85 protein-coding genes, 3 pseudogenes and 2 riboswitches are annotated in these 88,293 nt (G+C 66.3%); of the genes and pseudogenes, 48 read left to right on the plus strand and 40 right to left on the minus strand.

Features of this window, described 5'->3' with window-relative positions:
• Nucleotides 1-189: 189 nt before the first annotated feature.
• The 4 genes from AWC07_RS05920 (at nucleotide 190) to AWC07_RS05935 (ending at nucleotide 3,775) form a co-directional block, all read left to right on the plus strand.
• Nucleotides 190-858, plus strand: coding sequence for an Rv1815 family serine proteinase (locus AWC07_RS05920; RefSeq protein ID WP_036410104.1), 669 nt, complete (start codon nucleotides 190-192; stop codon nucleotides 856-858).
• A 137-nt stretch (nucleotides 859-995) separates the two neighbouring features.
• Complete coding sequence (locus tag AWC07_RS05925; RefSeq protein ID WP_208622365.1) at nucleotides 996-1,682, plus strand: TetR/AcrR family transcriptional regulator; 687 nt, start codon at nucleotides 996-998, stop codon at nucleotides 1,680-1,682.
• Between the two features lie 120 nt (nucleotides 1,683-1,802).
• A complete protein-coding gene (locus AWC07_RS05930) occupies nucleotides 1,803-2,303 on the plus strand; it encodes a VOC family protein (RefSeq protein WP_036418294.1) in 501 nt (166 codons plus the stop codon).
• Nucleotides 2,300-3,775 carry an FAD-binding protein gene (locus AWC07_RS05935; protein ID WP_036418291.1) on the plus strand — a complete coding sequence of 492 codons (1,476 nt, stop codon included), beginning with the start codon at nucleotides 2,300-2,302 and terminating at the stop codon, nucleotides 3,773-3,775. The genes AWC07_RS05930 and AWC07_RS05935 overlap by 4 nt, the downstream gene beginning before the upstream one ends.
• On the opposite strand, the gene bacA is transcribed toward AWC07_RS05935, so the two are convergent.
• Entirely contained in the window at nucleotides 3,772-5,691 is a 1,920-nt protein-coding gene (bacA, locus tag AWC07_RS05940) for a vitamin B12 ABC transporter pemease/ATP-binding protein BacA (RefSeq protein WP_036418290.1), read from the minus strand. The two genes, AWC07_RS05935 and bacA, sit on opposite strands and share 4 nt — an antisense overlap.
• 103 nt (nucleotides 5,692-5,794) lie before the next feature.
• On the opposite strand from bacA, the gene AWC07_RS05945 reads away from it, so the two are divergent.
• The 12 genes from AWC07_RS05945 (at nucleotide 5,795) to gcvP (ending at nucleotide 19,568) form a co-directional block, all read left to right on the plus strand.
• On the plus strand, nucleotides 5,795-7,435 hold the full coding sequence (locus AWC07_RS05945) for an acetolactate synthase (RefSeq protein WP_085104994.1): 1,641 nt from the start codon (nucleotides 5,795-5,797) through the stop codon (nucleotides 7,433-7,435).
• Nucleotides 7,436-7,523: 88 nt separating this feature from the next.
• Nucleotides 7,524-9,860, plus strand: coding sequence for an accessory Sec system translocase SecA2 (gene secA2, locus AWC07_RS05950; protein ID WP_036412727.1), 2,337 nt, complete (start codon nucleotides 7,524-7,526; stop codon nucleotides 9,858-9,860).
• Between the two features lie 135 nt (nucleotides 9,861-9,995).
• On the plus strand, nucleotides 9,996-10,631 hold the full coding sequence (locus tag AWC07_RS05955; RefSeq protein WP_036412725.1) for a CDP-alcohol phosphatidyltransferase family protein: 636 nt from the start codon (nucleotides 9,996-9,998) through the stop codon (nucleotides 10,629-10,631).
• Nucleotides 10,618-11,544, plus strand: coding sequence for a DUF881 domain-containing protein (locus AWC07_RS05960; RefSeq protein WP_036412724.1), 927 nt, complete (start codon nucleotides 10,618-10,620; stop codon nucleotides 11,542-11,544). The genes AWC07_RS05955 and AWC07_RS05960 overlap by 14 nt, the downstream gene beginning before the upstream one ends.
• A 61-nt stretch (nucleotides 11,545-11,605) precedes the next feature.
• The gene (locus tag AWC07_RS05965) at nucleotides 11,606-11,938 is read left to right on the plus strand and encodes a small basic family protein (RefSeq protein ID WP_023364046.1); all 333 of its coding nucleotides are present in this window, start codon (nucleotides 11,606-11,608) and stop codon (nucleotides 11,936-11,938) included.
• 133 nt (nucleotides 11,939-12,071) lie between these two features.
• On the plus strand, nucleotides 12,072-12,836 hold the full coding sequence (locus AWC07_RS05970; RefSeq protein WP_425271220.1) for a DUF881 domain-containing protein: 765 nt from the start codon (nucleotides 12,072-12,074) through the stop codon (nucleotides 12,834-12,836).
• Between the two features lie 23 nt (nucleotides 12,837-12,859).
• The gene (gcvH, locus tag AWC07_RS05975; protein WP_036412721.1) at nucleotides 12,860-13,258 is read left to right on the plus strand and encodes a glycine cleavage system protein GcvH; all 399 of its coding nucleotides are present in this window, start codon (nucleotides 12,860-12,862) and stop codon (nucleotides 13,256-13,258) included.
• Between the two features lie 337 nt (nucleotides 13,259-13,595).
• Nucleotides 13,596-14,075, plus strand: a complete 480-nt coding sequence (garA, locus tag AWC07_RS05980; RefSeq protein WP_425271221.1) for a glycogen accumulation regulator GarA — start codon at nucleotides 13,596-13,598, stop codon at nucleotides 14,073-14,075.
• Nucleotides 14,072-14,815 carry a transcriptional regulator FtsR gene (gene ftsR, locus AWC07_RS05985; RefSeq protein WP_036411402.1) on the plus strand — a complete coding sequence of 248 codons (744 nt, stop codon included), beginning with the start codon at nucleotides 14,072-14,074 and terminating at the stop codon, nucleotides 14,813-14,815. Before garA ends, ftsR begins: the two co-directional genes overlap by 4 nt.
• 106 nt (nucleotides 14,816-14,921) lie before the next feature.
• Nucleotides 14,922-15,416, plus strand: coding sequence for a bifunctional nuclease family protein (locus tag AWC07_RS05990; RefSeq protein WP_036411403.1), 495 nt, complete (start codon nucleotides 14,922-14,924; stop codon nucleotides 15,414-15,416).
• A gap of 374 nt (nucleotides 15,417-15,790) precedes the next feature.
• A complete protein-coding gene (locus AWC07_RS06000) occupies nucleotides 15,791-16,417 on the plus strand; it encodes a MerR family transcriptional regulator (RefSeq protein ID WP_036411406.1) in 627 nt (208 codons plus the stop codon).
• 62 nt (nucleotides 16,418-16,479) lie between these two features.
• Nucleotides 16,480-16,577: riboswitch (glycine riboswitch) on the plus strand.
• Nucleotides 16,578-16,699, plus strand: a riboswitch (glycine riboswitch).
• A 31-nt stretch (nucleotides 16,700-16,730) separates the two neighbouring features.
• Nucleotides 16,731-19,568: an aminomethyl-transferring glycine dehydrogenase gene (gene gcvP, locus AWC07_RS06005; protein WP_036411408.1), complete on the plus strand. Its 2,838-nt coding sequence runs from the start codon at nucleotides 16,731-16,733 to the stop codon at nucleotides 19,566-19,568.
• Nucleotides 19,569-19,579: 11 nt separating this feature from the next.
• On the opposite strand, the gene AWC07_RS06010 is transcribed toward gcvP, so the two are convergent.
• The gene (locus AWC07_RS06010) at nucleotides 19,580-20,440 is read right to left on the minus strand and encodes a haloalkane dehalogenase (protein ID WP_036411410.1); all 861 of its coding nucleotides are present in this window, start codon (nucleotides 20,438-20,440) and stop codon (nucleotides 19,580-19,582) included.
• Between the two features lie 38 nt (nucleotides 20,441-20,478).
• Between AWC07_RS06010 and AWC07_RS06015 the strand changes: the two are divergent.
• Nucleotides 20,479-21,018, plus strand: a pseudogene (locus tag AWC07_RS06015) (alpha/beta fold hydrolase); the annotation flags it as partial.
• Between the two features lie 39 nt (nucleotides 21,019-21,057).
• Here AWC07_RS06015 and AWC07_RS06020 read toward each other — a convergent pair.
• The 8 genes from AWC07_RS06020 to AWC07_RS06055 form a co-directional block, all read right to left on the minus strand.
• The gene (locus AWC07_RS06020) at nucleotides 21,058-23,178 is read right to left on the minus strand and encodes a substrate-binding domain-containing protein (RefSeq protein WP_036411414.1); all 2,121 of its coding nucleotides are present in this window, start codon (nucleotides 23,176-23,178) and stop codon (nucleotides 21,058-21,060) included.
• Between the two features lie 83 nt (nucleotides 23,179-23,261).
• Nucleotides 23,262-25,454 (minus strand): malate synthase G, encoded by a 2,193-nt coding sequence (locus AWC07_RS06025; protein ID WP_036411416.1) that lies wholly within the window; start codon nucleotides 25,452-25,454, stop codon nucleotides 23,262-23,264.
• Nucleotides 25,455-25,758: 304 nt separating this feature from the next.
• On the minus strand, nucleotides 25,759-26,808 hold the full coding sequence (locus AWC07_RS06030) for a hemolysin family protein (protein ID WP_036411418.1): 1,050 nt from the start codon (nucleotides 26,806-26,808) through the stop codon (nucleotides 25,759-25,761).
• Nucleotides 26,805-28,187, minus strand: a complete 1,383-nt coding sequence (locus AWC07_RS06035; RefSeq protein WP_036411420.1) for a hemolysin family protein — start codon at nucleotides 28,185-28,187, stop codon at nucleotides 26,805-26,807. The genes AWC07_RS06030 and AWC07_RS06035 overlap by 4 nt, the downstream gene beginning before the upstream one ends.
• Nucleotides 28,188-28,386: 199 nt before the next feature.
• Nucleotides 28,387-29,823: a GuaB1 family IMP dehydrogenase-related protein gene (locus AWC07_RS06040; protein ID WP_036411422.1), complete on the minus strand. Its 1,437-nt coding sequence runs from the start codon at nucleotides 29,821-29,823 to the stop codon at nucleotides 28,387-28,389.
• 33 nt (nucleotides 29,824-29,856) lie between these two features.
• A complete protein-coding gene (gndA, locus tag AWC07_RS06045) occupies nucleotides 29,857-31,308 on the minus strand; it encodes an NADP-dependent phosphogluconate dehydrogenase (RefSeq protein WP_036411424.1) in 1,452 nt (483 codons plus the stop codon).
• A 119-nt stretch (nucleotides 31,309-31,427) separates the two neighbouring features.
• Nucleotides 31,428-32,378, minus strand: coding sequence for a M56 family metallopeptidase (locus AWC07_RS06050; protein WP_036411426.1), 951 nt, complete (start codon nucleotides 32,376-32,378; stop codon nucleotides 31,428-31,430).
• 14 nt (nucleotides 32,379-32,392) lie between these two features.
• A complete protein-coding gene (locus AWC07_RS06055) occupies nucleotides 32,393-32,809 on the minus strand; it encodes a BlaI/MecI/CopY family transcriptional regulator (RefSeq protein WP_036411427.1) in 417 nt (138 codons plus the stop codon).
• Between the two features lie 360 nt (nucleotides 32,810-33,169).
• On the opposite strand from AWC07_RS06055, the gene AWC07_RS06060 reads away from it, so the two are divergent.
• A complete protein-coding gene (locus AWC07_RS06060; protein WP_036411428.1) occupies nucleotides 33,170-33,610 on the plus strand; it encodes a PaaI family thioesterase in 441 nt (146 codons plus the stop codon).
• 17 nt (nucleotides 33,611-33,627) lie between these two features.
• Here the strand turns inward: AWC07_RS06060 and AWC07_RS06065 are convergent.
• Nucleotides 33,628-33,882 (minus strand): annotated as a pseudogene (locus AWC07_RS06065) (PPE family protein); the annotation flags it as partial.
• A gap of 192 nt (nucleotides 33,883-34,074) precedes the next feature.
• On the opposite strand from AWC07_RS06065, the gene AWC07_RS06070 reads away from it, so the two are divergent.
• Genes AWC07_RS06070 through AWC07_RS06095 form a run of 6 tightly spaced genes read left to right on the plus strand, consistent with a single transcriptional unit; the run spans nucleotide 34,075 to nucleotide 38,479 of the window.
• On the plus strand, nucleotides 34,075-34,377 hold the full coding sequence (locus AWC07_RS06070; protein WP_036411432.1) for an urease subunit gamma: 303 nt from the start codon (nucleotides 34,075-34,077) through the stop codon (nucleotides 34,375-34,377).
• Nucleotides 34,374-34,685 carry an urease subunit beta gene (locus AWC07_RS06075; RefSeq protein WP_036411433.1) on the plus strand — a complete coding sequence of 104 codons (312 nt, stop codon included), beginning with the start codon at nucleotides 34,374-34,376 and terminating at the stop codon, nucleotides 34,683-34,685. The genes AWC07_RS06070 and AWC07_RS06075 overlap by 4 nt, the downstream gene beginning before the upstream one ends.
• On the plus strand, nucleotides 34,685-36,406 hold the full coding sequence (locus tag AWC07_RS06080) for an urease subunit alpha (protein WP_036411434.1): 1,722 nt from the start codon (nucleotides 34,685-34,687) through the stop codon (nucleotides 36,404-36,406). Before AWC07_RS06075 ends, AWC07_RS06080 begins: the two co-directional genes overlap by 1 nt.
• A 31-nt stretch (nucleotides 36,407-36,437) precedes the next feature.
• Nucleotides 36,438-37,073 carry an urease accessory protein UreF gene (locus tag AWC07_RS06085; protein WP_036411435.1) on the plus strand — a complete coding sequence of 212 codons (636 nt, stop codon included), beginning with the start codon at nucleotides 36,438-36,440 and terminating at the stop codon, nucleotides 37,071-37,073.
• A 10-nt stretch (nucleotides 37,074-37,083) separates the two neighbouring features.
• Complete coding sequence (gene ureG / locus AWC07_RS06090) at nucleotides 37,084-37,755, plus strand: urease accessory protein UreG (protein WP_036411436.1); 672 nt, start codon at nucleotides 37,084-37,086, stop codon at nucleotides 37,753-37,755.
• Nucleotides 37,745-38,479, plus strand: coding sequence for an urease accessory protein UreD (locus AWC07_RS06095; RefSeq protein WP_084293430.1), 735 nt, complete (start codon nucleotides 37,745-37,747; stop codon nucleotides 38,477-38,479). The genes ureG and AWC07_RS06095 overlap by 11 nt, the downstream gene beginning before the upstream one ends.
• Here AWC07_RS06095 and AWC07_RS06100 read toward each other — a convergent pair.
• The 3 genes from AWC07_RS06100 to AWC07_RS06110 form a co-directional block, all read right to left on the minus strand.
• Nucleotides 38,385-39,770 carry an NAD(P)/FAD-dependent oxidoreductase gene (locus AWC07_RS06100; RefSeq protein ID WP_036411438.1) on the minus strand — a complete coding sequence of 462 codons (1,386 nt, stop codon included), beginning with the start codon at nucleotides 39,768-39,770 and terminating at the stop codon, nucleotides 38,385-38,387. The genes AWC07_RS06095 and AWC07_RS06100 overlap by 95 nt on opposite strands.
• A gap of 123 nt (nucleotides 39,771-39,893) precedes the next feature.
• On the minus strand, nucleotides 39,894-40,817 hold the full coding sequence (locus AWC07_RS06105) for an LLM class F420-dependent oxidoreductase (protein ID WP_085104996.1): 924 nt from the start codon (nucleotides 40,815-40,817) through the stop codon (nucleotides 39,894-39,896).
• A gap of 40 nt (nucleotides 40,818-40,857) precedes the next feature.
• Nucleotides 40,858-41,535 carry an SDR family oxidoreductase gene (locus tag AWC07_RS06110; RefSeq protein ID WP_036417102.1) on the minus strand — a complete coding sequence of 226 codons (678 nt, stop codon included), beginning with the start codon at nucleotides 41,533-41,535 and terminating at the stop codon, nucleotides 40,858-40,860.
• A gap of 235 nt (nucleotides 41,536-41,770) precedes the next feature.
• Between AWC07_RS06110 and modA the strand changes: the two genes are divergently transcribed.
• The 6 genes from modA to AWC07_RS06140 all read left to right on the plus strand — a co-directional run bounded on the left by modA (nucleotide 41,771) and on the right by AWC07_RS06140 (nucleotide 47,427).
• Entirely contained in the window at nucleotides 41,771-42,550 is a 780-nt protein-coding gene (modA, locus tag AWC07_RS06115) for a molybdate ABC transporter substrate-binding protein (RefSeq protein WP_036417100.1), read from the plus strand.
• Between the two features lie 9 nt (nucleotides 42,551-42,559).
• Nucleotides 42,560-43,354 (plus strand): ABC transporter permease, encoded by a 795-nt coding sequence (locus AWC07_RS06120; protein ID WP_036417098.1) that lies wholly within the window; start codon nucleotides 42,560-42,562, stop codon nucleotides 43,352-43,354.
• A gap of 340 nt (nucleotides 43,355-43,694) precedes the next feature.
• Nucleotides 43,695-44,792, plus strand: a complete 1,098-nt coding sequence (locus AWC07_RS06125) for a sulfate/molybdate ABC transporter ATP-binding protein (RefSeq protein WP_036417096.1) — start codon at nucleotides 43,695-43,697, stop codon at nucleotides 44,790-44,792.
• A gap of 77 nt (nucleotides 44,793-44,869) precedes the next feature.
• Nucleotides 44,870-45,895 (plus strand): alanine and proline-rich secreted protein Apa, encoded by a 1,026-nt coding sequence (locus tag AWC07_RS06130; RefSeq protein WP_036417094.1) that lies wholly within the window; start codon nucleotides 44,870-44,872, stop codon nucleotides 45,893-45,895.
• Between the two features lie 154 nt (nucleotides 45,896-46,049).
• On the plus strand, nucleotides 46,050-46,349 hold the full coding sequence (locus AWC07_RS06135) for a GlsB/YeaQ/YmgE family stress response membrane protein (protein WP_036417091.1): 300 nt from the start codon (nucleotides 46,050-46,052) through the stop codon (nucleotides 46,347-46,349).
• A gap of 46 nt (nucleotides 46,350-46,395) precedes the next feature.
• Complete coding sequence (locus AWC07_RS06140; RefSeq protein WP_139829571.1) at nucleotides 46,396-47,427, plus strand: zinc-binding alcohol dehydrogenase family protein; 1,032 nt, start codon at nucleotides 46,396-46,398, stop codon at nucleotides 47,425-47,427.
• 6 nt (nucleotides 47,428-47,433) lie between these two features.
• On the opposite strand, the gene AWC07_RS06145 is transcribed toward AWC07_RS06140, so the two are convergent.
• The 4 genes from AWC07_RS06145 to AWC07_RS06160 all read right to left on the minus strand — a co-directional run bounded on the left by AWC07_RS06145 (nucleotide 47,434) and on the right by AWC07_RS06160 (nucleotide 52,538).
• Nucleotides 47,434-48,147, minus strand: coding sequence for a CPBP family intramembrane glutamic endopeptidase (locus tag AWC07_RS06145; RefSeq protein WP_036417089.1), 714 nt, complete (start codon nucleotides 48,145-48,147; stop codon nucleotides 47,434-47,436).
• A 168-nt stretch (nucleotides 48,148-48,315) separates the two neighbouring features.
• Entirely contained in the window at nucleotides 48,316-48,990 is a 675-nt protein-coding gene (locus AWC07_RS06150; protein WP_036417108.1) for an MOSC domain-containing protein, read from the minus strand.
• Nucleotides 48,991-49,241: 251 nt separating this feature from the next.
• Nucleotides 49,242-51,644 carry a phosphoketolase family protein gene (locus AWC07_RS06155; RefSeq protein WP_425271219.1) on the minus strand — a complete coding sequence of 801 codons (2,403 nt, stop codon included), beginning with the start codon at nucleotides 51,642-51,644 and terminating at the stop codon, nucleotides 49,242-49,244.
• A 45-nt stretch (nucleotides 51,645-51,689) separates the two neighbouring features.
• Nucleotides 51,690-52,538, minus strand: coding sequence for an SDR family oxidoreductase (locus tag AWC07_RS06160; protein ID WP_036417087.1), 849 nt, complete (start codon nucleotides 52,536-52,538; stop codon nucleotides 51,690-51,692).
• 98 nt (nucleotides 52,539-52,636) lie between these two features.
• Here AWC07_RS06160 and AWC07_RS06165 point away from each other — a divergent pair, with 98 nt between their 5' ends.
• The 4 genes from AWC07_RS06165 to AWC07_RS06180 all read left to right on the plus strand — a co-directional run bounded on the left by AWC07_RS06165 (nucleotide 52,637) and on the right by AWC07_RS06180 (nucleotide 59,384).
• Nucleotides 52,637-53,146 (plus strand): GNAT family N-acetyltransferase, encoded by a 510-nt coding sequence (locus tag AWC07_RS06165; RefSeq protein WP_036417085.1) that lies wholly within the window; start codon nucleotides 52,637-52,639, stop codon nucleotides 53,144-53,146.
• Between the two features lie 78 nt (nucleotides 53,147-53,224).
• Nucleotides 53,225-55,618 (plus strand): CoA transferase, encoded by a 2,394-nt coding sequence (locus tag AWC07_RS06170; protein WP_139829570.1) that lies wholly within the window; start codon nucleotides 53,225-53,227, stop codon nucleotides 55,616-55,618.
• 59 nt (nucleotides 55,619-55,677) lie between these two features.
• Nucleotides 55,678-57,171, plus strand: a complete 1,494-nt coding sequence (locus tag AWC07_RS06175; RefSeq protein WP_036417082.1) for an acetyl-CoA acetyltransferase — start codon at nucleotides 55,678-55,680, stop codon at nucleotides 57,169-57,171.
• 113 nt (nucleotides 57,172-57,284) lie between these two features.
• Entirely contained in the window at nucleotides 57,285-59,384 is a 2,100-nt protein-coding gene (locus AWC07_RS06180; RefSeq protein WP_036417080.1) for a Rossmann-fold NAD(P)-binding domain-containing protein, read from the plus strand.
• A 5-nt stretch (nucleotides 59,385-59,389) separates the two neighbouring features.
• Here AWC07_RS06180 and AWC07_RS06185 read toward each other — a convergent pair whose 3' ends face one another.
• From AWC07_RS06185 to AWC07_RS06210, 6 genes are all read right to left on the minus strand, one after another.
• A complete protein-coding gene (locus AWC07_RS06185; protein WP_085104997.1) occupies nucleotides 59,390-60,628 on the minus strand; it encodes an NAD(P)/FAD-dependent oxidoreductase in 1,239 nt (412 codons plus the stop codon).
• Nucleotides 60,629-60,642: 14 nt separating this feature from the next.
• Complete coding sequence (locus tag AWC07_RS06190) at nucleotides 60,643-61,368, minus strand: DUF72 domain-containing protein (protein ID WP_036418817.1); 726 nt, start codon at nucleotides 61,366-61,368, stop codon at nucleotides 60,643-60,645.
• Between the two features lie 7 nt (nucleotides 61,369-61,375).
• Nucleotides 61,376-62,011, minus strand: a complete 636-nt coding sequence (locus AWC07_RS06195) for a hypothetical protein (RefSeq protein WP_036418832.1) — start codon at nucleotides 62,009-62,011, stop codon at nucleotides 61,376-61,378.
• A gap of 41 nt (nucleotides 62,012-62,052) precedes the next feature.
• A complete protein-coding gene (locus AWC07_RS06200; RefSeq protein WP_036418814.1) occupies nucleotides 62,053-62,385 on the minus strand; it encodes a TfoX/Sxy family protein in 333 nt (110 codons plus the stop codon).
• A gap of 6 nt (nucleotides 62,386-62,391) precedes the next feature.
• Entirely contained in the window at nucleotides 62,392-62,781 is a 390-nt protein-coding gene (locus tag AWC07_RS06205; RefSeq protein ID WP_036418812.1) for a nitroreductase family deazaflavin-dependent oxidoreductase, read from the minus strand.
• A 101-nt stretch (nucleotides 62,782-62,882) separates the two neighbouring features.
• Entirely contained in the window at nucleotides 62,883-64,124 is a 1,242-nt protein-coding gene (locus AWC07_RS06210) for an alpha-hydroxy acid oxidase (RefSeq protein WP_036418809.1), read from the minus strand.
• Between the two features lie 57 nt (nucleotides 64,125-64,181).
• Between AWC07_RS06210 and AWC07_RS06215 the strand changes: the two genes are divergently transcribed.
• Entirely contained in the window at nucleotides 64,182-64,619 is a 438-nt protein-coding gene (locus tag AWC07_RS06215) for a DUF1810 domain-containing protein (protein ID WP_036418806.1), read from the plus strand.
• A gap of 9 nt (nucleotides 64,620-64,628) precedes the next feature.
• On the opposite strand, the gene ahpD is transcribed toward AWC07_RS06215, so the two are convergent.
• Both ahpD and AWC07_RS06225 read right to left on the minus strand, forming a co-directional pair.
• Nucleotides 64,629-65,165 (minus strand): alkylhydroperoxidase, AhpD family, encoded by a 537-nt coding sequence (gene ahpD / locus AWC07_RS06220; protein ID WP_036418830.1) that lies wholly within the window; start codon nucleotides 65,163-65,165, stop codon nucleotides 64,629-64,631.
• Nucleotides 65,166-65,182: 17 nt separating this feature from the next.
• The gene (locus AWC07_RS06225) at nucleotides 65,183-65,770 is read right to left on the minus strand and encodes a peroxiredoxin (RefSeq protein WP_036418803.1); all 588 of its coding nucleotides are present in this window, start codon (nucleotides 65,768-65,770) and stop codon (nucleotides 65,183-65,185) included.
• Nucleotides 65,771-65,875: 105 nt separating this feature from the next.
• On the opposite strand from AWC07_RS06225, the gene AWC07_RS06230 reads away from it, so the two are divergent.
• The 4 genes from AWC07_RS06230 to AWC07_RS06245 are packed head-to-tail and all read left to right on the plus strand — an operon-like array spanning nucleotide 65,876 to nucleotide 68,781.
• Complete coding sequence (locus AWC07_RS06230) at nucleotides 65,876-66,832, plus strand: hydrogen peroxide-inducible genes activator (protein WP_036418801.1); 957 nt, start codon at nucleotides 65,876-65,878, stop codon at nucleotides 66,830-66,832.
• A 29-nt stretch (nucleotides 66,833-66,861) separates the two neighbouring features.
• On the plus strand, nucleotides 66,862-67,563 hold the full coding sequence (locus AWC07_RS06235) for an EthD domain-containing protein (RefSeq protein ID WP_036418797.1): 702 nt from the start codon (nucleotides 66,862-66,864) through the stop codon (nucleotides 67,561-67,563).
• Nucleotides 67,564-67,572: 9 nt separating this feature from the next.
• The gene (locus AWC07_RS06240; protein ID WP_036418794.1) at nucleotides 67,573-68,016 is read left to right on the plus strand and encodes a TIGR03618 family F420-dependent PPOX class oxidoreductase; all 444 of its coding nucleotides are present in this window, start codon (nucleotides 67,573-67,575) and stop codon (nucleotides 68,014-68,016) included.
• Between the two features lie 9 nt (nucleotides 68,017-68,025).
• Nucleotides 68,026-68,781, plus strand: coding sequence for an enoyl-CoA hydratase/isomerase family protein (locus tag AWC07_RS06245; RefSeq protein WP_036418791.1), 756 nt, complete (start codon nucleotides 68,026-68,028; stop codon nucleotides 68,779-68,781).
• Between the two features lie 37 nt (nucleotides 68,782-68,818).
• Here the strand turns inward: AWC07_RS06245 and AWC07_RS06250 are convergent, their stop codons facing one another.
• Nucleotides 68,819-68,995, minus strand: a complete 177-nt coding sequence (locus AWC07_RS06250) for a (2Fe-2S)-binding protein (RefSeq protein WP_082277212.1) — start codon at nucleotides 68,993-68,995, stop codon at nucleotides 68,819-68,821.
• 330 nt (nucleotides 68,996-69,325) lie between these two features.
• On the opposite strand from AWC07_RS06250, the gene bfr reads away from it, so the two are divergent.
• The 3 genes from bfr to AWC07_RS06265 all read left to right on the plus strand — a co-directional run bounded on the left by bfr (nucleotide 69,326) and on the right by AWC07_RS06265 (nucleotide 72,714).
• Entirely contained in the window at nucleotides 69,326-69,805 is a 480-nt protein-coding gene (bfr, locus tag AWC07_RS06255) for a bacterioferritin (RefSeq protein ID WP_036403411.1), read from the plus strand.
• Between the two features lie 72 nt (nucleotides 69,806-69,877).
• Nucleotides 69,878-71,950, plus strand: coding sequence for an MDR family MFS transporter (locus AWC07_RS06260; protein WP_036418788.1), 2,073 nt, complete (start codon nucleotides 69,878-69,880; stop codon nucleotides 71,948-71,950).
• Between the two features lie 269 nt (nucleotides 71,951-72,219).
• Complete coding sequence (locus AWC07_RS06265; protein WP_036418828.1) at nucleotides 72,220-72,714, plus strand: carboxymuconolactone decarboxylase family protein; 495 nt, start codon at nucleotides 72,220-72,222, stop codon at nucleotides 72,712-72,714.
• Nucleotides 72,715-72,793: 79 nt separating this feature from the next.
• Here the strand turns inward: AWC07_RS06265 and AWC07_RS06270 are convergent, their stop codons facing one another.
• The 6 genes from AWC07_RS06270 to AWC07_RS06295 all read right to left on the minus strand — a co-directional run bounded on the left by AWC07_RS06270 (nucleotide 72,794) and on the right by AWC07_RS06295 (nucleotide 76,977).
• Nucleotides 72,794-73,252, minus strand: a complete 459-nt coding sequence (locus tag AWC07_RS06270; RefSeq protein ID WP_036418786.1) for a nuclear transport factor 2 family protein — start codon at nucleotides 73,250-73,252, stop codon at nucleotides 72,794-72,796.
• Nucleotides 73,253-73,313: 61 nt separating this feature from the next.
• A complete protein-coding gene (locus AWC07_RS06275) occupies nucleotides 73,314-74,630 on the minus strand; it encodes a cytochrome P450 (protein WP_036418784.1) in 1,317 nt (438 codons plus the stop codon).
• 77 nt (nucleotides 74,631-74,707) lie between these two features.
• Nucleotides 74,708-75,130, minus strand: coding sequence for a lipoprotein LpqH (locus tag AWC07_RS06280; protein WP_036418781.1), 423 nt, complete (start codon nucleotides 75,128-75,130; stop codon nucleotides 74,708-74,710).
• A 59-nt stretch (nucleotides 75,131-75,189) separates the two neighbouring features.
• Nucleotides 75,190-76,020 (minus strand): SDR family oxidoreductase, encoded by an 831-nt coding sequence (locus tag AWC07_RS06285; RefSeq protein WP_036418779.1) that lies wholly within the window; start codon nucleotides 76,018-76,020, stop codon nucleotides 75,190-75,192.
• A gap of 31 nt (nucleotides 76,021-76,051) precedes the next feature.
• Nucleotides 76,052-76,510, minus strand: coding sequence for an SRPBCC family protein (locus AWC07_RS06290; protein ID WP_036418778.1), 459 nt, complete (start codon nucleotides 76,508-76,510; stop codon nucleotides 76,052-76,054).
• 50 nt (nucleotides 76,511-76,560) lie between these two features.
• Nucleotides 76,561-76,977 carry a transglycosylase family protein gene (locus tag AWC07_RS06295; protein WP_036418826.1) on the minus strand — a complete coding sequence of 139 codons (417 nt, stop codon included), beginning with the start codon at nucleotides 76,975-76,977 and terminating at the stop codon, nucleotides 76,561-76,563.
• A 602-nt stretch (nucleotides 76,978-77,579) separates the two neighbouring features.
• Here AWC07_RS06295 and AWC07_RS06300 point away from each other — a divergent pair.
• Nucleotides 77,580-78,164 carry a hypothetical protein gene (locus AWC07_RS06300; RefSeq protein ID WP_208622367.1) on the plus strand — a complete coding sequence of 195 codons (585 nt, stop codon included), beginning with the start codon at nucleotides 77,580-77,582 and terminating at the stop codon, nucleotides 78,162-78,164.
• Between the two features lie 84 nt (nucleotides 78,165-78,248).
• Here AWC07_RS06300 and ag85B read toward each other — a convergent pair whose 3' ends face one another.
• The gene (gene ag85B, locus AWC07_RS06305) at nucleotides 78,249-79,226 is read right to left on the minus strand and encodes a diacylglycerol acyltransferase/mycolyltransferase Ag85B (protein WP_036418777.1); all 978 of its coding nucleotides are present in this window, start codon (nucleotides 79,224-79,226) and stop codon (nucleotides 78,249-78,251) included.
• Between the two features lie 652 nt (nucleotides 79,227-79,878).
• On the opposite strand from ag85B, the gene AWC07_RS06310 reads away from it, so the two are divergent.
• A complete protein-coding gene (locus tag AWC07_RS06310; RefSeq protein ID WP_036418776.1) occupies nucleotides 79,879-81,009 on the plus strand; it encodes a DUF7159 family protein in 1,131 nt (376 codons plus the stop codon).
• Nucleotides 81,010-81,029: 20 nt separating this feature from the next.
• Here the strand turns inward: AWC07_RS06310 and AWC07_RS06315 are convergent, their stop codons facing one another.
• From AWC07_RS06315 to AWC07_RS06325, 3 genes are read right to left on the minus strand one after another with little or no spacing between them, the layout of a single operon-like run.
• Nucleotides 81,030-81,581 carry a YceI family protein gene (locus tag AWC07_RS06315; RefSeq protein ID WP_036418775.1) on the minus strand — a complete coding sequence of 184 codons (552 nt, stop codon included), beginning with the start codon at nucleotides 81,579-81,581 and terminating at the stop codon, nucleotides 81,030-81,032.
• A gap of 29 nt (nucleotides 81,582-81,610) precedes the next feature.
• Nucleotides 81,611-82,624 (minus strand): alcohol dehydrogenase catalytic domain-containing protein, encoded by a 1,014-nt coding sequence (locus AWC07_RS06320; protein WP_036418774.1) that lies wholly within the window; start codon nucleotides 82,622-82,624, stop codon nucleotides 81,611-81,613.
• A 23-nt stretch (nucleotides 82,625-82,647) separates the two neighbouring features.
• Nucleotides 82,648-83,946 carry a cytochrome P450 gene (locus AWC07_RS06325; protein ID WP_036418773.1) on the minus strand — a complete coding sequence of 433 codons (1,299 nt, stop codon included), beginning with the start codon at nucleotides 83,944-83,946 and terminating at the stop codon, nucleotides 82,648-82,650.
• Nucleotides 83,947-84,361: 415 nt separating this feature from the next.
• Here AWC07_RS06325 and AWC07_RS06330 point away from each other — a divergent pair, with 415 nt between their 5' ends.
• The 3 genes from AWC07_RS06330 (at nucleotide 84,362) to AWC07_RS06340 (ending at nucleotide 85,370) form a co-directional block, all read left to right on the plus strand.
• Nucleotides 84,362-84,769: a hypothetical protein gene (locus tag AWC07_RS06330; protein ID WP_036411966.1), complete on the plus strand. Its 408-nt coding sequence runs from the start codon at nucleotides 84,362-84,364 to the stop codon at nucleotides 84,767-84,769.
• 17 nt (nucleotides 84,770-84,786) lie between these two features.
• Nucleotides 84,787-85,080: a hypothetical protein gene (locus tag AWC07_RS06335; RefSeq protein ID WP_036411955.1), complete on the plus strand. Its 294-nt coding sequence runs from the start codon at nucleotides 84,787-84,789 to the stop codon at nucleotides 85,078-85,080.
• Between the two features lie 71 nt (nucleotides 85,081-85,151).
• Nucleotides 85,152-85,370, plus strand: a complete 219-nt coding sequence (locus AWC07_RS06340; protein ID WP_023364230.1) for an Rv1893 family protein — start codon at nucleotides 85,152-85,154, stop codon at nucleotides 85,368-85,370.
• A gap of 17 nt (nucleotides 85,371-85,387) precedes the next feature.
• Here the strand turns inward: AWC07_RS06340 and AWC07_RS06345 are convergent, their stop codons facing one another.
• Nucleotides 85,388-86,518, minus strand: coding sequence for a nitronate monooxygenase (locus tag AWC07_RS06345; protein ID WP_036411956.1), 1,131 nt, complete (start codon nucleotides 86,516-86,518; stop codon nucleotides 85,388-85,390).
• Between the two features lie 100 nt (nucleotides 86,519-86,618).
• A complete protein-coding gene (locus tag AWC07_RS06350; protein WP_036411967.1) occupies nucleotides 86,619-87,083 on the minus strand; it encodes a hypothetical protein in 465 nt (154 codons plus the stop codon).
• Between the two features lie 127 nt (nucleotides 87,084-87,210).
• Between AWC07_RS06350 and AWC07_RS06355 the strand changes: the two genes are divergently transcribed.
• Nucleotides 87,211-87,948 (plus strand): glucose 1-dehydrogenase, encoded by a 738-nt coding sequence (locus tag AWC07_RS06355; RefSeq protein WP_036411958.1) that lies wholly within the window; start codon nucleotides 87,211-87,213, stop codon nucleotides 87,946-87,948.
• A 7-nt stretch (nucleotides 87,949-87,955) separates the two neighbouring features.
• Here AWC07_RS06355 and AWC07_RS06360 read toward each other — a convergent pair.
• Nucleotides 87,956-88,293, minus strand: a pseudogene (locus AWC07_RS06360) (B12-binding domain-containing radical SAM protein); the annotation flags it as partial.

Raw genomic sequence — 88,293 nt, forward strand, 5'->3', positions numbered from 1 at the left:
ACATCATCACACGCCACACCGCGCACAGCCGTCAGACACGACCAACAATGGACAGGTTATTCAGCGCGTTCCTAGCCCACGCCTAGCCCGGCACGGTAACGCAGGCGGCGGCGATGACGAAAAACAATCCGTCGGGTACGCCGTAATTTCAGATTCCGTCGGCATGCCGGCCCTGAAAGGATGGAGTCCATGGTGCGCCGCCTGGCACTGCGCGCATTCGCGGTATCGGTTACTGTCGCGGCGCTGGCGTGTGAGCTGGGCCCGACCGCCAACGCGGAGCCGCCGCTGGTGTTCCCGGGCATGGAAATCCACCAGGATATTCACGTCTGCACTCTGGCGTATGTGGACACCAAGCTGCGCATGGCTTTCAGCGCAGGTCACTGCCGGGGTGAGGGAGCAGTCAGCGACCGCGACAACAACGTCATCGGTCACCTGCGGGCGTTCCGTGACAACACCCCAAGCGGTTCCACTGTGGCTACCGACCAGTCGATCGACGACTACGAGGCGATTACGCTGGTCGACGGGGTCAGGGTGAGCGACGTGCTGCCGGGCGGACGGCAGTTAACATGGCGACCCGGCGTCGTCGCCCAACCGGGCCAAGCGGTTTGCCATTTCGGCATCAGCACTGGCGAAACCTGCGGAACCGTCGACAGCGTCAACAACGGGTGGTTCACCATGACCGGCGGCGTCGCCAGCCAGAAGGGCGATTCTGGTGGACCGGTGTATTTGATCGGCAACGGGCCCGGACAGCTGATCGGAATCTTCAACAGCATTTGGGGGCAATATCCCGCCGCCGTCTCCTGGCAAGTGGCCTCTGATCAGCTCCGTCAGGACCTCGGCGTCCCAGCTGCCAGCTAACAATCGGCCTTGCCCAGTGCGAACACCGGGATCGACGGTGCCGCGGCGCCTGAGAGCACTGCTCTCGACCTGGTTACGCTGCCACAACCCTGAAGCAAAAGCAAGAGCGGTGATCTCGGATATGTCAGAATTGCGGCGTGGGCAAACGCCAGGAGGCTCGGGAGCAGATCGACGCCAAGATCGTCGAGCTCGGCCGCCGCCACCTGGTGGATCACGGCGCAGCGGGGCTATCGCTACGCGCGATTGCCCGCGACCTGGGCATGGTTTCCTCGGCTGTCTATCGGTACGTATCCGGCCGCGACGAGCTCCTGACGGTGCTTCTGGTCGACGCATACTCCGATCTGGCCGACACCGTGGACCGCGCTCGCGCCGAGGCCGGCCTCGACTCATGGAGCGACGACGTCATCGCCATCGCCCATGCCGTCCGCTGTTGGGCCGTCGCGCACCCGGCACAGTGGGCGCTGCTGTACGGCAGCCCCGTCCCCGGGTATCAGGCGCCACCAGAACGCACCGTCGGTGTCGGTACCCGCGTGGTCCGAGCGTTCTTCGACGCAATCGCAGCAGCGATTGCCACCGGCGACATCGTTTTGACGAATAACGTCGCCTCCCAGCCGATGTCGTCGGATTTCGAACGGCTTCGACGGGAGTTCGACTTTCCCGGCGATGACCGTGTGGTCGCCAAGTGCTTCTTGCTGTGGGCCGCTGTGGTGGGTGCGATCAGCCTGGAGGTGTTCGGACAGTACGGCGCCGACACGCTGACCGAGCCCCGCCAGGTCTTCGACAGTCAGATCCGGCTACTGGTCGACGTCTTGGCTCAGCATTGAGGTAGTCACCGAGAATTAGAACGTGTTCATCCGCTTCATTCGGGCCAGCTGCCGGCGATGACGGCAAAGTTCCTGCGGGCTCTTTCTGGTGCCCGCCAAGCTGAGTTATTCTGCGAGACGATGAACTTTCCCGTTCCGTCGCCGATGCAGATCGCATGGGTGACCACGGACCTGGATGCCACGGAAACGGCGCTTACCGGCCTGTTGGGTGCCCGGAAGTGGATACGGATACCCGACGTGCACTTTGCTCCCGATACTTGCAGCTACTACGGCAAACCCGCCGACTTCGTCGCGAGCATCTCACTGAGCTACCTGGGTGACATGCAGTTAGAGCTCATCTCCCCGGTCCGCGGGGAGAATATCTATAGTGACTTTCTGCGGGACTCTGGTCCCGGTCTGCACCACATCTGCATGGAAGCCGAGAGCCCGGAACGGCTGGAGGCGGCCCTGGTTGAGGCGGCCGAGAACGGCGCCACTGTGGTCCAGCGGGGCGTGATGCCCGGCGGGATTCAGTTTGCCTACGTGGCGGCACCGCGGGCCGGGGTGCCGTTTGTGGAGATCGCGTATTTCTCGCCGGAGATCAGGGCGTTCTACGACTACATCAAACGGGAGCAACGGTGAGCACCGACCTACCAGCGACTGTCAGTGCGGACTCGGTGGCGGCATGGTCGGACGACGCCGATGTGGTGGTGATCGGCTTCGGCATCGCCGGCGGCTGTGCGGCGGTGACGGCGGCTGCCGCGGGCGCGCGGGTGCTGGTTCTCGAGCGGGCCGCCGCGGCGGGAGGCACCACATCGCTTGCCGGCGGGCATTTCTACCTGGGCGGCGGGACCGCGGTCCAGCAGGCGACCGGTAATCCTGATTCGCCGGACGAGATGTATAAGTATCTGGTCGCGGTGTCGCGGCAGCCCGATCACGCCAAGATCCGGGCTTACTGCGACGGCAGTGTGGAGCATTTCAACTGGCTGGAAGACCTGGGCTTTCAGTTCGAGCGCAGCTACTTTCCGGGCAAGGCGGTGATCCAGCCCAACACCGAAGGGCTGATGTTCACTGGCAACGAGAAGGTCTGGCCCTTCTTCGCGAAGGCGGTGCCGGCGCCGCGTGGTCATAAGGTGCCGGTACCCGGCGACACCGGCGGCGCCAGCATGGTGATCGATCTACTACTCAAACGGGCGGCGAGTTTGAGCGTGCAAATCCGCTACGAGACCGGAGCCACCGCGCTCATTGTGGATGGCTCGGGGGCAGTGACCGGAGTGATGTGGAAGCGATTCTCCGAAACGGGGGCGATCAAAGCCAAATCGGTGATCATCGCCGCCGGGGGATTCGTGATGAACCCGGACATGGTGGCCAAGTACACCCCGAAACTGGCCGAGAAACCGTTCGTGCTGGGCAACACCTATGACGACGGCCTGGGCATCCGGATGGGCGTTTCGGCCGGCGGTGCCACCGAGCACATGGATCAGATTTTCATCACGGCTCCGCCGTACCCGCCGTCCATCCTGCTGACCGGAGTGATCGTCAACAAGCTCGGGCGGCGGTTCGTCGCCGAGGATTCCTACCACTCGCGGACTGCGGGGTTCATCATGGACCAGCCGGACAGCGCGGCGTATCTGATCGTCGACGAGGCGCACCTGAAACGTCCCACGATGCCGCTGGTCCCATTGATCGACGGCTGGGAATCGGTCGTCGAGATGGAAGCTGCGCTGGGCATTCCGCGAGGCAACCTGACGGCGACCCTGGACCGCTACAACACCCATGCCGCGCGCGGCGAAGATCCCGACTTTCACAAGCAGCCGGAATTCCTTGCGCCACAAGACAAAGGGCCGTGGGGAGCGTTCGACATGTCACTGGGTAAGGCGATGTATGCCGGCTTCACCCTTGGTGGGCTGGCCACGTCGGTGGACGGCGAGGTGCTGCGCGAAGACGGCTCGGTGATACCCGGGTTGTACGCGGCCGGAGCTTGCGCGTCCAACATCGCCCAGGATGGCAAGGGCTATGCCAGTGGCACGCAGCTGGGCGAGGGCTCGTTCTTCGGACGCCGCGCCGGAGCGCACGCGGCCCGGCGGGCCGGGGCCGTGCGCTCCGGCGCCTAGACCCGCAACGGCTCCTTCGTCACCGGGCTCAGCCGCCATGGCCCGCCGCCCAGCAATTCGAGCTGTTGGTCATGCAGACGCTCGAGCGCGGGGCGGTGGCTGACGCTGACGATGATGCAATCCGGCAGCTCGCGCCGGAGCAATTCGTAGAGCGCGAATTCCAGACCCGTGTCGAGCGCCGATGTGCTCTCGTCAAGGAACACGGCTTTGGGTTTGGTGAGCAGGATGCGGGCGAAGGCAACGCGCTGTTGCTCGCCGGGGGAGAGCACCTTGGCCCAGTCTCGTTCTTCGTCCAGTCGATCGCATAGCGGCGCGAGGGCCACCTTGGTGAGCGTGTCGCGCACGATGTCGTCGGGGATGACGAATCGGGGATTCGGGTAGCACACCACATCCCGCAGAGTGCCCAGCGGCACATACGGCAACTGCGACAAGAACATCGTTTCGTTGTCGCCGTCCGGACGGCGCAGTGTCCCCGAGGCGTACGGCCACAGTTCGGCCAGGCTGCGCAGCAACGAGGTCTTGCCGGACCCGGAACGGCCGGTGATCACCAGCGAATCGCCACGGTCCAGGCGCACATCGAGCGGATCGATCAGCCGATCTCCGGCGGGCGTGCGAACTTCGATCTCGTTGAGCTCAACGGACTCGTCGTCACTTGGCCGGGTCAGCACCGCAGGCAGCGCGCGGCCCTTCTCGTTGGCGTCAACCAGGCCGTACAACCGGATGATCGCCGCGCGGAAGGAGGCGAACGCGTCGTAGTTGTTGCGGAAGAACGACAACGAGTCGTGAATATTGCCGAACGCGGTGGCCGTCTGACTCACGTCGCCGAATTCGATTTGCCCAGCGAACAATCGCGGTGCCTGGATCACCCACGGCAACGGAACGATCGTCTGACTCACCGACAGGTTCCATCCGTTGAAAGCGATGCTGCGGCGAACGTATCGACGGTAGTTGTCGATCACCGGCCTGAACCGCTGCTGCAATTGCGCGCCCTCGACCCGCTCACCGCGGTAGAAGCCCACGGCTTCGGCGGCGTCTCGCAGGCGCACCAGCGCGTACCGGAAAGCGGCGTTGAGCTTTTCGTTGCGGAAGCTGAGCCAGATCAGTGGACGCCCGATGACAAAGGAAATGATCGTGGCAACGAGCACATAACCCAGAACGGTCCAAAACATTGCCCGGTGGAAGGAGACACCCCACAGATTCAGAGTTCCGGAGAGGTTCCACAGGATCGCGGTGAAGGAAATCACCGAGATAATCGATTGCACAGCCCCGAAAAGCAGTGTGCTACCCGTCCCGTTGGACGGCGCGTTGGGCGTGCCACCCACTCCGGCGGTGAAGATGTCGATGTCCTGCTGGATACGCTGGTCCGGGTTGTCGATTGTCTCGTCGATGAACAGGTCCCGGTAGTACGCCCTGCCGTCAAGCCAGTCCCTGGTCAGATGATCGGTCAGCCACACCCTCCAGGCGATGATGAAGCGCTGCGTCAGATAGATGTCGGCCATCACCCGGACCACGTGTATCACGGCCATGACGCTGAAAACCCCGATTGACATCCAAAACCCGTGCACGCCTGAGCGTTTCACCGCCTCATCGCCGGCGGCGGCACCTTGGAACGCTTTCTGCAAGGCGGTGTACATGTCGTTGCCCTGGTAGCTGAACAGCACATTCAGGCGCACGGCCAATACCACCGACAGCAACAGCACACCCAGCATCAGCCAGACCCAAATGCTCCTGGGTCCGACAAAGTACTCACGGGTGATCCGCCAGTACTGTCGCCCCCAGGGCGTCAGGAACCTGAGCAGAACCAGCACGACCAGGACACAGACGGCACTGATCGCCCAGGCTTTGCCGATCCAGTACAGCGAATCCACAAAAGCCCCCGACCAGTCGATCGAGGGAGTAAACGGCTTCGGGCCCAAGGTCGATGCTCCTCACGGACGAGGTGTTCAGGCGGCTGCTGAACAGAAATCCTTCGGCGAAGGTACCGGAAGGATGCAGATAGGCTTTCGAAATATGACGGATATGAGCACCGACGCCGCTCCCCAGACCATGCATGCCGGACGGCTGATAGCGCGTCGGCTCAAAGCCAGCGGTATCGACACGGTTTTCACGCTGTCGGGCGGACACCTGTTTTCGGTCTACGACGGCTGCCGCGAGGAAGGCATCCGGCTGATCGACACCCGCCATGAGCAAAGTGCCGCCTTCGCCGCCGAGGGCTGGTCCAAGGTGACCAGGGTGCCAGGGGTGGCCGCACTCACCGCGGGTCCGGGCGTCACCAACGGGATGAGCGCGATGGCTGCCGCCCAGCAGAACCAGTCGCCTCTGGTGGTTCTCGGTGGTCGGGCGCCGGCATTGCGATGGGGGATGGGCTCTTTGCAGGAGATCGACCACGTACCTTTTGTCGCGCCGCTGGCCCGCTTCGCCGCCACCGCACAGTCAGCCGAAGACGCTGGCCGGCTGGTCGACAACGCACTGCAGGCCTCGGTTGGAGCCCCGTCGGGGGTGGCTTTCGTGGATTTTCCGATGGACCACGTGTTCTCCATGTCCGACGACGACGGTCGTCCCGGAGCACTGACGGGCTTGCCTACGGACCCAAGCCCTGACGGTGACGCCCTGGACCGGGCAGCCGGCCTGCTCTCGGCGGCCCGACGTCCGGTCATCATGGCGGGCACCAACGTCTGGTGGGGACACGCGGAGGCGGCGCTGCTACGTCTTGCCGAGGAGCGCCGGATTCCGGTGCTGATGAATGGGATGGCCCGTGGCGCTGTGCCCGCCGACCACCCGCTGGCTTTTTCCCGGGTACGTTCGACAGCGTTGGGGCAGGCCGACGTTGCGCTGATTGTCGGTGTGCCCATGGATTTCCGCCTGGGATTCGGCGGGGTGTTCGGGTCGCAGACCCAGCTCGTCGTCGCCGACCGCGCCGAACCGGAAAGCGGTCATCCGCGCGCGGTTGCGGCCGGCCTCTACGGGGATCTGAGCGCGACCCTGTCGGCGCTGACCGGACCCGGCGGCGCCGACCACCGGGACTGGATCGACGAGCTTCGGGCCGCCGAGACCGCGGCCCGCGACGCGGAAAAAGTCGAGCTCGCCGAGGAACGGATCCCACTGCATCCGATGCGGGTGTACGCCGAGTTGGCCCCGCTATTGGACCGCGACGCCATCGTGGTCATAGACGCCGGCGATTTCGGGTCCTACGCCGGGCGGGTGATCGACAGCTATCAGCCGGGTTGCTGGCTGGACAGCGGTCCCTTCGGCTGTCTGGGTTCGGGGCCCGGTTACGCCTTGGCCGCAAAACTGGCCCGACCGCAGCGTCAAGTGGTGTTGCTGCAAGGTGACGGCGCGTTCGGGTTCAGCGGCATGGAGTGGGACACCCTGGTTCGGCACGATGTGCCGGTCGTGTCGATAGTCGGCAATAACGGCATCTGGGGTTTGGAGAAGCACCCGATGGAGGCGCTGTACGGCTACTCGGTGGTGGCCGAGCTGCGCCCGGGAACTCGGTACGACGAGGTGGCGCGCGCCCTGGGTGCGCACGGTGAACTGGTGTCGTCGCCCGCCGAGCTGCGCCCGGCGCTGCAGCGGGCCTTCGCCAGTGGTCTGCCGTCGGTCGTCAACGTGCTGACCGACCCGACTGTCGCGTACCCGCGGCGGTCGAACTTGGCCTGATGCGCAAAGATCCGGTCTGCCGAGGCTGCGCGCGTCGCCGGTGACCACGTGCGCTCGCATCGGCCGGAGGGTCACGTACCGTTGACGTGTGCCCAAGACCACACGCGCTGAGCCAGGCCGCCTGAGCAGCCGATTTTGGCGACTTCTCGGCGCCAGTACGGAAAAGAATCGAAACCGGTCCCTGTCCCAGGTGACCGCTTCGGCAGAGTACGACGAAGAAGCTGCCGACCTCACCGACGAAAAGCTGCGCCGCGCGGCCGGGCTGCTCAACCTCGACGATCTCGCGGACTCCGCCGACATCCCTCAGTTTCTGGCCATCGCCCGGGAAGCAGCCGAGCGGGCGACCGGCCTGCGCCCGTTCGACGTGCAATTGCTGGGTGCACTGCGCATGCTCGCCGGTGACGTGATCGAAATGGCGACCGGTGAGGGCAAGACGCTTGCCGGCGCAATCGCGGCCGCCGGCTATGCACTCGCCGGCCGGCATGTCCACGTCGTGACCATTAACGATTACTTGGCCCGCCGCGACGCGGAATGGATGGGCCCGTTATTGGAGGCGTTGGGCCTGACCGTCGGATGGATCACCGCGGACTCGACCAGCCAGGACCGCAAGGCGGCATACGGGTGTGACGTCACCTATGCCTCGGTCAACGAGATCGGTTTCGATGTGCTGCGCGACCAGCTGGTCACCGACGTGGAAGACCTGGTGTCGCCCAATCCGGACGTGGCCCTCATCGACGAGGCCGACTCGGTGCTCGTCGATGAAGCGCTGGTGCCCTTGGTTCTGGCCGGGACCACCCACCGCGAAACGCCGCGGCTGGAAATCATCCGCCTGATTGCCGAGTTGGTCCCCGGCACCGACTATGAGACCGACTCCGACAGCCGCAACGTGCACCTGACCGACACCGGCGCTCGCAAAGTCGAGAAGGCACTCGGTGGCATCGACCTGTACTCCGAGGAACATGTGGGCACCACGCTGACCGAGGTCAACGTCGCCCTGCACGCGCATGTGCTGTTGCAGCGCGATGTCCACTACATCGTCCGGGATGATGCAGTACATCTGATTAATTCCTCGCGCGGGCGCATCGCACAACTGCAGCGCTGGCCGGACGGGCTGCAGGCCGCCGTCGAAGCCAAGGAGGGCATCGAGACCACCGAAACCGGCGAGGTGCTCGACACCATCACGGTCCAGGCGCTGATCAACCGCTACGCCACGGTATGCGGTATGACCGGTACCGCGTTGGCCGCCGGTGAACAGCTGCGCCAGTTCTACAAGCTCGGTGTGTCGCCGATACCACCGAACACCCCGAACATCCGAGAAGACGAGGACGACCGGGTTTACATCACCGCGGCGGCCAAGAACGACGCGATCGTCGCGCATATCGCCGAAGTACACGACTCCGGGCAACCGGTGCTGGTCGGCACGCATGACGTTGCCGAATCCGAGGAGCTGCACGAAAGGCTGCTGCGGCGCGGCGTTCCCGCGGTGGTGCTCAACGCGAAAAACGACGCCGAGGAGGCGCAGGTCATCGCTGAGGCCGGCAAATTCGGTGCGGTCACCGTGTCCACACAGATGGCCGGACGCGGCACCGACATTCGGCTTGGCGGATCCGACGAAGCCGACCATGACCGGGTCGCCGAACTGGGTGGCCTGCATGTTGTCGGCACCGGCCGCCATCACACCCAGCGGTTGGATAACCAGTTGCGCGGGCGGGCCGGACGCCAGGGTGACCCGGGGTCGTCGGTGTTCTTCTCGAGCTGGGAAGACGACGTCGTCGCCGCCAACCTCGACACCAACAAATTGCCGATGGAAACCGACGAGGACGGCCGAATCGTCAGTCCCAAGACCGGTAGCTTGCTCGACCATGCCCAGCGCGTCGCCGAGGGCCGGTTGCTGGACGTGCATGCGAACACCTGGCGCTACAACCAGTTGATCGCCCAACAACGCGCCATCATCGTCGAACGACGAAACACCTTGCTGCGCACCGCGACCGCGCGCGAGGAACTGGCCGAACTGGCGCCCGAGAGGTACCAGGAGCTGGCTCAGCCGATGTCCGAGCACGAGTCCGAAGAGCGCCTCGAGAAGATCTGCCGGCTGATCATGCTGTACCACCTGGACCGCGGCTGGGCCGATCACCTGGCTTATCTGGCCGACATTCGGGAGAGCATCCACCTGCGAGCGCTGGGTCGCCAGAACCCGCTCGACGAGTTCCACCGGTTGGCGGTGGATGCGTTCGCGTCGCTGGCCGCCGATGCGATCGAGGCGGCGCAGCAGACCTTCGAAACGGCCAATGTTCTCGAAGAAGAACCCGGCCTGGATCTGTCCAAGCTGGCGCGGCCGACGTCGACATGGACGTACATGGTCAACGACAACCCACTGTCCGACGACACGTTGTCCACGCTGAGCCTGCCGGGCGTGTTCCGCTGAGCCTGTCAGGCTTGAGCCGACGACTGTAACGCCAATGTGAAAAGCGGTGCCGGAAATCGCCACAGCGTTACGCTCGCGGCTATGCCACCGGTCCGCCGTGCGGACCGGATCGTCGCCGGGCTAAGGTCACGGCTCATGGAGCCGGTACTCACCCACAATCGGGTGCTGACGGTACCTAACGTGCTGAGCGCCATCCGCCTGGCGCTGATTCCGGTGTTCGTCTACGTCATGCTGATTGCCCACATCCATGGCTGGGCAGTGGCGATTCTGGTGTTCAGCGGCGCCTCCGATTGGGCAGACGGCAAGATCGCCCGGCTGCTCAACCAGTCGTCGCGGCTGGGCGTACTGCTGGACCCGGCCGTCGACCGGCTTTACATGGTGACCGTACCCATCGTGTTGGCGCTGAGCGGGACCGTGCCGTGGTGGTTTGTGCTCACGCTGCTGGCGCGTGACGCCGCGCTGGCTGCGACGCTGCCGCTGCTGTGGAGCCGCGGACTGTCGGCCCTGCCGGTCACCTACATCGGCAAGGCAGCGACTTTCGCCCTGATGGCCGGCTTTCCGATACTGCTCTTGGGGCAGTGGAACGCGTTATGGAGCCGCGTCCTCGGCGCCTGCGGCTGGGCGTTTCTGATCTGGGGTATGTATGCGTACCTGTGGGCGTTCGTGTTGTACGTAGTACAGATGACGATGGTGGTTCGGCGGATGCCCAAGCTCAAGCACCGGGCATATCAGCCGGTCGCGCGAAAAGCGGGCGACTATGGCCGAAGCTGACCGACTGCTGGGCGGTTATGACCCCAATGCCGGCTACAGCGCGCATGCGGCGGGGCGGCCCAAGCACAACCCGGTACCGTCGCTGCTTCGCGCGCTGCTGTCCGAACATCTCGACCCCGGCTACGCTGCGGCAGCCGCCAAACGGGACGGCTCCGCGGCGGCGCCCAAAGATGGTCGTGCCCGCGCTTTCGGCTGGCTATGGCAGGCTTTGGCCGCGACACTGGTCGCAGCGGTATTCGCGGCCGCGGTGGCGCAGGCGCGCTCCGTTGCGCCTGGGGTGCGCGCGGCCCAGCAGCTGCTTGTCGCAAGTGTGCGGTCAACCCAGGCCGCTGCTTCCAGGTTGGCCCAACAGCGCAGCGTGCTCTCGGCGAAGGTCGACGACGTGCAACGGCTGGCGCTGGCCGACGACGCCGAGGGGCAGCGACTGCTCACCCGTCTGGATGCCCTCAGCCTGGCGGCGGCCAGCACACCGGTCATCGGTCCGGGGCTGACGGTGACCGTGACCGATCCGGGAGTGGGGCCGAATCTCTCGGATGCCTCCAAACAGCGGGTGAACGGCAGCCAGCAAATCATCCTGGACCGCGACCTGCAGCTGGTGGTCAACTCCTTGTGGGCCAGTGACGCGGAGGCAATCTCGGTCGACGGCGCCCGGATCGGGCCGAATGTGACCATTCGCCAGGCCGGGGGAGCGATCCTCGTCGACAACAATCCCACCACCAGCCCCTACACCATCCTCGCGGTTGGACCACCGCACGCGATGCAAGATGCCTTCGACCGCAGTCCCGGCCTGCACCGCCTTCGGCTACTGGAGGTCTCCTACGGCGTCGGCGTCAGCGTCAACGCCGCCGACGGTCTGGCGCTGCCGGCCGGCGCTATCCGGGACGTCAAGTTCGCCAAACAGATTGGGCCCTAGTGAGAAGAACTTCGGTGAAAGTGGTTGCCCCGGGAGCGACATGGACGGGGCTGCGGCGGGCATGATCGGTATCGCGGCCCTTGCCCTTGGCATCGTGCTGGGATTGGTTTTCCACCCGAGCGTGCCCGAGGTGATCCAGCCGTACCTGCCGATCGCGGTGGTCGCCGCGCTCGACGCCGTGTTCGGCGGCTTGCGCGCCTACCTCGAGCGGATCTTCGATCCGAAGGTCTTCGTGGTGTCGTTCGTGTTCAACGTCCTGGTGGCCGCATTGATCGTCTATGTGGGTGATCAATTGGGCGTTGGTACGCAATTGTCCACGGCGATAATCGTGGTACTGGGAATCCGCATCTTCGGCAATACCGCCGCGCTGCGGCGCCGGCTCTTCGGAGCCTGACGGAGATGAGGTCAGCGTGAGCCAGGGCCCTCCTGACAGCACCGGCGGCGAAAGCCGCTGCGCACCAACCAGCCACGGCCATTCCAAGACCGAGCGCAACGCCCACGAAGCGGCGCGGCGCGGTCGTCACGAACTGCCCGCCGACCGTCCTCGCCCCGAGATCGGGCCGGTGCGCCGGACGGGACTGTCCGCGATGTTGCGAGGCAGCCGTTCCCGAACGCTGTTCGGGGCGTTGGCGATTTTGCTGTGTCTGGTGCTCGGGGTCGCCATCGTCACTCAGGTCCGCCAGACCGAATCCGGTGATTCGCTCGACACCGCTCGCCCCGCGGACCTGTTGGTGCTGCTCGATTCGTTGCGGCAGCGTGAGGCCACCCTCAACACCGAGGTGGCCGACCTGCAGAACACCCTCAACGCGTTGCAGGCCTCCGGCAACAACGACCAGGCCGCCATCGAAAGCGCGCAAGCCAGATTGGCGGCGCTGTCGATCCTGGTGGGCGCGGTGGGCGCCACCGGACCCGGCGTCACGGTGCGCATCGAAGATCCCGGTCCCGGAGTGGCCCCGGACGCAATGCTCGACGTGATCAACGAGTTGCGTGCTGCCGGAGCGGAGGCGATCCAGATCAGCGACGCACACGAGTCGGTGCGGGTCGGAGTCGACACCTGGGTGGTCGGTTCCCCGGGCGCGCTGACCATCGACACCAAAGCGCTGTCTCCGCCCTATTCGGTTCTGGCGATTGGCGATCCACCGACCTTGGCCGCGGCGATGAACATTCCCGGTGGTGCGGTGGACAGCATCAAACGCGTCGGCGGGCGGATGTCGGTGCAACAGTCCGACCGGGTGGATGTGACCGCCTTGCGACAACCGAAACCGCACCAATACGCTCAGCCCGTCAAATAAGCCCCGACCAGAACAGGATTACCGTGAGCGATATCCCGCCCGATCTGCACTACACCGCCGAACACGAGTGGGTGCGCCGCACCGCGGACGCCACCGTGCGGGTCGGGATCACCGATTTCGCGCAGTCCGCGCTGGGCGACGTTGTCTTCGTTCAATTGCCGGCCGTGGGCGATGAGGTGACCGCGGGGGAATCCTTCGGCGAGGTGGAATCGACGAAATCAGTGTCGGATCTGTACGCGCCGGTATCCGGCAAGGTCGCTGTGGTCAACAGCGATCTGGAAGGCACACCGCAATTGGTGAACTCAGACCCGTACGGCGACGGCTGGCTGCTGGACCTTGAGGTCGAAAGCCCAGCTGCCGCGGAAGCAGCCGTGGCGGCCCTGCTCGACGCCGAGGCCTACCGCGGCACCATAACCGAATGACTTGCTAAGGTCCGTGCCGGCGGGTGCGGCCACAATGCGGACCGGGCTATGGGCCTCAGCGAAGGCTTCAGCGAAGGCCTCCGAGAAGGCTAGGAGAAGGCGCGGTGTGGGGCTTACGATCCTGCAGTGGTGAGCACGTCGCCGCCCCGAGGTCGACACATGCGGGGTACGGTCGAGACATCAGCGTCAGACGCCGTTGGCAGGCACGTGAAGCAGTACCAGAAGCAGTACCGGAAGCAGTAAAGGTAATACAGGCGGTAAATCCGAGGGAGGCACCGGCCGATCGGCCCGGTCGAACAACGCCACAGCGGCCAGTGAGGAGCAGCGGGTGACGGACATGGACGCAGAACGAGAGCAGGACCAGACATCGGACGAAGTCACCGTGGAGACCACCTCAGTCTTCCGCGCCGACTTCCTCAGCGAACTGGAAGCTCCCGCACAGGCGGGAACCGAGAGCGCGGTATCCGGGGTGGAAGGCCTTCCGGCGGGCTCGGCGTTGCTGGTCGTCAAACGGGGACCCAATGCAGGGTCGCGCTTTCTGCTCGATCAGCCCGTCACATCCGCCGGCCGGCATCCCGACAGCGACATCTTTCTCGATGATGTCACGGTGAGTCGTCGCCACGCCGAATTCCGGTTGGAAGGCAACGAGTTCAGCGTCGTCGACGTCGGAAGCCTGAACGGCACGTACGTCAACCGTGAGCCGGTGGACTCGGCTGTGCTGGCAAACGGCGACGAGGTTCAGATCGGAAAATTCCGCTTGGTTTTCTTGACCGGACCCAAGCAAGGTGACGACGACGGGGGCGCCGGAACCCGGTGAGCGCACCGGATAGCCCCGCCCTGGCCGGGATGTCGATTGGCGCAGTCCTGGAGCTGCTGCGACCGGATTTTCCCGATGTCACGATCTCCAAGATTCGGTTTCTGGAGGCCGAGGGGCTGGTGACGCCGCAGCGCGCCGCATCGGGTTACCGGAGGTTCACCGCGTACGACTGTGCGCGGCTGCGATTCATCCTCACCGCTCAGCGGGATCATTACCTGCCGCTCAAGGTGATCAGGGCGCAGTTAGACGCTCAGCCCGACGGTGAGCTGCCACCGTTCGGATCCCCTTATGGCATACCGCGATTGATCCCGGTAAGCGACGACGGAGACGCCAGCACGGGGTCGGGCGCGGCGGCGGTGTCGCCGACCCGCATTCGACTCAGCCGGGAAGACCTCCTGCACCGCTCCGGAGTCGACGACGACTTGCTGACTGCTCTCCTGAAAGCAGGAGTGATCAAGACCGGCCCGGGCGGCTTCTTCGACGAGCACGCGGTCGTCATCCTGCAATGTGCGCGCGCACTCGCCGACTACGGTGTGGAGCCGAGGCACCTGCGCGCGTTTCGCTCCGCGGCCGATCGTCAGTCCGACCTGATCGCCCAGATCGCCGGCCCGTTGGTCAAGGCGGACAAGGCCGGAGCCCGGGACCGCGCTGACGACTTGGCCCGAGAGGTCGCGGCGCTTGCGATTACTTTGCACACCTCGTTGATCAACTCCGCGGTACGCGACGTTCTGCATCGCTGAGGATTAGACTTTCCTCGACAGCGTGTATTCGACGACGCGGCAAGGAGCGTACTCACCGCGTCGCCGCGCTGAACGGAAACGGCGGCATGGCGGAGGGCAGACACAGATGGGTGAAGTTCGCGTTGTCGGCATTCGCGTCGAGCAACCGCAAAACCAGCCGGTGCTGTTACTGCGCGAGGCCAACGGTGACCGCTATCTGCCGATCTGGATCGGCCAATCGGAGGCGGCCGCCATTGCGCTCGAGCAGCAAGGCGTCGAGCCTCCCCGACCGCTGACGCATGACTTGATCCGGGATGTCATTGCTGCACTTGGGCATTCGCTCAAGGAAGTGCGCATCGTCGATCTGCACGAAGGCACGTTTTACGCCGATCTGATCTTCGACCGCGATATCAAGGTGTCGGCTCGTCCTTCCGACTCGGTGGCGATCGCGCTGCGCGTCGGAGTTCCGATTTACGTCGAGGAGGCCGTGCTGGCCCAGGCCGGGCTGCTGATCCCCGACGAGAGCGACGAAGAAGCCGGTAGTGCGGTCCGCGAGGACGAGGTGGAGAAGTTCAAAGAGTTTCTCGACAGCGTGTCACCCGACGATTTCAAGGCCACCTAGCTTGTCGGCAATGCGCGCACCCGTGGGTGTGGCCGGCCACTCTCCGGCGGGCAGGCGACGCCTCACCCGTGGCGGAGACCGTCGGGCAATGCGATCTGACGCGGCGGCAATGCACAGCAGCGACCACCTCGCGGTTGAGTCGGCTACATCACGGATGCGTCTCATCTCACGCGATGCGGGCTCGACACGCCTGGCGGATGGCGCCCTGCGGGTCAGGCAACAGCGATACTTTGATGACGACTTGATGATCAACTGGCGCACCGAAACAGTCCAACAGCGTATGCTCACAAGCACTCGGACCTGAGCAAACATGGTTGCCGGGGCAGCCAATGACGCAGCTAGTGACAAGAGCGCGATCGGCGAGAGGAAGCACCGTGAGCGAACGGCCACGTCAAGAACAGCTCGATCTTGCAGACCACGCGACTACTGCGGCCCATGGTGCTCTCGGCGGCGCGACCGAACCCGCCCAGCCGGGGCTGTTCCCCGACGATTCGGTGCCCGATGAGCTGGTCGGCTACCGCGGACCGAGTGCCTGTCAAATCGCCGGCATCACCTACCGTCAACTCGACTATTGGGCGCGCACGTCGCTGGTTGTCCCCTCGATCCGCAGCGCGGCAGGATCGGGAAGCCAGCGGCTCTATTCGTTCAAGGACATTCTCGTTCTCAAGATCGTCAAGCGGTTGCTCGACACCGGCATCTCGCTGCACAACATCCGGGTTGCCGTCGACCACCTGCGCCAGCGCGGCGTCCAGGACCTGGCCAACATCACCTTGTTCTCCGACGGCACGACGGTGTACGAATGCACCTCCGCCGAGGAAGTCGTCGACCTTCTCCAGGGCGGCCAGGGTGTGTTCGGCATCGCCGTCTCGGGCGCGATGCGGGAGCTGACCGGCGTCATCGCCGAATTTCACGGTGAGCGCGCCGACGGCGGTGAATCCATTGCCGCCCCGGAAGACGAGCTGGCTTCGCGCCGCAAGCAGCGCGATCGCAAGATCGGCTAACCGCGGCCGGGTATGCGCTGTCGCGGCAGTGATCGGCTAGCCGAGTAAACTGGATTCCGCATCGCTCTTGCGCGGGAGAGTTCCGTGGCCGCCAGCTACGGACGCCGAAGGAGCAACACCTCTCCGTCAACCTCTCAGGCACCCGGACCGCGCCGGACAACGATGCCTCTGGAAAGCGGTGACGACCCACGGGTCCTTGCCCGCCGATGGGGAAAGGTGCCTGCAACGATGGCGCCGAATCTCTCAGGCGCCTGGTGCACGGGTGAAGACAGAGGGAGAGGGCCGCTAGTCCCTTGCCCTTCAGGAGTGCACCGTGTCCGACCATTCAACGTTCGCAGACCGCCACATCGGACTGGACCGCGACGCCGTCGCGACGATGTTGTCGATCATCGGTGTCGACACGCTCGACGAGTTGGCGGCCAAGGCGGTTCCCGCCGGCATCCTCGACGCCCTCACCGAAGTCGGCACCGCACCGGGCCTGGACCGGCTGCCGCCGGCCGCTAGCGAGGCCGAGGCGCTGGCCGAGTTGCGGGCACTGGCCGACGCCAACACCGTCGCGGTGTCGATGATCGGGCAGGGCTACTACGACACGTTCACCCCGCCCGTGCTGCTGCGCAACATCATGGAGAACCCGGCCTGGTATACGGCTTACACGCCCTACCAACCCGAGATCAGTCAGGGGCGCCTGGAAGCGCTGCTCAATTTCCAGACGATGATTACCGACCTCACCGGCCTCGAGATCGCCAACGCGTCGATGCTCGACGAGGGCACCGCCGCCGCCGAAGCCATGGCGCTGATGCACCGCGCCACCCGCAGCCGGTCGAACCGGCTGGCGGTCGACATTGACGTGTTTACTCAAACCGCCGCGGTTTTGGCCACCCGCGCCAAGCCGTTGGGCATCGAGATCGTCACCGCCGATCTGCGCGACGGTCTTCCAGAGGGGGAGTTGTTCGGCGTTATCGCCCAGCTACCCGGGGCCAGCGGCCGAATCACCGACTGGACCGCTCTGGTGGAGCAGGCCCACGACCGTGGCGCGCTAGTGGCTATCGGCGCCGACCTGTTGGCGCTGACGCTGATCACCCCACCTGGTGAGATCGGCGCCGACGTCGCGTTCGGGACCACCCAACGTTTCGGGGTGCCAATGGGATTCGGCGGTCCGCATGCGGGATATCTATCCGTGCACGCCACGCATGCCCGGCAGTTGCCCGGACGGCTGGTCGGGGTGTCCGTCGACGGTGACGGTAACCCGGCCTATCGGCTGGCGCTGCAAACCCGCGAGCAGCACATCCGCCGCGACAAGGCGACCAGCAATATCTGCACCGCGCAAGTGCTGCTGGCGGTGATGGCCGCGATGTACGCCAGCTACCACGGCGCCGCGGGGCTGACCGCCATCGCGCGGCGGGTGCATGCCCATGCCGAAACCATCGCTGCTGCGCTCGGCGATGCGCTGGTGCACGACCGGTTTTTCGACACCGTGCTGGCGCGAGTGCCCGGACGTGCCGACCAAGTGCTGGCCGCGGCCAAGGCCAACGGCATCAACGTGTGGCGCGTCGACGCCGATCACGTGTCGGTGGCCTGCGACGAAACCACCACCAACGAGCAGGTGGCCGCGGTGCTGCAGGCCTTCGGGGTGGAGCCTGCCGAGTCGGTGTGCGCGGAGATCGCCAACCGCACCTCGGAGTTCCTGACCCACTCGGCGTTCACGCAATACCACACCGAAACCGCGATGATGCGCTACCTGCGCACGCTGGCGGACAAAGATATCGCCTTGGACCGCAGCATGATTCCGCTCGGCTCATGCACGATGAAGCTCAATGCCGCCGCGGAGATGGAGTCGATCACCTGGCCGGAGTTCGGCCGCCAGCATCCCTTTGCGCCGGCATCGGACACACCCGGGTTACGTCGGCTCATCGCCGACCTGGAGAGCTGGCTGGTGGCGATCACCGGCTACGACTCGGTCTCCCTGCAGCCCAACGCGGGTTCGCAGGGGGAGTACGCCGGTCTGCTGGCGATCCACGACTACCATGCCAGCCGCGGCGAGTCGCACCGCGACATCTGCCTGATTCCGTCCAGCGCGCACGGCACCAACGCCGCCTCGGCCGCGCTGGCCGGAATGAAGGTCGTCGTTGTCCGATGCCACGACGAGGCTAGTCGGGCCGGCGACGTCGACCTCGACGATCTGCGCGCCAAGGTGAGCGAGCATGCGGACCGGTTGTCGGCCCTGATGATCACCTACCCGTCCACGCACGGCGTCTATGAGCACGACATCGCCGACATCTGTGCGGCGGTGCACGACGCCGGCGGCCAGGTGTATGTCGATGGGGCGAATCTCAATGCGCTGGTCGGCCTGGCCCGGCCGGGTAAGTTCGGCGGTGACGTCAGCCATCTGAACCTGCACAAGACGTTCTGCATCCCGCACGGCGGCGGCGGGCCGGGGGTCGGGCCGGTCGCGGTGCGCTCACATCTGGCGCCGTTCCTACCTGGTCACCCGCTGGCGCCCGACCTGCCACCCGGGCACCCGGTATCCTCGGCCCCGTACGGCTCCGCGTCGATTCTGCCGATCACCTGGGCATACATCCGGATGATGGGTGCCGACGGCCTACGGGCGGCATCGCTGAACGCGATCGCGTCGGCCAACTACATCGCTCGGCGCCTCGACGAGTATTTCCCGGTGCTCTACACCGGGGAGAACGGCATGGTCGCCCACGAGTGCATCCTGGACCTGCGCGGCATCACCAAGACAACCGGAGTCACCGTCGATGACGTCGCAAAACGGTTGGCGGACTATGGTTTCCACGCACCGACGATGAGCTTCCCGGTGGCCGGAACGCTGATGGTGGAGCCGACCGAGAGCGAGAGCCTGGCCGAGGTCGACGCATTCTGCGAAGCCATGGTCAGCATCCGCGCCGAGATCGACCGAGTCGGGGCCGGCCAGTGGCCGGTGGACGATAATCCGTTGCGGGGCGCGCCGCATACCGCCGAGTGCCTGCTGGTGGCCGACTGGGACCACCCGTACACCCGGGAAGAGGCCGCCTATCCGCTGGGCGCCGGGTTCCGGCCCAAGGTCTGGCCGCCGGTACGCCGGATCGACGGTGCCTACGGCGACCGCAATCTGGTCTGCTCATGTCCTCCGGTGGCGGCGTTTGCCTAACCGGGCCCTGCTCACCCGAAACGCTCGATGATCGCTGCGGCGATCTCCTGCGGCGCGTCTTCTTGAATGAAGTGCTTGGCGTTGGGCAACTCGACGACGACATGATCGGGGAATGTTGCGCGCATCCGCGGCAGGCACGGGCCGGGCCGGAACGCGAGATCTTTCATACCCCAGACGAACAGCGCGGGTTTGGCGCCGAGTTTGGCGGGTACGTCGCGGGCCAGCCGCGCCAATAACGGCCGCGCGGCCAGGATTTCCTTGGGCATCCTCGCCACCCCAGTGCGGTCCGCGGGGCTGGCCTGCACGGCCCGGTAGTGCTGCATCACCGCAGGGCCGGGGCGGTGCTCGGTCCCGGCCGGAATCAACCGCTCCACAAAGAAATTGCGCTGCACGATCGCGTACTGCAGCGGCGGACTGGACATCACCCTGCTGAACATCTTCATCGTCAGGGTGTCTGCCGGCCAGAACCAGGTGTTGCCCAACACGACTCCACGCACTCGGCCCGCTCGCTCGACCGATACCGCCATACCGATCGGACCACCCCAGTCCTGACCCATTGTGAGGTAACCGTCGAGACCGAGGTGATCGACGAATTCGCCGACCACCCGCGCGTGGTCAGTGATGCGGTACCCAAATGCCGCGGGGCGCTCCGACAGGCCAAAGCCGAGATAATCCGGTGCGATACAACGGAACCGGTCCCGCAGGGCCACGATGATGTTGCGGTACAGGAAGCTCCAGGTGGGGTTGCCGTGGCACAGCAGGATCGGTGGACCGTCTCCCTCGTCGACGTAGTGCATACGCCCGTGCGTGCTGTCGAACCAGCGCGACCGGAACGGATATAGCTGCGAATCGGGGGTGAAAATCGGGCTCATTACGCTCCTTTCGTCGCTCACGATGGTAGGTCGCAGGGGTGACATCACCGAGTGTTCGAGCCTGGCGCGGCGGCGGTCGCTGGCTGCACACCGCCGCCGGCAAGATGTTCGTCCGATCAGGGCCGGGCAACACGCCGACCATCCTGCTGCTGCACGGCTATCCGTCCAGTTCATTCGACTTTCGGGAGGTCATTCCGTACCTGGCTGGTCATGCCTGGGTGACGAAGGATTTTCTCGGTTTCGGCCTTGTCCGACAAGCCTCGCCCGCACCGCTACAGCCTGCTGGAGCAGGCCGATCTGGTGCAGGGGGCGGTTGCCCGAAGCACCACCGGCCCGGTGGTGGTGCTGGCGCACGACATGGGCACGTCGGTGACCACCGAACTGCTCGCCCGGGACCTTGACTCGTTCGATCTTCGGCGCGCGGTGCTGAGCAACGGCAGCGTGATCCTGGAACGGGCCAGTCTGCGGCCAATCCAGAAGTGCTGCGTGGCCCGCTGGGGCCGATCGCGGCCCGATTGGTCACTCGCGGCGGCTTCCGGCGCAGTTTGGCACGTTGTTTTCCGCCGGTCACCCATCCGCGGGCGTATGCCGGGGCAGCTTTGTCATTGCTGGTGGACTCAGCCTAGAAAGATGCTGAGTGCGGTCGCGAGGTCCGGGCCGGCCGACGTCGCCAGGTTCTGGTAACTGCCACCGCTGAGCTGTGCGACGGCCTCCCAGGTTGACCGGTCCGGGTCGGCGCCGAAATCGATGATGTTGACGGCGATGGGTTTGGCCGGGTCGGCGCTGGTGCGGATGAAATCCTGCAGCCCCGGCCCGTCGAGGGTTTGGTCGGTGTGCGGCCCCCCGGTGATCACCAGGATCGAATTGGCTTGACCGGCACGAAAGTTGGCCTGCACCTGCTGGTAGATCATGCGCAGCGTGGTGAACGACACCGCACCGCCGCCCGACGAGTACTGCTTGTCGAGGGCGGCCATCAGCGCCGTCGAGCGGGGCTGGCCGTTGACGGGGTCGGCCAGCGGTCCCGTCGGCACCTCGCTGCGACCCTCGTGGCCGTCGAATGTCCACAGGCCGATCACCGCGCTGGGTGGTAGGGCCTTTAGCCGATTTTCGAGCGCCGCAACAACGTTGGCCAGACGCGTCTTGCCGCCGTCGTCGATGGGCATCGACTGGTCGAGCATGATGGTCGCGGCAACGCCGATCGACGGTGTGGCCATGTTGTCGGCCAGGGTGGCGCGCATTCCGTCGTCACCGATGGACAGCGGGGCGGGCAGCGCCGCGAAACTCGCGACCGGGCTGCTCGGTGGCTTGACGCCGTTGACCCGGAAGCCGGCTTTGGCCAGCTTTGCCAGTTGGTCGGGCTTTTGCAGGTAGCGGGCGAAGGCGCTGGCCGCCGTGGTCTGCTCCTGCGACAGCCACGTGCCGTTGAGCAGCACCGCCGGGTAGTCGGCCATCGCAACCGGCCCGGGCGGCAGCCAGGAGCTCAACGTCTTCTTGGCATCCGGCAGCGACTGGGCTCGCTGGAACAACTGCTGCTCGGTGGTGACCACTGCGTGCACCGGCGCCGCCGCGGCGTCGCCGGATTTGACCAGTGTGTTCATCGCCTCGGTCAGCGAGTCGTCGGCCAGCTTGGGCTGGGCCGCCATCAGTGTGCGAACTGCGCCGCTTCCCGCGGTCAGTGGTGCTCCCGGCGACGCTGATGCGGCCGCAATCGCCTCGCCGGCCAAGAAAGTGGCATCCCCGTTACCGGCGACGGGCATCGCCAGACGCAGCGAACCCCAGGACGGCAGGTTCAACGCGGCCATCGAGTTCGGGTTGGCCTGTAGCTGCGGTAGCGCTGCCCAGGTCTGGTTCGACAGCGGCTGCTGCAGCTCCGGGCGGATTGCGAGCAGCACCGGTGAGGTCGCCAGTGAACGGCTGTCGCTGATGGTCTGCTTGCCGGTGGCCGCGGACAGGCGCGCTGCAGAGACAGAGCTGCCGGGGATCCACAATCCGGGCTGGCCACCCAGTTCGGATGGCCACTTGCCGATGAAACCAGCGATAACTGCGTCCGAATCGGCGGCCTTGACGGCCACCGTCACGCACTTGTCCCCGATCGGGCCGGCCGCCGCGTTGTAGCTGTCGGCGAACTCCTTGACCCGCTCGGCGATCGTCGGGTCGGCGATGACCGCGACGGTGTCCTTGCCGCCCACACAGCGTGCTGCGGCAGTGCGGGAACGGTGCGACAGTGCGTCACCGAAGAACCGCCAGACGATCACCCCTGCTACCACCACCACGACCGCGACGAGGGCCACGATCACGCCGATGCTGACTCCGCGCCATCCGTCGGCGCTGCGGTGGCCGCCCTGCCAGTTGCCCAGGCCTCGATGGCCGGCAGCACGGCCTCGCGGCGGTGGGGGAGCTGCCGACGATGCGAAACTCGGCGGCTCCTCACCTGCCGGACCCGACCCGAAGTCGGGGTATTCGTCTGCGTCGCGGGCCGAATAATCGGCGGCATGGTCATCCACACCGGCGTGTGGAGCCTGTTCGGATAGGCCACGTTCGCCCCAGTATGCGTAGCCGTAGCCGCTCGGGGCTTGGTCGGCCGACGGTCCAGCCGACCCGGGATACCCGATGTCTGAATGCCTGCCACCACCGGAGTGGTTGGCTATCTGGTCGCCCCAGGCTTGCTGCTCCGCGGCGTATTCGTCAGGCGGTTCGTCAGCGGAATCCTCAGGGTCGGGCAAACTGTGCCTACCCATTTGGTGTCAGCGTCCTTTCCGTCGAAAATTGCCCCGCGTCGACCAGGAATGAGCCAGCGACTGTTTCCAGTGGGTCCTGATGGTCACCCGCGCCGCGCCTTGAGTTCCCGACGACGGCGATGCAGGATCGGCTCGGTGTATCCGTTGGGCTGTTGCGCCCCGGACAGGATCAGGTCCTGAGCGGCCAAGAACGCGATGCTGTCATCGAAATTCGGGGCCATCGGGCGGTACCCGGGGTCACCGGCGTTCTGCTTGTCCACCAACGGCGCCATCCGTTCCAGGCTGGCCCGCACGTCTTCGCTGGTGATCACGCCGTGTCGCAGCCAGTTGGCCAGCAGCTGACTCGAGATCCGCAGGGTGGCGCGGTCCTCCATGAGCGCCACGTTGTGGATGTCGGGCACCTTCGAACAGCCCACGCCCTGGTCGATCCAGCGCACCACGTAGCCGAGGATGGACTGGCAGTTGTTGTCGAGTTCCTCGCGGATCTCCTCGGGCGCCCAGGCCAGCTCCTTGGCCAGCGGAATGGTCAACAACTGATCGATGGTGGTCCGGGTCTTGCCCTGCAGTTCTTTCTGCACGGCGAAGACGTCCACTTGGTGGTAGTGCATGGCGTGCAGCGTGGCCGCCGTCGGGGAGGGCACCCACGCGGTGGTGGCGCCGGCCTTGGGCTGGCCGATCTTCTGCTCGACCATATCGGCCATCAGCTCGGTCATCGCCCACATGCCCTTGCCGATCTGAGCCTTGCCGGTAAAGCCGGCGGCGAGCCCGATGTCGACGTTGGCGTCCTCGTAGGCCTTAATCCAGGTGGTGTTCTTCATCGCACCTTTGCGGATCATCGGACCGGCTTCCATCGACGTGTGAATCTCGTCGCCGGTGCGGTCCAGGAACCCGGTGTTGATGAAGACGACTCGGTCGGCTGCGGCCTTGATACACGCCTTGAGGTTCACGGTGGTGCGGCGTTCTTCGTCCATGATGCCGACCTTCATGGTGCCCTGCGGCAACCCCAGCACGTCTTCCACCCGGCTGAACAGCTCGCAGGTGAAGGCCACCTCCGCCGGCCCGTGCATCTTGGGCTTGACGATGTAGATGGAGCCGGTTCGGCTATTGGTCAACGGTCCGTTAACTTCCCCGGTGCGCAGTCCGTGGATCGCGATCAGGCCGGTGAGTAGGGCATCCATGATGCCCTCGAACACCTCTTTCTCGCCACCACTGCCGTCACTGACGACGATCGCGTCGTTGGTCATCAGGTGACCGACATTCCGGACGAATAGCAGGCTGCGGCCGGGCAGAGTCAGCTCGCCGCCGTCGGGTGTGGTGTAGGTGCGGTCCTGGTTGAGGATCCGGGTGAAGGTCTTGCCGTCCTTGGTGACCTCCTCGGCCAGGTCACCCTTGTTCAGCCCGAGCCAGTTGCGGTACCCGAGCACTTTGTCGTCCGCATCGACGGCGGCCACCGAATCCTCGAAGTCCATGATCGTGGTCACCGCCGACTCCAGGACCACGTCTTTGACCCCCGCGCGGTCGGTGGAGCCAATCGGCGACTCCGGGTCGATCAGGATCTCGATATGCAACCCGTGGTTGACCAGCAGCACCGAAGTCGGGGCCGCGGCCGCGCCGGTATACCCGGCGAACTGGCCCGGGTCGGCCAGTCCTGACGACGAATCCCCTAGGGAAACCACCAGTTGGCCGTCTTCCACCATGAAGCCGGTGGCATCGGCGTAAGAGCCCGCGGACAGCGGCACGCTGTCGTCGAGGAACTTGCGTGCGTAGGCGATCACCTTGTCGCCGCGAACATGGTTGTAGCTGGTGCCCTTTTCGGCCCCGTCGCTTTCCGGGATGACGTCGGTGCCGTACAACGCGTCGTACAGCGAGCCCCAACGGGCGTTGGCCGCATTCAGCGCGAAGCGCGCGTTGAGTATGGGCACCACCAGTTGCGGGCCGGCGGTCGTAGTGATCTCGTCGTCAACCCCCGAGGTGGTGATGGTGAAATCCTCGGGTTCGGGGAGCAAATACCCGATGTCGGTGAGGAACTGCCGGTAAGCCTCGGGGTCCAGTGGCTCGATGACCCGATGCCGATGCCATTTGTCGATCTGTGCCTGCAGCTCATCCCTGACCTTGAGTAATTCCTGGTTCTGCGGGGTGAGGTCGGTGACCACTTTGTCGACGCCGGCCCAGAAGCTGTCCGGGTCCAGATCGGTGCCGGGCAGGGCCTCGTTGTTCACGAAGTCGTAGAGCACTCGAGCGACGCGCAGGTTCCCCGCCGGCACGCGGTCTGTCATGATTCTCCTCCAAAATTGGCCGGTACTCGGCGGTACTTGCCGATACTTGGGCCCCACTGGCTTCTCACTGGCTTCTCGCTGGCTACGACCTCAGCCTACCGATCGGTAGCCTGACGAGCCTATCCGGCCAACCGCAAGGGCAGGTCACGGAGCGCCCAAAGCCCCGCCGTCGGTAGGCAGCCGGCCCTGCCGGCTGGGCTCTGGCAACGCATTTTGACGGCATTTTCACGCTGGCTGGGCACGGCGGGCGCTTCGGCCGCCGATCATCCCGGGCCCATGTCGCGGTACCGGTCAGCCTGGCTGGTCAGTCGCGGTTTCGCTGGTCGCGCATGGTGCCGACCAAGTCTTCCACCAGGTCCTCAAGCGCCACCATCCCGACCACGGTGCCGTCGTCGGAAGTTACCAAAGCCAGGTGACTGTTGCTGCGGCGCATCCGCGACAAGGCATCGGCCAGTGGCAGTGCCTTGGGAACCTGCGGCAGCGGGCGCACCATGTCGACCTTGATCACGGTGTCGGCGCCTTCGCCCAGCGCCAACACGTCCTTGATGTGCACGTACCCGATGAATGTGCCGCGATCCACAACCGGGAACCGCGAGAAGCCGGTCTGCGCCAACGCCTGTTCGACCGCCCCAACCGTCGGGCCCGATCCCACCGCCGCCACCGGCACGGAACGAATGTCGGGCATCGGAACCGCGACATCGGCGACGACCCGGGTGCGGATCCGCAGCGCGCGGGTCAGCCTGGTGTGCTCCTCGGGGTCCAGCAAACCTTCGGAGACCGATTCGGCGATCATCTCCGAGAGCTCCACCGTGGAAACCGTGACGTCGAGTTCATCCTTGGGCTCCACCCCGAGCGCACGCAGTATCGCGTTGGCGGTCTTGTTGTACAGGACGATGACCGGACGCGCGGCGCGCACGTACGGCAGGTAGATCGGGACCAGCAACATCGCCGTCCGTTCCGGGCCAGCTAGCGCGATGTTCTTCGGCACCATCTCGCCGAGCAGCACGTGCAGCGTCACCACAATGGCCAGCGCCACCACGAACGACAACGTGTGCAGCAACCGCGGATGCATCCCGGCCAGCCCGAACGACTTCTGCAGCAACTCGGCCACCGCCGGCTCGCCGATGCGCCCGAGCAGCAGCGAGGACACCGTGACGCCCAGCTGGGCACCGGCCAGCATCGAGGGGAGCCGTTCGCCGGCCCGGATGACGATGACCGCACTCGTCCGGCCCTGCTCGGCCAACGCTTCCAAGCGGTCACGACGGGCCGAGATCAGCGCGAACTCCGCGCCGACGAAAAACGCGTTGGCACCGATCAGCAGGATCGCCAACGCCACGGCCAGCATGGGGTTCATCGGCCACCACGCCGTGCGCCGTGTTCCTGGTGCCCGTCCGGATGGCCGCGCAGTTCGGTCAGTTCGAGCAGGTCGATCCGGCGGCCGTCCATCTGCACCACCCTGGCCCGCCAGCACACCGACTCATCCGGCAGACGATCGACGTCCAACGCGGGAAGGTCGACCGACTCGCCAGCCACCGGGATATGTCCGAGCTCGCGCAGCACCAAGCCCCCGATCGTCTCGTAGGGCCCCTCCGGCGCGCGGTAGCCGGTGGCGGTCGCCACCTCGTCGATGCGAAGCAGACCCGATACCCGCCATCCGGCACCGGCCGCGACCACATCGGGTGTGGCATCGTCGTGTTCGTCGCGGACGTCGCCGACGATTTCCTCGATCAGGTCCTCCAGGGTGACCATGCCCGCGGTGCCGCCGTACTCGTCGACCACCATCACGGTCTGCAACGGATTGGCACGAATCTGGCCCATCACCGCATCGCCGTCCAGTGTCGACGGCACCACCGCAACCGGCTGGGCCACGGCGGTCAGCCGGGTGTGCGCGCGATCGGCAGACTCCACGTCGAACGCCTGCTTGACATGCACGATGCCGACCGTCTCGTCCAGGTCGCCGCGGACAACCGGGAACCGCGAGAAACCGGATGCCGCGACGGCCGCGACCATGTCGGCGATGGTGTCGTCGGTCTGCAGCGCCACGATCTTCGATCGCGGCGTCATCAGCTCCTCTGCCGTCAGGGCACCGAACTGCAGGGATCTGCGCATCAGCGATGCGGTCGCGTCGTCCAGCGAGCCGCGGCGAGCCGAGGCACGCACCAGCGACACCAGCTCCTGCGGGGTGCGCGCTGAGCGCAGTTCCTCGGCCGGCTCGATCCCGAGTTGACGCATGATCCAGTTCGCCGCTCCGTTGGTCAACCGGATCGCCGGCGTGAGCAGCGCCGAGAACAACCATTGGGGAAGCACGACGGCGCGTGCGGTCCGCAGCGGGCGTGCCACTGCCAGGTATTTGGGGACCAATTCGCCGAACACCATCGACAGCGACGTCACCAGCACCAGCGCCAGAAACGTCGTGATTGCATCAGACATCCGATCCGAGATTCCGATGGCGGTGAGTGCCGGGTACGGGAGCTCGCCCACCAAGGGTTCCGTCAGGTAACCGGTCGTCAGAGTGGTGATGGAGATACCCAACTGTGCGCCGGACAGCTGGAACGACAGCCGGCGATGTGCGCGCTGGATGAACCGGTCGCGGGTGCTGCCAGCGCGGGCGTTCGCATCGACGGTGCTGCGGTCCAGCGCGGTCAGCGAAAATTCCGCCGCGACGAATACCGCGGTGCCGAAGGCGAGTGCCAAGATGGCGGCGATGCTGGCGATGGGGCCGGCGAACATCATGGGCGGCCCGGTGGTCGTGATGTCGCCGCATCCCGCTGCGACGCCGGGCAGGGCCCGCCCCCGAAGCCAACGGCTCCGACGGGTGCCTGCGGCACGTCATCCCTTTCGCTCGATCCCGCGGCGCGGCGCAGCGGGACTGAAGTCCATATCGTAGCGAAACCGTTCGGCGCGAATCAGTCCCCGCCGCCGGTGATCGCACTCACCAGCCGATGGGCAGCGGATGGCCTTCGGCGAAGCCCGCCACCGACTGAACACCGATCACCGCGCGCTCGTGCAACTCCGCCAGGTTGGCGGCACCCACATACGTGCAGGTGCTCCGCACGCCGGAGGTGATGTGGTCGATCAGGTCCTCCACACCGCCGCGATCAGGGTCGAGCCCCATCCGCGACGTCGAGATACCTTCATCGAACAGCGCCTTTCGGGCGCGGTCGAAGGCGCTGTCGGTGGTGGTGCGGGCAACCACCGCCCGTTTAGACGCCATGCCGTAGCTCTCCTTGTACGGCTGGTCCTCGCGGTCTCGCATCAGGTCACCCGGAGACTCGTAGGTGCCGGCGAACCACGATCCGATCATCACGTTCGACGCACCGGCCGCCAGCGCCAGCGCGACGTCGCGCGGATGGCGGATTCCGCCGTCGGCCCACACGTGCCCACCGAGTTGCGTTGCCGCGGCCGCGCATTCGACCACGGCGGAGAACTGCGGGCGGCCGACGGCGGTCATCATCCGAGTCGTACACATGGCGCCGGGGCCGACGCCAACCTTGACGATGCGCGCTCCGGCGCCCAGCAGCTCGCGGGTTCCCTCGGCCGAAACCACGTTGCCCGCCGCCAGCGGCACACCCAGGTCCAGCGACGTTACGGCTCTGACCGCATCCAGCGCCTTTTGCTGGTGCCCGTGCGCGGTGTCGATCACGAGCACGTCGACACCTGCTTCGGCGAGGGCGCGGGCCTTGGCGGCCACGTCGCCGGTGATGCCGAGGGCCGCGCCGATCCTTAGTCGGCGTTCGCCGTCGGTGGCGGGCGTGTAGATGCCGGCGCGGATGGCGCCGGTGCGAGTCAGCACTCCCGCCAATGTCCCGTCGGCGCTGGTGAGCACCGCAACGTCAATGGGGGCGTGCTCCAACAAATCGAAGATCTTGCGCGGCTCGGTGCCCGCCGGAGCGGTCACGAAGTCGGTTGCGGCGATGTCGCGCACCCGGGTGAAGCGGTCCACCCCCAGGCAGGACGATTCGCTGACCAAACCGATGGGGCGGCCGTCGAAGGCGACCACGGCGACCCCGTGCGCGCGCTTGTGGATCAGCGCCATCGCGTCGGATACCGAGTCGTCGGGCGCCAGCGTCACCGGCGTGTCGAGCACCAGGTCACGGCTCTTGACGAAGTGCACGGTCTGTTGCACCGCCGAGACGGGCAGGTCCTGCGGCAGGATCACGATGCCACCGCGGCGAGCCACGGTCTCGGCCATCCGCCGCCCGGCAACCGCCGTCATGTTGGCGACCACCACGGGAATCGTGGTTCCCGAACCGTCGGCGGTGGATAGATCCACGTCGAACCGCGACGCCACCTCCGATCGGTTCGGCATGATGAACACGTCGTTGTAGGTCAGGTCGTATCCGGGTCTGTGCCCGTCCAGAAACCTCATGGCTGGCCCTTCGGTTGAGTCCCTTTCGCCCGGCTATGCGGGCACTTCGCGGCGGTCTGCGCCCCATAGGGTGTGGAACTTGCCCGGTCCGTCGATCCGCCCGTACGTGTGTGCGCCGAAGAAGTCGCGTTGGGCCTGGGTGAGTGCGGCAGGCAGCCGCTCGGTGCGCAGCGCGTCGTAGTACGACAGGGCCGACGAGAACCCGGGCGTTGGGATACCCAACTGCACCGCGGTGGACACCACACGCCGCCAACTGTCGATAGCCGACTCAACCGCGCTGCGGAAATAGGGCGCGATGAGCAAGCTGGCCAGGTCGGGTTCGGCGTCGAACGCCTCCTTGATGCGGTTGAGGAATTTCGCCCGGATGATGCAGCCGCCGCGCCAGATGGTGGCCAGGTCGCCGGGTGAGATGTTCCAGCCGTATTCGGCGCTGCCGGCCTGGATCTGGTTGAAGCCCTGCGCGTAGGCCACGATCTTGGAGGCGTACAACGCCCGGCGGACGTTCTCGGTGAACGTGTCGGGGTCGGCGGGCTGGTCGCCGAGCCGTCCGGAAGCCAGCCCGCGGGCCGCCGCACGCTGCTCCACCGATCCCGATAGCGCACGGGCGAACACCGCCTCGGCGATGCCGGTCACCGGCACTCCCAGATCCAGGGCGGATTTGACCGTCCAGCGCCCGGTGCCTTTCTGCTCCGCCTGGTCGAGGATCACATCGACGAGCGGTCTACCGGTCTTGGCGTCGTTTTGCCGCAATACCTCGGCGGTGATCTCGACCAGATAGCTGTCCAGGTCGCCCTTGTTCCACTCGGTGAACACCTCGGCGATCTGCGGTGCGCGCAGCCCCAGCCCGTCGCGGAGCAGCTGGTAGGCCTCGCCGATCAGTTGCATGTCGGAGTACTCGATCCCGTTGTGCACCATCTTGACGAAGTGCCCGGAGCCGTCGGGGCCGATATGGGTACAGCACGGCACGCCGTCGACGTGTGCCGAGATCTCCTCAAGCAGCGGGCCCAGCGACTTGTACGACTCGGCGGGCCCGCCGGGCATGATCGACGGCCCGTGCAGCGCGCCCTCTTCGCCGCCGGAGATGCCGGCGCCGACGAAGTGCAGTCCGCGTTCCCGCATCGCCTTCTCGCGACGAATGGTGTCGGTGTAGAGGGCATTGCCGCCGTCGATGATGATGTCGGCGGGTTCCATGGCGTCGGCGAGCTGGTTGATCACAGCGTCGGTCGGGTCACCGGCTTTGACCATGATCAGCACCCGGCGCGGGGTTTGCAGCGCGGCCAGAAACTCCGGAATCGTTTCGCTACGCACGAACTTTCCTTCGGACCCGTGCTCTTTCAGCAGCGCATCGGTCTTGGCGATGGACCGGTTGTGCAGCGCCACCGTGTAGCCGTGCCGGGCGAAATTGCGGGCGATGTTCGAACCCATCACCGCCAGGCCGGTGACGCCGATCTGCGCGGTGGCGGTGCTCGATTCCGAGGAACTCATGTGCTGCCTTTCGGTCAGGCCTGTCAGGTTGGCGAACTCTTGCCGAAGCTGTCCGGCAAGGCTGGTCCGACACACTGTGGCACAGTGGCGTCGCGGTCTTCCAAGGTGTTTGGTCCTTGTCAGACGCCGAACAGCCGCTGCAGCTCGGTGAGCCACGGGACGGCCAGCGCGACGGTGGGTACGACCAGCACCGCGGCCGCGGCCAGATACGCGGTCACGGATAGCGCCCGGCTGTTGCCGCGCCCGGCCAGCCGGCGCACCCGCACCACGGTGCAGGGGCCTCCCGCGGCCAGGGCACCCGACGGCGCTCCGGAGGAGGCACAGGCGACCAGGGCCCGGGCCAGCGCCGCGCGACCGGCCGCGCGCACCGCGGCGTCGTCGGCGAGCAGTTCGACCAGGAGCTGCACCGCACGCAGCGCGTTGGCGCTGCGGACGAGCCGCGGAAACGCCGCGTGCAGGGCGGTGAACGCTTCCAGGACCAGGTCGTGGCGGGCCCGCAGATGCGCCCGCTCGTGGGTGAGGATTGCGGCGACTTCCTTGTGGGTCAGCGCGGTCAAGGTTCCCTCGCTGACCACCACCCGGCTGCGGACCCCGGGCAGGCAATAGGCAAGCGGTTGCGCCACGTTGAGCACGCGCAGATCCCGGGTTCGCGCGCAAGGCTCGGCCAGCGCGGCGCCGTGCCCTACTCCAACCAGATCGACCACCATGCGGTGATGGGCCCGACGGCGGCGAGTGGCGATGGCCACCCGAACTATGGCAACCATCAGCCGGGTCCCGACCAGCACAGTCAGCGTGAAGACGGTGATATATGCCGCCCACAAAGGCCAGCCGAGCCGGATTCGGGCGTCGAGGACACCGGCAGTAGGCCGCCCGTCAGCGCCGGGCATAAGCAGCCGGCTGGCGATGGCGATGCCCGCGCTGAACGCCGAAAGCGCCGCGGCCAGGGCTATCGCTTGCCAGAGCACCATCGCGGCCCGCGGGGCGCGCAGCGGCCAGGTCGCTCGTGCCAACAAGGCTGGTGTCGGGCCAGCCAGCAGCACCGCGAGGATGGTGAAGGCCAGCGCGGACACGCTGCTAGTCTCTCTCAGTCCTCCGCCGGAGCGCCAGCAGATGGGGGAATGCGGTGAGCCGCTTCCAATTCGGCAAGAGCGCGGCGAAGTGCGTCGGCCTCGTCCGCACCGACGCGCTCGACGAAGTGCACCAGCGCGGCCTGTCTGCTGCCGGAGTCCTCGGCCTGGGCCAGCGCATCGACCATCAGACCGGCGACCAACTCGTCGCGACCGTGCACGGGTGCGTAGCGGTGGGCCCGATCGTCGCGGATCTGCGAGACGAGGTTCTTTTTCGCCAACCGTTGCAGCACGGTCATAACGGTGGTGTAGGCAAGGTCACGTCGCGCCGATAACGCTACGTGGACCTGGCGGACGGTCTGGGGTTCCGGCGTGGACCACAGGTGGTCCATCACGGCACGTTCCAGATCCCCCAGCCGCGTCAGCTTGGCCATAGTTCGTTCTCTCCCTGAGCGTTGCACCCAGCGTACTCCGGTTTACTACCGACTGTCGTATCCAGCTGGTCCCGAAGCCCCGCCATTAAGGGCGGCTACCGCGGCACTGGCAATTCGGAGTTGGACCCCCTTAGGCAACTCTGTCCATTCGGTGCTTGCAGAATTAGGGCAGCCTTGCCTATCCTTAGTGTGGTCGAGCAATACATGACCGTGCCGGAGTCCTGAGGGCTGCAGTGACCCCCGGTCTACTCGATCGGCGAGCCCCGTGCTGCTGCACGGGGCTCGCCCGCTGTTCGCCCTGGGGCGATCCTTGGCGCCCGCAGACCTGGGGGAACCGACCGATACCGATGGTGTAGACACATGAACGTGCCAACGGACCCGGACCCGGACACAGGTGTCAGCCCACCGACGTTCACCGCGCCGTTCGACAATCAGCTGGGTCTGCAGTTCACCGAGCTCAGCCCCGACGGCGCACGCGCGCAGCTGAAGGTCAAACCCGAGCTGTTGCAGCCGATGGGCATCGTGCACGGTGGTGTGTACTGCTCGATGATCGAGAGCATGGCCAGCGTGGCGGCGTTCACCTGGCTCAGTACCCGTGGCGGCGGGGGCGTGGTCGGCGTCAACAACAACACCGATTTTCTGCATGCCATCAGGTCGGGGATGGTGTACGGCGCCGCCGAACCATTGCATCGGGGCCGGCGTCAACAGCTGTGGTTGGTCGTCATCACCGACGAGACCGATCGGGTGGTGGCCCGGGGTCAGGTGCGGCTGCAGAATCTGGAGCCGTCGCCAGACTCCTGACCTCAACGTCGCCGGGTCTGCTGCGCCAGGGCGGCCGTAACGCTCGTCCACGACACAAACGGCGCCACGGCGGCAACCATGGATCTCGACGACGGCCCCACCCACGGCCCATCCATCAACTTCGACACCACTGCCCGATACGACGCCGCCGTCGAATGCAGCTCCGCCACCAACCTGTCCCAGGCCACGGCGGCTGTCACCAACGGCCCCGATCCCGGGCCCGCGTACATCCGACCGGAGTTGACCTCCGGCGGCAACACCGAGAAATCCAACGCCAGAGCCCCCTCACACCTGACCCGGCACCAGACCAAACATTCTCGGCCGCAACACTGTTCGGATGTCAACTTGGTGCTCGGTTTCGAGCGCCGTTGTTGGCGCACGAATGGCGGCCCCCACGACGGCCGACTCGCCGAGCCGGGGCTCCCCGGGACAACACCGCTGGACCCATGGCAGGATCGGAGGCCATGCGTCTGACGCCGCATGAGCAAGAGCGACTTCTGTTGTCCTACGCCGCCGAGCTGGCCCGCCGCCGTCGGTCACGCGGTTTGCGCCTCAATCACCCCGAAGCCGTCGCAGTGATCACCGACCACATCCTGGAAGGCGCGCGGGACGGCCGCACCGTCGCCGAGCTGATGGCGAGCGGATGCGATGTGCTGACCCGCGACGACGTGATGGAGGGAGTACCGGAGATGATCAAGGACGTGCAAGTGGAAGCGACATTCCCGGACGGCACCAAGTTGGTCACCGTCCATCACCCGATCGCATGATTCCCGGCGAAATCCTTTACGGCAGCGGCGACATCGACGTCAACGCGGGCGCGCAGCGGCTGGAGATGCAGGTTGTCAACACTGGTGACCGCCCGGTCCAGGTCGGCAGTCACGTCCATCTTCCGCAGGCCAATGCGGCGCTGTCGTTCGATCGCGCGGCGGCCCATGGTTACCGGTTGGACATTCCGGCGGCCACCGCGGTCCGCTTCGAGCCCGGCGTTTCCCGAACCGTCCGGTTGGTTCCGCTGCGCGGGCGACGAGAGGTCCACGGGTTGACACTGGATCCGCCGGGAAGGCTCGACGCTTAATGGTGCGGTTGACCCGGGAGCGCTACGCGCAACTGTACGGTCCTACCACCGGTGACCGGATCAGACTGGCCGACACCGATCTACTGGTCGAAATCGGCGAAGACCGCTGCGGTGGGCCGGGACTGGCCGGCGACGAAGCAGTGTTCGGTGGCGGCAAGGTGTTGCGCGAGTCGATGGGTCAGGGCCGCGCGACCCGGGCCGACGGCGCGCCAGACACCGTCATTACCGGTGCGGTGATTATCGACTATTGGGGAATCGTCAAGGCCGACATAGGAATTCGCGACGGCCGCATCGTCGCGATCGGCAAGGCGGGCAATCCCGACACCATGTCGGGTGTCCATCCGGACCTGGTCGTCGGACCCTGCACCGAGGTCATCGGCGGCAACGGGCGCATTCTCACCGCCGGCGCCATCGACTGTCACGTGCACTTGATCTGCCCGCAGCTGATACCCGTAGCGCTCGGCGCCGGTACCACCACCATCATCGGCGGCGGCACCGGGCCCGCCGAAGGCACCAAGGCCACGACCGTCACCCCCGGGGCATGGCATTTGGCCCGGATGCTGGAATCACTGGACTCGTGGCCGGTGAACTTTGCCCTGCTCGGCAAGGGAAACACCGTCAGCCACGAGGGGTTGTGGGAGCAATTGCGCGGGGGTGCATCGGGTTTCAAATTGCACGAGGACTGGGGATCCACCCCAGCGGCCATCGAGGCCTGCCTGACCGTTGCCGATGCCGCCGGGGTTCAGGTGGCGCTGCACACCGACACCCTCAACGAGATGGGATTCGTCGAAAACACCATTGCCGCCATTGCCGGCCGTTCGATCCACACCTACCACACCGAGGGCGCCGGCGGCGGCCACGCACCCGACATCATGAGAGTGGCCGGGCAGCCGAATGTGCTGCCCAGCTCCACCAATCCGACTCGTCCGCACACGGTGAACACCCTCGACGAGCATCTGGACATGCTGATGGTCTGCCATCACCTCAATCCCTCGGTGCCCGAAGATCTGGCCTTTGCCGAAAGCCGGATCCGCCCGTCCACTATGGCCGCCGAAGATCTGCTGCACGACATGGGGGCAATCTCGATGATCGGCAGCGACTCCCAGGCCATGGGCCGCATCGGCGAGGTAGTGCTGCGCACCTGGCAGACCGCCCACGTGATGAAGCGCCGTCGCGGCACGCTGCCCGGTGATGGCCGGGCCGACAACAACCGGGCACGTCGCTACGTCGCCAAATACACCATCTGCCCGGCCGTCGCGCACGGCATCGACCACGAGGTCGGCTCGATCGAGGTGGGCAAGCTCGCCGATCTGGTGCTGTGGGAGCCGGCATTTTTCGGGGTGCGCCCGCACCTGGTGCTCAAGGGCGGTGCGATCGCCTGGGCGGCGATGGGCGACGCCAACGCGTCGATACCGACGCCGCAACCGGTACTGCCGCGACCGATGTTCGGCGCCGCCCCGGCCACTGCGGCGGCCACGTCCGTGCACTTCGTGGCGCCGGCAGCGATCGATGCGGGATTGGCCGATCGGCTCGCCATCAACCGCCGGCTGGTTCCGGTGGCCGATGTGCGCGCCGTGGGCAAGGCCGACTTGCCGCTCAACGACGCACTGCCCACCATCGAGGTCGATCCCGACACCTTCACCGTGCGTATCGACGGTGAAGTATGGCAGCAGCGACCCGCCACCGAACTTCCCATGGCGCAACGGTATTTCCTATTCTAGTAGCCTCTAGTGACCCTCCAGTGACCCTCCGGTGACCTCGCTTGCGGTGCTCCTCGCTCTGGCCGACTCGCGGCTGCCCACCGGAGCGCACGTGCACTCCGGTGGCATCGAAGAGGCCGTCACCAGCGGCCTGGTGACCGATCTGACCACCCTGGAAGCGTTTCTGAGACGACGGATCCGCAGTCACGGACTGGTCACGGCGTCGATCGCGGCGGCAGTGCACCGGGGCGAGCTGACGCCGGCGGACGCCGATCACGAAACCGACGCCCGCACACCGGCTCCCGCAGCCAGAGAGGCTTCACGCAGCCAGGGTCGCGGGCTGGCTCGGTTGGCCAGGACGGTGTGGCCCGAAGCCGGCTGGGACGATCTCGGCCTGCGGCCGCATCTGGCAGTGGCCGCGGGACGCGTCGGCGCGGTCAGCGGGCTCACCCCGGAACACAACTCACTGCACATCGTCTACATCACCATGACAGGTTCGGCCACCGCCGCCCAGCGACTGCTGGCACTAGATCCCGCCGACGTCGCAGTCCTGACCTTCCGGCTGTCGCAATTGTGCGAACACACCGCCGCCGAAGCCGCCGCCGGACTGGCCGACTTGTCCGATCCGCTGCTCGACATGCTGGCGCAACGTCATGCCGAACGCGAGCGACCTTTGTTCGCCTCCTGAAAGGTAAGCAGTGTCAACACATTCGCACTCACACGCCCACAACCAACGTCCACGACGGGTCCGTCAACCGGGGGAGCCGTTACGCATCGGCATCGGCGGCCCGGTGGGCTCCGGCAAGACCGCGCTTGTGGCGGCGTTGTGCCGGCAGTTGCGCGACGAGCTGTCCCTGGCCGTGCTGACCAACGACATCTACACCACCGAGGACGCCGACTTCCTGCGCAAGCACGCGGTGCTGCCCGACGACCGGATTGCGGCCGTGCAGACCGGCGGGTGCCCGCACACCGCGATCCGGGACGACATCACCGCGAACCTGGATGCGATCGACGACTTGATCGCCGCTCACGATCCGCTTGATCTGATCCTGGTCGAGTCCGGGGGCGACAACCTCACGGCCACCTTTTCTTCTGGCCTGGTGGATGTGCAGATCTTCGTCGTCGACGTGGCCGGCGGCGACAAGGTGCCGCGCAAGGGCGGACCGGGGGTCACCTACTCGGATCTGTTGGTAGTCAATAAGACTGACTTGGCTCCGCTGGTGGGTGCCGACCTGCAGGTCATGTCCCGCGACGCCGACGCGGTGCGCGACGGGCGGCCGACGGTGCTGCAGTCGTTGACCGAGGACCCGGCCGCCACCGCGGTGCTGGCCTGGGTTCGTACCCAACTGGCAGCGGCTGATGCACTCTGAGGTCCTGCTGGTCGCATCCCGGAACCGGTTGCCGCGCATCCAATCCCGCGGTGGTATCACGGCTCGTTGCACCGCGCCCGACACCGTGTACCTGGTGTCGGCGGCGGCAAACCCGCTCGGCGGCGACATCGTCGACATCCGGGTGGTCGTCGAACAGGGCGCCCGGTTGCGGCTGCGCAGCGCAGCCGGCACGGTGGTGTTGCCCGGCGCCGAAACACCGACATCCCAAGCCCATTGGGATATCGAGGTGACCGGCGACCTGGATGTGGATCTGGAGCCGACGGTCGTCGCCGCCGCGGCCCGGCACCTGTCGATCGTTGTCCTGCGGCTGCACGACGGTGGCCGGGTCCGCTTCCGCGAACGCGTTCAGATCGGTAGATACGGTGAAAGCCAAGGGTTTTGGACAGGCTCGCTGCGCGCCGACCGGGATGGCCTCCCGATGCTGCGACACCGGGTGGAATTGGGCGCCGGATCGCTGGCCGATGACGTCATCTCGGCGCCACGGGCGACCATCAACGAGCTGCGTTATCCGGCAACGCCATTGGCTGCCGACATCCCCGGTGCGTCGATCATCTTGACGTTGGCCGGCGGCGGGACGCTGAGCACCTGGCAGGGTGACCGGTTACCGGTCAGCTTGCCCGCCGGGCCGCCGGGCGATGCGCCTCGGCCGCCAGAACCGCCAGCTGCTCGAGCCGGGTGCGGGCGAAGGCCTGCTGTTCGGTGATGGTCAGCTGGCCCCGCCGAGTGCTAAGGAAGGTCACAGTCCAGGACAGCAGCGTACTGACCTTGGTCTTGAACCCGACCAGGTAGACCAAGTGCAACACCAGCCAGGCGAACCAGGCGATGAGGCCGCTGAATTCCACCGGACCGACCTTGGCCACCGCGGAAAACCGCGACACCGTTGCCATGGATCCCTTGTCGAAGTACTGGAAGGGTTCACGCTGTGTCGGGTCGGCCCCGGCGAGTTCGGCTTTGATAGTGCCGGCGGCGTACTTGGCGCCCTGGATGGCGCCCTGCGCCACCCCGGGCACGCCCTCCACGGCCGCCATGTCGCCGATGACGAACACGTTGGGGTGTCCGGGGATCGTCAGATCCGGCAGCACCTTGACCCGGCCGGCCCGGTCGAGTTCTGCCGACGACTGCTCCGCGAGATCGTGGCCCAGCGCGCTGGCCGAGACCCCGGCGGACCACACCTTGCACTGCGACTCGATGCGCCGGATGGTGCCGTCGGAGTCTTTGACGGTGATGCCGTTGCGGTCAACGTCGGTGACCATGGCACCCAGCTGGATCTCAACGCCCATCTTTTCCAGCCGGGCGGCCGCGCGCTGACCGAGCTTTTCGCCGAATGGCGGCAGCACGGCCGGGGCGGCGTCGAGCAGGATCACCCGGGCCCTGGTCGAGTCGATGTGCCGGAATGAGCCCTTCAACGTGTGGCTGGCCAATTCAGCGATCTGCCCCGCCATTTCGACACCGGTGGGGCCGGCGCCGATGACGGTGAACGTCAGCAGCTTGGCCCGTCGTTCCGGATCGCGGGACCGTTCGGCCTGTTCGAACGCGCTTAAGATCCGTCCCCGCACCTCGAGTGCGTCATCGATGGATTTCATGCCCGGCGCGAACTCGGCGAAGTGGTCGTTGCCGAAGTAGGACTGGCCGGCCCCGGCGGCGACGATCAGGCTGTCGTACGGGGTTTCGTAGGTGTGGCCGAGCAGGTCGGACACGACGAACTGACCGGCCAGATCGATATGCGTGACGTCACCCAGCAGCACCTGTACGTTGCGCTGCCGGCGCAGCACGACCCGAGTGGGCGGCGCGATGTCGCCTTCGGACACGATGCCCGTCGCGACCTGGTAGAGCAGCGGCTGGAACAGGTGGTGAGTGGTGCGGGCGATCAACTTGATGTCGACGTCGGCACGCTTGAGCTTCTTTGCCGCGTTGAGGCCGCCGAAGCCAGATCCGATGATGACGACTCGATGCCGACGACGTGTTTCAGCTGTGGGATCTGGCTGAGGGCTCATGCTCCGCTACTCCTGAGGGCTCTCCTTGACCGGCGAACGGCAGTTAGCTACTACGGTAGCCAAGCCGGGCGCTGAATACCCGGGTGCGAGCGTGTGTAATCAACCACACCGCCACCTGCCAGGCTATACACCGAGCAGCGGGCGCAGGGTTTCGGCGGCTGCGGTGATCAGGCCGGGGCTGTGTCCGTGCGCGGACAGGTTGATGATCAGACCGTCGACACCGGCGTCGAGCACCTTGGCTTGCACTTGGTCGGCGATCTGCGCCGGGCTCCCGATCACCATGCGTCGGCTGGTCTCCGCCGGCAGTTGATCCGGCTTGGCCTTCTCGTCGATCACCACGGTCAACATCAGACTGGTCTCCAAGGTCGAGGGGTCTCGGACGGCTTCCTCGCAGCGCGCTGCGACGGCGTCCATCTTGCGGGGCAATTCGTCGAGCGCCGCAACGATGTTGAGATGGTCGGCGTACCGGGCCGCGATTGCGAAGGTCTTCTTTTCGCCACCACCGCCGATCAGGATCGGGACGCGGTCACGGTAACGCGGCTCGGCCATAGCCGATTCGGTGGTGTACCACTTTCCCGAGAAGGTCGGCCGCTCGCCTTTGATCATCGGGTCGAGAATCTGCAGCGCCTCCTCGAGCCGCTGGAATCGATCGGTGAAGGTGCCGAACTCGAATCCGAGCTGGCGGTGCTCGAGTTCAAACCAGCCGGCGCCGATGCCGAGAATCGCCCGGCCGGCACTGACCACGTCCAGTGTGGCGATGATCTTGGCCAGCAAGGCCGGGTTGCGGTAGGTATTGCCGGTCACCAAGGTGCCAAGTTGCAGCCGCTCGGTCGCGGTGGCCAGCGCGCCCAGGGCGGTGTACGCCTCCAACATGGGCTGGTCGGGCGTCCCGAGCATGGGCAGCTGATAAAAGTGGTCCATCAGGAACAACGAGTCGTAGCCGGCAGCTTCGGCCTCGCGCGCTTGGGCGATGACTGACGGAAACAGCTTTTCGACGCCGGTGCCGTAGGAGAAGTTAGGGATCTGAAAGCCGAGCCTGATAGCCACGGCATCTACCGTAGCGATCGGCGTGGGTAACCCAACAGAGTCAGGCGAAGTGCGCCAGCGCGCCGTGGCTCACGTGCAGTGTCTGGCCGGTGATGTGGCGTGCCGCGGGGGTGGTCAGAAACAGCGCCAACCGGGCGATCTCGGCCGCAACAGGAGCCGGTGTGCGGGAAAGGCCTTCATATCCGGGCTGGATACTGCGGCCGCACGCTACGGCGTTGACGGTGATGCCGCGGGTGCCGTAAACCTCGGCCTGCCCCGCGACCCAATTCGAGAGGGCGGCTTTGACCGCTGCGTCGGCGCTGCCTGCGGGCGGGTTTTCCGCCACGACGCCGATGATGGAACCACCGGAGCGCAGATGGTCGCCCACACATTGCACGGTCAATACCGCCGAGAGCACCGTCGCATCGAGCGCGTTGCGCCACGCGGCGGCGGTGTCGGACAGCGAGTAGGTCCGTGGATCACCGGCCTCCCAGGACTGCGCCGGCACGTTGACGATGGTGTCCAGGTGATGGGGGAACAAGCTGCGGACCTCGGTCAGGCTCGCCGGGTTGGTGGTGTCGCAGGCGATGGCGTCCACATCGAGTTCCTTGGCGACAACCTCCAGGTCGTCTCGTCGGGCACCGACCAGCGTCACTTTGTGACCGTCGTCGCGAAAGCCCGCGGCAACCGTACGCCCCAGATCCGTGTCGCCGCCGGTGACCAGCACCTCCACTGCCATGACCTCCTCGTGTTCACCATTGAACCCAGACCTTGGAAGTTCACCCGCCACAGGATCCTTGCCTGGGATCTCGGCATGTTGTGGCCTCAATCGCGGTACATGTTACTGGACAGTAGCTATTCGGCGAAACTCCGCGCCGCTACGACGCGCAGACGAGTTTCATAACTGTTGAGGCCTGTTCGGGAGCGCTTTTGGCCGGCGGTGGTTGATGGGCTCCGGCTGCTACGTTTGACCAATGCGCCGGATCGGGGCCCTGGGCGGTCGGGTATCGAGGCTGCTGATCTGGGGGCTGGTCGCGAGCGTGGTGGCGTGTAGTTCGCACGCACAACTGGCCCCGGGCCCGCGATCGATAGTGGTGTTCGCCGCGGCATCGCTGAAGTCCGCGTTCACGCGGATCGGTGAGCAGTTCAGGAAAGACTACCCCGGCGTTGGAGTCGACTTCGACTTCGCCGGTTCCTCTGAGTTGGCGACACAACTGACCCAGGGTGCGACGGCCGACGTCTTCGCCTCAGCAGACACCGCCCAGATGGACACCGTCGTCAAGGCCGGCTTGGTGGCCGCAGATCCGGCCAACTTTGCATCCAACACGCTGGTCATCGTCACCGCGCCGGGAAATCCGAAGCGGATCGGATCATTCGCTGACCTGGCCGGGCCGGGACTCAGCGTGGTGATCTGCCACCAGCCGGTGCCTTGTGGATCGGCCACCCGGCGCATCGAGAACGCCACCGGTATCCAGCTGCGGCCGGTCAGCGAAGAACTCAGCGTGACCGACGTTCTCAACAAGGTCGCGACCGGACAGGCCGATGCCGGGCTGGTCTATGTCACCGACGCAATGAGTTCCGGCGATAAGGTGGCGACGGTCAAGTTTCCCGAGGCCAGTGGCGCGGTGAACGTGTATCCCATCGCGGTGTTGAGAAAGGCGCCCCAGCCTGAGCTGGCCCGGAGGTTCGTGGCCCTGGTGACGGCCGAGACAGGGCGACAGATCCTGGATCGGTCGGGATTCGCCGGGCCCTGACGAGCTGCTGTGCGCCGGCCTGCCGATCTGCCCCGCTGGGTTTACGTCCCCGCCGCCGCGGGGACGCTCTTCGTGGTACTACCACTGATTGCGATTGCCCTCAAAGTCGATTGGCCCAACTTCTGGTCGCTGATCGCCAGCACCTCCTCAAAGACAGCACTGGTCCTGAGCCTGAAGACCGCCACGGCCAGCACGATGGTGTGCGTTCTGCTGGGAGTGCCGATGGCGCTGGTGCTGGCCCGCAGCCGGGCGCGGCTGGTGCGGTTGCTGCGGCCGCTGATCCTGCTGCCCCTCGTGCTGCCGCCAGTGGTGGGGGGTATCGCGCTGCTGTACGCGTTCGGCCGGCTCGGCTTGATCGGGCACTACCTGGAGGCGGCCGGCATCAAGATCGCGTTCAGCACGACGGCGGTGGTGCTGGCGCAGACCTTCGTCTCGCTGCCGTTCCTGGTGATATCCCTGGAGGGGGCGGCCCAAACCGCGGGAGCCGATTACGAGGTTGTCGCTGCCACACTCGGAGCCCGGCCGAGCACGATCTGGTGGCGGGTCACCCTGCCGCTGTTGCTGCCCGGCGTGGCGTCCGGAGCCGTGCTGGCATTCGCCCGGTCGCTGGGCGAATTCGGCGCAACCTTGACGTTCGCCGGTTCCCGGCAAGGAGTCACCCGCACCCTTCCGCTGGAGATCTACCTGCAGCGGGTCAACGATCCGGACGCTGCGGTGGCATTGTCGCTGCTTCTGGTAGCGGTGGCGGCGCTGGTCGTGCTCGGTCTGGGCGCCCGACGGCTGACCGGGACGGACACCAGGTGACGGCCGGGCGAACCGACCCCGAGCTTGCCGTGGGAACCGTTACAGCCGCCTAGCGTTGGGCGCGAAATGCGGCAATTGCGCTGCCGAAGTTCGATCATCGACCCTAAATACGACTGTTAAAACAAAGGCTAGGGCTGTGATCAGCCAACCAACCGCAGCTGCTACGGCACGCCAGGGAAACTGCCCACTGAACAGTGGGTGCTGCTTCGCGTGCTATCCGGGAATTGAAATCGTCGCCTAAGGTGTGAGCCATGCCTGGCAGCGGGGTGGGTTGACGGTGCTCGCAGTGTCAGTTCTGGGAGTCGGCGGGTAGCACGCACCTAACGCAAGGTAGCCGGACATGAGCGGGTTGCAGCTTCACGCCGTCGTGACGGACCGCGGTCTAGACGTGGAATTCGTCGTCTCGGCGGGCGAGGTGCTGGCCATACTCGGCCCCAATGGTGCCGGCAAATCCACCGCACTTCATGTCATTGCCGGGCTGGTTCGCCCCGACCCGGGACTGGTGCGCGTCGGAGACCGGGTGTTGACCGACACCGCGGCCGGGGTCGAGGTGGCGACACACGACCGCCGGGTGGGGCTGCTCCTCCAGGAACCGCTGCTGTTTCCGCACCTGAGCGTGGCCGCCAACGTGGTATTCGGACCGCTCAGCCGTCGCGGGATGTTCCGGTTCGCCCGCTCCAGGCGCAGGGAGTCGGCGCTGCGCTGGTTGAGTGAGGTGGACGCCGTGCAATTCGCTGACAGCAAGCCGCGGCAGCTATCCGGGGGTCAGGCCCAGCGGGTGGCCATTGCGCGCGCACTGGCGGCTGAACCTGATGTGCTGCTGCTCGACGAGCCGCTGACCGGGCTGGATGTGACTGCGGCCGCGGCGATCCGGGCGGTGCTGCGGGGCGTGGTTGCCGACACCGGCTGCGCCGTGGTGCTGATAACCCACAACCTGCTGGATGTATTTGCGCTGGCGGATCGGGTGATGGTGGTCGAGTCCGGGAAGATCTCCGAGATCGGTCCGGTGGCCGAGGTGCTTGCCGCGCCCCGAAGCCATTTCGGGGCCCGCATCGCGGGCATCAACCTGGTCAGCGGGACCATTGGCGGCGACGGCGCCCTGCACAGCCCGAGCGGCGCTGCTTGGCATGGGATCGCGGCCCAGGATCTCACCAGCGGCCAGGACGCCGTCGCGGTGTTCGCGCCGACAGCGGTAGCCGTGCACCTGGAACGGCCGCATGGCAGCCCCCGCAACACCGTCGAAGTGATGGTGACGGAGTTGCAGACTCGCGGTTCCGGGGTCTTGGTGCGTGGTCCGGATCAGCCAAACGGCGCCCCGGGGCTGGCCGCCAGCATCACCGCCGATGCCGCGGCGGAGTTGCGGCTGACGCCCGGGACGCCCGTGTGGTACAGCATCAAGGCGCATGAAGTTGCGCTGCACCCGGCGGCTCGCCGATAGGAGCTGCCGATGACGAACAGCGTCGACACCGGCAGGCCATCCTTGCTTCACAGCGACAACACGGTAGGTTCGTCGCCATGCATCAGGTGGACTCCAACATTAGACGTCGCAACCGACTGTGGGCAACGCTGGCGATCGCCACCGTAAGCAGCGCCGGCGCGCTCGCCATCGCGCTGCCGGCGACCTCCAGCGCCGACCCGGAGCCGGCACCCGCGCCGGCCACCACGACGGCGGTCGCGCCGCCGTCGACGACCGCGGCGTCACCTGCACCCGCACCGGCGACCACTCCGGCGACACCGCCACCGGGAGCCACCAGCACGCCTGCGGCACAGCCGGCCGATCCGAACGCGGCGCCGCCGCCGGCCGACCCCAACGCACCGCCCCCACCGGTTGCCGACCCTAATGCGCCCGAACCCGCCCGGATCACCAACGCGGTCGGCGGATTCAGCTTCATCCTGCCGCCAGGCTGGGTGGAGTCAGACGCTTCGCATCTCGACTACGGGTCGGCGCTGCTCAGCAAGGCAACCGGGGAGCCACAGATGCCCGGGCAGGCTCCGCCGGTCGCCAACGACACTCGTATCGTGCTGGGCCGGCTGGACCAACGGCTTTACGCCAGCGCCGAAACCACCAATCCCAAGGCCGCGGTCCGGTTGGGCTCGGACATGGGTGAGTTCTTCATGCCGTACCCGGGCACCCGAATCAACCAGGAAGCGGTTCCGCTCAACGCCAACGGGGTGTCCGGAAGCGCGTCGTACTACGAAGTCAAATTCAGCGATCCGGCCAAGCCGAACGGACAGATCTGGACCGGCGTGATCGGTACGCCCGCGGGGAGTACGCCCAATGCCGGGCCTCCGCAGCGCTGGTTCGTGGTGTGGCTGGGGACCTCGAACAACCCGGTGGACAAGGGCGCGGCAAAGGCTCTCGCCGAGTCGATCCGTCCCTGGACGCCCCCGCCGGCGCCCGCGCCGGCACCGGCTCCGGGCGAGCTGGGGACGGAACCTGGTGCGCCCGCGCCGGCGCCCGCTCCCGCACCGGTCCAGGCTCCGGCCGCGGGTGTGACCCCGACCCTCACCCCGACACCGCAGCGGACCCAACCGGCGTAACCGGCAGTCGCAAACCGGCATATCCGCCCCGGTTGGCCGGGCGTCGCGAAGTCGACCATTCCCATCGCCGCGCGAACCGGGTATACCGAGATCACGGTCCAGCAGTCGAGTTGGGCTTTACCGGTGATGAGCCGGTGATGACGAGGAGATCGCGATGGGTGTCATGGCAGCAGCCGAGTTTCTGGCCCGCTCGACTACGCTGACCAGCGTCGGCTGGATCGGTTACATCATCATCGGTGCCATCGCGGGCTGGATAGCGGGCAAGATTGTCAAAGGCTCGGGATCCGGGATCTTGATAAACATCGTCATCGGCGTCGTGGGTGCACTGATCGGCGGCTTCCTGCTGAGCTTCTTCGTCAACACCGCGGCCGGAGGTTGGTGGTTCACGCTGTTCACCGCAATTCTCGGCTCGGTGATCCTGCTCTGGCTAGTCGGCATGGTGCAGAAGCGCTAAACCGCCGCTAACCCGTTGCCGCGGTGGCGGATTGCGGCATGATGAGGTGGTGTCCGCAGCGGTGACCGCCCCGACAATGACCGCCTGGCAGGTACGCCGGCCCGGCCCGATGGACACCCGTCCGCTTGAGCGGGTCAGCACCGAGGTGCCGCGGCCTGGGCCGGCTGAATTGCTCGTTGCGGTGCACGCGTGCGGGGTCTGCCGTACCGATCTGCACGTCACCGAGGGCGACCTTCCCGTGCACCGCGAACGAGTGACCCCCGGACACGAGGTGGTCGGGGAAGTTATCGAGGTGAGTGCCGATGCCGGCGACGAGTTTCAGGTGGGGGATCGGGTCGGTATCGCTTGGCTACGCCACACCTGCGGGCTGTGCAAGTACTGCCTTAGGGGCGACGAAAATCTGTGTCCGAATTCGCGCTACACCGGCTGGGACGCCGACGGCGGATACGCCGAATTCACCACGGTCCCAGCGGCTTTCGCGCACCACCTGCCCAGCGGCTACAGCGACTGCGAACTTGCGCCGCTATTGTGTGCCGGCATCATCGGCTACCGCTCGCTGATGCGGGCCGAACTGCCGCCCGGCGGTCGGCTGGGTCTTTACGGCTTCGGCGGCAGCGCCCACATTACCGCGCAGGTCGCGCTGGCCCAGGGTGCGGAGGTGCACGTGATGACCCGCGGAGCCCAAGCGCGCCGGCTGGCGCTCGACCTCGGCGCCGCCTCAGCCCAAGGCGCCACCGACCCGCCACCGGTGCCGCTGGACGCTGCCATTCTGTTCGCTCCGGTCGGCGACCTGGTGCTGCCCGCATGCGAGGCGCTGGACCGGGGCGGCACTCTGGCCATCGCTGGCATTCATCTGAGCGATATTCCGCCGCTGAACTATCAACGACACCTCTTCCAGGAACGGCAGATCCGGTCGGTCACATCGAACACCCGGGCCGACGCGCGCGCGTTCCTCGACTTCGCGGCGCACCACCATATCCAGGTCACCACTCCGGAATACCCGCTGGGACAAGCCGATCGTGCGCTGAGCGACCTCAGCTCCGGCCGTATCGCCGGTGCAGCCGTGCTGCTGGTCTAACCGGGTTCAGGTCGTCAGGTGCCAGACCACGGCGGCCGCCAGCGCACCCAACCCGTTCAGCGACCAGTGCAGGGCGATCGGCGCGATCAGGCTGCCGCTGCGCCGGCGCAGCCAGCTGAACACGAAGCCGGCCGCGCCGGTGGCCAACACCGCCAACGTCACCCCGGCCAGCATCCCGACGATCCCGCCGCCGAACAATCGAGTGAAGCCGACATTGGTGCTCGTCAGACCCAATGACGTCGCGACATGCCAAAGACCGAAGAGCAGCGAGCCCACCATCGCGACGCCGCGAAATCCCCAGGCACGACTGAGGGCGCCGTGCAGGACACCGCGGAACGCCAGCTCCTCGGGAATGACGGTTTGCAGCGGTATGACGAGCATCGAGGCGATCAGCGCGCCCGAGACCGTCGCGTAGCGGTTGTTCAGGAACATCGGCCGCGTCACCGGCACCAGCACGCCGACCGCGATCACCGACACCACCACGGCCACCGCAGCCAGCGCATACCCCAGGCCGGATCTCCAGTGCTGCCGACCCAGACCCAGTTCGGTCCAGCCCAGCCCACGCCACCGGACGAGGATCAGTAGACCGGCAGCGGCGGCCGGGACGGTCGCGATGCTGGCCCACGGCGTGGTGAAGTGTGCCACCAGGTTGGTCAGCACCAGGACCACGACGACGACGGCGACATCGACGTGGATCCGCAACCGCTCAGGTTTCGGCATCGGCAATGCCGGCGCGTCTGGCTGAGCGCTGACGGCGGCTTGGTCCGGAGCTGGGTTAGGCATTGTGGCGAGTCTACCTGCGCGCAGCCGAATGCCCGCTTGCTTCGGGCGGCGCAGACCGGACCACGTGTCGACACGATCATCGAACCAGCTCGGAGCCGCAGCGATTCAACCCTCGTTCGGCGTCAGCCTGCGGCGCGCGTAGGCCAGAAGTTCGGCCGAGAGCGCGTCGGCCACCAATAGCCGGGGCAGCAGCTCGGGTTCCGACATCCGGGCGCGGAAGACGAGACCGATGGTCACGTCATGATCGGGACGGTGGTCGATCGTGATCGCGTCACCGGCCCGAACTGTGCCCGGCGAGATCACCCGCAAGTAGGCCCCGGGTTTCCCTGCTTGGGTGAAGGTGTTGACCCAATGGCTCAATTCCAGGAACGCCGAAAACGTCCGGCACGGCGTCCGGGGCGCGGATACTTCCAGCACCAAGCCGTCGGTGCCGACGCGCCATCGTTCACCGATCCGTGCGCCGGTCACATCGATGCCCACGGTGGTCAGATTCTCGCCGAACATTCCGCTGCTGAGGGTGCGCCGGAGTCGAGATTCCCACCCGTCCATGTCTTCTCGTGCATACGCGTAAACGGCCTGGTCGTCGCCGCCATGGAATTTCTGATTGCCGATGGTGTCGCCGACCAGCCCACTGCCCAGACCACCGTGCATCGGGCCCGGCGCTCTCACCATGACCGGCTCGGTTACCGCCACCTTGGCTATGCCCGTCACCTTGGACAATGCGCGTGGATCAGGGTTTGCTCGGGCACGGGCCAGGTTCACCGACAAGACATGCGCCACCCGCACAGGCTAGCGCTGCAGCGCTGGTGGCCGGCAGACACTGCACCCGGTCGTCTGGTTCCGGGTCAGTCGGCTTCCTGGGTAACCGGTTTCGGGCCGCGATGGCCAGTCGAGAGAAAAGCGGTGGACCGAGCAGTCGGGCGCGGTCGCTCGGCGGCGAGCAAGGGCTCCACTTCGGCCAGCGCGGCCAGTGGCAGGGCCATGGATTACGAACGTCGCCGGATCGGCCTAATTGGTCGTCTCGCTCGGCGTCACTGCCTGCGTTCGGTCCGCTCGCCCGACTCCCAGGCCCATCCCGCGATCTCGGGGTCATCGGCGCCGTGCTCACGGGTGTACAAACGTGCCGCGAGCCGGGCGTCGGCCATCTGCTGGCGTAGCACGGCGGCTCGGCCGGCCAGCCCGTCAACCCGGTCGATGACGTCCATGACCAGGTGAAAGCGATCCAGATCGTTGAGCATCACCATGTCGAACGGTGTCGTCGTGGTCCCGCGCTCCTTGAACCCGCGCACATGAATACGGGGGTGGTTGGCGCGGCGATACGCGAGCCGGTGGATCAACCACGGATACCCGTGGTAGGCGAAGATGACCGGCTTGTCGCGAGTGAACAATGCATCGAATTCCTTGTCGGCCAATCCATGTGGGTGTTCGGACTCCGGCTGCAGCCGCATGATGTCGACGACGTTGATCACCCGCACGCCTAACCCGGGCAGTTCCCGCCGCAGAATGTCGGCGGCTGCCAGCGTCTCCAGCGTCGGCACGTCTCCCGCGCAGGCCAGCACCACGTCGGGATCACCGGTCGCCGTGCTTGCCCACTGCCAGATGCCGAGCCCGCGAGTGCAGTGCGCGACGGCCTCGTCCATCCCGAGATAGGAGAGCGCTGGTTGCTTGCCGGCGACGATGACGTTGACATAGTCACGGCTGCGCAGGCAGTGGTCGGCCACCGACAACAATGTGTTGCCATCGGGCGGCAGGTAGACGCGTACCACCTCGGGCCGCTTGTTGGCGACCAGGTCGATGAATCCGGGATCTTGGTGCGAAGCGCCGTTGTGGTCCTGGCGCCACACATGGGAGCTCAGCAGGTAGTTCAGCGACGCGATCGGCCGCCGCCATGGCAGTTCCCGGCTGGTCGACAGCCATTTGGTGTGCTGGTTGAACATCGAGTCGACGATATGCACGAAGGCCTCGTAGCAGTCGAACATGCCGTGGCGGCCGGTCAGCAGATAGCCCTCCAGCCAGCCTTGACACAGATGCTCCGACAGCACCTCCATCACCCGGCCTGTCGCAGACAGGTGATCGTCGTCGTCGGTGGTCTCCGACAGCCAGGTTCGCCCGGTCGCTTCGAATACGGCGCTGAGCCGGTTCGACGCGGTTTCGTCCGGGCCCATCAGCCGGAACCGATCCGGGTTGCGCCGGATCACGTCTCGCAGATACGTACCGAGCACCCGGGTGGCCTCGTGCGTTTCGCAGGCCGGACGTGCCACCGGCACCGCGTAGTCGCGGAAGTCGGGAAGATCGAGGTCGCGCAGCAGCAGCCCGCCGTTGGCGTGCGGGTTGGCGCTCATCCGCCGATCACCGGTTGGTGCCAGCGCCCGCAGCTCGGCCCGCAACGTGCCGTTGTCGTCGAACAGCTCATCGGGCCGGTAGCTGCGCAGCCACTCTTCAAGCTGCCGGCGACGCTCGGCGCTGTCGTGGGTGTCGGCGAGCGGGACCTGATGCGAGCGCCAGGTGCCCTCGACCTTCTTGCCGTCGACCACCTTCGGCCCGGTCCAACCCTTGGGGGTGTGCAGCACGATCATCGGCCACACCGGCCTTGCGACATTCTCGCCCGCCCGGGCGGCGTGCTGAATGGCCGCAATGTCGTCGAACGCGTCATCGAGCGCAGCGGCGAGTCGCTGGTGCACACCGGCCGGGTCTTCGCCGGACACTGTGATCGGCCGGTAGCCGTAGCCCCGCAACAGCGATTCCAGCTCGTCGTGCGGAATGCGGGCCAGCACCGTCGGATTGGCGATCTTGTATCCGTTGAGGTGCAGGATCGGCAGCACCGCCCCATCGATCGCGGGGTTGAGGAATTTGTTGGAATGCCAGCTGGCCGCCAGTGGACCGGTTTCGGCCTCGCCGTCACCGATCACGCAGGCGACCACCAGATCGGGATTGTCGAACGCCGCACCGAAGGCATGCACCAGCGCGTATCCGAGCTCACCGCCTTCGTGGATAGACCCCGGAGTCTGGGCAGCCACATGGCTGGGGATGCCGCCGGGGAAGGAGAACTGCCGGAACAGCCGGCGCAATCCTTCGGCGTCTTCCCCGATGCCGGTGTACACCTCGCTGTAGGTGCCTTCGAGGTAGGCGTTGGCGACCAGGCCGGGACCGCCGTGCCCGGGGCCGGTGACGTAGATGACGTTGGCGTCACGGTTGCGGATAACTCGGTTGAGGTGGGCGTAGACGAGGTTGAGTCCCGGCGTGGTGCCCCAGTGTCCCAGCAGCCGGGGTTTGACGTGCTCGGCTGACAGCGGTTCGGCCAGCAGTGGATTGTCCAGCAGGTAGATCTGGCCGACCGACAGGTAGTTGGCGGCACGCCAGTAGGCGTCGATGCGGGCCAGTTCGTCGTCGGAAAGGGTCACGGCTGTTGGGGTTTCAGGGTTCACCGGGCTCACCGGGCCGATTGTGCGCGCCCTCGGTGAACTGCCAGCTGAGGCCGGTCAGTCCTGTCCACGAGCGCGGGCCTCGTAGGCTTTGCGCTTGGCGACGTCGACGTCGTCGGTGAAGACGCGTTCACCGCCCAGGATGCGGTTCAGCCCCTCGGCCAGCGGGCGCGGCATGAACTTCTGCGAGACGACCATCGCTCCGGCCGCCCGGGTGACCCGCACCCGCGGCTTCGGGTGGGCCACCAGCCGCACGATCGCGTCGGCGATCTGCTCCGGCTCTGCGTTCTTGAATCCCTTGACCCCGGCGGTCCCGGCGGTCAGTTCGGTATTCACGAACGTCGGCAACACCATGGAGAACTTCACGCCCGCCGAGCGGTATTCGAGCCGCGCCGAGTCGGTGAACGCCACGACCGCGTGCTTGCTGGCGCAGTAGGTGGCCAACCCCACCGCATAGAGCTCGCCGGCAAGCGAGGCGACGTTGATGACCTGCCCACGCCCGTGCGGGACCATCCGCTCAACGGCCAGCTTGCTGCCCAGGACGACCCCGAAGACATTGACGTCCAAAATGCGGCGGGTCACCGAATCCGGCTCGTCGATAATCCGCCCCACTGGCATGATGCCGGCGTTGTTGACCAGCACGTCGATCGGGCCGAGCTGGCGCTCGACCCGGTCGAGAAAATCCGAAAACGAACCCCGGTCGGTGACATCGAGTTTGCCGTAGACGTCGAGACCCAGGTCGGCACCCGATTCCTTCACTTTGGCCTCGTCGATGTCGCCGATCGCAACCCGGGCGCCCAACTTGTGCAGGGCGGTCGCCGTCGCCAATCCGATGCCTCGTGCACCGCCGGTGATGACGATGACCTTGCCGCGCACCTTGACACCGAGGGATGCCGTGTCTGCCATGTTCGTCCTCTCCGGGGCTTGACGGGTGTCAACCGGGCGATGCGGTAAGCACACCACCCGGCCGCACGCTGCGCAACAACCGCGCCGATACTGCAACGGTGACGCAGGTGCGCGCGGCCGTCCCGGAGGACGCCGAAGCGGTGGCTCGTGTGCACGTCCGGTCGTGGCAGTGCGCCTATCCGGGACTCATCGACCAGGAATACCTCGACGGTCTGCGGCCCGAGGTGTGGGCACGCCGGTATACGTTCGGCCGCATGGGACTTCGGCTGCCGACCACCGTGGTGGCCGTCGACGGTTCTGCCATCTGCGGCTTGGCCACCACGGGCCTGTGCCGGGACCACGACTTGCCGAATTCCGGTGAGCTTACGGCGATCTACGTCGATCCGGCCTGGCTGGGTAGCGGAGTCGGCCGTTTGTTGATGGCCGCTGCCCGAGATCGGCTGCGTCGGGTCGGGGTCAGCCACGCTTCGTTGTGGGTGCTGGACGGAAATGTCCGCGCCCGGCGGTTCTACGAGCGCGACGGGTGGAGGTTCGACGGGACGCGGCGCACCGAGGTCTTCGGCGCCACGGCGGTAGAACAACTGCGCTACCAGCGCACGCCGGTCTGATCCCGGGCGGCACGGCTTTCCAGTTCCCGCGCCGGGATGAGGCGCGCGGAGGTGGGCGGGCGCCGGTACGGTGTGCGGATGGCCGACGGGTTGCTGGATTCGGTACGCGTCCTGGACCTATCCCGAGGTAGCGCCGACATGGTCACCCGGTTGCTGGCCGATCTGGGTGCCGACGTCCTCAAGGTGGAAGCTCCCGGCGGCAGCCCGGGACGCGGCGTCCCGCCGACGTTGGCCGGCACCAGCATCCCGTTCGCCGTGCACAACGCCAACAAGCGCAGCGCGGTGCTGGACCCGCTCGACGAGCAGGACCGCCGGCGTTTCGACGAACTCACCGCCAACGCCGACATCGTGGTCGACAGCGGCCTTCCCGGAGCGGCGTCCGCTTACGGGACAACGTGTGCCGAACTGGCCGATCGCCACCCACACCTGGTTGTGTTGTCGTTCACCGACTTCGGTACCTGCGGGCCACGATCCGCCTGGCGTGCCACCGATCCGGTGTTGTATGCGATGTCGGGCTCGCTGTCGCGGTCCGGTCCCACCACAGGCACCCCGGTGTTACCGCCGGACGGCATCGCTTCGGCGACCGCCGCCGTCCAAGCCGCCTGGGCGCTGCTGGTCGCCTATTACAACAGATTGCGTTGTGGCACAGGTGATTACATCGACTTCTCGCGGTTCGACGCGGTTGTCATGGCCCTTGACCCGGCCTTCGGGGCGCACGGGCAGGTCGCGGCCGGCATCCGCAGCAGCGCACGGTGGCGCGGACGCCCCAGAAACCAGGACGCGTACCCGATCTATCCGTGCCAGGACGGCTACGTGCGGTTGTGCGTGATGGCGCCGCGCCAATGGCGCGGCCTGCGCCGCTGGTTGGGGGAGCCGCAAGACTTTCAGGATCCCAGCTACGACGTGATCGGCGCCCGTTTTGCCGCGTGGCCCCAGATCAGTCTGTTGGTGGCGGCGCTGTTCGCCGGACAGACCATGAAAGAGTTGGTGGCCGCCGGACAGGCTCACGGGGTGCCGATCGCGGCGGTGCTGACGCCGTCGCGGATCCTGGCCTCCGAACATTTCCAGGCGGTGGGCGCGATCACCGATGCCGAGCTCGTTCCCGGCGTGCACGCCCAGGTGCCGACCGGATATTTCACCGTCAACGAGCAGCGCGCCGGCTTTCGCACCCCCGCTCCCGCCCCCGGACGGCACAAACCGCGCTGGCTCGCCGACCCGGCACCGGTACCCCCGCCCGCGGGCGAGGTGGGCGGCTACCCCTTCGAGGGACTGCGCATTCTCGACCTCGGCATCATCGTCGCCGGCGGTGAGCTCAGCCGCCTGTTCGGCGACTTAGGCGCCGAGGTCATCAAGGTCGAGAGCGCCGACTATCCCGACGGGCTGCGACAGGCCCGCGTCGGCGACGCGATGAGCGAGTCATTCGCCTGGACCCACCGCAATCACCGCGCATTCGGGATGGACCTGCGCAGCACCGAGGGCAAGGAGATCTTCGGCCGCCTGCTGGCCGAGGCCGACGCCGTCTTCGCCAACTTCAAGCCGGGAACGCTGACCTCACTGGGGTTCAACTACGACAAGCTGCGTGGCCTCAACCCTCGGATCGTGCTCGCCGGCAGCAGCGCGTTCGGCAACCGCGGCCCGTGGAGCCGCCGGCTGGGATATGGGCCGTTGGTGCGCGCGACCACCGGTGTCACCAGCGTGTGGACGTCCGAAGAAGCACCTGCCGACGGCGCGCGGCATTCCTTCTACGACGCGACGACGATCTTCCCCGATCACGTGGTGGGACGCGTCGTCGCGATCCTGGCCCTGGCCGCGCTGATCCACCGCGATCGCACCGGAGCCGGTGCCCACGTCCACGTCTCTCAGGCCGAAGTCGTCGTCAATCAACTCGACACGCTGTTCGTGACGGAAGCCGCCCGCGCCGCCGGCGCCGCCGAAATCCGCGACGACATCAGCGTGCACGCCGTCTGCCCGTGCGCCGGTGACGACGAATGGTGCGTCATCTCCATCTGCACAGATGACGAATGGCGTTGTGCTGCATCGGTTTTCGGTAAGCCGGAATTGGTCGACGACCCGCGCTTCGCGACGGCCGAGGCTCGCAGGGCCAACCGCGCCGACTTGTCGGCGGAGATGTCGGCGTGGACCGGCACCCACGCCCCGTTGCAGGCGGCCCAACTGCTGCAGTCGGGCGGAGTCGCTGCCGGACCGATGAACCGCCCGCCTGACCTGCTCGAGGATCCTCAGCTGGCCGAGCGCCAGCTGCTCGCGACCATGGTGCATCCGCTCATCGCACGTCCGCTGCCGGCGGAGACGGGTCCGGCGCCATTTCGCCACATCCCGCATTCACCGCACCGACCGGCGCCCCAGGCGGGTCAGGACACCCGCGCCATCTGCCACGAGCTGCTGGGGATGGGCCCGGACGAGGTCGAGCGGCTGATCGCCGAGGGCGTGTTGTTCGCGCCGGATGGCGGATAAGGATCCGCGAACGCCACGCTGGTGTGCGTCCGAACCAAGCTCGGCGCTAGGTTCGAAGCATGCCCGTTGATCCCAGGACTCCGGTGCTGATCGGCTACGGTCAGGTCAACCATCGCGACGAGATCGACCCGGCCGGGCCGTCGGTCGAACCGGTCGACCTGATGGTCGCAGCGGCCCGGCAAGCCGCCGATTCTCGGGTGTTGGCGGCCGTCGACTCGATCCGCGTGGTGCACATGCTTTCGGCGCACTACCGAAACCCGGGGCAGTTGCTCGGTGAGCGCCTCGACGCGGGCTGCTTCACCACGAGCTACGGCAGTGTCGGCGGCAACACGCCGCAGTCGCTGGTCAGCCAGGCCTGCCTGGACATCCAGCAGGGTCGCGCCGACGTGGTGCTGATCGGCGGCGCCGAAACCTGGCGTACCAGGACCGGGCTGAAGTCCCAGGGCAGCCGGCTGGTCTGGACTCGACAGGACGAATCCGTTCCGCTGCCTGAAATCGCCGGTGACGACGTCCCGATGGCGGGGGAGGCCGAGCTCAGGATCAAGCTGGACCGGCCCGCCTACGTCTACCCGCTGTTCGAGCAGGCGCTGCGCATCGCCAACGGCGAGTCGACGCAGGATCACCGGCGCCGGGTCGGTCAGCTGTGGGCTCGCTTCAATGCCGTCGCGGTCGACAATCCCAACGCCTGGATCCGCACCCCGATGACCGCCGACGAGATTTGGCGGCCCGGCCCGCAGAACCGGATGATCAGTTGGCCCTACACCAAGTTGATGAACTCCAACAACATGGTCGACCAGGGCGCGGCGCTGATCCTGACGTCGGTCGAGCATGCCACCCGCCTGCAGGTCCCCCGCGAGCGCTGGGTTTACCCGCACGCGGGTACCGACGCGCACGACACACCCGCAATCGCCGAGCGGGCTGAGCTGTACCGGTCTCCGGCCATCCGGATCGGCGGCGCGCGTGTGTTGGAGCTGGCCGGCCTGGCCACCGACGATATCGACTACGTCGACCTGTACTCGTGCTTTCCCTCTGCCGTGCAGATTGCCGCGGCTGAACTCGGCCTGGCAACCGATGATCCCGCCCGAGCGCTGACGGTCACCGGCGGCCTGACCTTCGCCGGCGGCCCGTGGAGCAATTACGTCACCCACTCCATCGCCACCATGGCCGAACTGCTGGTGGCCAACCCCGGCAGCCGCGGGCTGATCACCGCAAACGGCGGTTACCTGACCAAACACAGCTTCGGCGTGTACAGCACCGAGCCGCCCGCGGAATTTCGATGGGAAGATGTGCAGCCGGTCGTGGACCGCGAGCCCACGACGGCGGGTTTGGTCGAGTGGGAGGGAATCGGAACGGTCGAGGCGTGGACCACGCCGTTCACCCGGGAGGGCCGGCCCGAGAAGACCTTTGTGGCCGTGCGCACGCCCGACGGGGCACGAAGTTTGGGGGTGATCACCGATCCCGATACGACCGAAGCAACAGTGCACCAAGACACCGGAGACATTGCCGGGGCCAAGGTTGCCATCGCCGCCGACGGCAGCGCGACACTGCGGTAACCGGCCGCGACGATTTCGAACGCCCTTCCGGGTCACGGTCCGGACTCAATTGGTCGCGCAAGTAGGGCCGGCGTGCTTATTGTCATGACAAGACGTTGGGGAAGGTGGGCAGGGTGCACGTCCTGGTTACCGATGCTGCCGGCACTCTCGGGCGGCTGGTAGCACGCCAGCTGATCGCGGCCGGGCACACGGTCAGCGGGATCGCCCCGCATCGACACCCATCCCTGGATGCCGGTGTCGATTTTGTTTGCGCGTCGCTGCGCGACCCGGTGTTGCTGGAGTTAGCCGCCGACGCGGACGCGGTGATCCATCTGGCCCCGGTGGACACCAGCGCACCGGGCGCGGCCGGCCTCAACGGCCTGGCGCATGTGAGCAACGCGGCCTCCCGTGCGGGTGCCCGGCTGCTGTTCGTGTCCCAGGCCGCGGGGTCACCCGATCTCTATCAGCAGGCCGAGGCCTTGGTGGCCAGCTGTTGGGCGCCGAACTTGGCGATTCGCATCGCGCCGCCGGTCGGTCGGCACCTCGACTGGATGGTTTGCCGGACGGTGTCCACTCTGCTGCGCAGCAGGGTCTCGGCGCAGCCGATGCGGGTGCTGCACCTCGACGACCTGGTTCGCTTCCTGGTCTTGGCGCTCAACACCGACCGCAACGGTGTCGTCGACCTGGCGACGCCGGACGCCGCGAACCTGGTCACCGCGTGGCGGCTGCTGCAATCGGCCGACCCGCGCCTGCGAACGCACCGGATTCGCCGCTGGGCTGACCTGATACCGCAGATGGACACCGCTGCGGCCCGAGAAGATTGGAATTTCCAGTACGGGTGGCAGGCGACCGAGGCGATCGTGGACACCGGGCGCGGATTGGTGGGCCGGCGGCTGGATCGTGATGGCGCGACCATCGGGTCAGGCCAACTGGCACTTCCGGTCGAGCCGGTCCCGCGGTCGATACCCCATTACGGCGCCACCGTGACCTCGGTGGGGCCCGACGGGCTCGAGGGCGAGTTCGACGACCGGATCGATCCGCGGTTTCCGGTATTCAGCGCAACCGGTCTCGCCGAAGCGCTGCCCGGACCGCTGACCCCGATGACGCTGGACATCCAGATGGGCGGACTGCGCGCCGCGGGTCGGGCCATGGGCCGAATCCTGGCACTTGGCGACGTGGTTGCCCAGGAGTGGGAGAGCAGGGCCATCGCGGTATTCGGTCATCGCCCCTACGTCGGCGTGTCGGCCAATATCGTCGTCGCCAGCCAGCTGCCGGGCTGGGACGAGCAGGCCATCACCCGCCGTGCGTTGGGGGACCATCAACCGCCCACGGGTCTGCTGCCGTTTGGGCGACCCCAGTTGGCCGGCGGAGCACTTGGGTCGGTCGCCAAGGTGGTCGTGACAGCTCGGTCGCTGTCGCTGTTGCGTCATCTGCGGGCTGACACGCAGGCCTATGTTGCCGCAGCGTCGGCAGAGCACTTCGATGCCGGGCAGCTGAGCGACCTGCCGGACGCCAGTCTGGAAGTACGGGTTCGTTTGTTGCGGGACCGGATTCACCAAGGCTGGATCCTCACGGCGCTATGGGTCATCGACACCGGCATCACCGCGGCGACGCTGGAGCACACACACGCGAAATCCAGCGTGTCCGGTATCGGGGTGATCATGGATAGCGGTCGGGTCGCGGCGGTGAGCACTGAGCTGACGAATATCCTGCGCGCCGATGCACCGCTGTGCGCCCTGGCCCTCGAGGGCAACGTCGACAGTATCCGGGCGTTGTCGCCGTCGGCCGCGGCGGCCCTCGACGCCGCCGTTGCCCAGCTGGGACACCGTGGCCCGGGGGAAGCGGAGCTGGCCAACCCGGCGTTCGGCGACGACCCGTCGCCACTTTTGACCTTCGCTGCGCAAGCCGCTACGGCGCCCGCCGAGCCGGCGCCACCGGCGACGTTTGCCCAGCGGTTGGCCACCAGTGCCCGCAGTTCGCGAGAGTTGGCTCACGACACCACCATCCGGTTCACCCACGAACTTCGGATGACGCTGCGCGAGTTGGGATCTCGGCGGGTTGCGGCGGACCTGATCGACACTGTCGATGACGTGTACTACCTGACGTCCGACGAGCTGGTCACTATGCCCGCGGACGCCCGGTTGCGGGTCAAACGCCGACGCACCGAGCGGGAGCGGCTGCAAGCTCAGCCGCCGCCCGACGTCATCGACCACACTTGGAAGCCCCCCGACTAAGAGCGCTAAGAGTCGCGCCGCAATTCGGCCAACGGCGATGCGGGATCAGCCAGCCTGCCGGCGTCGACCGGGGCTTTGGATCGGATCAGGGCTTTGACGTCGTCGAGCACGTCCCAGATATTGACGTTCATACCGGCCAGCACCCGGTTGTCGCCGTCGAGCCAGAACGCGACGAACTCGCGGCCGGCCACGTCGCCGCGGAACACCACCCGCTCGACGCCGGACGCGTGGCCGGCGTACTCCATCCCGAGGTCGTACTGATCGGTGAAGAAGTAGGGCAGCTCCGCGTATTCGCCTGGGGCGCCGAGCATTCCGGCGACCGCCACCGCGGGTTGTTTGAGCGCGTTGGCCCAGTGTTCGGTGCGGATCCGGGTGCCCAGCAGCGGGTGCTCGGCGGCGGCGATGTCACCGACGGCATAGATGTCGGGATCGCTGGTGCGCAGCGACGCATCGACCAGGACACCGCCGTCAGCCATCGCCAAGCCGGCCTGTTGGGCGAGTTCGATGTTGGGCTTCGCGCCGACAGCCACCAGCACGGCATCGGCGGCGATGACGGACCCGTCGCCCAGCTTGAGCCCACTGGCCCGGCCGCCCTCCGTCGTGATCGCGGCCACCTGCGCATCCAGCCGCAAGTCCACACCATGATCACGATGCAGGTCGGCAAACACCGTGCCGACGGTGTCGCCCAACGCGGCCGACAGCGGCTGCCTGGCCGCCTCCACCACGGTGACATCGACGTTGCGCTGCCGAGCGCTGGCGGCCACCTCCAGACCGATCCAGCCCGCGCCCACGACCGCAAGCGAAGAGCCCTCGGCCAGCACGGAATTCAGCGCCGACGCATCCTCGAACGTGCGCAGGTAATGCACGCCGGCGGCGTCGGCGCCGGGAATCGGCAGGCGCCGCGACGCCGATCCGGTCGCCAGCAGCAGCTTGTCGTAGTGCACGCTGGTGTCGTCGGGAAGCCCGACGGCGTGCGCCGCGGGATCCAACGACGACACTCGGGTGCCCAGCCGCAGGTCGACATCGTGGTCGCGATACCAATCCGAGTTCTGCACGGTGAACTCGTCGAGCGACTTCTTGCCCGCCAGGAATTCCTTGGACAGCGGGGGACGCTCGTAGGGCAGCTGCTCCTCATCGGCGAAGAGCATGATGGTGCCGTTGAAACCGTTGTCGCGCAACGCTTCTGCCGCTTTGGCGCCGGCAAGCCCGCCGCCGACGATGACGAATGTTGTCGAACTGGCCATGCCCCCCAGCCTACTTAGCTCAGCAGCTCCCGCAATGACAGCGCGTTACGGACGGCGTGGCCGCCCAGGTCGTTGTTGAAGTACAGCCACACGTCGCGGCCCGCAACGTCCCAGTCGGTGATGCGGTCGGCCCAGCGTCGCAGGTCGCCGGGCGAGTACGAACCCGTGTACATCGCGTCCCGATCGGGACCGTGCATCCGGACGTACACCAGGTCGGTGGTGGCCCGTGGGATACACGCGAGACCGCCGCCGCTTATCACCACGTACGCGGCGCGGTGGCGTTTCAGCACCGCATACACCGCCGGGTCGTTCCAGGACGGGTGCCGCAGCTCGACGGCGACCCGGATGGTCGTCGGCACGCTGCCCAGGAAGGAAGCCAGCCGCGCATCATCGCGGCGCTGCTCGGGATGCAGCTGAACCAGCAGCACGCCGTGACGATCACCCAGCAGCTGCCAACAGCGTTCGAACCGCTCGATCCAGGGTTCGGGCCCCACCAGCCGGCGGTAGTGGGTCAGCCCGCGGTGCGCCTTGACCGACATGGTGAACCCGTCCGGCAACTCGGCTCGCCACGCCGCGAACGTCGAATCCCTGGGCCAGCGGTAGAAGCTGGCGTTCAGTTCGACGGTGTCGAAGACTTCGGCGTAGCGGGTCAGGCGGCGCGCGGCGGGCAGACCGCGCGGGTACAACACGTCGGTCCAGTGCTGATAGGACCACCCCGAGGTGCCGATGCGCACGGTCACCGCCGGTTCAATCGGTCACCTGGCGGCGCACCTCGTCGTCCAGAGACGCGCGGACCAGCGCCGCCGCCAGCCGGGCGTTGGCCCCGGCGGCCAGCGCCGAAAGCTTTGCCGGATCGGTGGGCAGGCCGAGCTCCTGGGCCGCAGCGGTGGCACGGTCGTCGAAATACGGCCGCGCCCAGGTCCACACATCCTGCACTTCACGCAGGAAGATGTCGGCACCTGTATCACCAATCACTTTGAACTGCTTGAGGATTCGCTTGACTTTCGGCAGGTCGTGGTCGCTGCGCCGCGCGATTTCGCGCAGGTCACCGCGGAATTCGTCGCGGACCCGCTCGGCCATTTCGGTAAGCCGGGTCGCCGAACTTTCGTCGTAGCGCACGTAGTGGGCGCGGCCGAACGCATCGATCATGGTCTGTCGCCGGGATTCCAGCACCGCTTTGGGGGTGCGCAGGCCCGCCTTGAACAGCTCCCGCGCGGCGCGCATGGCGATGGTGGCGTCGATCGGCTTGCTGGCCAGCATGCACAGCACCAGCAGTTGAAACAGCGGCATCGGCTTGTCGTCGATGCGAATGCCGGCCTCGGCAGCGTAGCTGGTACCGGCGACCTCGAGCAGTCGTTTCACGCGTCGCTCGGGCTTGTCCATGCGGGCGGCGTACCCGCATTTGCCGGCCGCAAACCGGGTGGTCATTTCGGCGGCAGGCTGTGCACCCAGGTCACGCTTCGCGTGACCCAACTATGAAGCTGCCGTTTGGTTTTCACCCCTTCCGCGGCCACGCGCAGCCACCCGCGGGTTTGCCGGCCGGCCATCACCATGGGGCTGACGTGGGCGCTACCGAGCAGCTTGTCGGTGTCCGCCGGCGGCACCCGGACCAAGAGTCCGCCCTGACCGCTGACGGCCATGGCCAGGTGCCCATCGATCAGGAAGGCAAGCCCGCCGAACATCCGCTTCTCGTCCACGCCGGACTGCGACGCCAGCAACTCGCGGATTCGTTCCGCGAGGTCGAGGTCGTAAGCCATCCGCGGTCAGTCCAGGTCGACCCGGATGGTCAGCAGGTCGCTGCCGATGGCGCGCACGGCCGCGCTGTTGACCCGGGGCAGGTCTCGCAGCCGCTGCCGCGGGTCATCTTCCGGCAGCAGATGGGCTGTTCCGGTACGCCACTGACCGCCGATGCGCACCCGGACGGCCGGGTTCGCCTTGATGTTGTAGACGTAATCCGAATGTTCGCCGTGCTCGGACACCATCCAGAACTGGTTGCCGATGACCTTTCCGCCGACGGCGGTGCGGCGCGGTTGTCCTGTCTTGCGGCCGATAGTTTCGAGCATCGTCAGCGGCAACTGCCGACCCAGGGGGTTGGCTACCAGCCGTTGAAAACCGTGGACCACCTGACGTTTGACGTCTCTCAATTGAGCCATGGGTGTGATTGTGCAGGATCGTCGGCCGCCAAGACAGCCCGGCGCGGCGGCCGCCTGTCTGGCCGCAGCTCCCGGCGCAATCTCGGCGCCTCGCGCGAGCGTCACGCAGTGGGACGAGGCCCCAACCGCCGCAATTGCGTCACATGCCTGGGCGAAAGCTCAGCCAAGGAGGTCACGCCCAGCAGCCGCATGGTCCGGAGCACACCACTTCCCAGGATCTCGATGGCGCGTGCGACGCCCGCCTCGCCACCGGCCATCAGCCCGTAGAGATAGGCCCGGCCGACCAAGGTGCACCGCGCTCCCAGCGCGATCGCCGCGACGATATCGGCGCCGGACATGATGCCGGTATCCATCAGGATCTCGGTGTGCTTGCCGAGTTCGCGGGCCACCGATGGCAGCAGGTGAAACGGAACCGGCGCCCGATCCAGTTGGCGGCCACCGTGATTGGACAAGACGATGCCGTCGACCCCGCATTCCACCACGGCACGCGCGTCATCAAGCGTCTGAATCCCCTTGACGACGAGTTTGCCCGGCCATTGGGCCTTGATCCAGGCCAGATCCTCGAACGTGACGCTGGGGTCGAACATGGTGTTCAGGTACTCACCGACGGTGCCCGACCAGCGATCCAGCGACGCGAACGAAAGCGGTTCGGTGGTCAACAGGTCGAACCACCAGCGCGGGTGCCCCAGTGCATCGAGGACGGTGCGCACCGTGAGCGCCGGGGGGATAGTCATGCCGTTGCGGACATCGCGCAGCCGGGCACCGGCCACCGGAACGTCGACGGTGACCAACATGGTGTCGAATCCCGCGTCCGCCGCGCGCTTGACCAACGCCATCGACCGGTCCCGGTCACGCCACATGTACAGCTGAAACCACTTGCGGCCCTGGGGAACTGCGGCCACCAGATCCTCGATCGCGCAGGTGGCCAAGGTGGACATCGCGAACGGAATCCCCGCCGCGGCTGCCGCCCGCGCCCCGGCGATCTCCCCTTCGGTGTGCATCAACCGGGTGAACCCGGTCGGCGCGATCCCGAACGGCAACGCCACCGGCCGGCCGAGGACATCCCAACCGGTGGATACCGTGGTGACGTCACGCAGGATGGTCGGGTGAAACTCGATGTCGCGGAACGCCTGTCGGGCCCGCCAGATCGACAGCTCGTCCTCGGCGGCGCCATCGGTGTAGTCGAACGCCGCCCTGGGGGTACGCCGCTTGGCGATGCGCCGCAGGTCCTCGATGGTCAGCGCGGCATCCAGGCGCCGCTTGGTGTGGCCGAATCGGGGCCTTCTCAGCTGAATCAGCGGTGCCAGGTCACCGACCTTGGGTACCCGTCGCCGGACCGCCATTACCCGCAGGAACCGATGCTCAGCCGTGTCACCCAACCAGTGTGCAACCGTGGTCGTATGACAAGACCATCCGACCCCTTCGACTTGAAGCGTTTCGTCGACGCGCAGGCTCCGGTCTACCGCGACGTGGTTGCGGAGCTGCGGTCGGGACGCAAGCGAACTCACTGGATGTGGTTCGTCTTCCCGCAATTGCGAGGACTGGGCCACAGCCCGATGGCGGATTACTACGGCATCTCGTCGATAGCGGAAGCACGCGCGTATCTGGACCATGACCTGCTCGGGCCGCGTCTGCATGAGTGCACGCAGCTGGTCAACCAGGTGCAGGGCCGCTCCATCGAAGAGATCTTCGGTTGGCCCGACGATCTCAAGCTGCGCTCGTCGATGACGCTGTTCGCCTGCGCCACCGCTGACAACGAGGACTTCGTCGCGCTGATCGCCCGGTATTACGGCGGGCAGCAGGATCCGGGGACGCTGGCGCGCCTGCAGGGTTCCTAGATCGGGTGGTCAGCCAACGGCAGCCAATGTCTGGGCGGCGGTGATCGCTTGTGCCACACCGGCAACGATGGCCGCGGCCTTCAATGCCTCCAGCACCGCCTCGCGGCTCACACCCGCTTCCCGCAGCGCGTGCTCGTGAGCAACCACGCAGCGTGAGCAGCCGTTGATCGAGGAGACCGCGAAGCACCACAGCTCGAAGTGGGCCTTGTCCACGCCCGGATTGCCGATGACGTTCATCCGCAACCCGGGGCGCAGGTCGTCGTACTGGCCGTCGAGGAAGCCGCGGCCGCGGTAGAACACGTTGTTCATGCCCATGACCGATGCCGCTGCCAGCGCCGCCTGGTATGCCGGTTCCGACAGGTTGTCGGCCGCTTCGGCCCCGATATCGGCCAGCACCTGGGTGTTACGCGTGGCCGCCGCGCTGGCCAGCAGGGTTCCCCACAGCTGCTCCTGGTTCAGCACGGTGCTGCGCGTGATCGAGCCGAGGTTCAGCTTGAGGTCCCTGGCGAACTCGGGTAGCGCGGCCTTCAGCTTCTCGACGCTCATCTGTTCTCCTCCGGCCGTCACGCCGAAGCTTTGAGCAGCTCGCCGGCGTCGATCGTCGGGTCGCCCTTGCGCCAGTTGCAGGCACACAGCTCGTCGGATTGGAGGGCGTCCAGTACGCGCAGCACCTCGTCGACGTTGCGCCCGACGGAACCGGCTGTGGCCGAGACGAATTGGATTTCGTTGTTCGGGTCGACGATGAAGGTCACCCGGTCGGCGACACCCTCCTCGTTCAGCACGCCGGTGGCCAGGCAGAGCTCGCGCTTGATGTCGGAAAGCATCGGGAAGGGCAACTTCTTCAGGTCCTCATGCTGGGCGCGCCACTGGAAGTGGACGAACTCGCTGTCGATCGAGACTCCGAGGATCTGCGTGTCGCGGTCCTCGAACTCGTCGTTGAGCTTGCCGAACGCCGCGATCTCGGTCGGGCACACGAAGGTGAAGTCCTTGGGCCAGAAGAACACCACGCGCCACTTGCCGGGGTGGTCCTCGTTGGTGATGGTGGTGAAGTAGTCGCCGGGCTGCTTGGCGTCGACCTTCGACAGATCGCCGCCGATCAACGCGGTGAGCTGGTAGGCGGGGAACTGGTCGCCGATCGTCAGCAAGGACATATCCGCTCCTTATCTGGATTTAGTCAAGATTAGCTGTCTCGACACTCATGATGCCGCGAAACCGGCCCGAAAGTAAAGGTGATATATCACACTATACTTATCGGCATGGCCGATAAGAGCTATCAGCCGACGCTTGCTGGGCTGCGGGCCTTCGTCGCCGTCGCACAGAAGCAGCATTTCAGCAGTGCCGCAACCACTTTAGGCGTAAGCCAGTCGACATTATCGCAGGCGTTGGCCGCGCTGGAGGCCGGCCTCGACACCCGCCTTGTCGAGCGTTCGACGCGACGGGTCTTCTTGACGGCCGAGGGCATGCAACTGCTACCGCTCGCGCAGGCTGTGGTCGAGGCGGCGGAGGCCTTCAGCACCGCCGCCGGGGGAGTGGCCGACCCGCTGCACGGCAGCATTCGGCTGGGAATGATTCCCACGGTGGCGCCCTACGTGCTGCCGACGGTGCTGGCGGGACTCACCCGCCTACTCCCGGCGCTGACCGCGCAAGTGATCGAAGATCAGACCCAACGCCTGCTGACGGGTTTGCGTGACGGCGCGCTGGATGCGGCCATGATCGCGGTACCCGTCGATTCCGGCGGCGTTACGCAGATCCCCATATATGAGGAGGACTTCGTATTGGCGCTACCTCCTGGGCACCCGCTCGCCGGCAAGCGTCGGGTACCGGCCGCGGCGCTGGCGACGTTGCCGCTGCTGTTGCTGGACGAGGGCCATTGCCTGCGCGATCAGACCCTGGACCTCTGCCACAAAGCCGGGGTCCGAGCCGAGCTCGCTGATACCCGGGCAGCGTCGTTGGCCACCGCCGCCCAATGTGTGGCAGCCGGATTGGGGGTCACGCTGATACCGCAGAGCGCCGTGACCGTCGAGGCCGCTCGCAGCCGTGTCGGGCTCGCGCACTTTGACGCGCCCCGCCCGGGTCGACGAATCGGCCTGGCATACCGCTCGTCCAGTGGTCGCGATGAGTCGTATCGGCGGCTTGCCCGGATCATCGGCGAAGTGGTCGCCGCGGAACAACCGGTGCGCCTGCTCACGCACAGCGCCGGCGGTCCGCTCTGAGCCGGTGGCGGCGAAGGTAAGTTCGGCCTATGGAGAAGGTGATCGCCGTCCTGATGCGCGACGAGCCCGACGACGACTGGTGCGCTCGCCAACGGGGGCCGGTCGCCGACGCGTTGCTGGAGCTGGGCCTTCCCGGGCTCTCGGTCAATGTCCGCGACGGCGCAGTACGCGAATCCCTGATGACCCTGACCACCCTGCAGCCACCGGTGGCCGCGGTGGTGAGCATGTGGACCCAGCAGTGCTATGGCGACCAGCTGGCGGCGGCCGTGCAGCTGCTCGGCCGGGAGTGTGCGCAACTCGGCGCATACCTGGTGACCGAATCGGTTCCGATGGCCGCGCCGGCCACCGAACCAGGTTGTCGCACATCGGGTTTGGCAAATATCGCGCTGCTGCGGCGGCCTCCCGGGCTGGACGAGGCGACCTGGCTCACCCGCTGGCAACGCGACCACACGTCAGTGGCGATCGAAACGCAGGCCACGTTCGGCTACACCCAGAACTGGGTGGTGCGCACTCTCACTTCCGGGGCGCCGGCAATCTCCGGCATCGTCGAGGAGCTGTTCCCGGGCGAGGCCATCTCCGACCTCAAGGCGTTCTTCGGGGCCGACGACGACGCCGACCTGCAGCACCGGATAAGCCGGATGGTTGCCAGCACAACAGCATTCGGCGCCAACCAGAACATCGACACCGTGCCCACCAGCCGCTACGTGTTCACCACACCGTTCGAAATGTGAGGACTGATCATGACGACACTCAACGATGCCGTGGCCCTGGCCGCCGCCGACAAGGGCTTGGCGGTGGTCTCCACCGTTCGGGCAGACGGCACCGTGCAGGCATCGTTGGTCAATGTCGGTCTGCTGAGACATCCCGCCGGTGGCGAATCCGCCCTGGGCTTCACCACGTACGGCAAGGTGAAGCTCACCAATCTGCGGGCACGGCCGCAACTGGCCGTCACCTTTCGCAGCGGCTGGCGGTGGGCAACCGTCGAGGGCCGCGCCCAGCTCGTCGGACCCGAGGACTCCCAGCCGTGGCTGAGCGACGCCGAACAGCTGCGGCTGCTGCTTCGCGACGTGTTCATCGCGGCGGGCGGCACCCACGACGACTGGGACGAATACGACCGGGTGATGGCCGCGGAGCGCCGTGCCGTGGTGTTGATCGAGCCGACCCGCGTGTACGGCAACGGCTAGGCTGCCGCTGTGACGCTGCTGATCGATGACCAGAACCGGGTACGCACGCTCACCCTGAACCGGCCCGAGGCACTCAACGCCTTCAACGAAGCCCTCTACGACGCCACCGCGCAGGCCCTGTTGGACGCCGCCCAGGAGCCAGGGGTTTCCGTGGTTTTGCTGACCGGCTCGGGTCGCGGCTTCAGCGCCGGTACCGATCTCGCCGAGATGCAGGCGCGCATCACCGACCCCGACTTCGAAGAGGGCCGATACGGGTTCCGGGGACTCATCGAGTCGCTCGGCAGTTTCCCCAAACCGCTGATCTGCGTGGTCAACGGCGTCGGCGTAGGGATAGGCGCCACCATTCTCGGCTACGCCGACCTGGCGTTCATGGCGTCGACGGCGCGCCTGAAATGCCCGTTCACCAGCCTTGGGGTGGCACCGGAAGCGGCGTCGTCATATCTGCTGCCGCAGCTGGTGGGCCGGCAGAACGCGGCCTGGCTGCTGATGTCTTCGGAATGGGTGGACGCCGACGAGGCCTTGCGGATGGGGCTGGTCTGGCGCGTCTGCGAGCCGGAGGCGCTGCTTCCCGAGGCCCGCCGGCATGCCGAAATCCTTGCGGCCCGGCCGCTTTCGAGCCTGATGGCGGTCAAGCACACCATGGTCGAACCGATCCGTCCCGAGATAGCTGCCGCCAGCGCCCGGGAGAATGCCCATTTCGCCGAGTTGATGGGCGCGCAGGCCAATGCCGCGGCGTTGGCCGATTTCACCAAACGGCAGACATAGACAAGCCGACAAGGCACAGCCCGACCGGGGCGCGGCCTCAGACCGCGGCCGGTTGGGCGGCCGCGGCAATGATCGCGCGCAACGTGCGGCGGCAACGTCCACAATCGCTGCCCGCGCCGCAGGCCGCGGCGACTTCCTTGGAAGTCGCCGCACCACGGGCGACGGCCTCACACACGGTCTGGTTGGTAGCTCCAACACACAGACACACGTACATCAGCAAACTCCCACCCGATGCTCGCTCATGACATCCTCCGTAATCGGAGTGGCCAGGGGAGCCACCGAACGAACGGTCCGCATATTAGTAGAGTCTAACCTAAGTAGGTTAGTGCAGTCTAACCTAAGCCCATCGCGGCCCATCCCGGCCCATCCCGTCTGGGCTGTGCATGACGCGCCGACGTCGCAACAATGACTGCGCCCGAGCCCACCTGCTGCACTAGATTGAAACGCGGCACCCGAAGGTGCTGCTAGAACCCGCCATGATGGTGCTCCAGCCCAGCCCATCTGCTGCGGTAAAGATGCCAGCCTTCACACCGTAGGAGTGATCATGCAAGGTGATCCGGATGTCTTGCGTCTGCTCAACGAACAATTGACCAGCGAGCTGACCGCTATCAATCAATACTTTCTGCACTCCAAGATGCAGGAGAACTGGGGCTTTACCGAACTGGCGGCCAAAACCCGCGCCGAGTCGTTCGACGAAATGCGGCATGCCGAGGCGATTACCGATCGGATCCTGCTGCTCGACGGGCTGCCGAACTACCAGCGCATCGGCTCGCTGCGGGTGGGCCAGACGCTGCGGGAACAATTCGAAAGCGATATCGCGATCGAAATCGAAGTACTGAATCGGCTCAAGCCCGGAATCATCATGTGCCGCGAAAAGCAGGACACCACCAGTGCGCAGCTGCTAGAACAAATTGTGGCCGATGAGGAACTGCATCTCGACTACCTGCAGACGCAGCTGGAACTGATGGAGAAACTCGGAGAGGCGTTGTACTCGGCGCAGTGCGTCTCCCGGCCGCCGACCTGACATCCGATCGAGATTCCGCGGGCAGCACTCCTGGGTATCGCGCACGGGCTCGAACTCCGACGGGAGGCAGATATGACGAGCCCGACGGCATCCCGGACTGCGGCGGATACTCGATCTCCCTGCCTATCGATCAGCCCGGCACGACGCAATGTCATCTTCATGGCGCTGATGCTCGGGGTGCTGGTCGCGGCGATGGACCAGACCATCGTCGTGCCCGCATTGCCGACGATCGTCGACGAGCTGGGGGCCTCTGTTCACCAATCGTGGGCGATCACCAGCTACCTGCTGGGCGGCACCATCGTTGTCGTGGTGGCCGGCAAGCTGGGCGACCTGCTCGGTCGCAAGCGGGTGCTGCAGGGGTCGGTCCTGGTCTTCCTGCTCGGCTCCGTGCTGTGCGGGATGGCGCAAACGATGACCATGCTGGCGATTGCGCGGGCCGTGCAGGGCGTGGGCGCCGGGGCGATTTCGGTGACGGCGGCCGCGTTGGTCGGCGAGGCCTTCCCGCTGCGGGACCGCGGCCGCTACCAGGGCATTTTGGGCGCCGTGTTCGGGGTGACCACGGTCGCGGGCCCGCTGCTGGGCGGCTTTTGCACCGACTATCTGCACTGGCGATGGGCATTTTGGATCAATCTGCCGATCTCGATCGTGGTCATCGCCGTGGCCGCAACGGCCATTCCCGCATTGCCCCGCCGCCCCAAACCGGCTATCGACTACCTCGGGATCATGGTCATTGCCCTGGCCACGACGGCCTTGATCACGGCCACCAGCCTGGGTGGAAGCACCTACTCGTGGGGCTCGACGCCGATCATGGGGCTGTTTGTCGGGGCCACGGTGGCGTTGGGTGTCTTCGTGTGGGTCGAGGGCCGAGCCGCTGCGGGTATTCTCCCGCCCCGCCTGTTTCGCAACCAGGTGTTCGCCGTGTGCTCCGTGCTGTCGTTGATGGTCGGGTTTGCGATGCTGGGCGCGCTGACCTTCGTGCCGATGTATCTGCGCTACGTCGAGGGCGCCTCGGCGACCATCTCGGGGCTGCGTACGTTGCCGATGGTGGTCGGCCTGCTGACCACCTCGGTGGGCGCGGGCGTCATGGTCGGCCGGACGGGCCGGTACAAGATTTTCCCGGTCGCGGGGACGGCGCTGATGTCGATCGCTTTCCTGCTGCTGTCACGGATGGACGAGTCGACGCCGTGGCTGGTGCAGTCGCTGTACCTGGTGCTCCTAGGCGCCGGGATCGGCCTGTCCATGCAGGTGCTCATTCTCATCGTGCAGAACACGTCCCGCTTCGAGGACCTCGGCGTCGCCACCTCGGGCGTGACCTTCTTCCGTGTGGTCGGCGCGTCGTTTGGTGCCGCGATATTCGGCGCGCTGTTCGCAACCTTCCTGGGGCGGCGGATAGGTCCCGCGCTGGCCGCCAGCGGCGCGCCCGTCGAGGCCGCGCATTCTCCGGCCGTCTTACACCGCCTGCCGCACTACGTTGCCTCACCGATCGTGCGAGCCTATGCCGAGTCGCTCAACCAGGTATTTCTGTGGGCGGCCGCGGTCGCCCTGGCCGGATTCATCCTCGCGTTGTTCCTGCGCGAGGTTCCGCTCGCCGATATCCACGACAGCCCGGCCTGCCTCGGAGACGGGTTCGCCGTGCCGAGAACGAAAACTCCGGAGGACGTGCTGGAAATCGCGGTCACCCATCTGCTGCACGAAGCTCCCGAGGTGCGGCTGCCAAATCTTGCTGCGGCGTACCAGGATTCGGAGCTCGACGTCGCCGCGCTGTGGGGTGTACTGCGGATCTATCAGTACGAACGGTTCTTCGAGACCGCGAAGCTCACCGACATCGCCAAACACCTGCACCTGCCCCACCAGGTGCTGGAACCTGTCTTCGACCGGCTGGTTCAGACCGGCTATGCGTCACGCGACGGCGATATCCTGTCGCTGACCGCCGCCGGGCTCGGCCAGGTCGAAGTCCTCTCCGGCTTGCTCCGGAAGTGGCTCGTCGACCACCTGGCCGTAGCGCCTGGCGTGCAGCAGCAGCCCGACCACCAGGAATTCGAAGCCGCTCTGCAACGGCTCACCGACGGGGTGCTGGTTCAGCGCGATTGGTACGAAGACTTGGACGAGCTGGCCCCGGCAGGCACCCTGGCTGCTGCCAGGTGAGACCCGCGCGGTCGCCCGCGGAGTCTTGACGCATTGCCGGCCACTGCCGGCCCGGGAGTTCGGACTCCACCACGATTGACCGGATCGCCGCGAAGTGGAAACGGCTCTGCGGCATATCGCGTATCATGTTCTGGCGCAGCGTGATTGGAGTCATGACTGGGCGGGCGACGCGCCGACTGTGACTACCCCTGAAGTAGCCTCCATTCCCACCGGTGCAACACCGCACCCGCATGGACCGACAGCGCGCCACCCCGGCGTACCATCGCGCCATGAGCCGAATCGGAACTTTCGCCGACGACGACGTGGCCGGCTGGATCGCGAAATCCCCTGAGCTCGGCGGCGCGCTGGCCGCCTTCAGCCGGGCGGTCTACACCAGCAACCGGTTGCCGATGCGCACCCGCGAGCTTGCGCGCGCGGTGATTGCCGACAACAACGAGTGCATTGTCTGCGCCAACACCCGCGATGCCGACGGGCCCGCCGCCGGGGTCGACGAGGACCTCTACGCCCACGCGGCAGAATGGCACACCTGGCCGGGCTACAGCGAACAGGAGCGGCTGGCAGCCGAGTTCGCGTACCGGTTCGCCACCGAGCACACCGTGCTGCGTGACGACGAAGATTTCTGGAGCCGCTGCGGCGAACACTTCTCTGATGAATTGCTCGCCGACTTGGCCTTGTCCTGCGCGCTGTGGGTCGGAATGGGGCGGGTATTGCGGACCCTGGACATCGGTCAGGCTTGCCGGGTGACCTTACCCAGCAGAGCCTGAACAGCCTCGACGTGATCACCGGTTTTGGCCGGTGCCGTCTTGGGCAACGTTGTGCCACAACAGAATTCGTATGCAAGAGTCAGACCAGGCCGGTCGCGTCGAAGATCCAGCCGGCGTCGGCATTTGCGAGCGTCTCGAAGTGGTTCGGCGGCGCGAAACCGACCAGGCTGTTGAAGTCCCAATAGTCCTTCCACACGGCGAGCTTCCCGTCGACCACCTTGTGGACGCTGACGAACCGCAGCAGCCCCTGTTCGCCGGTGCTGAACGTCCAGGTCTCGGAATGCTCGTACATGACGTCGGATCCGTTGGACAGCAGCAGGCCGTCGTGGTTTTGGTAATCGGCGAGCGGCTCCAGCCCGAGCTTCAGCCGCGTCACGATGTCGTCGGGTCCACGCGCAGCGAGCGCCGGCACCGGCATGTCGACGTAGAGGCAGTCCACGGCGAGAAACGTCTTGACGGCATCCCAATCGCGCTGGGCGAGGGCCCGCCACAGCCCGAGCACCACATCCCTGACTTCGATCGGAGAAGTGTCTGTCATAACGGCCCATGACACTCGCTACCGGTGCCGGTGTCAACCGTCGAGAGCCGCCCGCTCATCCCTACTGGGCGGCCAGCGTGCGGGCCGGCCCCAGGGTGACCGGCAACGTCGACCAGCCCCGTAACACTCGGGTGTCGCGCCTGCTTCCGGCGCCGGCGGCCCGCACCTCGGGGAAGCGCTCGAAGAACGTGCGCAACCCGACTTCGCCCTCGGCGCGGGCAAGGGCGGCCCCGAGGCAGAAGTGGCGGCCGGTGGAGAACGCGAGATGTCTTCCGGCATTGGGGCGTTCGATGTCGAAGCGGTGCGGATCGGGGAACACCGCCGGATCGCGGTTGGCCCCGGCCAGACAAATCACCACCATCTCGCCACGGTTGATCGGCTCGCCGGCCAGCTCGACGTCGGTGCGGGCCACCCGCGCGGTGAGCTGGACCGGCGAATCCAACCGCAAGATCTCTTCGATCGCGTTGGGCCACAGGTCAGAACGTTGGCGCAGGGTGTCCAGATGCTCGGGCATGTCCAGCAACATCCGAATTCCGTTGCCCAACAGGTTGACTGTGGTTTCAAAGCCGGCGACCAACACCAGCCCGGCAACCGCGTGCAGCTCGTCGTCGTCGAGATACGTTTCCGGGTCCCCACTTTCGGCCGTGCGGATCAGCTGGCTCATCAGGTCGTCGCCGGGGGCTCGGCGCAGCTGTTCGAGATGTGACACCAGCCAGGCGTTGAACCCCGTCACACCGCGCTGCACGCGCTGGTACTGCCGGTAGGGCACGCCGATATCCAAGCTGGGCGCTGCCAGTTCACCGAATTCCAGGACCCGACGGCGGTCATGGGCTGGCACTCCCAAGATTTCGCTGATAACCGCGATCGGCAGCTGGGAACAATACCGGCCGACGACGTCGACCACACCGGGTTGGGTGGCGAGCTGATCCAACAGACTGATGGCGGTCTGCTCGACCCGATCACGCAGCGCGGCAACGGCCCGCGCGGTGAACACCGCTGACACCGTCTTGCGATAGCGGGTGTGATCGGGCGGCTCGACCGCCAGCAGCGACGGCGGCCGCAGCGGGTGCAGCTGATGATCGCGGGTGCGGCGCTCCAGCCATTGCAGCGGTGCCGGCAGGTTCTCGCCCAGCGAGATGACCTGGAAGTCGTCGGAGCGCAAGATGTCGTGGCCGAGCTGATGGTCGACGGTCAGGCAGTTGACTCGGGTCCGCACCAAGCGTCCATGGCGGCGCAGCTCGTCGTAGAAGGGCACCGGGTTGGCGGCGACGGCCGGATCGGCGATCAGCCGGGCCTGCAGTTCACCTCGTCGAACGCCGACATTGGCCATCCCGCGGATCACCCCGTGCAACGCCAGCCAGTGCAGTCGGTCCTTCACTGCTCCTCCATCCCGTTGCGGGCCAGGGCGCTTTGCGACCCAGCCTAAGCCCGTCGGGTCGGGACGCGCGTGACGTTTCAGCAGTCGGCGACGATCTTGAAGTCCGTGGTCACGACTTTGTTGGGGTTGCTGTTGCCGATACCGTAGGCGCTGCCGGTGATGGTGTAGGTGCCGCGGGACAGGTCGGCGTGGGCCTGGCCCACCCCGCCTTCCCAGAAGCTGCCGTTGAACCCGTCGACGTTGCGGATCTTGACCCATTGCGGGATCACCCGCTCACCGCTGACCAGTACCACGGCCTGGACGTGTCCGTCGCGGTCACGGATGTCGATGGTCCGGTAGGACTGCTCCTGGCTGCATGCGGCCGGACGCGTGGTGCGTGTGTAGCCGTCGATCGTCAGATGTGCGGCCTTGCGCGGCACTGTCTGCCCTTCCGCGCACCCGGAAAGACCTGCGACCACGACCACTGCAATGCCTGCCACCCTGACCAACCGGCTTCGCACCAGCCACCTCCCTTGTGGGCCTTGTGGGCATCGTGGGCCCGAGCTTTGTGCACGAAACTCTACTGCTGCCCCGGCTGCAGCCTGGGCAGGGCTTTGATGATGCGGCGCCGGACGAACTCCGGACTCGCCCCCTTGAGCCGGTCGATCCACCGGATGCTTTGGGGCACATACCAATGCAATCTGGTGGGATGCTGGTAGGCCCGCCAGGCCGCCTCGGCGACACTGGTCGCCGGCATCAGCCGAAACATGCCCCTCTTGGGCGCGGCGGCACGGATCTGCTGCGCCGAAAGCGTGGGCGCGCCCTCCTGGGAATGCTGGCGCGTCGAGGTGAGAATCGCGGTGTCGATCAGACCGGGTAACACGTCGGCCACCCGCACACCGTGCCGCTGCCACTCCACACTGAGCGCCTCGGTCAGCCCTTTGACCGCGTGCTTGGTGGCCGAGTAGACAGCAAGGCCGGGCATGCCATACGTGGCCGACGACGAGGACGTCGAGAACATCAGGCTGCCCGGGGCCTTCTTCAGGTAAGGCAGCGCGCCGTAAGCCCCGGCCAGCACCGCCTTGAAGTTGACATCGACGACGCGCATCGCGACGTCATACGGCACGTCTTCGAACCATCCGCCTTCGCCGATGCCGGCGTTGTTCCACATCATGTCGAGCCCGCCGCCCGCATTGTCGGCGCAAAAGTCGGCGAGCGCCGAGTCCTGCGCGGCCTTGTCAGTCACGTCGACCACCCGTGTCCACAACCCGGCGCCGAGCTCACCGCTCAGGGTTGCCAGACCGGCGTCGTCACGGTCTACCGCACCGACACGCCAGCCCTTGGCATGGAAGAGCCTTGCCCCCTCGCGGCCCATTCCACTGCCGGCGCCGGTGATGAATATCGACTTCATACGATCTGGTGACGCCCGCCCTCAATCGGCTTCACTCGGCTTCGACGACATCTTTGATGCGGTGCAGCGTCTTGGTCATGTCCCGGATGTTGCGGCGTTTGCGCAACCAGCCACCGAACGCCCAGTAATACACGGTCGTGAACACCGAAGGGGTGAGCCGAAACGACTCGGTGACATCGGTGCCATCACCCGCCGGTGCGAGCCGGTAGTGCCAATTGTTCACCGATCTACCGCCGGCCATCACAGCAAACCCGAACTCGCGGGGGCGCTCACACGCCGTCACCTTGCACACCGTCCAGTAGACGGGCCCGATCTCATTTCGGCGGACGTGGCCGCGGAATCTTGCGCCGAGCGCCGGGCCGGTCGCACCGTCGAGCCACTCGGCCTCGAACGTTTCCGGTGAAAACCGTCCGGTATTACGAATATCGGCGATTAAGTCCCAGATCTTTTCCGCTGGGGCCGCCATGTGAACCGTTGCCGAACCCTCCATAGCATGATCCAATCACGTCCCTGTAACGCTGGGAACGGAAACACCGATATTCACTGACGCGGTGTGAATATCGAGATGATCTGAGTCACCGTCTGCTGCAGCTGCCGCACCGGCTTGGGCAACGCCACGGGCACGGGCGGCAGACCGCCGGCGCTGGCGCACTTCGGCCACGCGGCGGGTCCCTGGCCGGCCAGGACACGGTTGGCCACGGTGATTTGTTCCTGCTTAGAGGCGGTAGCGGGGTTCCCGACGCCGCCGTACTCGTCCCACGTGGCTTGCTTGAACTGAAGTCCACCGTAGGCACCGTTGCCGGTGTTGGCGGTCCAGTTGCCACCCGACTCGCACTGCGCGACAGCGTCCCAGTTCATGACTTCGGCGTGGGCGATGCCGGTGGATAGTGACATCGAAGCCGCGACGAAGGCTGCGGCCGTGGCGGACTTGATGAGGGGCTTTGCGAAGCGTGTCATGTCCGGCATTTCGGCGGCCGTGGTCAAAGCGTTACCGCCTAGAAAAACTTATGAAATTGGTTAGCCGCCGCATTGTGATTTGCGCAAACGACATCCGGCCGAGCGAATCAAACCACTGCCCGCGACTGGGCCGACGGGTCACGCTGTACCCTGGATCACCCGTTGACAACGGCTTGTCCAAGCGGGGAGGCCGCGTTGACTCGCCGGGTGCGCTGTCGGTTCGGCGGACGTATGCCGACGAGTCCAGCAAACTTCACGAGGCCATAATCTGAGACAAAATCTTAGTGTTGGACGCTTCGGGCGTCGGCCCTGACGCCCGACGGCTGGCGGGCCGGCCGATGGGGTGGCCGGGGCTGCGGCCGCGACCCGGACTGCCGCGTCGCCGCCCCTGGATGAATGTTGCTGAGAACCGCCGTTGACTCAGGTATCGTTCGCGGAAGACCCCCAGGCTCTCGGTCCGGAAGTTCTTGCGTCGCGGCATGTGACAGTCAACGATGGCCCGGCGCGACGGCCGCGCAAGCCGCAGCCGTCGCGCCGGTCAGTTGTCCGTCGGGGATCGGCGGCCTGATCGCCGTTATCTCCGGAGGTGACCAGGTCGGCTGATGGTTCGACACGCCGGTACTAGCGGAGATTGGTTGCGGGCGAGAGGGGTTCGGACCGTTCTCGCCGCCGCGCTGGTGATGTGCTTGCTGTTCGGTGGAGCTGTTCTGCTGGTGGCGAATCGCCATCGTGGTTCGTCCGCCAACTCTGTCGATCACCCCCTCAGCGACGCCGCAACCGCGGCCCAGGTCGTCGACAAGGCAAAACAGATCGTCAGCGTCGCCGGACTTCAGACGACCACAGCCGGGTACCTCTTGATGTCCTGCAAGAACCGGGACGATCCGCCGTATCAAGGGGCGGTCTACCTGACCTTCGCGCTACCCGCCGAGGCCCGCGCCGACGCGTACTTTCGCGACATCTCGGCGGCGCTGGTCGGCCACGGCTGGACCGAGGGGCTGTCGCCCAACGGCCAAGTGTTCGGCAGGACCCTGTCCAAGGACGCCGTTACGGCGGTCATCTACCGTCACGGTGACGACACCGGCGCCGGGGTCCTGCGTCTGTACGGTCAGTGCCGCAACGTCAATGACCACCGCCGCGACACCACCGCATGGGTCGATATCACCAGCCAGGTCGGTGCGGGCAGGTAGACCGGCTCATCGAAGGCGCCGCACACGCTACTGGGCTTGACGGCGTCTCGCCGTCAAGCCCAGTAGCTGCAAACGTTGTGCCGATCAGCGGGCGCCGAGGCTGGCCTGCAGGTCACCCTTCATGGCGTTGAGCTGCGCGCCCCAGTACTCCCAGCTGTGCGTTCCGTTGGCGTCCAAATTGAACACGGCGTTGTGGCCGCCCGCGGCGTTGTAGGCGTCCTGGAATTTCAGGTTGCTGCTGCGGACAAAGTTCTCCAGGAACTCGGCGGGAACATTGGCACCGCCCAACTCGGATGGGGTGCCATTACCGCAGTAGATCCACAGGCGGGTGTTGTTGGCGACCAGTTCCGGGATATGCAGCGACGGGTCGTTACGCTGCCAGGCCGGGTCACTCGAGGGTCCCCACATGTCCGAGGCCTTGTAACCACCGGCGTCACCCATCGCCAGGCCGATCAGGGATGGCCCCATGCCCTGGGAGGGGTCCATCAGGGCCGACAGCGAACCGGCGTAGACGAACTGCTGCGGGTGGTAGACGGCCAGGATCAGGGCAGACGAGCCGGCCATCGAGATACCGACCGCGGCACTTCCGGTGGGCTTGACACTCCGGTTCGCGGACAGCCACTGCGGCAGCTCGCTGGTGACGAAGGTCTCCCACTTGTAGGTCGTGCAGCCGGCCTTGCCGCAGGCCGGGCTGTACCAGTCACTGTAGAAACTGGACTGTCCACCGACCGGCATGATGACCGACAGGCCCGATTGGTAATACCACTCGAAGGCGGGGGTGTTGATGTCCCAGCCGTTGTAGTCGTCTTGAGCGCGGAGACCGTCGAGCAGGTACACCGCCGGCGAGTTGTCCCCGCCGCTTTGGAATTGAACTTTGATACTGCGACCCATCGCAGCCGACGGCACCTGGAGGTACTCCACCGGCAGGCCGGGCCGGGAGAACGCTCCCGCGGTCGCCGCTCCGCCGGCGAGTCCGACCAGGCCAGGAAGGGCCGCCGCAGCAGCCGCGCCGATCACAAGGCGTCGGCCCCACGCCCGAATCTTCCCGCTCACGTCTGTCATACCCTGCCCCTTGTCCGTATGTGCTCGCGTGCTCCCGGCAGAACTTACCGTGTGAGTAGGGCAAATGTCGATCGGGACGCGAAGTCATTCCATTTCGATATCAGTTACCCCCGCCGACACAGCAACTGTGCTATGCGAGTCGGCGACGGACTCACCGCTTGCCCCATTGCCCCGTTGCGGCCCGGATAATCCGGAGCGCAAACGAGTGCTATGCACCCGGAGCAGGGTAGAAGGCGGCAGGCGGGGAGCGGTACAAAGAATAGTGAACCGATACAGCACGTCGGACCTCGACACGCCGGACGCAACTCGAGCAACGTTTCGCGCGTTACCCCGGGCTCGTGCCCAGACGACCGGGAAGCCCGGTGCCGGCGCCCCCGGCGCAAGTCTCCGACGGCGGCCGGCCATCCGGTCGCCATGTCCGTTTCATGTGAGTCACCTGACGGTTTACCCACCGGAGAAGCCGAACTTGCGTCGACCGCGTAGTCTCTGTCAGGCAAGCCGATGGAGACAACGATCTTCCGGGCTATCCCGGTCCGTTCCGGCGCTCACGCATCAGCACACCAGGCCCGTCGGTGTATGCGGGTGCGACGGCGTTGGATCGAGGCGCCTGAAGAACCGGGGAACGATTCGGGAACGATTGAGGTGCGAAATTTTGGAGACGGTACTTGGGCTGTCAGTGACACCGACCGCCGTGGGTTGGGTCCTGGCTGAAGGGCACGGCGCAGAGGGCCACATCTTGCATCATCACGAGATGCAGCTGCGCGGTGGCCGAGGAGTGGGCGTCGTCCATGCCGCGGAACAGGCGGCGGCGGAAGTCATCCGTGCGGGAGAATTGGCCGCGGCGGCCGGCCACCGGTTACGTGTCGTCGGAGTGACCTGGAACGACGAAGCTTCCGCGCTAGCCGCGCTACTGGTCGAGGCCTTGACCGACGCCGGATTCGACAACGTCGTACCGGTTCGGCTGCTCGATGCCGTCGAGACACTGGCAGAGGCGGTCGCACCGGTCATCGGATACGAACAGACCGCGGTGTGCATCCTCGAACGCGAATGGGCAACCGTCGTCATGGTTGACACCCACGACGAAAAGACCCAAACAGCAATCAAACATGTCCGTGGTGGTTATGACGGACTGACCTCGTGGCTGACCGGCATGTTCGACCGCAGTGCGTGGCGTCCGGCCGCCGTGGTGGTGGTGGGTTCCGACCTTGACATCAGCGACTTTTCCTGGCAACTCGAAACCGCTCTGCCGGTACCGGTTTTCGCGCAGACCATGGCGCAGGTGACTATCGCGCGGGGCACGGCGCAGGCGGCCGCCCGAACCACCGAGTTCACCGACGAGCGATTGGTGGCAGACACCGGCGAACCCACCATCGTATCCAAGCGGTCACGCCAATACGCCGGAGCGGCAACCACTTTGGCGGCGGCCGCGGTTACCTTCGTGGCTTCGGTGTCCCTGGCGGTTGGCCTGCAACTGACTCCGGACAGGCACTCCGAAACGGCGCAGCGCTCCGTCCCCACATCGACACCGGAAATCGCCGAGGCAGTTGCGACGGCAGCTCCGGTGCCCGCGAGTGCCCAGCTGCCCGCTCCTCTTCCGGGCCGCGCAACAGAGCGGGAGCCCATCCAACTCACCTCTGGTGAAGAGCTCACCGACGCCATCCCCGAGCAGCCGAACGACGTTGCGCCACAACCGGGTCCAAACGGTGGATCACCACTGTTGACCCGGGTGCTCAAGCACATTCCCGGCACTTACGGCGACCCGGGCATGGAGCCGCCAGAGTAGTCGACCCGCCGTACCGACGGTCAACCGTCCTTGGTCCGAACCGCGGTAAAGGACACGGTCACCTCGTCGGCGACCTGCAGCGAGCCCATCAACAGCGAATAAGGCTTGACCCCGTAGTCGGACTGGCGAACCGTCGACTCGGCAGACATCGCCCAGGAGTCACCAAGATCCTCGGTGCGCAGGTCGATCACGTGTTGACGCGACTTGCCCCGGATCTGCAGCTGCCCGGTGAGGCGGTAACCGTCCTCGGTCTTGTCGATCTCCGCTGCGGTGAAGCGAATATCCGGAAAGCGTCCGGCGTTGAGCGACTTCAGCGCATTCGACCGGACCAGGGCCTTCTCCGGCCCGGACAGGCTCTTGACACCACCCTCGCCGTGCAGCACCTCCAGCGAATCCACTTCCACGGCAAGCTCTGCGGTGGCGGGTTCATCAGCCACCCAGCTCACCGTGGCCTGCCAGCGAGTCATAGCGATGGTGAGCCGATGGCCCATTCGGGCGACTCGGCCCGCGACACCGGTACGAACGATCAACTCACCGCCGGACGGGTCCAGCGTCCACACCGTGTCGCTCACGGCACGACTCTATTAGCTCGGCGCCGACTTCACATGGTAAGGACGGTGCGGTAGCGTGTGCGCCCCTGCTCCATCGCCGCGTAACCGTCCGCCGCGTGCGAAAAGGGTGTCTCCTCGACCCATGCCCGCACGCCGGAAAGCACCGCGAAATGCATGGTGTCCTCCACGTCCTTCGCGGTACCGGAGGGGTGTCCGGAAATGCTGAGGCCCGGATTGATCAGCTGTCTCGGACTGATCGGGAGCGGATCGGTCGTCACACCGACCACGACCAGTTCACCGCGAGGAAGTAGGCCGGGCACCGTCGCGGCCATGGCAGCTGAGTTCCCCGCCGTGGCCAGCACGACCGCAACACCGCCGAGCTTGCGCAGCGCTTCGGCGACGTCGCCGCCGGTGGAGTCGACGTAGTGGTGGGCGCCCAGCTGGCGCGCATCCTCTGCTTTGGCGGTCCCTCTGGCGATCGCAACGGTCTCGAAGCCCATCGCCCGGGAGAACTGCACCCCGAGGTGACCCAGACCGCCGATACCCAGGATCGCCACCCGGTCACCTGGCAGCGCCTTGGTGTGGCGCAGTGCGTTATAGGTGGTGACACCGGCGCAGCACATGGGAGCTGCTTCCACGTCAGAGAGTTCGGAGGGAATCCGGGCCAGCGCGTTGGCGGGCACCGTCACCGATTCCGCGTAGCCACCGGGGTACTGCCAGCCGGGCACCTTCATGTTCGCGCAGTGAATAAAGGTGCCGTTGCGGCAGGGGCCGCACCGGTTGCAACACCCGCCGAACCAGCCGACGGCGACTCGGTCGCCGATCTCGAAATCATCGACACCTGCGCCGAGTTCGACCACCCTGCCGGCGATTTCATGCCCCGGCGTCAACGGCCAGGGCGTGTTCGGAAAGCCGCCGTTGACGAACGCCCGGTCGGTGCCGCATACCCCACACGCGGAAACCGCGATGCGTACCTCGTCATGGGCAGGCGGCGCGGTGTCGACGTCGACGAGCTCCAAAGCCGCACCCGCCGACGCTATCCGGACCGCCTTATGTATGGGCATGCGCTTACCCTATCGGCTCAAGTTCAATGTGCGACAGGGCATTTCGCTGACGCGGTGCTGTGATAGTCGACCTGCCAGTGCTTGATTCCGTTCAGCCAGCCCGACCGCAGCCGTTCGGGTTTGCCCGTCGACTCCAAGCCGGGCATGGCGTCGGCGATCGCGTTGAACATCAAGTCGATGGTCATCCGCGCCAAGTTGGCACCGATGCAGTAGTGTGCGCCGGTGCCGCCAAATCCCACGTGCGGATTGGGATTACGCAGAATGTTGAAGGTGAACGGGTCGTCGAACACCTCTTCGTCGAAATTGGCTGAGCGGTAGAACATCACCACACGTTGGCCCTTCTTGATCCGCACCCCCGAGAGTTCGTAGTCCCGCAACGCCGTCCGCTGGAACGAGGTGACCGGGGTGGCCCACCGGACGATCTCGTCGGCCGTCGTGACGGGGCGCTCCCGCTTGTACAACTCCCACTGGTCGGGAAAGTCCGTGAACGCCATCATGCCCTGGGTGATCGAGTTACGGGTGGTCTCGTTGCCGGCAACGGCCAGCAGAATGACGAAGAACCCGAACTCGTCTTCGGAGAGCTTGTGGCCGTCGATGTCGGCCTCCACCAGCTTGGTGACGATGTCCGGCCCCGGGTTCTTGGCCCGGTCGGCCGCCATTTGCATGGCATACATGATCAGTTCGACCGAGGCGGTGATGGCGTCATTGCTGGCGAACTCGGGATCCTGGTCGCCCACCATCTGGTTGGACCAGTGGAAGAGCTTCATCCGGTCTTCCTGGGGCACACCGAGCAACCCGGCGATGGCCTGCAACGGCAGTTCGCAGGACACCTGCTCAACGAAGTCGCCGGAACCCTGCGTGGCCGCGGCCTCGACGATGCGCCGGGCTCGCTCGTTGAGGTCGTCGCGCAGCCGCTCGACGGCCCCCGGCGTGAAGCCGCGGGAGATGATCTTGCGCAACCGGGTGTGCTGTGGGTCGTCCATGTTGAGCAGGACGAACTTGCCTCGCTCGATCTGCTCGGCGACCGTGCCGTCTTTGTAGCGTGGCAGCGCAGTCTTTTGCAGGCTGGAGAAGACGTCACTGCGCCGCGAGATTTCTTTGACGTCTTTGTGTTTGGTCACCACCCAATAGCCGCCGTCATCGAAGCCCCCGCAGCCGATCGGCTGCTCGTTCCACCAGATCGGCGCGCATCGACGCATCTCGGCTAGTTCTGCCACCGGCAGGCGCTCGGCATAGATATCAGGGTCGGTGAAGTCAAACCCGGGAGGCAGGTTGGGTACCGGCTTGGCTGTTGACTTGGCTGTTGACTTGGCTGTTGACAAAGCCCACTCCTCAATATGAATTCTGCTAGTGGTCTCTACTGCCCATAATCCATTGCTCCACCTGAGATGGGAAGCATCGATGCAAGGTGGCGAATGTCGAACTGCAACGTGTTCAGCCGGCCTTGGCCTGCAGCCGCGGATGTGTCCGGACGAGCTGCCGCGTCGTTCCCGGTGGTTGTGGTCCCGTCCGGTCGGGCACGCGTTCGGCGGGCGGGGGAGCGGCCTCGCCTGGGGCGACGGATGCCGACCGACTGTCGCCGCCATTGTGGCGGATTGTCCGGCGATCAGCGGGTAGTGGGAAATGCCCTGGTCATCTGGCTGCGTCGACAACATCAGCGTGGTAGCGGCAGCTGTTGTGGGCTGCGCCACAGTCGTTATGCTGTGGTGGAACTAGGCGGCGCATGAAGGGGTGGAGATGATTCGGGAACTGCTGACCACCGCTGCGCTCACCGGGGCTGCGATCGGCCTGGTGCCGGTCGCCGGCGCCGATAACGGCCGCTACCCGGGTGATGTGCCGGGCATGAACTATGACGCCTCATTAGGAGCGCCCTGTGACAACTACGAGCGCTTCATCTTCGGTCGCGGCACCAGCGGCCAGGCCGAAGCCTGTCATTTCCCGCCACCGAACCAGTTCCCGGCAGCCACCACCGGTTACTGGGTGATCTCCTACCCGCTGTACGGAGTGCAGCAGGCGGGCGCCCCCTGCCCGGGTCCGCAGGCGGCGGCCCAGACGCCGGACGGCCTGCCGATGTTGTGTCTGGGAGCGCAGGGTTGGCAAGCCGGGTGGTTCACCGGTGCCGGGTTCTTCCCTCCCGAAGGATGATCGGTTGACCTAGTGCGATGACGACCGACCGCAAGTCAGCTGAGTCCCCGATTCCACGATGGTTGCGGCTGGTCTTGGCGTCGGATCGGGCGGGCTCGGCGTGGTATGTCGGGACCGGTTTCTTCTTTGCGCCGGCGCTGGCGTTGTTGTCGCCGTGGCCGGCGGTCACCACGGTGCTGTGGTGGATCATCGGACTGGCGGGGTTATGGCTGGGGCTGCTCGGCATCGCGATGGCCGTCGGACTCGCACGCGTTTTGCGGTCCGGCGACGAAATTCCGGAGCAGTACTGGCGCACGCTGGTCGACTACTGACCCAGAACTCACGCCCCCTTGTGGGGTCTACAGTCATATCAAGCATCCCGTCAACAAATTAGGAGCCTGCGATGGCCATCAACCCCAAAGACGCAGTCGACGCAGCCAAGGATATCGCGACCAACGCCGTCGAGAAGGCGTCGGACATCGTCGAAAACGCCGGCGACATCATCCGCGGCGACATCGCCGGGGGTGCCAGCGGCATCGTCCAGAGCTCGATCGATATCGCCACTCACGCTGTCGACAGGGTTAAAGAGGTATTCACCGGTAAGGACGACGACCTGGATTAGCCCGACGCTTGGGCGTCTCAGACGGTCGCGGCGGCGTTGAGCTCGTCGAGTCGGTTGGTTGCCTCGAGGTACTCCTGCACCCACCGCTGGATGACGGTAGCGGTTTTCTCGACCTTGGTGAACTGACCGACGACCTGCCCGATGGGATTGAACGCGACGTCGACGCTCTCGTTCGGGTACTTGTTGGTGGCTCGCACCGCCATGCCGGACACCATGTACTGCAACGGCATGCCCAGCGGCTTCGGGCTGTCCGGCTGCTCCCAGGCCTCGGTCCAGTCGTTGCGGAGCATCCGAGCCGGCTTGCCGGTGAATGACCGGCTGCGCACGGTGTCACGGCTGCTGGCCTTGGCGTAGGTGGCTTGCTGAACCGGGGTATTGGCGGCTTCCTCGACCATCAGCCACTGCGAGCCGGTCCAGGCTCCTTGCGCGCCCAGTGCCAATGCCGCCGCGATCTGCTGGCCGCTGCCGATGCCGCCGGCGGCCAAGACGGGTACCGGGGCCACCTCCTTGACCACCTGCGGCCACAGCACGATGGAGCCGACCTCACCGCAATGCCCACCGGCCTCCCCGCCCTGGGCGATGATGATGTCGACGCCGGCGTCGGCATGCTTTCGGGCCTGCGACGGCGAGCCGCACAACGCGGCAACCTTGCGTCCGGCGTCGTGAATGTGGTTGATCATGTCCGGTGGTGGGGTGCCGAGCGCGTTGGCGATCATTGCCACCCTCGGGTGCTTCAGCGCCACTTCGACCTGCGGGGTGGCCGTCGCCTCGGTCCAGCCGAGCAGCTGCAAGCTTTCCTTGTCGCCGTCCTCTACCGGCACACCGTGATCGGCGAGGATCTTGCGGGCGAAGTCCAGATGCTCCTGCGGCACCATCTTGCGCAGCGTCTCGGCCAGCTCCTCGGCGGACAGGTGCGAATCCATGCCTTCGTATTTGTTCGGAATCACGATGTCGACGCCGTACGGGTGATCGCCGATGTGCTCGTCGATCCAGTCCAACTCGATCTCCAACTGCTCGGGTGTGAAGCCGACGGCGCCGAGCACGCCGAACCCGCCGGCTTTGCTGACGGCAACGACGACATCACGGCAGTGGGTGAATGCGAAGATCGGGAACTCGATACCGAGTTGGTCACATATGGCGGTATGCATGCCTGCTCCTGGGACGCGCGCCGAATTGAAACGTGTTCTAGTTTAGTACGAACGCCGGCGGCGCGGCCAGCAAGGTGGCGCACGTCGCGACTAGGGCCCTTCAGCGGGCAAGGCTGTACGTCAGCCACAGGAGCAGGAAGGCCAGTATGCCACCGGTGCAGACGAGGTGGTCCCGGCAGATGGCTCGCGCGAGGCGGGTCTGTTCGGCAGGGCTATCGACCCGCTTTCCAAGTCGAACCGCGCAGGGAACCGTGTGTACTGCGGCCAGCCCGACGGGGATACCGACGAGAACGGCCGACGCCGCCAACAACCAACCGGGCCCGGGACCGTGCACGGCCGCGAACGCCAGGGCGCCCACCAAGATCGCCATGACCAGCGCGACCAGCCGGCTCATCGGGCGCGACGTGGTGGTCGCCCGGTGGTAGTAGCCCGCAATCGACGCCAGTACCGGCTCGGGCAGTTCGTCGCTGGTGCGTCGGTAGCGCAGGACCTGGACGTCGAAAATCAGGTCCATCCACAAGACGGCGAGCAAGAACCCGCCGCAGGCCGTGAGTAACGGGGCCACAACGCTCATGCACCTCCGGTTGAGAACCAGCGCCGGCCATTACGTCGATCATTGTTTCGCGTGACCGGCCGCGACGCAGCCGAACAGCTTCTAGTGCCGCAACGCGCCGGGAGTAACCTGGCCCGTCATGGGCCGGGTGGACAACAAGGTTGCGCTGATCAGCGGCGGTGCTCGCGGGATGGGAGCCTCCCATGCCCGGTTGCTCGTCGCCGAAGGCGCCAGGGTGGTGATCGGTGACATTCTCGACGACGACGGCCGGGCCCTGGCCGGCGAGTTGGGCCCGGCGGCGCGCTACGTGCATCTGGACGTGACCCAGCCGGGGCACTGGACGGCGGCCGTCGAAACGGCGGTGGGGGAGTTCGAGAAGCTCGACGTCCTTGTCAACAACGCCGGGATCATCAACTATGGTCCGCTCAAGACTTTCGACCTGACCAAGTGGCAACAGATCCTCGACGTCAATGTCACCGGCACCCTGTTGGGTATCCAGGCTGTTGTCGACCCGATGATCGCTGCCGGCGGCGGCTCGATCGTCAACGTCTCATCCATCGAGGGCCTGCGCGGTGCGGCGTGGGTACACGGGTATGTGACGTCGAAGTGGGCGGTTCGCGGCCTGACGAAGTCCGCGGCATTGGAGTTGGCGCCCAACAACATTCGGGTCAACTCCATTCACCCGGGACTGATCCGCACCCCGATGACCGCCAAACTGCCCCAGGATGTGCTGAATATTCCGCTCGGACGCCCCGGAGAACCCGAGGACGTGTCGACCTTCGTACTGTTCCTGGCCAGCGACGAGTCGTCATATGCCACCGCCGCCGAATTCGTCGTGGACGGCGGCGTGATCGCCGACGTTTCACACAAGCAGTAGCGGGCCGTCACCCGGCGCTGAGGGCGGTGGCATCGTCCCATTCGTCGAGGCGGGCCAGGAAGAAGGCTTCGGCCTCGTCGTAGCTGATGTTCTCGTCGGGGGAGATGCGGGCGACCAGGTCGGCGTAGACCCGGGCGGCTTCGGGGTCGACGAAGTCCCATTGCCCCAGCGGCCATTCCGCACTCAGATAGCCTGCCGCCGAATATGCCTGGTACAACGGCGTTCCCGGATATGGTGTGATCTTGCTGAGGAACTTGAAGGGATGCCGGTATTTGGTTGCCCGGAGTAGGCGGGCGGTTTCACGTAGCTCGTCGGGTCGCACCGTGGGGTGAAACATGATGGTCC

It is taken from the genome of Mycobacterium gastri (genome assembly GCF_002102175.1).
GTDB classification, from domain to species: domain Bacteria; phylum Actinomycetota; class Actinomycetes; order Mycobacteriales; family Mycobacteriaceae; genus Mycobacterium; species Mycobacterium gastri.

Bases quoted from the DNA above. Each gene is read 5' to 3' on its own strand.
- AWC07_RS05955 (WP_036412725.1), top strand. From the start codon at position 9,996: ATGGAGCCGGTACTCACCCACAATCGGGTGCTGACGGTACCTAACGTG.
- AWC07_RS06240 (WP_036418794.1), top strand. From the start codon at position 67,573: ATGACGACACTCAACGATGCCGTGGCCCTGGCCGCCGCCGACAAGGGC.
- AWC07_RS05965 (WP_023364046.1), top strand. From the start codon at position 11,606: ATGATCGGTATCGCGGCCCTTGCCCTTGGCATCGTGCTGGGATTGGTT.
- AWC07_RS06025 (WP_036411416.1), bottom strand. From the start codon at position 25,454: ATGACAGACCGCGTGCCGGCGGGGAACCTGCGCGTCGCTCGAGTGCTC.
- AWC07_RS06095 (WP_084293430.1), top strand. From the start codon at position 37,745: ATGCACTCTGAGGTCCTGCTGGTCGCATCCCGGAACCGGTTGCCGCGC.
- AWC07_RS06070 (WP_036411432.1), top strand. From the start codon at position 34,075: ATGCGTCTGACGCCGCATGAGCAAGAGCGACTTCTGTTGTCCTACGCC.
- AWC07_RS06075 (WP_036411433.1), top strand. From the start codon at position 34,374: ATGATTCCCGGCGAAATCCTTTACGGCAGCGGCGACATCGACGTCAAC.
- AWC07_RS05945 (WP_085104994.1), top strand. From the start codon at position 5,795: ATGAGCACCGACGCCGCTCCCCAGACCATGCATGCCGGACGGCTGATA.
- AWC07_RS06060 (WP_036411428.1), top strand. From the start codon at position 33,170: ATGAACGTGCCAACGGACCCGGACCCGGACACAGGTGTCAGCCCACCG.
- ag85B (WP_036418777.1), bottom strand. From the start codon at position 79,226: ATGACAGACGTGAGCGGGAAGATTCGGGCGTGGGGCCGACGCCTTGTG.
- AWC07_RS06340 (WP_023364230.1), top strand. From the start codon at position 85,152: ATGGCCATCAACCCCAAAGACGCAGTCGACGCAGCCAAGGATATCGCG.
- AWC07_RS06300 (WP_208622367.1), top strand. From the start codon at position 77,580: ATGGTTCGACACGCCGGTACTAGCGGAGATTGGTTGCGGGCGAGAGGG.
- AWC07_RS06130 (WP_036417094.1), top strand. From the start codon at position 44,870: ATGCATCAGGTGGACTCCAACATTAGACGTCGCAACCGACTGTGGGCA.
- AWC07_RS05990 (WP_036411403.1), top strand. From the start codon at position 14,922: ATGGGTGAAGTTCGCGTTGTCGGCATTCGCGTCGAGCAACCGCAAAAC.
- AWC07_RS06210 (WP_036418809.1), bottom strand. From the start codon at position 64,124: ATGGCGGTCCGGCGACGGGTACCCAAGGTCGGTGACCTGGCACCGCTG.
- AWC07_RS06345 (WP_036411956.1), bottom strand. From the start codon at position 86,518: ATGCATACCGCCATATGTGACCAACTCGGTATCGAGTTCCCGATCTTC.
- bfr (WP_036403411.1), top strand. From the start codon at position 69,326: ATGCAAGGTGATCCGGATGTCTTGCGTCTGCTCAACGAACAATTGACC.
- AWC07_RS06230 (WP_036418801.1), top strand. From the start codon at position 65,876: ATGGCCGATAAGAGCTATCAGCCGACGCTTGCTGGGCTGCGGGCCTTC.
- AWC07_RS06215 (WP_036418806.1), top strand. From the start codon at position 64,182: ATGACAAGACCATCCGACCCCTTCGACTTGAAGCGTTTCGTCGACGCG.
- AWC07_RS06290 (WP_036418778.1), bottom strand. From the start codon at position 76,510: ATGGAGGGTTCGGCAACGGTTCACATGGCGGCCCCAGCGGAAAAGATC.
- AWC07_RS05930 (WP_036418294.1), top strand. From the start codon at position 1,803: ATGAACTTTCCCGTTCCGTCGCCGATGCAGATCGCATGGGTGACCACG.
- AWC07_RS05960 (WP_036412724.1), top strand. From the start codon at position 10,618: ATGGCCGAAGCTGACCGACTGCTGGGCGGTTATGACCCCAATGCCGGC.
- AWC07_RS06135 (WP_036417091.1), top strand. From the start codon at position 46,050: ATGGGTGTCATGGCAGCAGCCGAGTTTCTGGCCCGCTCGACTACGCTG.
- AWC07_RS06355 (WP_036411958.1), top strand. From the start codon at position 87,211: ATGGGCCGGGTGGACAACAAGGTTGCGCTGATCAGCGGCGGTGCTCGC.
- AWC07_RS06110 (WP_036417102.1), bottom strand. From the start codon at position 41,535: ATGGCAGTGGAGGTGCTGGTCACCGGCGGCGACACGGATCTGGGGCGT.
- AWC07_RS05920 (WP_036410104.1), top strand. From the start codon at position 190: ATGGTGCGCCGCCTGGCACTGCGCGCATTCGCGGTATCGGTTACTGTC.
- gndA (WP_036411424.1), bottom strand. From the start codon at position 31,308: ATGAGTTCCTCGGAATCGAGCACCGCCACCGCGCAGATCGGCGTCACC.
- AWC07_RS06020 (WP_036411414.1), bottom strand. From the start codon at position 23,178: ATGGGTAGGCACAGTTTGCCCGACCCTGAGGATTCCGCTGACGAACCG.
- AWC07_RS06195 (WP_036418832.1), bottom strand. From the start codon at position 62,011: ATGGACAAGCCCGAGCGACGCGTGAAACGACTGCTCGAGGTCGCCGGT.
- AWC07_RS06080 (WP_036411434.1), top strand. From the start codon at position 34,685: ATGGTGCGGTTGACCCGGGAGCGCTACGCGCAACTGTACGGTCCTACC.
- AWC07_RS06265 (WP_036418828.1), top strand. From the start codon at position 72,220: ATGAGCCGAATCGGAACTTTCGCCGACGACGACGTGGCCGGCTGGATC.
- AWC07_RS06145 (WP_036417089.1), bottom strand. From the start codon at position 48,147: ATGCCGAAACCTGAGCGGTTGCGGATCCACGTCGATGTCGCCGTCGTC.
- AWC07_RS06250 (WP_082277212.1), bottom strand. From the start codon at position 68,995: ATGTACGTGTGTCTGTGTGTTGGAGCTACCAACCAGACCGTGTGTGAG.
- modA (WP_036417100.1), top strand. From the start codon at position 41,771: ATGCGCCGGATCGGGGCCCTGGGCGGTCGGGTATCGAGGCTGCTGATC.
- garA (WP_425271221.1), top strand. From the start codon at position 13,596: ATGGACGCAGAACGAGAGCAGGACCAGACATCGGACGAAGTCACCGTG.
- AWC07_RS06270 (WP_036418786.1), bottom strand. From the start codon at position 73,252: ATGACAGACACTTCTCCGATCGAAGTCAGGGATGTGGTGCTCGGGCTG.
- AWC07_RS06330 (WP_036411966.1), top strand. From the start codon at position 84,362: ATGATTCGGGAACTGCTGACCACCGCTGCGCTCACCGGGGCTGCGATC.
- AWC07_RS06185 (WP_085104997.1), bottom strand. From the start codon at position 60,628: ATGGCCAGTTCGACAACATTCGTCATCGTCGGCGGCGGGCTTGCCGGC.
- AWC07_RS06035 (WP_036411420.1), bottom strand. From the start codon at position 28,187: ATGATGTTCGCCGGCCCCATCGCCAGCATCGCCGCCATCTTGGCACTC.
- AWC07_RS06320 (WP_036418774.1), bottom strand. From the start codon at position 82,624: ATGCCCATACATAAGGCGGTCCGGATAGCGTCGGCGGGTGCGGCTTTG.
- AWC07_RS06030 (WP_036411418.1), bottom strand. From the start codon at position 26,808: ATGAACCCCATGCTGGCCGTGGCGTTGGCGATCCTGCTGATCGGTGCC.
- AWC07_RS06160 (WP_036417087.1), bottom strand. From the start codon at position 52,538: ATGGCAGACACGGCATCCCTCGGTGTCAAGGTGCGCGGCAAGGTCATC.
- AWC07_RS06100 (WP_036411438.1), bottom strand. From the start codon at position 39,770: ATGAGCCCTCAGCCAGATCCCACAGCTGAAACACGTCGTCGGCATCGA.
- AWC07_RS06170 (WP_139829570.1), top strand. From the start codon at position 53,225: ATGGCCGACGGGTTGCTGGATTCGGTACGCGTCCTGGACCTATCCCGA.
- ahpD (WP_036418830.1), bottom strand. From the start codon at position 65,165: ATGAGCGTCGAGAAGCTGAAGGCCGCGCTACCCGAGTTCGCCAGGGAC.
- AWC07_RS06055 (WP_036411427.1), bottom strand. From the start codon at position 32,809: ATGGCCAAGCTGACGCGGCTGGGGGATCTGGAACGTGCCGTGATGGAC.
- AWC07_RS06040 (WP_036411422.1), bottom strand. From the start codon at position 29,823: ATGAGGTTTCTGGACGGGCACAGACCCGGATACGACCTGACCTACAAC.
- AWC07_RS06200 (WP_036418814.1), bottom strand. From the start codon at position 62,385: ATGGCTTACGACCTCGACCTCGCGGAACGAATCCGCGAGTTGCTGGCG.
- AWC07_RS06260 (WP_036418788.1), top strand. From the start codon at position 69,878: ATGACGAGCCCGACGGCATCCCGGACTGCGGCGGATACTCGATCTCCC.
- AWC07_RS06010 (WP_036411410.1), bottom strand. From the start codon at position 20,440: ATGAGCCCGATTTTCACCCCCGATTCGCAGCTATATCCGTTCCGGTCG.
- AWC07_RS06285 (WP_036418779.1), bottom strand. From the start codon at position 76,020: ATGAAGTCGATATTCATCACCGGCGCCGGCAGTGGAATGGGCCGCGAG.
- AWC07_RS06225 (WP_036418803.1), bottom strand. From the start codon at position 65,770: ATGTCCTTGCTGACGATCGGCGACCAGTTCCCCGCCTACCAGCTCACC.
- AWC07_RS06125 (WP_036417096.1), top strand. From the start codon at position 43,695: ATGAGCGGGTTGCAGCTTCACGCCGTCGTGACGGACCGCGGTCTAGAC.
- AWC07_RS06335 (WP_036411955.1), top strand. From the start codon at position 84,787: ATGACGACCGACCGCAAGTCAGCTGAGTCCCCGATTCCACGATGGTTG.
- AWC07_RS06295 (WP_036418826.1), bottom strand. From the start codon at position 76,977: ATGACACGCTTCGCAAAGCCCCTCATCAAGTCCGCCACGGCCGCAGCC.
- AWC07_RS06235 (WP_036418797.1), top strand. From the start codon at position 66,862: ATGGAGAAGGTGATCGCCGTCCTGATGCGCGACGAGCCCGACGACGAC.
- AWC07_RS06175 (WP_036417082.1), top strand. From the start codon at position 55,678: ATGCCCGTTGATCCCAGGACTCCGGTGCTGATCGGCTACGGTCAGGTC.
- AWC07_RS06205 (WP_036418812.1), bottom strand. From the start codon at position 62,781: ATGGCTCAATTGAGAGACGTCAAACGTCAGGTGGTCCACGGTTTTCAA.